This is a genomic window from Pseudomonas sp. 22082, from assembly GCF_052046055.1.
Classification (GTDB): Bacteria; Pseudomonadota; Gammaproteobacteria; order Pseudomonadales; family Pseudomonadaceae; genus Aquipseudomonas; species Aquipseudomonas pharyngis.
Genome location: NZ_JBQEQB010000014.1, coordinates 1 through 115,077, shown reverse-complemented (window position 1 = coordinate 115,077; position 115,077 = coordinate 1). Strand labels below are relative to the sequence as shown.

96 protein-coding genes, 3 tRNA genes, 1 other RNA gene and 2 pseudogenes are annotated in these 115,077 nt (G+C 59.5%); 63 read left to right on the top strand and 39 right to left on the bottom strand.

The window, feature by feature from the left end:
- Positions 1–31: 31 nt before the first annotated feature.
- The 6 genes and pseudogenes from ACTJK9_RS17630 to ACTJK9_RS17605 all read right to left on the bottom strand — a co-directional run bounded on the left by ACTJK9_RS17630 (position 32) and on the right by ACTJK9_RS17605 (position 5,601).
- Positions 32–1,465 (bottom strand): ArnT family glycosyltransferase, encoded by a 1,434-nt coding sequence (locus ACTJK9_RS17630; RefSeq protein ID WP_440815100.1) that lies wholly within the window; start codon positions 1,463–1,465, stop codon positions 32–34.
- A gap of 68 nt (positions 1,466–1,533) precedes the next feature.
- Positions 1,534–2,121 (bottom strand): ribosomal protein S5-alanine N-acetyltransferase, encoded by a 588-nt coding sequence (gene rimJ, locus ACTJK9_RS17625; protein ID WP_440815098.1) that lies wholly within the window; start codon positions 2,119–2,121, stop codon positions 1,534–1,536.
- 216 nt (positions 2,122–2,337) lie between these two features.
- Positions 2,338–2,706: a DUF6124 family protein gene (locus tag ACTJK9_RS17620; protein ID WP_440815096.1), complete on the bottom strand. Its 369-nt coding sequence runs from the start codon at positions 2,704–2,706 to the stop codon at positions 2,338–2,340.
- A 138-nt stretch (positions 2,707–2,844) separates the two neighbouring features.
- Positions 2,845–3,327, bottom strand: a pseudogene (locus ACTJK9_RS17615) (cysteine hydrolase family protein).
- A 503-nt stretch (positions 3,328–3,830) separates the two neighbouring features.
- The gene (locus tag ACTJK9_RS17610) at positions 3,831–4,712 is read right to left on the bottom strand and encodes an NmrA family NAD(P)-binding protein (RefSeq protein WP_221398661.1); all 882 of its coding nucleotides are present in this window, start codon (positions 4,710–4,712) and stop codon (positions 3,831–3,833) included.
- Positions 4,713–4,965: 253 nt separating this feature from the next.
- The gene (locus ACTJK9_RS17605) at positions 4,966–5,601 is read right to left on the bottom strand and encodes a glutathione S-transferase family protein (RefSeq protein ID WP_440815094.1); all 636 of its coding nucleotides are present in this window, start codon (positions 5,599–5,601) and stop codon (positions 4,966–4,968) included.
- Positions 5,602–5,769: 168 nt separating this feature from the next.
- Here ACTJK9_RS17605 and ACTJK9_RS17600 point away from each other — a divergent pair, with 168 nt between their 5' ends.
- Complete coding sequence (locus tag ACTJK9_RS17600; RefSeq protein WP_260329026.1) at positions 5,770–6,195, top strand: MarR family winged helix-turn-helix transcriptional regulator; 426 nt, start codon at positions 5,770–5,772, stop codon at positions 6,193–6,195.
- A gap of 66 nt (positions 6,196–6,261) precedes the next feature.
- Positions 6,262–6,810 carry a nuclear transport factor 2 family protein gene (locus ACTJK9_RS17595; RefSeq protein ID WP_221398664.1) on the top strand — a complete coding sequence of 183 codons (549 nt, stop codon included), beginning with the start codon at positions 6,262–6,264 and terminating at the stop codon, positions 6,808–6,810.
- An 82-nt stretch (positions 6,811–6,892) separates the two neighbouring features.
- On the opposite strand, the gene ACTJK9_RS17590 is transcribed toward ACTJK9_RS17595, so the two are convergent.
- The gene (locus ACTJK9_RS17590) at positions 6,893–7,495 is read right to left on the bottom strand and encodes a TetR/AcrR family transcriptional regulator (protein WP_221398665.1); all 603 of its coding nucleotides are present in this window, start codon (positions 7,493–7,495) and stop codon (positions 6,893–6,895) included.
- A gap of 172 nt (positions 7,496–7,667) precedes the next feature.
- On the opposite strand from ACTJK9_RS17590, the gene ACTJK9_RS17585 reads away from it, so the two are divergent.
- The 4 genes from ACTJK9_RS17585 (at position 7,668) to ACTJK9_RS17570 (ending at position 13,953) form a co-directional block, all read left to right on the top strand.
- A complete protein-coding gene (locus tag ACTJK9_RS17585) occupies positions 7,668–7,946 on the top strand; it encodes a LysR family transcriptional regulator (protein WP_221398666.1) in 279 nt (92 codons plus the stop codon).
- 141 nt (positions 7,947–8,087) lie between these two features.
- The gene (gene mexE / locus ACTJK9_RS17580) at positions 8,088–9,332 is read left to right on the top strand and encodes a multidrug efflux RND transporter periplasmic adaptor subunit MexE (protein WP_440815090.1); all 1,245 of its coding nucleotides are present in this window, start codon (positions 8,088–8,090) and stop codon (positions 9,330–9,332) included.
- Between the two features lie 11 nt (positions 9,333–9,343).
- On the top strand, positions 9,344–12,538 hold the full coding sequence (locus ACTJK9_RS17575; protein ID WP_440815088.1) for an efflux RND transporter permease subunit: 3,195 nt from the start codon (positions 9,344–9,346) through the stop codon (positions 12,536–12,538).
- A complete protein-coding gene (locus ACTJK9_RS17570) occupies positions 12,535–13,953 on the top strand; it encodes an efflux transporter outer membrane subunit (protein WP_440815086.1) in 1,419 nt (472 codons plus the stop codon). Before ACTJK9_RS17575 ends, ACTJK9_RS17570 begins: the two co-directional genes overlap by 4 nt.
- Positions 13,954–14,126: 173 nt before the next feature.
- Here the strand turns inward: ACTJK9_RS17570 and ACTJK9_RS17565 are convergent, their stop codons facing one another.
- A complete protein-coding gene (locus ACTJK9_RS17565; protein ID WP_260329027.1) occupies positions 14,127–14,663 on the bottom strand; it encodes a TetR/AcrR family transcriptional regulator in 537 nt (178 codons plus the stop codon).
- Positions 14,664–14,788: 125 nt separating this feature from the next.
- Here ACTJK9_RS17565 and ACTJK9_RS17560 point away from each other — a divergent pair, with 125 nt between their 5' ends.
- The 11 genes from ACTJK9_RS17560 (at position 14,789) to ACTJK9_RS17510 (ending at position 24,439) form a co-directional block, all read left to right on the top strand.
- Positions 14,789–15,433, top strand: a complete 645-nt coding sequence (locus ACTJK9_RS17560; protein ID WP_222589714.1) for a glutathione S-transferase — start codon at positions 14,789–14,791, stop codon at positions 15,431–15,433.
- Between the two features lie 72 nt (positions 15,434–15,505).
- Complete coding sequence (locus ACTJK9_RS17555) at positions 15,506–16,477, top strand: alpha/beta fold hydrolase (protein WP_222589715.1); 972 nt, start codon at positions 15,506–15,508, stop codon at positions 16,475–16,477.
- Between the two features lie 113 nt (positions 16,478–16,590).
- Positions 16,591–17,589, top strand: a complete 999-nt coding sequence (locus tag ACTJK9_RS17550) for a quinone oxidoreductase family protein (protein WP_440815083.1) — start codon at positions 16,591–16,593, stop codon at positions 17,587–17,589.
- A gap of 119 nt (positions 17,590–17,708) precedes the next feature.
- Positions 17,709–18,650: an alpha/beta fold hydrolase gene (locus ACTJK9_RS17545; protein WP_440815081.1), complete on the top strand. Its 942-nt coding sequence runs from the start codon at positions 17,709–17,711 to the stop codon at positions 18,648–18,650.
- Between the two features lie 17 nt (positions 18,651–18,667).
- Entirely contained in the window at positions 18,668–19,912 is a 1,245-nt protein-coding gene (locus ACTJK9_RS17540) for an MFS transporter (protein WP_440815079.1), read from the top strand.
- A 71-nt stretch (positions 19,913–19,983) separates the two neighbouring features.
- The gene (locus tag ACTJK9_RS17535; protein ID WP_221398673.1) at positions 19,984–20,199 is read left to right on the top strand and encodes a hypothetical protein; all 216 of its coding nucleotides are present in this window, start codon (positions 19,984–19,986) and stop codon (positions 20,197–20,199) included.
- Positions 20,177–20,398 (top strand): LasR-specific antiactivator QslA, encoded by a 222-nt coding sequence (locus tag ACTJK9_RS17530; protein WP_221398674.1) that lies wholly within the window; start codon positions 20,177–20,179, stop codon positions 20,396–20,398. Before ACTJK9_RS17535 ends, ACTJK9_RS17530 begins: the two co-directional genes overlap by 23 nt.
- Positions 20,399–21,462: 1,064 nt before the next feature.
- Positions 21,463–22,869 carry a YfjI family protein gene (locus tag ACTJK9_RS17525; protein WP_221398675.1) on the top strand — a complete coding sequence of 469 codons (1,407 nt, stop codon included), beginning with the start codon at positions 21,463–21,465 and terminating at the stop codon, positions 22,867–22,869.
- Positions 22,856–23,209, top strand: coding sequence for a hypothetical protein (locus tag ACTJK9_RS17520; RefSeq protein WP_222589720.1), 354 nt, complete (start codon positions 22,856–22,858; stop codon positions 23,207–23,209). Before ACTJK9_RS17525 ends, ACTJK9_RS17520 begins: the two co-directional genes overlap by 14 nt.
- Positions 23,193–24,173, top strand: coding sequence for an integrase domain-containing protein (locus tag ACTJK9_RS17515; RefSeq protein WP_440815075.1), 981 nt, complete (start codon positions 23,193–23,195; stop codon positions 24,171–24,173). The genes ACTJK9_RS17520 and ACTJK9_RS17515 overlap by 17 nt, the downstream gene beginning before the upstream one ends.
- On the top strand, positions 24,170–24,439 hold the full coding sequence (locus tag ACTJK9_RS17510) for a hypothetical protein (protein WP_261398150.1): 270 nt from the start codon (positions 24,170–24,172) through the stop codon (positions 24,437–24,439). Before ACTJK9_RS17515 ends, ACTJK9_RS17510 begins: the two co-directional genes overlap by 4 nt.
- 166 nt (positions 24,440–24,605) lie before the next feature.
- Here ACTJK9_RS17510 and ACTJK9_RS17505 read toward each other — a convergent pair whose 3' ends face one another.
- The 8 genes from ACTJK9_RS17505 to ACTJK9_RS17470 form a co-directional block, all read right to left on the bottom strand.
- Positions 24,606–25,862, bottom strand: coding sequence for an integrase domain-containing protein (locus tag ACTJK9_RS17505; protein WP_440815073.1), 1,257 nt, complete (start codon positions 25,860–25,862; stop codon positions 24,606–24,608).
- A 186-nt stretch (positions 25,863–26,048) separates the two neighbouring features.
- Positions 26,049–26,438, bottom strand: a transfer-messenger RNA (tmRNA) gene (gene ssrA, locus ACTJK9_RS17500).
- A gap of 95 nt (positions 26,439–26,533) precedes the next feature.
- Complete coding sequence (locus ACTJK9_RS17495; RefSeq protein WP_007953788.1) at positions 26,534–26,812, bottom strand: hypothetical protein; 279 nt, start codon at positions 26,810–26,812, stop codon at positions 26,534–26,536.
- 130 nt (positions 26,813–26,942) lie between these two features.
- Positions 26,943–29,765, bottom strand: a complete 2,823-nt coding sequence (locus ACTJK9_RS17490; RefSeq protein WP_440815070.1) for an FAD-binding and (Fe-S)-binding domain-containing protein — start codon at positions 29,763–29,765, stop codon at positions 26,943–26,945.
- Positions 29,762–30,433: a LutC/YkgG family protein gene (locus ACTJK9_RS17485; protein ID WP_011332385.1), complete on the bottom strand. Its 672-nt coding sequence runs from the start codon at positions 30,431–30,433 to the stop codon at positions 29,762–29,764. Before ACTJK9_RS17485 ends, ACTJK9_RS17490 begins: the two co-directional genes overlap by 4 nt.
- The gene (locus tag ACTJK9_RS17480; RefSeq protein ID WP_085611292.1) at positions 30,433–31,887 is read right to left on the bottom strand and encodes a LutB/LldF family L-lactate oxidation iron-sulfur protein; all 1,455 of its coding nucleotides are present in this window, start codon (positions 31,885–31,887) and stop codon (positions 30,433–30,435) included. Before ACTJK9_RS17480 ends, ACTJK9_RS17485 begins: the two co-directional genes overlap by 1 nt.
- Positions 31,884–32,708, bottom strand: coding sequence for a (Fe-S)-binding protein (locus ACTJK9_RS17475; protein WP_064593332.1), 825 nt, complete (start codon positions 32,706–32,708; stop codon positions 31,884–31,886). The genes ACTJK9_RS17480 and ACTJK9_RS17475 overlap by 4 nt, the downstream gene beginning before the upstream one ends.
- A 150-nt stretch (positions 32,709–32,858) precedes the next feature.
- The gene (locus ACTJK9_RS17470) at positions 32,859–34,553 is read right to left on the bottom strand and encodes a lactate permease LctP family transporter (protein WP_127796885.1); all 1,695 of its coding nucleotides are present in this window, start codon (positions 34,551–34,553) and stop codon (positions 32,859–32,861) included.
- Positions 34,554–34,815: 262 nt separating this feature from the next.
- Between ACTJK9_RS17470 and ACTJK9_RS17465 the strand changes: the two genes are divergently transcribed.
- On the top strand, positions 34,816–35,583 hold the full coding sequence (locus ACTJK9_RS17465) for an FCD domain-containing protein (RefSeq protein ID WP_039769141.1): 768 nt from the start codon (positions 34,816–34,818) through the stop codon (positions 35,581–35,583).
- A 50-nt stretch (positions 35,584–35,633) separates the two neighbouring features.
- Here ACTJK9_RS17465 and smpB read toward each other — a convergent pair whose 3' ends face one another.
- A complete protein-coding gene (smpB, locus tag ACTJK9_RS17460) occupies positions 35,634–36,116 on the bottom strand; it encodes an SsrA-binding protein SmpB (RefSeq protein ID WP_007953781.1) in 483 nt (160 codons plus the stop codon).
- Between the two features lie 119 nt (positions 36,117–36,235).
- Here smpB and ACTJK9_RS17455 point away from each other — a divergent pair, with 119 nt between their 5' ends.
- From ACTJK9_RS17455 to ACTJK9_RS17445, 3 genes are read left to right on the top strand one after another with little or no spacing between them, the layout of a single operon-like run.
- Complete coding sequence (locus tag ACTJK9_RS17455; protein ID WP_039769144.1) at positions 36,236–37,639, top strand: sodium-dependent transporter; 1,404 nt, start codon at positions 36,236–36,238, stop codon at positions 37,637–37,639.
- Positions 37,640–37,646: 7 nt separating this feature from the next.
- Positions 37,647–38,081 (top strand): type II toxin-antitoxin system RatA family toxin, encoded by a 435-nt coding sequence (locus ACTJK9_RS17450; RefSeq protein WP_003221509.1) that lies wholly within the window; start codon positions 37,647–37,649, stop codon positions 38,079–38,081.
- Positions 38,074–38,388, top strand: a complete 315-nt coding sequence (locus ACTJK9_RS17445) for an RnfH family protein (protein WP_440815066.1) — start codon at positions 38,074–38,076, stop codon at positions 38,386–38,388. Before ACTJK9_RS17450 ends, ACTJK9_RS17445 begins: the two co-directional genes overlap by 8 nt.
- A 61-nt stretch (positions 38,389–38,449) precedes the next feature.
- Here ACTJK9_RS17445 and ACTJK9_RS17440 read toward each other — a convergent pair whose 3' ends face one another.
- Positions 38,450–38,977 carry an outer membrane protein assembly factor BamE gene (locus ACTJK9_RS17440; protein ID WP_011332391.1) on the bottom strand — a complete coding sequence of 176 codons (528 nt, stop codon included), beginning with the start codon at positions 38,975–38,977 and terminating at the stop codon, positions 38,450–38,452.
- Positions 38,978–39,074: 97 nt separating this feature from the next.
- On the opposite strand from ACTJK9_RS17440, the gene fur reads away from it, so the two are divergent.
- A complete protein-coding gene (gene fur, locus ACTJK9_RS17435) occupies positions 39,075–39,479 on the top strand; it encodes a ferric iron uptake transcriptional regulator (RefSeq protein ID WP_039769149.1) in 405 nt (134 codons plus the stop codon).
- A 75-nt stretch (positions 39,480–39,554) separates the two neighbouring features.
- On the opposite strand, the gene recN is transcribed toward fur, so the two are convergent.
- Positions 39,555–41,228 (bottom strand): DNA repair protein RecN, encoded by a 1,674-nt coding sequence (gene recN, locus ACTJK9_RS17430; protein WP_085611296.1) that lies wholly within the window; start codon positions 41,226–41,228, stop codon positions 39,555–39,557.
- Positions 41,229–41,468: 240 nt separating this feature from the next.
- Here recN and grpE point away from each other — a divergent pair, with 240 nt between their 5' ends.
- From grpE to ACTJK9_RS17390, 8 genes are all read left to right on the top strand, one after another.
- Positions 41,469–42,038: a nucleotide exchange factor GrpE gene (gene grpE / locus ACTJK9_RS17425; protein WP_039769154.1), complete on the top strand. Its 570-nt coding sequence runs from the start codon at positions 41,469–41,471 to the stop codon at positions 42,036–42,038.
- Positions 42,039–42,140: 102 nt separating this feature from the next.
- Positions 42,141–44,054, top strand: coding sequence for a molecular chaperone DnaK (gene dnaK, locus ACTJK9_RS17420; protein ID WP_064593336.1), 1,914 nt, complete (start codon positions 42,141–42,143; stop codon positions 44,052–44,054).
- Between the two features lie 455 nt (positions 44,055–44,509).
- A complete protein-coding gene (gene dnaJ / locus ACTJK9_RS17415; RefSeq protein ID WP_039769159.1) occupies positions 44,510–45,634 on the top strand; it encodes a molecular chaperone DnaJ in 1,125 nt (374 codons plus the stop codon).
- A gap of 9 nt (positions 45,635–45,643) precedes the next feature.
- Positions 45,644–46,450, top strand: a complete 807-nt coding sequence (gene dapB / locus ACTJK9_RS17410) for a 4-hydroxy-tetrahydrodipicolinate reductase (RefSeq protein ID WP_440815061.1) — start codon at positions 45,644–45,646, stop codon at positions 46,448–46,450.
- A 256-nt stretch (positions 46,451–46,706) separates the two neighbouring features.
- Positions 46,707–47,843: a glutamine-hydrolyzing carbamoyl-phosphate synthase small subunit gene (carA, locus tag ACTJK9_RS17405; protein ID WP_064593337.1), complete on the top strand. Its 1,137-nt coding sequence runs from the start codon at positions 46,707–46,709 to the stop codon at positions 47,841–47,843.
- Between the two features lie 126 nt (positions 47,844–47,969).
- Positions 47,970–51,191 carry a carbamoyl-phosphate synthase large subunit gene (carB, locus tag ACTJK9_RS17400; RefSeq protein ID WP_039769162.1) on the top strand — a complete coding sequence of 1,074 codons (3,222 nt, stop codon included), beginning with the start codon at positions 47,970–47,972 and terminating at the stop codon, positions 51,189–51,191.
- A complete protein-coding gene (greA, locus tag ACTJK9_RS17395; protein WP_007953757.1) occupies positions 51,188–51,664 on the top strand; it encodes a transcription elongation factor GreA in 477 nt (158 codons plus the stop codon). The genes carB and greA overlap by 4 nt, the downstream gene beginning before the upstream one ends.
- 28 nt (positions 51,665–51,692) lie before the next feature.
- Positions 51,693–52,097 (top strand): hypothetical protein, encoded by a 405-nt coding sequence (locus tag ACTJK9_RS17390; protein WP_007953755.1) that lies wholly within the window; start codon positions 51,693–51,695, stop codon positions 52,095–52,097.
- A gap of 9 nt (positions 52,098–52,106) precedes the next feature.
- Here ACTJK9_RS17390 and ACTJK9_RS17385 read toward each other — a convergent pair whose 3' ends face one another.
- A complete protein-coding gene (locus ACTJK9_RS17385; protein WP_007953753.1) occupies positions 52,107–52,415 on the bottom strand; it encodes a YhbY family RNA-binding protein in 309 nt (102 codons plus the stop codon).
- Positions 52,416–52,516: 101 nt separating this feature from the next.
- Here ACTJK9_RS17385 and rlmE point away from each other — a divergent pair, with 101 nt between their 5' ends.
- The 17 genes from rlmE to ACTJK9_RS17300 all read left to right on the top strand — a co-directional run bounded on the left by rlmE (position 52,517) and on the right by ACTJK9_RS17300 (position 68,564).
- Positions 52,517–53,146, top strand: coding sequence for a 23S rRNA (uridine(2552)-2'-O)-methyltransferase RlmE (gene rlmE / locus ACTJK9_RS17380; RefSeq protein ID WP_007953751.1), 630 nt, complete (start codon positions 52,517–52,519; stop codon positions 53,144–53,146).
- A gap of 202 nt (positions 53,147–53,348) precedes the next feature.
- Positions 53,349–55,256 carry an ATP-dependent zinc metalloprotease FtsH gene (gene ftsH, locus ACTJK9_RS17375; protein WP_011332403.1) on the top strand — a complete coding sequence of 636 codons (1,908 nt, stop codon included), beginning with the start codon at positions 53,349–53,351 and terminating at the stop codon, positions 55,254–55,256.
- Between the two features lie 8 nt (positions 55,257–55,264).
- The gene (folP, locus tag ACTJK9_RS17370) at positions 55,265–56,116 is read left to right on the top strand and encodes a dihydropteroate synthase (RefSeq protein ID WP_074691907.1); all 852 of its coding nucleotides are present in this window, start codon (positions 55,265–55,267) and stop codon (positions 56,114–56,116) included.
- 16 nt (positions 56,117–56,132) lie between these two features.
- On the top strand, positions 56,133–57,470 hold the full coding sequence (gene glmM / locus ACTJK9_RS17365) for a phosphoglucosamine mutase (protein ID WP_039769173.1): 1,338 nt from the start codon (positions 56,133–56,135) through the stop codon (positions 57,468–57,470).
- A 65-nt stretch (positions 57,471–57,535) separates the two neighbouring features.
- Entirely contained in the window at positions 57,536–58,291 is a 756-nt protein-coding gene (tpiA, locus tag ACTJK9_RS17360; protein ID WP_007953744.1) for a triose-phosphate isomerase, read from the top strand.
- A gap of 4 nt (positions 58,292–58,295) precedes the next feature.
- On the top strand, positions 58,296–58,679 hold the full coding sequence (gene secG / locus ACTJK9_RS17355) for a preprotein translocase subunit SecG (RefSeq protein WP_011332406.1): 384 nt from the start codon (positions 58,296–58,298) through the stop codon (positions 58,677–58,679).
- Between the two features lie 22 nt (positions 58,680–58,701).
- A tRNA-Leu gene (locus ACTJK9_RS17350) sits at positions 58,702–58,787 on the top strand.
- A gap of 97 nt (positions 58,788–58,884) precedes the next feature.
- A tRNA-Met gene (locus ACTJK9_RS17345) sits at positions 58,885–58,961 on the top strand.
- 138 nt (positions 58,962–59,099) lie between these two features.
- Positions 59,100–59,558, top strand: coding sequence for a ribosome maturation factor RimP (rimP, locus tag ACTJK9_RS17340; protein WP_039769696.1), 459 nt, complete (start codon positions 59,100–59,102; stop codon positions 59,556–59,558).
- A 47-nt stretch (positions 59,559–59,605) separates the two neighbouring features.
- Entirely contained in the window at positions 59,606–61,087 is a 1,482-nt protein-coding gene (gene nusA, locus ACTJK9_RS17335) for a transcription termination factor NusA (protein WP_003221546.1), read from the top strand.
- A 27-nt stretch (positions 61,088–61,114) separates the two neighbouring features.
- Positions 61,115–63,631, top strand: a complete 2,517-nt coding sequence (gene infB / locus ACTJK9_RS17330) for a translation initiation factor IF-2 (RefSeq protein ID WP_064593340.1) — start codon at positions 61,115–61,117, stop codon at positions 63,629–63,631.
- A gap of 159 nt (positions 63,632–63,790) precedes the next feature.
- Complete coding sequence (gene rbfA, locus ACTJK9_RS17325; protein WP_007953741.1) at positions 63,791–64,192, top strand: 30S ribosome-binding factor RbfA; 402 nt, start codon at positions 63,791–63,793, stop codon at positions 64,190–64,192.
- A 4-nt stretch (positions 64,193–64,196) separates the two neighbouring features.
- Positions 64,197–65,114: a tRNA pseudouridine(55) synthase TruB gene (gene truB / locus ACTJK9_RS17320; RefSeq protein ID WP_007953739.1), complete on the top strand. Its 918-nt coding sequence runs from the start codon at positions 64,197–64,199 to the stop codon at positions 65,112–65,114.
- A 141-nt stretch (positions 65,115–65,255) separates the two neighbouring features.
- Positions 65,256–65,525 (top strand): 30S ribosomal protein S15, encoded by a 270-nt coding sequence (gene rpsO, locus ACTJK9_RS17315; RefSeq protein WP_011332409.1) that lies wholly within the window; start codon positions 65,256–65,258, stop codon positions 65,523–65,525.
- Positions 65,526–65,719: 194 nt separating this feature from the next.
- Positions 65,720–67,825 (top strand): polyribonucleotide nucleotidyltransferase, encoded by a 2,106-nt coding sequence (gene pnp / locus ACTJK9_RS17310; RefSeq protein ID WP_011332410.1) that lies wholly within the window; start codon positions 65,720–65,722, stop codon positions 67,823–67,825.
- A 129-nt stretch (positions 67,826–67,954) separates the two neighbouring features.
- A tRNA-Thr gene (locus tag ACTJK9_RS17305) sits at positions 67,955–68,030 on the top strand.
- A 234-nt stretch (positions 68,031–68,264) separates the two neighbouring features.
- A complete protein-coding gene (locus tag ACTJK9_RS17300; protein ID WP_039769697.1) occupies positions 68,265–68,564 on the top strand; it encodes a DUF6388 family protein in 300 nt (99 codons plus the stop codon).
- Positions 68,565–68,615: 51 nt separating this feature from the next.
- Here the strand turns inward: ACTJK9_RS17300 and nadC are convergent, their stop codons facing one another.
- Positions 68,616–69,464: a carboxylating nicotinate-nucleotide diphosphorylase gene (gene nadC / locus ACTJK9_RS17295; RefSeq protein ID WP_007953729.1), complete on the bottom strand. Its 849-nt coding sequence runs from the start codon at positions 69,462–69,464 to the stop codon at positions 68,616–68,618.
- Between the two features lie 255 nt (positions 69,465–69,719).
- Here nadC and ACTJK9_RS17290 point away from each other — a divergent pair, with 255 nt between their 5' ends.
- From ACTJK9_RS17290 to ACTJK9_RS17265, 6 genes and pseudogenes are all read left to right on the top strand, one after another.
- Positions 69,720–71,909 (top strand): DUF1631 domain-containing protein, encoded by a 2,190-nt coding sequence (locus ACTJK9_RS17290; RefSeq protein ID WP_440815054.1) that lies wholly within the window; start codon positions 69,720–69,722, stop codon positions 71,907–71,909.
- A gap of 64 nt (positions 71,910–71,973) precedes the next feature.
- Positions 71,974–72,534 carry a 1,6-anhydro-N-acetylmuramyl-L-alanine amidase AmpD gene (ampD, locus tag ACTJK9_RS17285; protein WP_011332414.1) on the top strand — a complete coding sequence of 187 codons (561 nt, stop codon included), beginning with the start codon at positions 71,974–71,976 and terminating at the stop codon, positions 72,532–72,534.
- A complete protein-coding gene (ampE, locus tag ACTJK9_RS17280) occupies positions 72,531–73,364 on the top strand; it encodes a regulatory signaling modulator protein AmpE (protein ID WP_440815052.1) in 834 nt (277 codons plus the stop codon). Before ampD ends, ampE begins: the two co-directional genes overlap by 4 nt.
- 190 nt (positions 73,365–73,554) lie before the next feature.
- Positions 73,555–74,694: pseudogene (locus ACTJK9_RS17275) on the top strand (HAMP domain-containing protein); the annotation flags it as partial.
- A 144-nt stretch (positions 74,695–74,838) separates the two neighbouring features.
- A complete protein-coding gene (locus ACTJK9_RS17270) occupies positions 74,839–75,552 on the top strand; it encodes a methyl-accepting chemotaxis protein (RefSeq protein WP_371855252.1) in 714 nt (237 codons plus the stop codon).
- Positions 75,553–75,706: 154 nt separating this feature from the next.
- Entirely contained in the window at positions 75,707–76,096 is a 390-nt protein-coding gene (locus tag ACTJK9_RS17265; protein ID WP_085611301.1) for a hypothetical protein, read from the top strand.
- Here ACTJK9_RS17265 and ACTJK9_RS17260 read toward each other — a convergent pair whose 3' ends face one another.
- Positions 76,097–76,873, bottom strand: a complete 777-nt coding sequence (locus ACTJK9_RS17260; RefSeq protein ID WP_440815049.1) for a TatD family hydrolase — start codon at positions 76,871–76,873, stop codon at positions 76,097–76,099.
- Positions 76,874–76,876: 3 nt separating this feature from the next.
- Entirely contained in the window at positions 76,877–77,872 is a 996-nt protein-coding gene (cra, locus tag ACTJK9_RS17255; RefSeq protein ID WP_221398688.1) for a catabolite repressor/activator, read from the bottom strand.
- Between the two features lie 447 nt (positions 77,873–78,319).
- Between cra and ptsP the strand changes: the two genes are divergently transcribed.
- Genes ptsP through ACTJK9_RS17235 form a run of 4 tightly spaced genes read left to right on the top strand, consistent with a single transcriptional unit; the run spans position 78,320 to position 85,468 of the window.
- Positions 78,320–81,181 carry a phosphoenolpyruvate--protein phosphotransferase gene (gene ptsP, locus ACTJK9_RS17250; RefSeq protein ID WP_440815047.1) on the top strand — a complete coding sequence of 954 codons (2,862 nt, stop codon included), beginning with the start codon at positions 78,320–78,322 and terminating at the stop codon, positions 81,179–81,181.
- The gene (gene pfkB, locus ACTJK9_RS17245; protein ID WP_440815045.1) at positions 81,181–82,122 is read left to right on the top strand and encodes a 1-phosphofructokinase; all 942 of its coding nucleotides are present in this window, start codon (positions 81,181–81,183) and stop codon (positions 82,120–82,122) included. Before ptsP ends, pfkB begins: the two co-directional genes overlap by 1 nt.
- Positions 82,123–82,133: 11 nt before the next feature.
- On the top strand, positions 82,134–83,867 hold the full coding sequence (locus ACTJK9_RS17240) for a PTS fructose-like transporter subunit IIB (protein WP_440815043.1): 1,734 nt from the start codon (positions 82,134–82,136) through the stop codon (positions 83,865–83,867).
- Positions 83,868–83,926: 59 nt separating this feature from the next.
- Positions 83,927–85,468 (top strand): alkaline phosphatase D family protein, encoded by a 1,542-nt coding sequence (locus ACTJK9_RS17235; RefSeq protein WP_440815041.1) that lies wholly within the window; start codon positions 83,927–83,929, stop codon positions 85,466–85,468.
- Between the two features lie 54 nt (positions 85,469–85,522).
- On the opposite strand, the gene ACTJK9_RS17230 is transcribed toward ACTJK9_RS17235, so the two are convergent.
- Together ACTJK9_RS17230 and ACTJK9_RS17225 are read right to left on the bottom strand one after the other, a co-directional pair.
- On the bottom strand, positions 85,523–88,051 hold the full coding sequence (locus ACTJK9_RS17230; protein WP_440815039.1) for a PepSY domain-containing protein: 2,529 nt from the start codon (positions 88,049–88,051) through the stop codon (positions 85,523–85,525).
- 132 nt (positions 88,052–88,183) lie between these two features.
- The gene (locus ACTJK9_RS17225) at positions 88,184–90,505 is read right to left on the bottom strand and encodes a TonB-dependent receptor (protein WP_440815037.1); all 2,322 of its coding nucleotides are present in this window, start codon (positions 90,503–90,505) and stop codon (positions 88,184–88,186) included.
- A gap of 207 nt (positions 90,506–90,712) precedes the next feature.
- On the opposite strand from ACTJK9_RS17225, the gene ACTJK9_RS17220 reads away from it, so the two are divergent.
- Positions 90,713–91,393 (top strand): Fe2+-dependent dioxygenase, encoded by a 681-nt coding sequence (locus tag ACTJK9_RS17220; RefSeq protein WP_039769208.1) that lies wholly within the window; start codon positions 90,713–90,715, stop codon positions 91,391–91,393.
- The gene (locus tag ACTJK9_RS17215) at positions 91,394–92,152 is read left to right on the top strand and encodes a tetratricopeptide repeat protein (RefSeq protein WP_440815035.1); all 759 of its coding nucleotides are present in this window, start codon (positions 91,394–91,396) and stop codon (positions 92,150–92,152) included. It abuts the gene before it with no gap.
- Between the two features lie 58 nt (positions 92,153–92,210).
- Here ACTJK9_RS17215 and ACTJK9_RS17210 read toward each other — a convergent pair whose 3' ends face one another.
- The gene (locus ACTJK9_RS17210; protein ID WP_039769212.1) at positions 92,211–93,374 is read right to left on the bottom strand and encodes a type III PLP-dependent enzyme; all 1,164 of its coding nucleotides are present in this window, start codon (positions 93,372–93,374) and stop codon (positions 92,211–92,213) included.
- Between the two features lie 585 nt (positions 93,375–93,959).
- Here ACTJK9_RS17210 and ACTJK9_RS17205 point away from each other — a divergent pair.
- On the top strand, positions 93,960–94,874 hold the full coding sequence (locus tag ACTJK9_RS17205; protein WP_085611310.1) for a hypothetical protein: 915 nt from the start codon (positions 93,960–93,962) through the stop codon (positions 94,872–94,874).
- A 54-nt stretch (positions 94,875–94,928) separates the two neighbouring features.
- On the opposite strand, the gene ACTJK9_RS17200 is transcribed toward ACTJK9_RS17205, so the two are convergent.
- From ACTJK9_RS17200 to ACTJK9_RS17185, 4 genes are read right to left on the bottom strand one after another with little or no spacing between them, the layout of a single operon-like run.
- The gene (locus ACTJK9_RS17200; protein WP_085611311.1) at positions 94,929–96,086 is read right to left on the bottom strand and encodes an osmoprotectant ABC transporter ATP-binding protein OsmV; all 1,158 of its coding nucleotides are present in this window, start codon (positions 96,084–96,086) and stop codon (positions 94,929–94,931) included.
- A complete protein-coding gene (locus ACTJK9_RS17195) occupies positions 96,083–96,736 on the bottom strand; it encodes an ABC transporter permease (protein ID WP_007953690.1) in 654 nt (217 codons plus the stop codon). Before ACTJK9_RS17195 ends, ACTJK9_RS17200 begins: the two co-directional genes overlap by 4 nt.
- 13 nt (positions 96,737–96,749) lie before the next feature.
- Complete coding sequence (locus ACTJK9_RS17190; protein ID WP_440815033.1) at positions 96,750–97,643, bottom strand: glycine betaine ABC transporter substrate-binding protein; 894 nt, start codon at positions 97,641–97,643, stop codon at positions 96,750–96,752.
- Between the two features lie 20 nt (positions 97,644–97,663).
- Positions 97,664–98,353 carry an ABC transporter permease gene (locus tag ACTJK9_RS17185; RefSeq protein WP_172829515.1) on the bottom strand — a complete coding sequence of 230 codons (690 nt, stop codon included), beginning with the start codon at positions 98,351–98,353 and terminating at the stop codon, positions 97,664–97,666.
- 356 nt (positions 98,354–98,709) lie between these two features.
- On the opposite strand from ACTJK9_RS17185, the gene ACTJK9_RS17180 reads away from it, so the two are divergent.
- From ACTJK9_RS17180 to ACTJK9_RS17170, 3 genes are all read left to right on the top strand, one after another.
- A complete protein-coding gene (locus tag ACTJK9_RS17180; RefSeq protein WP_011332431.1) occupies positions 98,710–100,293 on the top strand; it encodes a peptide chain release factor 3 in 1,584 nt (527 codons plus the stop codon).
- Positions 100,294–100,420: 127 nt separating this feature from the next.
- Positions 100,421–101,629 (top strand): MFS transporter, encoded by a 1,209-nt coding sequence (locus tag ACTJK9_RS17175; protein WP_440815031.1) that lies wholly within the window; start codon positions 100,421–100,423, stop codon positions 101,627–101,629.
- A gap of 160 nt (positions 101,630–101,789) precedes the next feature.
- The gene (locus ACTJK9_RS17170) at positions 101,790–102,050 is read left to right on the top strand and encodes a hypothetical protein (protein WP_064593354.1); all 261 of its coding nucleotides are present in this window, start codon (positions 101,790–101,792) and stop codon (positions 102,048–102,050) included.
- 107 nt (positions 102,051–102,157) lie between these two features.
- Here ACTJK9_RS17170 and ACTJK9_RS17165 read toward each other — a convergent pair whose 3' ends face one another.
- From ACTJK9_RS17165 to ACTJK9_RS17125, 9 genes are all read right to left on the bottom strand, one after another.
- Complete coding sequence (locus tag ACTJK9_RS17165) at positions 102,158–103,138, bottom strand: peptide ABC transporter ATP-binding protein (RefSeq protein WP_007953682.1); 981 nt, start codon at positions 103,136–103,138, stop codon at positions 102,158–102,160.
- On the bottom strand, positions 103,138–104,106 hold the full coding sequence (locus tag ACTJK9_RS17160) for an ABC transporter ATP-binding protein (protein ID WP_440815029.1): 969 nt from the start codon (positions 104,104–104,106) through the stop codon (positions 103,138–103,140). Before ACTJK9_RS17160 ends, ACTJK9_RS17165 begins: the two co-directional genes overlap by 1 nt.
- A gap of 10 nt (positions 104,107–104,116) precedes the next feature.
- A complete protein-coding gene (locus ACTJK9_RS17155; RefSeq protein WP_039769224.1) occupies positions 104,117–105,043 on the bottom strand; it encodes an ABC transporter permease subunit in 927 nt (308 codons plus the stop codon).
- Between the two features lie 11 nt (positions 105,044–105,054).
- Complete coding sequence (locus tag ACTJK9_RS17150; RefSeq protein ID WP_047597886.1) at positions 105,055–106,065, bottom strand: ABC transporter permease subunit; 1,011 nt, start codon at positions 106,063–106,065, stop codon at positions 105,055–105,057.
- A 74-nt stretch (positions 106,066–106,139) separates the two neighbouring features.
- On the bottom strand, positions 106,140–107,735 hold the full coding sequence (locus ACTJK9_RS17145) for an ABC transporter substrate-binding protein (protein ID WP_440815026.1): 1,596 nt from the start codon (positions 107,733–107,735) through the stop codon (positions 106,140–106,142).
- A gap of 78 nt (positions 107,736–107,813) precedes the next feature.
- Entirely contained in the window at positions 107,814–109,229 is a 1,416-nt protein-coding gene (locus ACTJK9_RS17140; protein WP_085611315.1) for an OprD family porin, read from the bottom strand.
- 177 nt (positions 109,230–109,406) lie between these two features.
- Positions 109,407–111,005 carry an ABC transporter substrate-binding protein gene (locus ACTJK9_RS17135; protein ID WP_074691859.1) on the bottom strand — a complete coding sequence of 533 codons (1,599 nt, stop codon included), beginning with the start codon at positions 111,003–111,005 and terminating at the stop codon, positions 109,407–109,409.
- A gap of 301 nt (positions 111,006–111,306) precedes the next feature.
- A complete protein-coding gene (locus ACTJK9_RS17130) occupies positions 111,307–112,932 on the bottom strand; it encodes an ABC transporter substrate-binding protein (RefSeq protein ID WP_064593358.1) in 1,626 nt (541 codons plus the stop codon).
- Positions 112,933–113,192: 260 nt separating this feature from the next.
- Positions 113,193–114,794, bottom strand: a complete 1,602-nt coding sequence (locus tag ACTJK9_RS17125; RefSeq protein WP_440815022.1) for an ABC transporter substrate-binding protein — start codon at positions 114,792–114,794, stop codon at positions 113,193–113,195.
- Between the last annotated feature and the right edge of the window lie 283 nt (positions 114,795–115,077).

The following is a 115,077-nucleotide window of genomic DNA, read 5'->3' as shown; positions in this document are numbered from 1 at the left end:
CGGCGGGTTTTTTGTTTGTGCTGTTGTGGTTTCAATAGCCGACGAAGTAATACGCCTGGCGCCCGACCATCATGGTCTTGTGGACTTTCAGCGGGGCGGCGGGTTCGCTGTCTCCCGATATCACGGCGATATTCGATGGCGAGGCGCTGAGGAAGTCCTTCAATTGCGCATCGGTGTCCAGGCCCTTGAGGACGCTCCGGGTATAGAACACGCTGGCGCCGCCGACCCGCTCGTTGGCTTGAAACAACGCGACCTGATTGCCGCTCGCTTGCAGGGCCTGAATGTGTTCAGTCAGCGGCAGGAACGACAGGTGTTTATCGGCGTTGGGCAGTGCCCATTGCGCGGCGCCAAGGTAGCTGGCGATGACCACCGCCAATATGCCCGCCGCCACTGTCTGACGATGCCGGGCGATGCGTCCGACAAAACCATTCCTGTGATCCTTCAACCTGTCGAACAACACGCCCGCATATTCCGCCGCGATGACGGCGGCGGCCGGTGTCATCGACATCAGGTACACGGTGCGTTTGCTTGAGGCCAGGGTCAGCAGGATGAATTGCGCAATGATCCACAGGCTGAAAAACAGCAGGTAGCGGTTGGCCTTCAGCTCCTTGCGAAAATGCCACAAGCCCAGGTACACCAGAATGTTCCAGGGCAGGAACGCCTGCGGCAGCTTGGCGAGGTAGTAGTAGAACGGCTCGTAGTGGCCGGCTTCGACGAACGATCCGCTGAAACGTCCGACGCTGTTGGTCAACAACACTTCGCTGACGGCCTGGACGCCGCCGCGCTGATAGAGCACGGCGAGCCAGATCATCAGCGGGATCAGGCCGACAAGGGTCAGCAAACCCGGACGCAGCCAGTCCGTCAGCTTGAAGCGCTTGTCCATCAGGTTGTCGGCCAGCAGAAAAGCGAAAATCACCACGCCCGGCATCGCCAGCCCGAGCACGCCTTTGCTCAGCGTGGCAATCGCAATCCCAACTACAAACAGCAACGAATTGCCCGGGTTCGATGCTCGCTGCGCCTGAAAAAACGCCAACAGTGCCGTGGTCACACCGAGTGCGAGCAAGGCATCCTCGCCGACCCCGCGCACGTTGCTCCAGTAACTGGCCATGGTCGCCAGCAGAATCCCCGCCGTCCAGGCGATAGCCTTCGGGCGTTCGAAGCGGCGCAACATGGCGTACAGCAGCATCACGCTGAGCAACCCGGCCACCGCCGACGCCAGTCGCACCGCCCAGGGCGAGACACCGAAAACCCGCAGGGCGCCCGCATCCAGCCACAGGCTCAAGGGCGGTTTTTCCAGAAAGGGCTCGCCGAACAGGCGCGGTGTGACCCAGTCGTTGTCCAGGTGCATCTCCATCGCAATGCCCGCAACCCGGGCCTCGGTGGAGCCTTGCAGTTGATGGTTGCCGAGGGCGAAAAAGAACAGCAGGGCGGCAAGCAGAAGCAGAGAAGAGGCGGCACGCGACATGGGTTCAGGCAACCGGAAGTGAGCGGAAACCCGAGCTTACGCGGCCAATCCTTAATAATTTGTGAACGTCACGACAGCGGTCGCGAGCAGCGCTGATCCGGCGTTTCGAAACGCGGATTGACCCGCGCCGTCAGCACATGATCCTGCCAGCGCCCGGCAATGTTCAGGTACGCCTTGGCATAGCCTTCACGCTCGAACCCGAGGCGTTCCAGCAACCGGGCGCTGCGTTCATTGCCGGGAATGTAGTTGGCCATGATCCGGTGCAGGTTCTGGGTCTCGAACATATAGGCGATGGCCGCCTCCAGCGCTTCCTGCATCAAACCCTTGCCCTGATGCGCCTCGTCGATGTGATAGCCCAGATAACACGCCTGAAACGCACCGCGAATGATCCCGCTGAAATTGCAGGCGCCGATCATCTGCGCGCCGTCCGGGGTCAGCAACGCCATATGCACCGCGAGTCCGGCTTCGAAGGCGCTGGCCTGTATCTCAAGGCGCCGGCGGATCTGCTCGGTGGAAAAGTAATCGGTGGTACGAATCGGCGACCACGGCGCGAGGTGACGTTGATTGCGCTGGTAGAACGCGCTTTCCAGCGGCGCCTGATCCGGGTCGAGTACCGCGAGCGTGAGGCGTTGACAGGGCAGGGTCAGCAGCGGCATCGGGTGCTCCGGGTCTCGGGATTGATCACCAGAATTGCCCGGCAGGCAGGAAAACACAAATCGCCGCCATATCCCGGACAAAAAAAAGCCCGCAGGAGTGCGGGCGAACCGTAGTTTCTTGAATGAGCGAGGCCAATGTACACGGCCATCACCGCCGCCGGGGTGAAGAAAAGTTCATGTCGATGAACGACTTGCGTCATCGACGAGCGGTCATTGTCAGTGCACGACAGGCGCCGTCGTACGGGGCACCAGATTCACCGGGTCAAGGTTCTCCACGGCACGATTGACCAGCATTTCGGTCATGATCGACAGCTGCCGGATCGCCAGCAACCGGCTGCGCTGAGAGCCCGTGAAATCATCGGCGATGTTCGCCGTCATCATGTTGAGCGCCGCCAGCGTTTCACAGGCATGGGTCAGCAGAGTGGCCGTGTCCACGTCGGTGCGCACGGAGAAAATCTCGTTGAAAGGCAGGGTGCGACGCGGCTTTCTCACGTACTCCTGAGGCTGGGCAAGCACAGCGGGTTCTTTCGATTCGGTCTCGTGAGGCGGTGTTTGATCAGGCAGGCTTCGGGTGTCTTTTTTCATGACGAGGCTCCATGGTTTCAGGCTCCCGGCGAATCCCTTTGGTAAACCATCTGCCGGGTTGCAGCGGAGCGCGAAGACTAGCGTTTGGAAGCATCTTGAACCAGTTCATGAAAGTCGACGCGGGTTGCGGGAAATTTCCTAGGACGCGTGCAGGCTGGAGTGAAGTTCGTCCGATGTCAGCGTTTGCTTGAAGTGATGTTCCCACAACCGCACACCCAGCACGCCCGAGCGATCCAGCGACGAACCCACCGTCAGGTCCGTGTGCAACGTCGGCTGCAAACCGGCATCGAACAGCGCAAACCCGGCAGTCAGGCAGCAGGTTTCGGTTTGCAGATCGCAGACCAGCACGCGACCCAGATTCAGGCTTTTCAGGTATTCGATTGTGTCCAGGGAGGGCGCGTAGCCGTATTTGATGAAGATACGGTCTGCGGCGATCAGGCTGTCATCGTCCGCCGCCGGATGCCAGCCGAGCTAGCGCTGGAACGGTGTGCGAGTTTCATCATGGCGCTCGACCGTGGCGACGCTGGGAAGCTTGCCGATCAGCGATTGAATGCCGTCGATCAGCCATTGCGGCGGGGAGAAGCAGGGTTGGACGTCGATGATCAGCAGTGCCTGGCGCATGAGGTCTCCCGGGATGAATCTCCAGATGCGACAAGGCCCGCACTGGCCGGGCCTTGTCGTTGAGAGTTGGTGGGCCGGGGTAATCTGAATCTGGCTTTTATCATATTGATTTTTATGATTAAGATTCGTTTTGATTTTTAGTTGGAATACCAACTGGAATACCTTGCGAAATTGCACGCCACTTGGCCGCGCGCTTGTATTCGGCTGACAACTGTTCACATCCGCTTTGTCTAGCGTGCTTCGTATCCGAGTTGAGCGGTGAACTGAGTAAAGCTGCCGGGGGCGACAGGCAGAAATTGATCCAATATAGCGGTCATGACTCAACTTTTGTTGATCTTAGGCTCTCTATTTCGACCGGTTTACCTGACACCATGAAGTAGGCTCGACATTGTGCTACCAGATTCCATAACAAGGGATACAGCCCTGCAACGTGTGACACCCGGAGGCAGGTTGGCTTACGGGTGTCTGGCTATAGCAACGCTTATCGCAACTCGACAAGGGCTTTATCTGCTGAATAGTTCCTTGTGCAAGGTCACGAACGCTTGAACAGTCATCGGTGGCTGTCCCGTAACTTTGCCAATAATGGAATCCTCACCCTCGAACACGCCGTGCTGGTAGTCCTTGGCAACTTCCAGCAGATGCTGAATGAGGAAAGGCTGTAGGCCGTCGCTCTGCAACTCCTGGCGGTACTGATCCAGTGTTATCGCCACGTACTTGATCTCACGACCCAATACTCTGCCGACTTCGTCAGCTACGCCCTGCTGGTTCAGTTCAACCGGACCGTACAGCGGGTACGTCCTGCCCTTGTGGGATTGCGGGTTTTCCAAGATGGCAGCGATCAGTCGAGCCTGATCCTCTGCTGCGATCGGGGCGTGACGACCTGAACCAAACGGCAGGCGAATCTCGCCGTGTTCAACAATATGTTTGCGCCAGTGCGGGTAGATCAGCCACTGTGCAAAGTAAGTCGGTCGCAAGTGCGTCATATCCAGGCCCGACCAGTCAAACACTCGCTCGGCAGTGTAGTGATTAAGGGCCGCGTGACTCTTGGCCACGCGACGTGCGGAAATTTGAGACATGTTTACAACTGACTCTACCCCGGCTTCTTTAGCAGCGAGAGCGAAGTGGGCAGTCGCTTCAATCAAGCCAGGTGCGATTGGATAAACGAAATAAGCTCGCTTGATGCCTTCAAGCGCTGCTCGAACTGTGTTCAAGTCCAGCAGGTCCCCGACCACAACTTCGGCGCCCAATTGGCGCAGTCTGGCCGCTCGATCATCGTTCGTGCGGACCAGCGCACGTACCGCGTGTTTTTTCTCGCGCAATATTTCAACGGTTCTCCGACCGGTAAAACCGCCGGCGCCGGTAACGAGTATGGTGGGGCTTGTCATCGTTCTTCTCTCTCTTTTGGTTTCCGACTGCATAATGGGCATGACTTGTATGATGGCTGTAATATAGTTATATGATGGTTATCATCGTTGTCAACGAATTCTTCAGTTCTAGGGAAATTCAGCACGTAAGTTTTAGAGGGGGGGCGTTGCTGGCGGGGGCTGGCGGGAGGTCAGCAATCTGACGAGAGGGCTGGCAACCACCGGAACGAGTTCCCTAACGGGGGCCGGAAGACGAAGTCGTCGCGCTGATGGATCATTTTCGCGATGACGGCTTGGATTCAAATGCCTGCATGCCCAGCTTCACTGCGGGTCGGGCTTCTATCAACGCCAGCCAGCGTGCCATACGGGGCAACTTCTCCCAATCAATTTGGTCGCGAACCGATCTTGCAAAAGTAAACGCAGAAATATCGGCCATCGAGAAGGCATCGCCCGCTATGTACCCGCCCTCGAGAAATGCGTCTGCCGTCATCAGATGTTCCAACGCTCGCCGGTTTAGTGGCGCAGATGCATCTTGTTGCCCTATCTGGCGCAGAAAAAAAGCGGCGTGGCTTGGGGCGATAACATCCGTGACGAAGAAATAAAACCGGTCGTAGACCCTATACCGTTGAGCACTCGGCCCTTGGGGCGACAGCCGACCAGGGGCCTGTTCGTCAGCGAACTGAATGATTGCATTTGACTGATTGATTACAAGGGTAGGTGAGACGCTGTGATCTACAAATGTCGGAGCCTTACCTAACGGGTTAAGCGCCAGATATTCTGGGGCACGCTGATCGCCAGAGAGAAGGTCAAGACACCTCGGGGTAAATTCTATGCCCGCTTCAGCCAAGGCGATTGCAGCTCGCAGACTGTTCCCCGTTGATGCGCCATAAAGCTCTCGTACCTCAGACATAAATTGCTAGCCTCGTAAAATAGGTTACGCGAATGCGTCCACTAGGGACGATGTATGACTGTTTCAGCAATTTTGCTGACACTCTCAGTGTCTCGTCGGCGCTGAGCACAGCCTCAGTGCCTCAATTTTGTACTTGACTGGTGTGTATTTACACATATGATGGGTGTCATGAAAAGCCCCCATGGCGCCGACCTTTGTCATTGTCTCGCCGCCAGACGCCACGCGCGTCTGCTGACCCGCCTCTACGACCGGTACTTGTCTGCTGCGAATCTTACTGTCTCGCAGTTTTCCACTCTTGCGTTGATCAATGAACATCCCAGGATTCTAATCGCCGATTTGGCAGAGGTTATGGTCATGGAAAGAACCACATTAGTTCGGGCGCTGAAGCCATTGCAGAGCGAAGGTTATATCGCTAGCCATGCTGAAGGGCCGCGTTCTGCCATCAAGCTCTCGCTCTCTGCGCAAGGACGAGCAAAGTTGAAAGAGGCCGAACCCCACTGGAAAGCTGCGCAGCGTGAGCGTGAGGATCAAATCGGCGAGGCCTCAGCTGTACTGATTCGTAACTCGCTTCTTGAGCAAGCCGTCGGCAAGTAAATTTTTTTGCATGTTTAATGTGTAATTACACAGATAATTTTCTTACCCCGAAATGAGGAAGTACTCATGAAAGCTTTTCCAAGAATTTCGTCCGAGGGTGTTGTCGATCCAGCGGAGCGAATCAGCGCGATCGACTTCGTGAATAGGCTCAATTGGTGGTTCGAGACTTGGGATGTGGAGGCGATGGTCGATGCCTTTCTACCAGAAGCCGTCGCGTATCACTTCCATGGCACCATTAGTGGTCACGATGAGATGCGCCAGTTCTTCAAGAAGGACTATCCGTATCTGATTCCAGGGGTCAGCCGACACGCTACCAATCACATTGTCGATGTCGATGAAGACGGTGTGGTGGTGCGCTATCAGAATTTGCTTGTGCGCTACGCCACGCCAGAATCGGCTGCGATGCTGGGAGATGGCCAAGCCATCGATAGCCCCGATGATTTGCCCGCTATCTGGCTCTACTCGCCAATGATGGATCGCTTGCGTCGAACTGAACACGGCTGGAAAGTCTTCGAGCGGTTCATAGGCGGTTCCACCATCAACACGAGGCTCAACCCACCGACAACTGATCCTGTTCAGCTTGCCGAGTACATGCCCCAACTAAAGCAAGCGTAAAACCTTCCATCGTCGAGCAGAAGATGATGGGGGTGTCGTTCCACACATGTTCGGCATAGCGAAGCCCTTGCTGACAGTAAAGTCAGTCTTCATCCTTTGAGCGGCGCTTAGCAGCCCGCTCTTTTTTTGCGGGAGTGACAGGCCAGGCATTAATGACCGATTGCAGAAACTGCTCAGACAGTTCAGGGTTATCCAGCGCTCTGGCAATCAGCATCGCACCCGCGATCGATGACAGGACGCGTAGTGACTCTTGGTACTTCTCTTCATGATTTTCGCCTTCAACCAACGCCATCAGGGTGTCGATTAAATGCTCGACGCCTCTGGTGAAGGAGCTGCTGACGGTGCCACCGGTACGCGCGACATCCGCACCCAATGCAGGAATGGGACAACCCTCGGTCCAGTTATCCAGATGCGCTTGTGTCAGGTACGTCTTGACGAGCTCGGGAATGGATTTGGCATTTTGCCAATCCTGAATATTGGACTCGAATGTCCGGCTGACCGCTTCTGACGCGAGCTGTTCCTTGCCGCCCGGAAACTGTCCGTAGAACCCGCCATGGGTCAGGCCAACCGAGCGCGAGAGCTCGCCGATACCAATTCCGTCGATGCCTTTTTCCCGATATAGCCGTGACGCTGCAGTAAGGATGGCTTCTTTGTTGGCTGCGGCCTGGTCTTTCGTCACTTTCATGAAATTGCTCCTGTGGCCAGGTTGGCGTCGCCTGGACATAACGATGTAGCTGGGCTGGCTTTCATGATATTCGTCATATAAAGTTGCTGCAATGGCTGTATAGGCATCTGCAGAAGTCTCGCGGATCCCATGGCTTTAGCTCAAGTCAATAATTCCCCCGTGGACCGGCCCCATGAAACGTAATGATCTGCGCAGTATCGATCTGAATTTGCTGGTGGTATTCGAAGCGCTCATCCAGGAACGCAACCTCACTCGTGCTGCTGAGCAATTGTCGCTGGGCCAGCCCGCCGTCAGCGCGGCGCTGGTGCGACTGCGAAGGCTGTTCAACGACCCTTTGTTCGAGCGCATCGGTCGCCGGATGGTGCCCACAGCGCGGGCACTGAGTGCGGCACAGACGCTGGGGCCGGCGCTGGACTCCGTTTGTACTGCGATCACCAATACCAAGGTTTGACCGGGCCGATCCCTTTTTTTGACCTTAAACATGATAGCTATCATTATTGATGATAGCCAACTTCACTCCGTTCGATTCGTCGTGACCTCGCGCGAGGCCGAGAATCCGGAAAATTCATAAATCGTCTGGCGGACACACCCCATGGAACAGTCACTCAAACCTTTGCGTTATCCCTTTGCCGCGTTGGCGCTGGTGGCGCTTGCCGCGTGTGAGCGCGCGCCCAGTGCCGTTCAGGCTCCGGGGGCGCCGCACGTCACCGTCGCCAAGGTGCTTGAGCAGCCCATTACCGAATGGGATGAAGTCACCGCTCGCCTGGAAGCGCCGGAAACCGTAGAGGTTCGTCCACGGGTTTCGGGCCAGATCGAACGCGTTGCCTTTACCGATGGCGCGCTGGTGAAGAAGGGCGACTTGCTGTTCCAGATCGATCCACGTCCGTTCGAGCATGAGGTGCATCGCATCGAGGCGCAGCTGCAACAGGCTCGCGCCACCCTGGTTCGTACCGGTAACGAAGCGCAGCGCGGCCAGCGGCTGTTGAGCAGCAACGCGATCTCCGCCGAGCTGGCCGATACCCGCACGACCACCGCGCAAGAAGCCAGGGCGGGCGTCGATGCCATTCAGGCGCAGCTGGATTTGGCGCGTTTAAACCTCAGCTTCACCCGCGTCACCGCGCCGATCGACGGCCGCGTCAGCCGCGCGGAAATCACCGCTGGCAACATCGTGACCGCCGACACCACAGCGCTGACCAGCGTGGTCTCCACCGACAAGGTCTACGCCTATTTCGATGCAGACGAACGTATGTTCCTCAAGTACAGCCTGCTTTCCCGCCAGGGGCAGCGCGGTCAAGCCACGCCGGTGTACATGGGCCTGTCGAACGAGGAGGGCAACAGCCACCTCGGGCAGATGAACTTTGTCGACAACCAGGTCAATCCGAAAACCGGCACCATCCGTGGCCGCGCGGTGTTTGACAACGCGGACGGTCAGTACACCCCCGGTCTGTATGCCCGGCTGAAACTGGTGGGCAGCGCCGCCTATCCCGGCCTGCTGATCAAAGATGAAGCGGTGGGCACCGACCTCGGCAAGAAATTCGTGCTGGTGGTCGATCAGGACAACAAAGCCGTCTATCGCAGCGTCGATCTGGGGCCGAAGCTTGAAGGCTTGCGCATCGTGCGCAGTGGCTTGCAGAAAGAAGATCGTATCGTCATCAACGGCCTGCAGCGCGTGCGGCCCGGCGCAGTGATCGATCCTCTGGATGCCCCGATGGCGAGCCCGGAAACGGTCGCCACACTGGCTCGCCAGCGTCAGGCAATCGAAGCCGCCAATCAACCGGCTTCAGCTAAATCGCCTGCGCTGGTGAATGCTGAATCTGCCGCTGCACCTCGCGGATAAGGAGCACTGACATGAAGTTCTCCCAGTTCTTTATCACCCGGCCGATTTTCGCCGCAGTGCTATCGCTGCTGATCCTGATCGCCGGAGCCATCTCGCTGTTCCAGTTACCGATCAGCGAATACCCGGAAGTGGTGCCACCGACCGTGGTGGTCCACGCCAACTACCCCGGCGCCAACCCGAAAGTCATCGGTGAAACCGTGGCCGCGCCGTTGGAGCAGGCGATCACCGGCGTCGAGAACATGTTGTACATGTCCTCGCAATCCACCGCTGACGGCCGACTGACCCTGACCGTGACATTCGCTTTGGGCACCGATCTGGACAACGCCCAGGTCCAAGTGCAGAACCGTGTGACCCGCACCGAACCCAAGCTGCCAGAGGAAGTGACGCGCATAGGTATTACCGTCGACAAGGCTTCTCCCGAGCTGACCTTGCTGGTGCATCTGGTGTCACCGGACAAGCGCTACGACATGCTCTACCTATCGAACTACGCGATCCTCAACGTCAAGGATGAGCTGTCGCGCCTCGACGGTATTGGCGATGTGAAGATGTTCGGTATCGGTGATTACTCGCTGCGTATCTGGCTCGATCCGAACAAGACCGCTTCGCGCAATCTGACCGCAACCGACGTAGTTAACGCGGTGCGCGAGCAGAACCGTCAGGTCGCTGCAGGACAACTGGGTTCGCCGCCGGCACCGAATGCCACGAGCTTCCAGATGTCGATCAACTCCCAGGGGCGTTTGGTCAGTGAAGAAGAGTTCGAGAACGTCATTATCCGCAGCGGTCCGGACGGCGAGATCACGCGTCTGAAAGACATCGCCCGGGTCGAGTTGGGCTCCAACCAATACGCCTTGCGCGCCTTGCTCAACAACGAGGAAGCGGTGGCGATGCCGATCTTCCAGCGTCCGGGCTCGAATGCGATCGACATCTCCAACCAGGTGCGGGCGAAGATGGCGGAACTGAAGAAGAGTTTTCCGGAAGGCATGGACTACGAAATTGTCTACGACCCGACGATCTTCGTGCGCAGTTCGATCGAGGCAGTGGTTCACACCCTGTTCGAAGCATTGATTCTCGTGGTACTGGTGGTGATCCTGTTCCTGCAAACCTGGCGCGCCTCGATCATTCCGCTGGTCGCGGTGCCGGTGTCGCTGATCGGTACGTTTGCCGTGATGCACCTGTTCGGCTTCTCGTTGAATGCGCTGTCGCTGTTCGGCCTCGTGCTGGCGATCGGGATCGTGGTGGACGATGCGATCGTGGTGGTGGAGAACGTCGAACGGAACATCGAGTCGGGGCTGGAACCGGTCGAGGCGACCAAAAAAGCCATGGGCGAGGTGACCGGTCCGATCATCGCCACGGCGCTGGTGTTGTGTGCGGTGTTCGTACCCGCAGCCTTTATTTCGGGCTTGACCGGGCAGTTCTACAAGCAGTTTGCGTTGACGATTGCGATCTCTACGGTGATCTCGGCGTTCAACTCCCTGACCTTGTCACCGGCCCTGGCCGCCGTGTTGCTCAAGGCACACGGCGCACCGAAGGACCGTTTCTCCAAAGTGTTGGATCGCCTGCTTGGTGGCTGGCTGTTCAAACCTTTCAACCGCTTCTTCGATAAGGCCAGCCATGGCTATGTGATTGCCGTGGCCAAGATCATTCGCGGCAGCAGCGTGGCGTTGCTGATATACGCAGGTCTGATCGCCTTGACCTACATGGGCTTCAGCACCACGCCGACCGGTTTTGTGCCGACCCAGGACAAGAAGTACCTAGTGACTTTCGCCCAATTGCCGGACGCCGCCAGCCTGGATCGCACCGAAAACGTGATCCGGCGCATGAGCACCATCGCCATGAACGAACCGGGCTTCGACAGCGCCGTGGCCTTCCCGGGCCTGTCGATCAACGGCTTCACAAACAGTCCGAATGCCGGCATCGCCTTCATCGGTTTGCGGCCGTTCGATGAGCGCAAGGATCCGAGCCTGTCAGCCGGGGCGATTTCCGCTTCGCTGAACGCCAAGTTCGGCAGCATCCAGGACGCCTACATCGCGGTGTTTCCGCCGCCGCCAGTGCAAGGCTTGGGCACCATCGGCGGGTTCCGTTTGCAGATCGAGGACCGGGGCAACCTGGGTTACGACGAGCTGTACAAAGAAACCATGAACATCATCACCAAGAGCCGCAGCGTTCCGGAGCTGGCCAACCTGTTCACCAGTTACACGGTCAACGTGCCGCAGATCGAAGCCGCCATTGACCGGGAAAAAGCCAAGACTCACGGCGTGAAGATCAACGATATCTTCGACACCTTGCAGGTATACCTGGGCTCGCTGTATGCCAACGACTTCAACCGTTTTGGCCGGACCTATCAGGTCAATGTGCAGGCCGAGCAACAGTTCCGCCAGGAGCCTGAACAGATCGGCCAGTTGAAGGTGCGCAATGATCGCGGCGAGATGATCCCGCTGGCCACGTTCGTCAAGGTCAGCCCGACATCAGGCCCTGACCGGGTCTCGCACTACAACGGTTTCCTCACCGCAGAAATCAACGGCAGTGCAGCCCCCGGCTACAGCTCCGGCCAGGCACAGGCCGCCATTGAAAAACTGCTGAAGGCAGAATTGCCCAACGGCATGACGTACGAGTGGACTGACCTGACCTACCAGCAGATCTTGTCGGGCAACACGGCCCTTCTGGTGTTCCCGCTTTGCGTGCTGTTGGCGTTCCTGGTTTTGGCTGCGCTGTATGAAAGCTGGAGCCTGCCATTGGCAGTGATTCTGATCGTGCCGATGACCCTGCTGTCGGCGATTGCCGGAGTGATCATTTCCAAGGGCGACAACAACATCTTCACCCAGATCGGCTTGATCGTGCTGGTCGGCCTGGCCTGCAAGAACGCGATTCTGATCGTCGAGTTCGCCAAGGACAAACAGGACCAGGGCATGTCGCCGTTGGAGGCGGTGCTGGAAGCCTGCCGCCTGCGTCTGCGGCCGATTCTGATGACGTCCTTCGCCTTCATCATGGGTGTGATTCCATTGGTGACATCCACTGGTGCCGGCTCGGAGATGCGTCGCGCGATGGGTGTCGCGGTGTTCTCCGGAATGCTCGGTGTGACCTTCTTCGGGTTGCTGCTGACGCCAGTGTTCTTCGTTCTGATCCGTCGCTACATCGAGCGCAAAAACGCGCGCAACGTCACCAAGCCTCATCAGGCAAACGCACTCAATCAGGAGGCACATTCATGAACACCTTGAAGCTTTTTTTACCCTGCCTTCTGGTCGTCGCGCTCACCGCCTGCACGGTGGGCCCCGACTACAAAACGCCCGACACCGCGCCTGCCAACATCGTGTCGGCGCAAGCCGGCCACTACAATCAATCGCGTTTTGAAACGGTGTGGTGGCAGCAGTTTGATGACCCCACGCTGAACCAGTTGGTGAGCAAATCCCTGGAAGGCAACCGCGACTTGCGCGTCGCGTTTGCCCGCTGGAAAGCGGCCCGTGCGATTCGTGACGACATCAGCAACGACAATTTGCCGGTCGTCACTAGCCGCGTCAGCAGTCAGCAGGGCAAGTCGCAAGTGCCGGGCCTGACCGACAGCCGAGTTAATATCGAGCGTTACGATCTGGGCCTGGACATGGCGTGGGAAGTCGATCTCTTCGGCCGGATCCAGCGCCAACTGGAATCCAGCAACGCCCAGGAAGACGCTGCGGCGGCAGACCTGTATCAGCTTCGCGTCACGATGATTGCCGAGCTGGTGGATGCCTACGGCCAATTACGCGGCGCGCAGCTGCGGGAAAAAATCGCCCTGGCGAACCTGAAAAATCAGCAGGACTCGCGCACCGTGACGGTCAGCCTGCGCGACGCGGGCGTGGGCAACGAACTCGACGTGGTGCGTGCAGACGCACGTTTGGCGGCTGTCGAAGCGACTGTTCCGCAACTGCAAGCGGAGCAGGTACGGCAGAAAAACCGCATCGCAACACTCTTGGGTGAGCGCCCGGATACATTGAACGTGTCGTTGAACCCCGCCGAGTTGCCCGCTATCGCCAAAGCACTGCCGATCGGTGATCCCTCCGAGTTGTTGCGCCGGCGTCCCGATGTGCTCGCCGCCGAGCGCAGGCTGGCTTCCGCTACGGCAGATATTGGCGTGGCCACCGCAGACCTGTTCCCAAGGGTGAGCTTGAGCGGATTCCTCGGTTTCACCGCCGGCCGTGGTTCGCAGATTGGCTCCAGCGCGGCCAGAGCCTGGGGCTTGGGACCGAGCATTACCTGGGCGGCCTTTGACCTGGGCAGCGTACGGGCGCGCATTCGGGGTGCCGACGCCAATGCCGAAGGCGCCTTGGCCACCTATGAACAACAAGTGCTGCTGGCGCTGGAAGAGTCGGAAAACGCCTTCAGCGATTACGGCAAACGTCAGCAGCGGTTGCTGTCGTTGATCAAGCAGAGTGAGTCGAGCCGTGCGGCGGCAGACCTGGCGGCTATCCAGTACAAGGAAGGCACGGTGGATTATCTGGTGCTGCTGGATGCACAGCGTGAACGGCTGAACGCCGAGGACGCTCAAGCACTGGGTGAAATTGATGAGTACCGGGGAATAGTCGCGATTTACAAAGCGTTGGGGGGAGGTTGGGACAGCGGTGATGGCAGGGTCGCGAGCATTTATTGATAGACCGATCGAACCCTCTTGGCGGAATCTCTGGCGCTAGATCAGAAGCGATTCAGAGAGCGTGTAGCGTTTGCCTCATCTTATCGTTCGTCATTGCGGTTCCAGCAGCGATTGCTCGCACTTCGCTGCTGGTCTGGACTCCACAGTCAAGGTGTGTCGAGAACTGCGGCACCTTAAGGTAATAGGCCTGCCGAGCGATACGTCTCGATTGTCTTGTCATAAACGCTGATGTCATCACGCCCCCGAGCGATCAGCTGAGCGCCCTCCACAGCCGCATAGATCGCCAGCGCCTGCTGCTGTCGTTCCTCGAGGCTCAACTGTGGCCGGCAAACAGACAACACTTCCGTCAACCAGCGCACATTCAGTTCGGTGAAGCCGTCAACCTCTATCCTCACCTCTGGCGGTAAGTCATCGTATTCGGCGGACATGATCCCGCACAGGCACATGCGATTGTCGTTGACCAGTGCCAGGCGAAATACGTCGGTGTAACCCTTCATCCACACATTCAGGTCTTCGGAATGGGCGCGTAAACCATCAAGGTACTCAAGACCATCCTCGGTGTAACGTTTGGCCAAAGCCGCACCCAAGTCACCCTTGGTAGGGAAGTGGTAGTGAATGCTCGCACTCTTGATGCCGACCTCTTTGGCCAGTTCACGAAAGCTCAAGCCGTTGTAGCCTCGGGTCTGCACCATTTTTCGGGCAACCGCCATGATCGTTTCTCGCGTATCCGTCGTCACAACTTTACCTTTCTATCGATAGATAGACGTTGACAGTGAAAATGTTCTTGCCGTAGCTTATGCCTATCGATAGGTAGATAGATAGGTATGGAGCTCGTATGAAGATTTTTGATATTCCCGGTTTTCCTAACCCACTGCGCATTCGTATTGTTCTGGCCGAAAAAGGCCTGGACTCGCAAATAGAGTTCATCAAGATCGACCTGCCCGCAGCGGAACACAAGCAACCCGCATTCCTGGCGATCAACCCGCTGGGTACCGTCCCAGTGCTGCAACTGGATGATGGCACCAACATTTCCGAATGTACCGCAATCACCGAGTATCTGGACAATCTGGACGGCAACCCGATTCTCACCGGCAAGACGCCGAAGGAAAAGGCCATCATCCACATGATGCAAAAACGCGCGGAGTCCGAACTGGCGGATCCGGTCGGGTTTTACTTCCACCACGCCACGCCGGGGCTCGGTGCCGCTCTGCAGCCATACAAGAGTCCTGAATGGGAAGGTCGTATCGATTGGGGCAACCGTCAACGCGACAAAGCGGTTGCCGGAATGCACTACTTCGATCAGGTCCTGCGTAGCCAGCCATATATCGCTGGCGAGCATTTTTCCATGGCCGACATCACGGTACTTGCCGGGCTGATTTTCGCCGGTTTCGCCAGTATTGCCATCCCCGATCAGTGCAGCGCGCTCTTGGCATGGCAGACAAACGTGCAGCAACGCCCAAGTGTAAAAAAACCAGCCTGATCTTGCGCCGCCCCCACTGGCAATCAGTCAGGGCGGCCCTTAAACCAACTCGTCTTTTTCAGGTGCCTCTATATGACAGTTTTCAACACCCGATGGGCGTTGCGCCATACCCTGGCCATCGTCGCGCTGACGGCTGCGTGCTCGACACTGACTGTTCAGGCCAGCACCACCCCAGCAGAAAAAAAAGTTGCTCAAAGCTACACCCATCAAACCGCTCCGACCCAGTTCATCGAAGTCGAGGGCGCGCGCCTGGCATACCGTCGCTTTGGCAAACCCAGTGGCGTGCCACTGGTATTTCTCCAGCATTTCGTTGGCAACCTAGACAGCTGGGATCCCAAAGTCATCGACGGTTTTGCCCATGATCGCGAAATTATCCTCTTCGACAACGCCGGCGTCGCCAGCTCCAGCGGTGAAGTGCCGAACAACATCGAAGGCATGGCCAAATATGCCTCCGGCCTGCTCCAGGCACTGAATGTGAAAAAGGCTGACTTGCTCGGCTTTTCCATGGGCAGTCTGATCGCACAGCAAGTGACGCTTGATCATCCGAACCTCGTGCGTCGCCTGATTCTGGTCGGCTCATCACCTCGCGGTGGAGTTGGTATGGACTCGCTGACGCCGGAATTCCAGGGCTACCTGGCGAAAAAACGTGCCGTACCGGATGAACTGCTGCTAGACGTTTTCTTTACCCAGACCGTAGAAAGCCAGGCCGCCGGACATGAGTTCCTTACCCGTCTGCGCTCACGTAAGGTCAATCGCGATGTCGATGTCGATAGCAAGACTGCACCCGCACAAGCCGCCGCCATCGCTAGCTGGGGAGCGCCGGCCGACAACGCCAACGACTACCTGAAAGGCATCAAGCAACCGACGATGGTAGTCGCCGGCAGCCATGACATTGTCTTCTACACGGCCAATGACGTGACCTTGCAGCAGACTTTGCCCAACGCCCAGTTGGTGATCTACCCGGATTCAAATCATGGCGCGATCTATCAATACCCGGATCTGTTTTTGAAACACGCCACGCTGTTTCTCAATGGGGTGAAGTAATCGAAACATTGCACTGACGATTTGCTCGGCAGCACATGCCGCACCACCGATTAGGCTCCAAGTCAGGCCTGCGTCTACAGACCTGACGAGCGAAGAATCCAGGATCTCAGATTATGAAAGCGATTCAGTTCCGTAGCTTCGGCGGCCCCGAAGTACTCGAGTACGTCGACTTGCCAACGCCCGTACCGGGACCCGGAGAGGTATTGATAGACACTTCTGCGATCGGGGTGAATTTTCCAGATATTCGTGAACGGTTGGGCATGTATAACCGGCCCGAAACACGCGTTGGTGGTGTCACGCTGCCGCATGTCGCCGGACTTCAGGTGGTCGGACGCGTTTCGGAAACAGGGGCGGGCGTTGACCCTGCCGTTGTCGGGCGCAAGGTCATGGCGTTGATGCCCAAAGGCGCATACGCACAACAGGCTATTGCCCGTGCTGACATGCTGGTAATGCTGGGTGAGTCGGCAAACGACGTCGCCATGGCGGGTTTACCTTGTCAGGGAGTGACTGCGTTCCTCTCTCTACGCACATGCGCGCATTTACAGTCAGGTGAAAGCGTTTTGATTCAAGGTGCCGCCGGGGGGGTTGGCAGTCTGGCTGTGCAGATCGCTAAAGCCATGGGTGCACAGACAGTTTTCGGTACGGCCAGCACTGAAAGTCGTCGCGCGTTCGTGCGCAGCCTCGGGGCCGACTATGCCATTAGCTACGACACTCCCCAGTGGCCGGAACGGGTGCTTGAACTGACCGAGGGGCGTGGAGTTGATGTGATCCTCGAAACCATCGGCGGCGAGGTGTTCGATCAGAACTTTGAGTGTCTCGCCATGCTGGGGCGTTGTGTGGTGGTGGGCTCCACGCGGGGTCCAGGCGAGGCATTGGCGCCTCGTCGGTTGATGGCCAAAGCGCAAACCTTGGCCGGCGTGTACCTGCCGACGTTCTTCCAGCGCCCAACGTTGATTCGCGAGGCTTTGCAATTCCTCGCTGATGGCGTTTCAGGCGGAGTGATCAGACCAGTCATCGGCGCGACGTTACCCCTGAGCGAAACGGGGCTGGCGCACGCCTTATTGGAGCGAAGGGAAGTGCAAGGCGTCATTGTGCTGGATCCAAACCTCTAAGAGTGGATCACCGATTCCCCTGAATTTTCTTGCGAACTAGGGACGCAGGAGCGTCTGTGGCGTTGATCAGGCGGCCACACACTCATCAGTAAATACGTCCGTCACGAGAGGAGCGCGCTATGCACCGTCACTGCTTCGCTGCAAGTGCAAGATGTTTGACGCTCGGACTGATGCTCGCGTGGGGCGGCCATGCGACGGCAGCCGATATTCACTACCGGTTCATCACGGTCGCTGGCAACAATCTGTTTTATCGGGAGGCCGGCGATCCTCATAAACCAACCATTCTGCTGCTTCATGGTTTTCCGTCGTCTTCGCACATGTTTCGCGACCTGATCCCTGAGCTAGCACCGTATTTTCATGTGCTGGCCCCTGATTACCTCGGTATGGGAAACAGTGCCGTCCCCACCGCAGCACCCTTGGCGCCGCTTACTTTCGACGCGTTAGGTCAATCGATGGAAGAGTTGGTTCGGGAGTTAGGAATTAAAAGCGCGGTGATCTTCATGCAGGACTTTGGCGGCCCTGTCGGAATGCGCCTGGCGACACGTAATCCACAGTGGGTACGCGGACTGGTCATCCAGAACACGCCGATTACGCTGGATGGATGGGAGCCCGCGAGGCTGAAAGCGATTCAGGCAAACGATGGTCCGCAAACGCCTGAGAAACGTTCAGCCGCCCAGGCGCGGGTTGTTCTGGCGACAGACCTGTTTCTTTATCAGCACGGCGCCCGCAATCCCGATGGCCTTAATCCTGACGCGTGGGCAAACGATGCCTTTGCGCTCAGCGATCCTGAGAAACGGCGAGCCATGACGGATCTGCAGCTCGACATCGGGTCAAACCTCGCGTTGTACCCGCAATGGCAAGCTTACTTGCGAAAGGCTCAACCCACCACGTTGGTGGTCTGGGGAGATGGCGACCCGATTTTTACGCCGCGAGGCGCAGATTCCATCAAGGAGTTCGTACCCGGGGCTCAGATCCACCATTACAACACCGGGCATTTTGCGCTGGAGGAAGAGCATCGCGACATCGCCCAACGCATTATTCAGGTCTTTGCCGGGCAATGAGGCATCAGGAGATTGGCATGTTGGATAGAGGTAATACCCCAACAGGAGAGACAGCTCGCCGGGCAGATGCCTTCGCCTTCCCCTTATTGGCCATGGTGCTGTTCGCGTTCTTCTTTGCTGCGAGCATACCTTCGCCTCTGTTCGTGGTGTTTCAGCGTCATTGGGGATTTTCCTCCGGGATGCTGACCGTCGCGTTCTCGGTGTACGCCATTGCGCTGTTGGTCGCTCTACTCAGCGCCGGGTCGTTGTCGGACCATATCGGTCGACGTTCGGTGGTTATCGGCGCGCTTGGTTTGCAGACCCTGGCGATGATTCTTTTCGTGTATGCCGGCGATATAAATCAACTTATTGTGGCGCGTTGTTTCCAAGGGCTGGCGACGGGAATTGCCAGTGGTGCATTGTCGGCGGCTGTGGTCGAGGCAGCACCTGTCGGCCACAAGAAGGCAGGGGTACTGATCAGCAGCATCGCTCCGTTAGCGGGACTGGCCACAGGATCGTTAATCACAGGATTGTCGATGTACTGGATCGGGCGACCGGAGGTGATGGTATTCGCGGTGCTGGCGTTCATTTTCTCGATTGCCGCGGTGGGGGTGGCGACGGTCCCGGAAACGGCGACTCGGCGTGTCGGTGCTTTGGGATCGTTGAAGCCTCGTATTTCGGTGAGTGCCAGGGCCCAGACTGCTTACCTTCGAAGCATACCGCTGTTGCTCGCCATCTGGGCGCTGTGCGGCCTGTACATGTCACTGGCGCCCTCGATTCTTTATGGAGTATTCAACGTGAACAGCGCCGGACTCAACGGTCTGACAGTTGCTGCGCTGTGCGGTCCCGCAGCCATTGCAGCAGCGGCTTTGGGCCGCTTCCTCACGCTCTCTCTTTGCGCTGCAGTGGGTGCTATAGCCATGGTCGTTGGGCTGGGTGTCCTGATCATGTCTCTGTTGGGAGGAGGGGTCGTAGTATTTTTCATCGGCACGCTAATCGCGGGAGTTGGATCTGGAGCGGGATTCTCGGCGGTTCTGCAAACGCTGGCGCCACTCGCCGAAGAACATGAGCGAGCAGAGCTCTTCGCGGCGATTTTTGTGGCCTGTTATTTGTCGTTGAGCCTGCCTCCGATCATGGCCGGATTCGGAGTCGGAGTTTTTGGCCTGCTAGACACCAGCTGGGTTTATCTCGTCGCGCTGTTACTGGTAGCTCTGACCACTAGCCTGACGCATTGGCGCGCGTATCGTGGTCATCAAATAAGCACGTCAGCTGTCCAGTCATGAGACCCGTAGGAAAGCCAGGAGGGAAGGTAGCTGCCAGGCTATGCCTGACAGAGGCGAATGACAGTCGATTTATGGATTTCGTTTTTAAAGGAACGCCACTGCCGTTGATGATGTCGGCTATGTCTAAAGTGATTCACTTCAAGGCGGGTAAAGAGTTCCGATATCTGTCCGGTATCCCGGCTCGACGCGTGCATCAACAGATCGCCGAATACTCCTCTGTCCCGTTCGCTGAAGGCTTTCCCGGTATCAGAACCCCATGGGGCAATGAATTCAGCCCAATGGATTGAGGACGGCGTTCGTTGTGCGGAGACCTGGCTTGACGGCACATCACTACCGCTATGGTGGGCACTGGCGCAGAACCGAAAGCATCATCGCTCAGGTGATATACAGGAAGCGTTCGAGGTCGGCTTTCTGCTGCGGTTGCAGCAGACGCTAATCATGCGGCATGAAACCGCCACCTCCCAATCAACCAGCTTTGATGCTTGAGGCTGTATTTGACGTTTGAGTTATTGCTTTTCCCGCCAAACCCTCCGAACTAGCGATCTTTGATCGCGCCGATCGGAGGGTTCACTCGCTCTTTCTCGAAGCCACCTCGTTCCACCTTCCCTTTCAAATTTTTGATTAGCGCTGTAGCGTCATTTCCCCATCAGTAATTACCCACGATCTCTATCGAGCGCAGCTTCGGTGTCAGTGCGGAGGTTGTCGTGGGCCATGGCTAGAGAATTGGCGACACTGGCGACATCGGCGACAACCCACGTCGGACGTGCCCTGGAGCGTGGCGACAAAAGTGGCGACAGTCGCCACTTCTTGCCCCCTAATGCCCGGAATGCTTGACTGTCTTTTCGAGTGGGTATAAAAATTGGCGCACGGATCGCTGTCGTTGACAGCACCAGCCCAGGTAGCCAGAACCTTTAAGGCTACGCCACTTGCGTGGTGGATCTCCCGAAGTGCGATTAGCGTCCGGCGGCTCGCACGGTCACTCCCCAAGAGTGATGGATGCCTACTCGACTTAATCTGCCCACTGCGGCAGACGATGGACTTCCCCTGCTGCGCTGCAGCAACCTCACCCTTCGGCACACTCAGCTGCGCCAATCCGCGCCCGTCTCTTTCTCCTGGAAAGAGACGGGCGCTCCTACCGCTGCTGCAGCCCAACTCGTACACGGCTTTGCGGCATTCCCCCTCGTGACAATCGGCGTGACAAACACCGAAATCACCAGCAACAGCGATGCAGATGGTGGTGTCGCAGCCCAAGGAATGGATTGCACCTGACTGACAGTCAGGAATGCCCCGGTCATCGCCTCACTGCCTTCACCTGACTCAGGATCTCGCGGCGCCGGTCTCGTCAGCCAGCGTAGCCTCCACCCGCCCACTTCTTCGGAAGTGTTCAGGAGGCCAGATCATGAGATGCCCAAGCTCCCGGTCGTAAAGAGCCGCCAGTCCCGCGTTAGTGGACAACCCTCACAGGTCGCAGGGGCCTTGATCCCTGATAACACTCAACAGCTGTGGCGGGAGTACGTGAGGACAACCAGCAATCACCGAGGAGAGGGCCCATGCAGCAGTTAGATCCGAAGCTTGAACTACCACGATCCCCTCGACCGTTAATCGAGTCGAATCCGGAGGCCGAACCTTATCCGGTGCAGGCGTTGGGGGGCATTCTTGGTCCCGCGGTCGAGCGCATGGCCGAGGTGATCGGCGTGCCTCAAGCACTGGCAGCACAATCGGTCTTGGCTGCCTCAGCGCTGGCCACTCAAGGTCATGCAGGCTTACACCTCGACGGAAGAAATTACCCCTTGTCGCTGTACCTGATCACGGTGGCCGCGTCAGGTGATCGCAAGACCGCCGCAGACAGGTTTGCATTGCTGCCAGCACGACAATGGGAGCGTGAACAGTGGCAGCGCTACCGCGAACAGCTCTCCCGGTACCGCGCCGCACAGCGACAGGCGCAGCGTATCAATCCTGCCGACCCCGACTCCGCAAATGACGTGCAGCTCGAAGCGGAGCCCTCTGCACCTCGGTTGATCACCACAGACCCGACTATCGAGGCCTTAATTAAGGGGCTCTGTCATGACTTGCCCAGCATGGGGCTGTTCTGTGATGAGGGCGGACAATTCCTCGGTAGCAGCACCATGAGTCGCGATAACCGTTTGAAAGCGATCACGACCTTGTCGTCACTCTGGGACGGGAGCCCGATTGATCGTGCTCGCTCCATGGTCGGTGAAAGCCTACGAGCCTACGATCGGCGCGTGAGCCTGCACCTGATGCTGCAACCGTACTTGGCCATGCAGTTACTCAGTGATCCGTTGCTGCAAGGGCAAGGCATCCTCGGTCGCTGTCTGATGACCTGGCCCACGAGTCTGGCTGGACAACGCAGCTACCAGGCTGTCGACTTGTCCAAAGACGCCGCACTAAAGCGATATCACCAACGCCTTTCGGGCCTGTTTCATCAGCCTTGGTCACTTTCCGCTGACGGTGCTCTCCAGCTATCACCGTTGAACCTCAGTCCATTGTCCCGTCGTCGCTGGATTGATTTGCATGACGCCATCGAAGCCCAGTTGGGTGAATTTGGGGAGCTGGCCAGCGTGCGGCCTAGCGGATCGAAAGCCGCCGACAACCTGCTGCGCGTCGCTGGCATTTTGGCCGTGGTGGAGGAGAGCAGTGTCGTGGAGGTCGATCATATCCAACGAGCCTCCGCTTTAATCGGCTACTACCTCAACGAGATCCAGCGCCTGACTGAACAGGAACCGGTGTGCCGGGTAAAGGAAGAGGCGGACCGGCTGCTGCGCTGGCTCCAGATCAAAGATTGGAAGCGCTTCAGTATTCGAGAGCTGAATCGCAACGGTCCCCGCTTTGCCCGTAAGAGCAGCCGTCATGCAGCTAAGCTGCTGGTCGAGTTGATTGATCATCAGTGGCTGATCACCGACGGGAATACCTTCGAGGTGCGCCATGTTCAATCTTGATGAGGCGCTGCGCAACCATCTGGCTCAGCGCCAAAAGGAGCCGAAAGCGCGGTTTGTCGCCGCGACTGTCGCCACTTTGTCGCCACGCTCAAAGCCAGGCAGGACAAGGGTTGTCGCCGCTGTCGCCGATGTCGCCACCACCCGTAAAGCTATCACCTCGACGACAGCCATCATCCAATGCTTGAAAGAGGAGGGCGCGCATCTCTATGTCACCGACAACACGCTGTGTTTTCGCCCGACTGATTGGGCTCAGCTCGCCATCGTGAGCGCGCACTGGCGAGCCCTTTTACATGATCTTGCTGCAGTCAATCAGGAGCAGAAAAATGGCTCGGGTCGGTAAGCGAGCTGGGCGCAATTTTGGTTTCGGTCGCCAGCTCAGCTATGCCGGACCGCAAGCCCTGAAAGAACTGTTTGGCGATGGCCATTTTGGTACCGTCAAAGCCCATAGCGATCGCTGGCAGGCCTTCGTGCAATGGTGTCGAACCGAAGAAGGACCGAGGCTCAATGACGCGCGACAGATCGACCGCGAGATCCTCATGCGGTACTCCGCCCACGTGCGCGAGCAGGTTAATCAGGGCAACGTCGGCATCGCCACCGCGCAGAATCGCCTGTCCAGTGTGAACCGAACCATAGCCGCGCTGCGCGGTGATCAGTACGTCAAAATCCCCAGTCCAAGTAAGGCGCTTGGCTTGCAGCGTTCAAGCGTTCGTAGTGAGGCGCCGCAAGGCCAAGACCGTGGGCAGGTCGGGCTGATTGCGCAAGCGCTGTCAGAGAGAGGCCAGCAACGAGTGACCGCAATTGTGCACTTGGCCCGGGAGACCGGCATGCGTTTGCGTGAGGCAATCTTGGCGGATCTGCTCCGACTGCAACGTGAAGCTCGGCAACTGGGCAAGATCAACATCCAGGATGGTACCAAGGGTGGTCGGTCAGGCGCATCGGCACCGCGTTGGATCGTGGTCACGGATCAAGTTCGCGATGCTCTGGCTAGGGCCTGCGAGGCGTTACCCAGTGGCAGTCGAAATTTGTTGGCACCCGATGAAAGCTACAAAGACTTCATACAAAAAGTCGTGCGGCCGGCACGGGACCTCCTGCATGAGCAGGGTCTGAAAGGCTTTCATGAACTGCGTGCGGCGTACGCCTGTGAGCGCTATGAGCAACTGACCGGCTTCCCTGCACCCATCAATGCCGGTCGTGGTTATAGAGAAGATCGTCAACTCGATCAGCGTGCACGACAGCAGATCAGTCATGAGTTGGGACATAACCGCATTGATGTGGTGAGTGCCTACATCGGAGGCCGGCGATGAAGTCCGAGTTCGATATAGCGTTGTTTCTGAGCCCCGTGCTCAAAGGTGCGCATGCCACGCGACAGCGGCACATCAGGCAAGCAGAAAGGATGCACGAGGTGCTTCGTGAGCGCTGGGGTTGCGCGACTCCTTGGTCTTGGAGGGAAAAACATGTGAGATGGTTTTTTGAGCACTATCTGAGTTGCTCAGCGCCCGCGACCGTCTATTACTATGCGTTAACAGCAGGATTGATCCGTCGCAGAAAGGCGCTACTCGTGGTTGTTTGATAGACGTTTTTAAGCGTGAGCCCCTGAGTATGGGAATGCGGAGCCTTCCCATACTCAGGGGCTTGGCTGAAGAGGCGCAGGCATACCAGCGATTTAGCGACAGTCGTCACTCCTTTCGCCCTGCTGCACGACACGGATTGTAGCCGGCGTTGCGTACCTTAGATGCTCAGCGAATCGGTACGACGTTGCGGTCCCTGGTTTGATTGATGGCCGATGCCGACAGGCTGCCGGTGGCCGCCTTCTGGATATGTTCACTCCACCAAGCCATCATCGGACGCCGGCGTTCGATGTAATCCGTCCGGTTGTAGGCGCTACGAACTTCGTCCTTGTCGACATGCGCCAGCGCGACCTCGATCAGCTCCGGATCCCAGCCATGCTCATTCAGGATGGTGCTCGCCATCGAGCGCAAGCCGTGGCTGACTAGACGGTCCTGAAAGCCCATGCGCTTCAATGCCATGTTGGCGGTCTGGCTATTGGCATGGGTGCGGGGATTTCTATCTGAGGGGAACACGTATTCTCTGTTACCGCTGAGTTGCTTGAGCGTCTCCAGTAACGAAATTGCCTGATCGGTAAGAGGGATTGTGTGCGGCCGACGCTTTTTCATGCGCTCTGGCGGAATGGTCCAAATGCGCTTGCCGAAGTCGATATCTGCCCATCGTGTGGTGGCTGCTTCGGCAGGGCGGGTCATCGTGTGCAACTGCCATTCGATCAGGCAGCGGGTCGTGCGCTTGATACTTGCGTTCGCGATTTCCATCATGAGCTCGGGAAGCTCCTCAGGTGGTAGCGCAGCCATGTTCTCTTTTTTAGGTTTCTTGAACACCGCCCGAATTCCATTGAGGGGGTTCGCAAAAATCAGCCCGGAGTTGACCCCGTAGGTCATGATCTCGTTGAGTCGTTGGCTCAATCGTTTGACGGTTTCGAGGCTTCCTTTGGCCTCGATTGGGCGAAGGATCTTGATAACCATCGGAGCAGTGATTTGAGAGAGCGGCGTTGTTTTCATGCTTGGGAAAACATGGAGCGTCAGCGATCTCCAAATGTCTTCGGCGTAGGCTTTGGTTACGGAGTCTTTCTTCAGCTCGAACCAGGCAGTGGCCACCTTCTCGAAAGTGTGTTCAGTCTCAGCAAGTTTGGCTTGCCTTACCTCATCACGCTGGGTTTTGGGATCAGTGCCCAAAGCAAGCAACTCACGCGCCTCTGCGGCTTTCTTCCGGGCGTTGGCTAGCGAGAGGTCAGGGTATGGACCAAGCGCCATGTTGATACGGCTTCTGGTCAACGGCTCGCGGTAATTGAAATTCCACATCATCGAGCCGCTGGCGCGTACTCGAAGCTGCAAGCCATCGCCGTCGCTGAGGACGAAGTCTTTACCAGTTGCCTTGATTGCCTTGAGCTGGCGATCGGAGAGGCGGGTTGCGTTAGTAGGCATGAGGGCTACCTCCAGCACCGTTTTGGTATCCTGAAAATAGCATTTGGCAGTCCGGGATACCACCTGGGATACCAAAGCGCCTGGAACTCAGAAACCCTGCAAAGCCCCCATAAGCGCTGAAACCCCTGTATTCACTGGATTTCAGGCACAAAAAAAGACGTCCGTGGACGTCTTTAGATGATGAAATGGTGGAGCCGGGGGGATTTGAACCCCCGTCCGCCAGTACTCCGCTGTCGGTACTACATGCGTAGCCGTGTCTATTAAGTTAACCCTCAGCGACCCGACGGGCAGGGTGCTTTGGGCGAGTTGTGTAAGTTTTAGCCGCTTCGTCCACAACGTACTGCACGGCGATTCTGTTCTATATGACAATCATTTTGGGTTTACAGACATCCCCTGATGATTGCTGGACCCGAAGGTACCAGGAGTGCATGTCAGCTGCAATTAAGCAGCGAGAGCAGCACCGTATTGGTCGTCATTGGCAACTATAAGTAGTTGCAACAGTGGATTTACGACTTCTGTTACCAAGTCGGCATGCACCTAGAGTTTCGCAACCGGCGTCGAATCCTAAACGGCCCCGAGCCTGGTGCTCTGTGAATCTTGTGAGCAACAAGCCTGCGCAGTGTACGCCAAACGGCTCACAAGGCCAACCCGAAGGTTGGCCTGAGCTTCGATCAGTTGTTGGTTCCGCTGGTTTTGCGGATTTCCAGAATGGTTTGCTGGGTTTCAGCCACGCATTCGTCGATCTTGCCCTGGGCCTTGAGTGCCTGGGCTTTTTGCACACTGGCTTCTACCCGTTGATTCAGGTCGGGTGAGGCCATTGCCTGCGCCTTGGCGTTGTTGATGGTTTGCAGATTGGCATCACACAGGTCAGCGGGCTTGTCGGCAGCGAACGAAGCCGACGCCATCATCGAGGCAGTAACGAACAGACCTAACAGTACAGAACGTTTCATATGAATCTCCTTGAACTGAGGGATCCAGACTTCGCTGGCCGTCAGGACGGGCAACCGAATGGAGGACAAGCCCCGATTGTTCGGGGCCTGTTCTGTGGACTGCGGTCGCTCACAAGGGTTCTATTTTTCTTCAGAGGGCGGTTGCGGGGGCTTTGGCTCGGGTTACCCGGTCCACCAGATACACCAGACCGTGGTAGTCGATTCCACCATGTTGCGTCAGACCGATCTCACAGGTGCGGCTGGTGGAAATCCCCTCGCTGCATTGTTGCACCGCGTCCTTGAGCGTTCGCAGGGAGTGGTTGTTGAGCTCCGGCGTGGTGAAACCCTTGTCGCCGGCGAAACCGCAGCAGTGAATGCCTTCCGGAATCACCACGTTCTTGCTGCATTTGCGCGCCAGGTCGATCAGCGCCTGGCTTTCCCCCAGATGCTGAGTGCTGCAGGTCACGTGAACGGCAATCGGTGCTTCCTGCGGGGTGAAGTCGAGCCGATCCATCAGGTGCGTACGGATGAAGCGCACAGGGTCATACAGATCCAGGCGAACATTTCCCACATCCTGCACCAGCCGCAGCGTGCAGGGGCTGGTGTCGCAATAGATCGGATCGAGTCCGCCGCGACTGGCCTGGAGCAGCGCGCCGATCAGCTCCTGACGCTTGTGTTCGGCCTGTTCGGCATAGCCCTTGGACGCGAAGGGCTGGCCGCAGCAGAGGTTGTCCAGATTGTCCGGGAACACCACTTGATAACCGGCCTTTTCCAGCAGACCACGGGTTTTGTCGTACAGCGACATCTGCTCCTTGTCGCCCGCCGCCGGCCCCATCACTCGCGATACACACGCCGCCAGATACACGACGCGCGGGCGTTCGTCCGACACGGCCGGGCTGAAGCGAATGGCTTTTTCCGGTTGCGGCATCGCGCTGGTCCACAGCGGCACTTGACCTTTGGACAGCCGCGTCAGGGTCGCCGAAAGCTTCGCCAGGCGCGGTGCCCCCAACAACATCCGCGCACCGTTGGCCACATGCAGGGTGAAACGCGCACCTTGCAGGGTGGTGGCGAAATTTCCTTCGATCAAGTTGGCAGTTTTCGTATGCGTGGCGTGACGGCTGCGCAGCTTTTTCACCAGCTCGCCGGTGTTGATGCCTACAGGGCAACGTTGCGCACACAAACCGGTCGCGGCGCAGGTATCGATGCCTTGGTAGTCGTAGGCTTTTTCCAGTTCGGTGGTGTCGATTCCGGCGCGTTTTCTTGCCTGGATGTCGCGCCAGATCACGATGCGCTGGCGCGGGCTCAGGGTCAGGCCTTTCGAGGGGCAGACCGGCTCGCAGAAACCGCACTCGATGCATTTATCCACAATCTCGTCGGCCGCCGGCAGCGGTTTCAGGTGCTTGAGGTGGATCTGCGGATCTTCGCTGAGCACCACGTCCGGATTGAGAATGCCGTTGGGGTCGAGCAGGCGTTTGAGCTGCCACATCAATTGATAGGCGTCACTGCCCCATTCCAGTTCGACGAAGGGCGCCATGTTGCGCCCGGTGCCGTGTTCGGCCTTCAGCGAACCGCCGAACTCCACGGCCACCAGTTGCGCCACGTCGTCCATGAACGCCTGATAGCGTGCGACTTCTTCCGTGCTGTTGAAGCCTTGGGTGAAGACGAAGTGCAGATTGCCTTCCAGCGCGTGTCCGAAAAGGATCGCTTCGTCGTAGGAGTGTTTGTCGAACAACTCGATCAAGCGGTTTACGCCGATGGCCAGTTGCTCGACCGGGAAGGTCACGTCTTCGATGATCACCGTGGTGCCGGTCTTGCGCACCGCGCCAACGGCAGGGAAGGTGTCCTTGCGGATTGCCCAGAGGCGGGCGTTTTCGACCGGGTCTTCGGTGAAGTCGACCTGTTTCTCCACCGGGAAGGCGCTGAGCGAGGCCATGATCTGCGCCAGTTGTTCCTGCAGCAAAGTGGAAGAAGCGGCGCGGGATTCGATCAACAGCGCGCAGGCATTGTTCGACAGCTGCTGTACGAAAGCCGGCATGCCGGGTTTGTCCTGCACCGAGCGCAGGCTGCGGCGGTCGAGCAGTTCCACGGCCGACACCGGTTGGCTTTTAAGCACGGTGACGGCGTTGCAGCAGGTTTCCACATCCGGGAATACGATCAGCGCCGAGGCCTTGTTCGGATGGTCGATCACCGTGTCGTAAGTCACGGCGCTGATGAAACCGAGAGTGCCTTCGGAACCGACCAGCAAGTGGCTCAAGATATCCACAGGCTCATCGAAATCCACCAGGGCGTTGAGCGACAGGCCGGTGGTATTTTTCAGACGGTATTTGTGGCGGATTCGCGCGGCGAGTTCGGCATTGGCGCGGGTCTCGCGGCCCAAAGTCGCCAGACGTTCCAGCAACTCACCGTGGCTGACTCGAAACGCCGCGACACTGGCGGCATCTTCGGTGTCGAGTCGCGTGCCGTCGGCCAGCACCAGACGAATCCCGGCCAGCGTGTGATAGGTGTTTTGCGCAGTGCCGCAGCACATCCCGCTGGCGTTGTTGGCGACGATGCCACCGATTTTGCAGGCATTGATCGACGCCGGATCCGGACCGATCTTGCGCCCGAATGGTGCGAGCCATGCGTTGGCCTGGGCACCGATCACCCCCGGTTGCAGGCGAATTTGTGTGCCTTGTCCGCGGATTTCACGCGCGTTCCAGTTATCCCCAAGCACGATCAGCACCGAATCGCTGATCGCCTGTCCGGACAGGCTGGTGCCGGCGGCGCGGAAGGTCACCGGGACCTGATCGCGCTGGGCCAGTTTCAGCAGCGCTACCACTTCATCTTCGGATTCGACGCGGATCACCAGTTGCGGAATCAACCGGTAGAAGCTGGCATCGGTGCCGAAAGCCAGGGTCGACAGCGGATCGTCGAAACGCCGTTCGGCAGGAATCAATTGCTGCGCATCGCGCAGGAAAGTCGCCGGTAAGGTCATTGGTCCTCCAGGATCAACACCACCAGGTCTTTCGGGCCGTGGGCGCCGTAGGCCAGGACTTGTTCGATGTCGGCGGTTTTCGACGGGCCGGACACCAGCAGCGCGTTGGTCGGCATGCCTTGGGCCCACTCGAATTCCTGCTGCACCTGATAGAAGTTGTCGCGGATCTGGCTGGCCTTGAGCAGGGCGAAATGCACCGGCGGTACCAGGCTCATCAGCCGTGGTTCTTCGCGGGTCGGCCAGAGAATCAGGCTGCCGGTGGCGGCAATGGCGCCAAGGGTGCCGGTGAGGCTGGCCGGGGTGTCGTTGAACAACTCGGCTTTCCATTCCTCCATCGGCCGGTCGTAGGATTTCAGCGCCGGCAGATCAGGATTGTTCGCCCAGTGTTGTGTGATGCGCTGCCCGTGCGGCGTAGTCGGTGCGATCAGCAGGCTCGGCAACTGGCGGTCGCGCAGCAGTTGCGCCAGCAGCGCCGGCCACCCATCAGCGGATGTCAGGTGGATTTCGGTGTGCACCGCTTCCATCAGTTTGCGCAGTTGCGGGATCCGTTGTTCGGCGCTGTAGGTGTAGGGCTGGGTCACCAGATCGACGTCAAAGTTGTCGGCAATCGGCGTGGTGCCGGTCAGACTTTTCCTTAACTTGCCGAGGATATTTTGCTTGGCGCTCATCAACGGTCTCCTTGTTTGGCCAGGTGTTCGCGAGCCATGTCATGCAATGAGCGGGCGGCGGGTTTCGGCGCGCTGTGATTCTGCGTCCACGGGCCGACGTTGTTCGGCGCCAGGGCGCGCAGTCGCGTGGCAAAAAACGCAAACAGTCGATACAGGGTCGGCGAACTGTTGAGCTTCGCCCAGGCGTTCCAGATGAGACGTTCCTTGCGCGAATACTTGCTGCCCTGGCCGCGCATCACTTGATGAGGACTGTCGGGGGCTTTGACGTTCTCTTCGCGTAGGCGGCGCAGCAGTGCGGGAATAGGAATTTTTACCGGACACACTTCACCGCAGGCTCCGCACAACGAAGAAGCGCTCGGGTGATCCGGGACTTTCGCCAGGCCGACCATGTGCGGAGTAATGATTTTGCCGATCGGGCCGGGGTAAACCTCGCCGTAGGTATGGCCGCCGACGCGGGTGTAGACCGGGCAATGATTCATGCAGGCGCCGCAGCGGATGCAGTTCAAGGTTTGGCGCAGTTCGCTGTCGGCGAAAGCCTGGCTGCGACCGTTGTCGAGCAGTACCAGATGCACTTCCTGCGGGCCGTCGAGTTCATGCTCCTTGCGCGGGCCGGAGATCATGTTGACGTAGGTGGTGATCGGAATGCCCAGCGCCGAGCGGGTCAGCAGCGACAGTAGCGGCACCACGTCGCGCAGGTTTTCCACGACTTTTTCGATACCGGTAACGGCGATGTGCACCGGTGGCACGGTGGTGGTCATGCGGCCGTTGCCTTCGTTTTCCACCAGCAGCAGGGTGCCGGTTTCGGCCACGGCGAAGTTGACGCCGGAGACGCCGATGTCCGCTTCGAAGAATTTCTGCCGCAGGACCCTGCGACCGATCTGAATGAGTTGGTCAACGTCCTTGGTGTATTCCACGCCAAGTTTGTCGTGGAACAAGGACGCGACCTGACCGGCATTCTTGTGGATTGCCGGCATGATTATGTGAGAAGGCTTCTCGTGGTCGAGCTGGACGATGTACTCCCCCATGTCGGACTCCAGACATTCAATGTCCCGAGCCTCGAGGAAATGGTTCATCTCCATCTCTTCGCTGACCATCGATTTGCCCTTGATCACTTGCCGCGCCTCGTGAGCGCGGATGATCGAAAGGACGATGCCATTGGCCTCGTCCACCGTTTCCGCCCAGTGCACTGTCACACCGTTGCGGGTCAGGTTCTGTTCCAGTTGCTCGAGCAGGTCGGGCAACTTGGAGAGCGCACGCGCCCTGATCGAGTTGCCCAGGGCGCGCAAGTGTTCTCTTTCGTGGGCATCGCTGAAAGCCGCTGCCCGCTTGGTCATCAATGAATCCATCGCGGTGCGGAAGTTGTTCCGTAACTGCGAGTCGCCCAGGGCGTTGTGTGCCCGGGTGCGGAAATCTTCTTCTACGGCAACCGTAGGAATAATCGTGGAAGTGCTCATCGCGCACCTCCGGTTCGTTGCCAGAGGAAGCTCGCCAGATGTTGCCCGCGCAGTGCTTCCTGCTGTTTTTCCAGCGAGCCGTTGATGTTCATCAGGCAGCCGCAGTCGGCACTGAGTACCTGATGCGCGCCGGATTCCTTCAACGCCCGGGTCTTGTCAGCCACCATCGCGCCGGAAATGTCTGGCATACGGACGCTGAATGTCCCACCGAAGCCACAGCATTCGCTTTCGTGATCGTGGTTGACCCGTTCCACGTTGCTCAACTGCGCCAACAACTCGCGGCCGTGCAGGTGGGTGTTCATTTCCCGGCGCGCCGAACACGAGGTGTGCAGCGCCACTTTCACCGGCTCGCCGCTGTCCTTGAGCTGCACCTTGCAGACGAACAGCAGAAACTCGGCCAGCTCATAGGTACGGGCCGCGAGGGCCTGAACCTGTTTCAACGTTTCCGGCTCGTCCTTGAACAAGTCGGCGTAATGCTCGCGGATCATTCCGGCGCACGAACCCGACGGCACCACCACCGGATAGTCCCCGGCAAACAGCGCCAGTTGCGAGCGCGCCACCGTCCGTGCCTGCTCGGTGTAACCCGAGGTGTAGGCCGGTTGTCCGCAGCAGCTCTGCCCTTGCGGGTAGTCGACCCGGATGCCTTCGCGTTCCAGCAAGTGGATCGCGTCCATCCCGGCTTCCGGGTAGAACAGGTCGACCACGCACGTGCCGAACAGGTAGACCCGCGATGGTTTCTCGCCGGGGTATTGCCGGGGTTCGGGCAGTGGCGGTGCGACGCGAGTGGCGTTGGGCACAGCGTTGTAAAAAAGCTCGCTCATCAGGCGTGTCTCCGGGTGGGCCCGGTTATCCGTCTGTTGAGGCTGCCGAATATAGAGCGCGTTGCTTTCAGCAGCCTTACAGACCGGGTTGTGAATTGCTGACACCGGAATCACGAACCGGTGTCGGTTTTTTCCATGTTGCTTGTCGGCTTAATGCACCAGCATGCCGGTGAACCAGTAGGCCTGAGCCAAAGTGATGAGGCCGACAATCGTTGCAAAGAATAGGCTGTGCTTGAGGGTGAAGCGGAACAGATCGGATTCCTTGCCCACCAGGCCAGTTGCTGCGCAGGCCACGGCGATCGATTGTGGCGAGATCATCTTGCCGGTCACACCGCCGCTGGTATTGGCGGCCACCAGCAGGGTGTCGTTGACCCCGATCTGGTGTGCGGTGGTCGCTTGCAGCGAACTGAACAGGGCGTTGGACGAAGTATCGGAACCGGTCAGGAACACGCCGAGCCAGCCGAGGAACGGCGAGAAGAACGGGAACGCTGCTCCAGTACCGGCCAGTACCAGAGCCATGGTCGAGGACATGCCGGAATAGTTGGTGACGAAGGCAAACGCCAGCACCATGCCGATCGACAGGATCGGCCAGCGCAGTTCGTAGAAGGTCTCTTTCAAAGTGGTCAGACCAGTTTTGAAGTTGATCTTCAGCACCAGCATCGAGATCAGCGCGGAGAAGAAAATCGCCGTGCCGGTCGCGGAAATCGGATCGAGTTTGAACACGGCCGGGATCGCGGTCGGGGCGGCTACGATCGGTGCAGTCTTGATCACCAATTGATCGAGGTGCGGAATCGCGAAGTTGAACACCCAGGCGTACATCGAACCGCCGGCGGCGAACATGGCCTTGAATGGCTTGAGGGTCCAGATGGTCACCAGCACAGTGAGGATCAGGAACGGCGACCACGCCTTGAAGATTTCCCCGAGGCTGTAAGGCGAAGCGACGGTGGTGCGCTTCTGGCCGAAACCGCCGACGCTGGCAGTCACCACCGAAGCGGAAACAGCACCGGCAATGTGCTGGCCGGCGGCACGTTTCGGTTGCCAGACCTTCAGGAACAGGGTCAGCGAAATCAGACTGGCAAGGGCCGACGTGATGTCCGGCAGTTCCGGGCCGATGAAGTTCGACGTGAAGTATTGGGTGACGGCAAAGCTCAAGCCTGCGACCAGCGCCGCCGGCCAGGTTTCACGCACGCCGCGCAGGCCATCCATCATGAACACCAGCCAGAACGGCACGAACAGCGACAGCAGTGGCAGTTGGCGGCCGGTCATGGCGCCGATCTTGAACGCGTCGATGCCGGTGACTTGCCCGGCCACGATGATCGGAATCCCCAGCGCGCCGAACGCTACCGGTGCGGTGTTGGCAATCAGGCACAGGCCGGCGGCGTACAGCGGGTTGAATCCCAGTCCCACCAGCAGCGCAGCGGTAATCGCCACCGGCGCGCCGAAACCGGCGGCACCTTCCAGGAATGCACCGAAGCAAAAACCGATCAGCAGCACCTGCAGGCGTTGGTCGTCAGTGATCGACAGTACCGAGCTGCGGATGACCTCGAACTGACCGCTCTTGACCGTCAGTTTGTACAGGAACACCGCTGCCACAATGATCCAGGCAATCGGCCACAGACCATAGGCGAAGCCATATCCGGCAGCGGCGAACGCCATGTCGACCGGCATCTGGAACGCGAAGATCGCCACGGCGATGGCCAGGGCGAGCGTGATGCTGCCGGCCACATGACCTTTGAGGCGGAACACCGCCAGGGCGAGGAAGAAGAAAACGATGGGGATGACGGCCGCGAGTGCGGACACGCCGAGACTGCCGAGCGGGCTGTAGAGCTGTTGCCAGGTTTGCATATGGGGTGGCCCCTAATTGTTGTTGGTCAGGCACTGTCAGCGTTCTTGGTTAATTGGTAAGACCAATTTACAAGTGCTGTCGGCTAGGGTAAAAGCCTTGATGTCGGTGTGTCAATTTGCCGCCCTAAAACTTTTGTCGAACAACCGGACGGCGAGTCGGATTGCACCGGTTGAATTGGCGTCATCTGGCAGGTGTCGGCGCAGCGTCGATAGGCCAGAATAGAGAGCCCGGCGAGTGGTCGGGATGGTGGAGAGTTGAGTGATGGGGTTTGATCAGATACGTCAGCGCCGTTTGTCTGACGACATTGTCGAGCGACTGGAAGGGATGATTCTCGAGGGCACGCTGAAGTCCGGCGAGCGCCTGCCAGCCGAGCGGACACTGGCGGAACAGTTCGGCGTTTCCAGGCCCTCGTTGCGCGAGGCGATTCAGAAGCTTGCGGCCAAGGGGTTGCTGGTCAGCAAGCAGGGCGGCGGCAACTATGTCGTGGAAAGCCTCGGTTCGACGTTCAGCGATCCGCTGCTGCAATTGCTGGAAAGCAATCCCGAGGCGCAACGTGATCTGCTGGAATTTCGCCACACGCTGGAGGCATCGTGTGCCTATTACGCAGCATTGCGCGCCACGGATGTGGATCGTGAACGGCTGACGGCTGCGTTTGAAGAGTTACAGGACTGCTATTCGCGTCATGACGAAGTGAGCCGGGCGGAAGAGGGCGCGGCGGATGCGAAATTCCACCTGGCGATTGCCGAAGCCAGTCATAACGCGGTGTTGCTGCACACCATTCGCGGGCTGTTCGATCTGCTCAAGCGCAACGTCGTGACCAACATCGGTGGCATGTACAAGCAGCGCACAGAAACCCGCGACATGCTGATCACCCAGCATCGGGAGTTGTATCTGGCGATTATCGAGGGGCGCGCGGAACAGGCGCGTGAGGTGTCCAGCCGACACATTCTGTATGTGCAGGAAGTGCTGGAAGAAGTGCGCCAGGAAGTGCAGCGCATGGCTCGCGCCGAGCGACGCAAAGGGATGTAAAAAAGACCGCCCCCGTGCCGGGCGCGGGAACGGTCATTCAGGCAGAGGAATCAGTCTTCCTTGCCCTTGTTGCGCACCGCACGCTGCAACTCGCGACCGGCGTCGCGTTCGCGTTCGGTATCACGCTTGTCGTATTCCTTCTTGCCCTTGCCCAGCGCGATCTCGCACTTGACCATGTGCTTGCTCCAGTACCAGGACAGGCACACGCAGGCGTAACCCTTCTGCTGCACGGCGGCGGCGAGCTTGTCCAGCTCGCGGCGGTTGAGCAGCAACTTGCGGGTACGCACCGGGTCGGCAATGACGTGGGTGCTGGCGGTCATCAGAGGCGTGATGTGGCTGCCGAGCAACCAGGCCTCGCCATCCTTGAGCAACACGTAACTGTCGACCAGTTGCAGCTTGCTTGCCCGCAGACTTTTTACTTCCCAGCCGGCCAGGACCAGACCAGCCTCGAACTTGTGCTCGATGAAGTAATCGTGTCGCGCCTTTTTGTTTTGCGCGATGGTCCCTGTTGGGTGTTTTTTCTGTTTAGCCATAGGGGCGGCATTATATGGAGATAAACGGCTGTCGGCTACGGTGATGCTGCGTGCTTGAGCAGGTTGAGTGAATCCCGGACAATGCGGCCTCTTTTTCTAACGCTTGGGCGTGATAAACGATGTCGACAGACAAGGTTTCTGTCCACGGCAGTTGGGCTAGCCGCTGGGTTTTCATATTCGCCGCGACCGGTTCGGCCGTGGGATTGGGCAGCATCTGGAAATTCCCCTACATGGTCGGGGTCTACGGTGGCGGCGCCTTCGTGCTGATGTTTCTTGCGTGTATCGCGCTGATCGGCATCCCGGTAATGCTCGCCGAAACCCTGATCGGCCGCCGTGCCCGCCAGAGTCCGGCGAATGCCCTGAAGGTGCTGGCGCGGGAAGCCGGGCACTCGGGCAAGTGGTCGTGGGGCGCGTTCGCCGGGATGATCACGGCGCTGCTGATCCTGTCTTTCTACAGTGTGGTCGGCGGCTGGTCGCTGGATTACATCATTGATATGGGGCGCGGAGACTTCCAGGGCGCGACGGCTGATCAGGTTGGAGCCTACTTCGGTAATGTCATCGCCGACCCGTGGCGTATCACGCTGTGGCACACGGTTTTCATGCTGTTGTCGGCGGTGGTGATTGCCAAGGGTGTGGTCGCCGGGCTCGAGCGCAGCCTGCGGATCATGATGCCGCTGCTGTTCGTGATGGTGCTGGTGCTGCTGGGTTACAGCATGACCACCGGGCATTTCATGGAAGGCGTGCATTTCATGTTCGACTTCCACCCGGAAAAAGTCCTCGACGGCTTGCTGCCGGCCATGGGCCACGCGTTCTTCTCCCTGAGCGTGGGCGTGGGCTCGATCATGATCTACGGCGCCTACATGACCAAGGAAGCCTCGCTGTCGGGCACGGTCGTCGGTGTGGCGCTGCTCGATACCTTTGTTTCGCTGGTGGCCGGTCTGGCCTTGTTTCCGATTGTGTTCGCCGGTGGTTTGAACCCGAGTGAAGGCCCGGGGCTGATGTTCGTCAGCCTGCCATTTGCTTTCGGTAACGTGCTGTTCGGCCAGTTGATGGGCGTGGTGTTCTTCGTTCTGGTGGCCATTGCGGCCTGGAGCTCGGCGATTTCCCTGCTGGAGCCAATGGTCGCCTATCTGGTCGAGCGGACTAAAATCAGCCGTGCCTGGGTGACATTCTGGTTGGCGTTCACCTGCTGGTTCGTTGGCCTGGGCACGGTGTTTTCCTTCAATATCTGGAAGGAAGCCAAATTTTTCGTGAACGATGGTGGGGTGTTCCATCTCTACCAGTGGGGTGCGGCCGGTGGCCTGGACTTCTTTGGCGTGATCGACTTCTTCACCTCGCGCATCATGTTGCCGCTCGGTGGGCTGTGCTTTGTGCTGTTTGCCGGTTGGGTGATGGGGCGTGAGGCGGTACGTGATGAATTGTCGATTCGCAGCCCGGCGCTGTTCGCCCTGTCTCTGTTTTTGATGCGCTATGTGGCGCCCATCGGCATTCTTGTAGTGTTTGCCGCCCAGCTCTGGAAGTGACGCTTACATGACGACACATATTCAACGATCGGCGCTGCTGCCTTATCCGGCGCAATTTCTCTACGACCTCGTCAATGATGTGGCACGTTACCCGGAATTTCTGCCGTGGTGCTCGTCTGCTGAAGTCCTGGAAAGCTCGCCTGAGCACATGCGCGCCAGTGTCGGCGTGGCCAAGGGCGGCCTCAGTCAGCACTTCGTGACACGAAATACGCTGGTGCCGGGGCAGTCGATCGAGATGAACCTGGAGGAGGGACCGTTCAATCAGCTGCACGGCGTCTGGGTATTCAAGGCGCTGAACGAGAAGGCCTGCAAGATCAGTCTGGATCTGTCCTTCGACTACGCCGGGCCGCTGGTCCGCGCGACGCTCGGTCCTTTGTTCAATCAGGCGGCCAATACATTGGTGGACGCGTTCTGCCAGCGCGCCAAGCAGATGCATGGTTGAGCCGGTGATCGAAATCGAAGTGGTGTATGCGGCGGTTGATCGTCAGGTTTTGCGTGTAATCAGTGTTGCTGAGGGTACGACGGTGCGTGCGGCGCTGATGGCGTCGGAGATTGATGCTGAATTTCCGGGGCTGGATCTGAGCAGTTGTCCCTTGGGTATTTTCGGCAAAGTGATCGCTGATCCGGATACTCGACAGGTTCAGGAGGGTGATCGCATCGAGATCTATCGACCACTGTTGGCTGATCCGAAAGAAGTGCGTCGTCTGCGTGCCGCCAAAGCCGCCGAGGCCAAGGCGCGAAACCAATAGGCTGGCAAAACGGCAGGCAATAAAAAACCCGGAATTTCCGGGTTTTTTATTGCGTCGCAAATTATTGCGGCGAGGTGTCCAGCGGTTCTGGCGTTGGAACCGGAACGGTTTCCACACCATCGACGTCCTTCTGGATCTGATCCAGCAAGGAACCAGGCTTGGCCGGTTTTTCCGGTTTCGGCTGCTCGGTGTTTTCAGCAGGAGCGGTCACGCTGGTGCCACTGTCCTTGCCGAGAATGGCTTCGTCACGGCTCACGCCCGGCATGAAGTCACCGGACAGACTGACAAGGCGGTCATTCGAGTCGAAAATGACACTCATGCGTTCCTGCTGGCGTTCACCGCCACCAGGTTGCAGGCTGTACAGATAATCCCAGCGGTTGGCGTGGAACGTGTCGGCAAGCAGAGGGTTGCCCATGATAAACCGTACTTGCGGCCGGGTCATTCCCGGGCGTAACTGGTCTATCATGTCCTGCGTGACGACATTGCCCTGCTGGATGTCGATTTTGTAAACCCCGGGGAATGAACAACCGGCGAGTGCGAGCAGTCCCACAAAGGTGAAACTGGTTAGCAAGAGCTTGGTGTTTTGCATCGGTGGGCGACTTCCACTATCTTGGCTGGGACAACGTAAACGCCGATCATACCCGCATTAAGAGAAGCTGCGAAGCAGCATCGCGAGAAAGCTGACCATGGTTGAAAATAGCGAACTACGCAAAGCCGGCCTCAAAGTGACCCTGCCACGGGTCAAGATCCTGCAAATGCTCGACTCTACAGAGCAGCGTCACATGAGTGCCGAGGACGTCTACAAGGCGTTGATGGAAGCTGGCGAGGACGTCGGTCTGGCCACGGTCTACCGTGTTCTGACCCAGTTCGAAGCGGCTGGCCTCGTGGTCCGTCACAACTTCGACGGCGGCCACGCGGTATTCGAATTGGCCGACGGTGGCCACCACGACCATATGGTTAACGTGGAGTCGGGCGAAGTCATCGAATTCTTCGACGAAGAAATCGAAAAACTTCAGAAGGCGATCGTCGAGAAGCACGGTTACGAGATGGTTGATCACAATCTCGTACTGTACGTACGCAACAAAAAGTAAGCATGTCGCGCGAATTTCAGGTTCGCGAAACGAGCGAAGGCGACCCAAGGGTCGCCTTCGTGCTTTCTGGCGTGCTTAAACCTTTGCGGTGACGACCATCTTTTTCGCGTGCGCCAAAGACTCTTTGGTCAGATCGATGCCGCCAAGCATGCGTGCGACTTCTTCTATACGGTCATTCTTGCTCAGCTTCGAAACAGCCGTGTGAGTGGCCTGCTCGCCTCGCACCTTGTGCACGAACAGATGCTGATGCCCCTGAGCCGCGACTTGCGGCAAGTGCGTAACCGTCAGTACCTGTCCGCGATCCCCGAGGCGACGCAGCAACTGGCCGACGATTTCAGCCGTTGGACCGCCAATCCCCACGTCCACTTCGTCGAATACCAATGTCGGTACGCGAGAGGTCTGGGCGGTAATCACCTGGATGGCCAGACTGATCCGTGACAGCTCACCGCCGGACGCCACTTTGGCCAGGGCCTTCAACGGTTGGCCCGGGTTGGCGCTGACCAGCAGCTCGACCTGTTCCAGGCCATTGGGTTGCAGTTCGCTGCTGTTGTTGGCGCGCAATTCGATGGTGAAGCGACCGCCGGGCATGCCCAGGCGTTGAATCTCCTGCTCCACCGCGCTTGCCAGGCTGCCGGCTGCCTGATGACGCAGCTCGCTCAGCTCCTGGGCCTTTTCCTGATAATGGCGGGCATAGGATGCAAGTTCCTCGGCGAGGCGTTCGATGGATTCATCGTTGGCGTCGAGGGCTTCGATTTCGTCGAGCAGCTTCTGTTGCATCTCCGCCACTTCAGTCGGCTGAATGCGGTGTTTGCGTGCCAGTGTGTAAATGGAGTCCAGACGTTCTTCCAGATATTGCAGGCGCGCCGGGTCGGCATCGAAATTGTCGAGAAAGCGATTGAGTTCGCCGACGGCTTCTTCGACCTGGATCTGCGCACTGGTCAGCAAGCTGCTCGCTTCACCCAGCGCGCCGACCGAATTGTTCACGCTCGACAGTCGATTGAGGCTGGCCGTCAGGGCATTCAGCACGTTGCCGGAATCGCTTTCGCTGCATTGCTCGACCACTTGTCGGCAGATGCCGAGCAGGGTTTCTGCGTTGGTCAGGTTCTTGTGTTCCTGCTCCAGTTCTTCCAGTTCGTTTTCGCCGAGGCCGAGGTTTTCCAGCTCCTCGAGCTGGTAGCTGAGCAATTGATGGCGTGCACGCTGTTCGTCGCCGGAATTGGACAGGCGTTCCAGCTCCTGACGGGTCTGGCGCCAGCGCTGGGCGGCCAGGTGAACCTGGCGTGCCAGATCGGTGGCCCCGGCGTATTCGTCGAGCAGGCGCCGGTGGGTGTCGGTCTTGAGCAGGGATTGGTGTTCGTGCTGGCTGTGGATATCGATCAGCAGCTCGCCGAGTGCCTTGAGGTCACCGAGCGGGCAGGGCGTGCCATTTATATAGCCGCGTGAGCGACCTTCGGACGTGATGACCCGGCGCAGGATGCACGGACCGTCGGTTTCCAGGTCGCGTTCCGCCAGCCAGGCACTGGCCTCGGGAATATCCGCCAGATCGAAGGTCGCCAGGATATCGGCCTTGTCGGCGCCCGGTCGCACCACGCCGCTGTCGGCGCGATCACCGAGCGTCAGGCCCAGGGCGTCGAGCATGATCGATTTGCCGGCGCCGGTTTCCCCGGTAATCACGCTCATGCCGCGATCGAGTTCGAGATCGAGATGTTCAACGATGGCGTAGTTGTGTACGGACAGGTGCACCAGCATAAAGGCCGCTCCCAGGCTTCAGGTCTGGTTATTTATACAGTGTTTTGTTTCGGGCTGACAATGCCCTCGCTCAGCTCAATGGAGAAGATCCGATCAAATGCTTGTCGCGCGCAGGAATGCCAATGCAGCACTTTTTTGTAGGGTTAATCGTTGTCAGCCCTTGAAGCCTGATTTTGCGGCCCCATATACCGGGGCAGAAGCGCGAATCGAACTCGCGGACGATATTGAAAGGAGAATTCTATGGCTGACGAACAGACAGTAGATACGCAAAACCCAGAAGCCAATCAGGCGCCCGAGACTTCGGGTGATGACCTGGCGACCCGTGTACAAGTGCTCGAAGAGCAATTGGCCGCCGCGCAGGATCAATCGCTGCGCGTAGCTGCCGATCTGCAGAACGTCCGCCGCCGTGCCGAGCAGGATGTCGAAAAGGCGCACAAGTTTGCGCTGGAAAAATTCGCCGGCGACCTGCTGCCGATCGTCGACAGCCTGGAGCGCGGCCTCGAGCTGTCGAGCCCGGATGACGAAAGCATCCGTCCGATGCGCGAAGGCATCGAGCTGACCCTGAAAATGTTTCACGACACCCTCACGCGTTATCAGCTTGTAGCTGTCAGCCCGCAGGAAGGCGAACCGTTCAACGCCGTGGAACATCAGGCAATGGCCATGCAGGAAAGTGATGTCCTGGAGCCGAACAGCATTCTGAAGGTATTCCAGAAGGGCTACCAGCTCAACGGTCGCCTGCTGCGTCCGGCGATGGTCGTGGTCAGCAAGGCGCCGGCGCCAGTTTCGCCTTCGATTGACGAGAAGGCTTGAAATTAGCCGCAAGGCCCCCATTTAGAAGTCAAGCGTTTAAGTATTACCGCAGTTAGCCACCACTGCTGCGGCAAAAAAATCCAAAGTTTCGGGAGAGTGAACATGGGCAAAATTATCGGTATCGACCTGGGGACTACCAACTCCTGCGTCTCCGTGCTGGAAAACGGCGTGGCCAAAGTTATTGAGAACGCCGAAGGCGCGCGTACAACGCCGTCGATCATTGCTTACGCCAATGATGGTGAAATTCTGGTAGGTCAGTCCGCCAAGCGTCAGGCTGTGACCAACCCGCACAACACACTGTTCGCAGTGAAGCGCCTGATTGGCCGCCGCTTCGACGAAGAAGTTGTACAGAAAGACATCAAGCTGGTGCCTTACAAGATCGTCAAGGCCAACAACGGTGACGCCTGGGTCGAGGCTTCCGGCAAGCAGATGGCTCCGCCGCAAATCAGCGCCGAAGTCCTGAAAAAGATGAAGAAGACCGCCGAAGACTACCTCGGCGAAGCGGTGACCGAAGCGGTGATCACCGTTCCGGCCTACTTCAACGACAGTCAGCGTCAGGCGACTAAAGATGCTGGTCGCATCGCCGGTCTGGACGTAAAACGTATCATCAACGAACCAACCGCAGCCGCTCTGGCTTATGGCATGGACAAGGCCAAGGGCGATCACACCGTGATCGTTTACGACCTGGGTGGTGGTACTTTCGACGTTTCCGTGATCGAAATCGCTGAAGTTGACGGCGAGCACCAGTTCGAAGTGCTGGCCACCAACGGTGACACCTTCCTGGGTGGTGAAGACTTCGACATGCGCCTGATCGACTACCTCGTCGACGAGTTCAAGAAAGAGTCCGGCATGGACCTGAAGAACGATCCTCTGGCCTTGCAGCGTCTGAAAGAAGCCGCTGAGAAAGCCAAGATCGAGCTGTCTTCTTCGCAGTCGACCGACGTCAACCTGCCGTACATCACAGCAGACGCGACTGGTCCTAAGCACCTGAACGTGAAGATCTCTCGTGCCAAGCTCGAGTCGCTGGTCGAAGATCTGGTGAACCGTACCATCGAGCCATGCCGTATTGCTCTGAAGGACGCCGGTATCGACGTCAGCAAAATTGACGACGTCATTCTGGTTGGTGGTCAGACTCGTATGCCACTGGTGCAGAAGGCAGTTACCGATTTCTTCGGTAAAGAAGCACGTAAAGACGTGAACCCGGACGAAGCTGTTGCCATGGGTGCTGCGATCCAGGGCGCCGTTCTGGCCGGTGACGTGAAAGACGTTCTGCTGCTTGACGTCAGCCCGCTGACCCTGGGTATCGAAACCATGGGTGGCGTGATGACCGCGCTGATCGAGAAAAACACCACGATTCCTACCAAGAAATCGCAAGTGTTCTCGACCGCCGACGACAACCAGGGCGCCGTGACCATTCACGTCCTGCAAGGCGAGCGCAAGCAAGCCGCACAGAACAAGTCCCTGGGCAAGTTCGATCTGGCCGACATTCCACCAGCTCCACGTGGCGTTCCGCAGATCGAAGTGACCTTCGACATCGACGCCAACGGCATCCTGCACGTAGGTGCGAAGGACAAGGCGACTGGCAAAGAGCAGAAGATCACCATCAAGGCCAACTCTGGTCTGTCGGATGAAGAAATCCAGAAAATGGTGCGCGACGCCGAGCTGAACGCCGAGGAGGACCGCAAGTTCGAAGAGCTGGCCGCTGCCCGTAACCAGGGTGATGCACTGGTTCACTCGACTCGCAAGATGATCGCTGACGCTGGCGACAAAGTGACTGCAGAAGAGAAGACTGCAATCGAAGCGGCCGTGGTTGCCCTGGAAGCTGCCGTCAAAGGCGACGACAAGGCTGCCATCGACGCCAAGGTTGAAGAGCTGTCGAAAGTCTCTGCGCCGGTTGCCCAGAAGATGTACGCCGAACAGGCTCAGCCTGAAGGCGCGGCACCGCACGACGAGAAAGCTGAAAAGGCTGACGATGTTGTCGATGCCGAGTTCGAAGAAGTCAAAGACCACAAGTAAGTTGTTGGTCGCCCGGTTGACTGCCTTGCGGCGGTGACTGGTAGGATGTCGCCGCGCGGGAGCTTGCTCCCGCGTTGGCGTATCTGGAATACGCGAATTTTTACAGCATGCGACAACGGCGGATTGAGTGACTTGTTCGTTAGAGCAAGTTCAGATGACTGGGCTCCATAACCAAGGCGCTGCGACGACTCATAGCGCGCTATGGGGAGGAGCAGCAACGCAGGGTATGGTGCTCAGGCATCGAAATTGCCTAACGGACAAGTCATTCAGTCCGCCCCAGGGTGCTGGCGGTATGGCCGGGAATGCTCCTGCTTTTCGCGCCGCAAATACCGCATGAACCAAAGACCAGGATCGTTGAATTGACGTGAGTTGGGTCCGGGCCTGTATTGGGGCTCAACGAGTTTGGCGAAGCTCAGGAGGGATTTGCCGAACGTCCTCAAGAGTATGAAGAACTTATGGCTAAGCGTGACTATTACGAAGTGTTGGGTGTTGAGCGCGGCTCAAGCGAAGCAGACCTGAAAAAGGCCTATCGCCGTCTGGCGATGAAGCACCACCCGGACCGTAATCCCGGTGACAAGGCGTCGGAAGATCTGTTCAAGGAGGCCAACGAAGCCTACGAAGTGCTGTCCGATTCCAGCAAGCGTGCAGCGTACGATCAGTACGGTCATGCCGGCGTCGACCCGAGCATGGGTGGCGGCGGTGCAGGCTTCGGCGGTCAGAACTTCTCCGACATCTTCGGTGATGTCTTCAGTGACTTCTTCGGTGGCGGTCGCGGCGGTTCCCGTGGCGGCGCTCAGCGCGGCAGCGATTTGCGTTACACCCTCGAGCTGAACCTGGAAGAAGCGGTACGCGGTACGACCGTGAATATCCGCGTTCCGACGCTGGTCAATTGCAAACCATGCGACGGTTCGGGCGCCAAGAAAGGCTCGTCGCCATCGACTTGCCCGACTTGCGGCGGCATCGGTCAGGTGCGCATGCAACAAGGCTTCTTCTCGGTGCAGCAGACCTGCCCGCGCTGCCATGGCCAGGGCAAGATCATTTCCGATCCGTGCGATTCCTGCCACGGCGACGGTCGTGTCGAAGAATACAAAACCCTTTCCGTCAAAGTGCCGGCCGGTGTCGACACCGGTGACCGCATTCGTCTGTCCGGCGAAGGCGAAGCGGGCACTCAGGGTGGTCCGACCGGTGACCTGTACGTGGTGATCAACGTCCGCGAACACGACATCTTCCAGCGTGACGGCAAGCACCTGTTCTGCGAAGTGCCGATCAGCTTTGTCGACGCGGCCCTGGGTGGCGAGCTGGAAATTCCGACCCTCGACGGTCGCGTCAAACTGAAGATTCCGGAAGGGACGCAGACCGGCAAGCAGTTCCGCGTACGCGGCAAGGGCGTGGCGCCAGTGCGTGGCGGTGGTGCGGGCGACCTGATGTGTCGTGTGGCCGTCGAGACGCCGGTCAATCTGAACCGTCGTCAGCGTGAATTGCTGGAAGAGTTCCGCAGTTCCCTGGCGGACGACAACAGCCACTCCCCGAAAACCACCGGTTGGTTCGACGGTGTGAAACGCTTCTTCGGCGATCTGTAAGGAGTCGGCATGCGACGTATAGCTGTGATGGGCGCTGCCGGGCGCATGGGCAAGATTCTGGTCGAGGCGGTGCAGCAGCGCGCGCCGCTGACCGGTTTGACGGCTGCGATTGTCCGCCCTGGCAGTACGCTGATCGGTGTGGATGCCGGTGAGCTGGCTTCGCTCGGTCGAATCGGCGTGCCGCTGTCCGGGAATCTGGAGTCGGTGGCGGAAGAGTTCGATGTGTTGATCGACTTCACCTTGCCGGAAGTGATGCTGAAAAACCTGGCCTTCTGCCGCAAGGCGGGCAAGGCGATGGTGATCGGCACGACCGGGCTGGATGCTGCGCAGAAGCAGTTGCTGGCCGAGGCGGGCAAGGATATTCCGATCGTGTTCGCCGCCAACTTCAGTGTCGGCGTCAACCTTTCGCTGAAGCTGCTCGACATGGCGGCACGGGTGTTGGCGGAAGATGCGGACATCGAAATCATTGAGGCCCATCACCGCCACAAGATCGATGCGCCATCGGGCACGGCCCTGCGCATGGGTGAAGTGATCGCCAATGCGCTGGATCGTGATCTGCAGAAGGTTGCGGTCTATGGTCGTGAAGGTCACACCGGTGCCCGTGAGCGTGAGACCATCGGCTTCGCCACTGTTCGCGGTGGTGATGTAGTGGGCGATCACACGGTGCTGTTTGCCTGCGAAGGCGAACGTCTGGAGATCACGCACAAGGCTTCGAGTCGCATGACGTTTGCCAGGGGCGCGGTGCGTGCGGCGTTGTGGCTGGATGCTCGCGAGCCTGGTTTGTACGACATGCAGGACGTGCTCGACCTGCATTGAGATGTTCTGAAGCCGGCGCAAACGCCCTGTTTGTGCCGGTTTCAATCCGCTGAGCGACGCCCTGTCGCATTCTCCGGCCTTTCAGGCTCATTGGCGGTAGACCAAAAATCCCTTTTTCTGTAAGCTACAGCTTTAGTGTGTCCACTAAAAGCGCGCAGAATAATTCAGTGAAGAAGCGGGGTGACGTGTCCATACGTCACTCCGCTTTTTTACAACCTGCGATTGCCCTTTCATGCGTTATTTACGGGAGGTCTTCTTGACTAAGCCAGCCATACTCGCCCTTGCTGATGGCAGCATTTTTCGCGGCGAAGCCATTGGAGCCGACGGTCAGACCGTTGGTGAGGTGGTGTTCAACACCGCAATGACCGGCTATCAGGAAATCCTTACCGATCCTTCCTACGCCCAACAGATCGTTACCCTGACTTACCCGCACATCGGCAACACCGGCACGACGCCGGAAGACGCCGAGTCCGACCGCGTCTGGTCCGCTGGTCTGGTCATCCGTGACCTGCCGCTGGTAGCGAGCAACTGGCGTAACACGATGTCCCTGTCCGATTACCTGAAAGCCAATAATGTTGTGGCGATCGCCGGTATCGACACCCGCCGCCTGACCCGCATCCTGCGTGAAAAAGGCGCACAGAACGGCTGCATCATGGCCGGCGACAACATTTCCGAAGAGGCGGCCATCGCCGCTGCGCAAGGCTTCCCGGGCCTGAAGGGCATGGACCTGGCGAAAGTCGTCAGCACCAAGACCCAATACGAATGGCGCTCCACTGTCTGGGATCTGAAAACCGACAGCCACGCGACCATCGAAGCCTCCGAGCTGCCATATCACGTGGTTGCCTACGACTACGGCGTCAAGGTCAACATCCTGCGCATGCTGGTCGAGCGCGGTTGCCGCGTGACCGTGGTTCCGGCGCAAACCCCGGCTGCCGACGTGCTCGCACTGAAGCCGGACGGCGTGTTTCTGTCCAACGGCCCTGGTGACCCGGAGCCTTGCGACTACGCGATCAAGGCCATCAAGGAAGTGCTGGAAACCGAAATTCCGGTCTTCGGCATCTGCCTCGGTCACCAGCTGCTGGCTCTGGCCTCTGGCGCCAAGACCCTGAAAATGGGCCACGGCCACCACGGTGCCAACCACCCGGTTCAGGATCTGGACACTGGCGTCGTGATGATCACCAGCCAGAACCACGGTTTTGCGGTTGACGAAGCGACCCTGCCAGCCAACGTCCGCGCGATCCATAAATCGCTGTTCGACGGCACCCTGCAAGGCATCGAGCGTACCGACAAGAGCGCGTTCAGCTTCCAGGGTCACCCTGAAGCGAGCCCGGGCCCGAACGATGTGGCCCCCCTGTTTGACCGCTTCATCAACGAGATGGCCAAGCGACGCTAAGCGCTCGCCTTGAGACTGTAGCGAGAAGCCCCTCGAGGGCGGCCCCGGAACCGGCGGCCCCCTCGGGACTTCAGAAATCGATCAAGACGGCTTGCCGACTGACCTGCGGATTTGAGTGACAAACCCATGCCAAAACGTACAGACATTAAAAGCATCCTGATTCTCGGCGCTGGCCCGATCGTTATCGGCCAGGCCTGCGAATTCGACTACTCCGGCGCCCAGGCCTGTAAAGCCCTGCGCGAAGAGGGTTACCGCGTCATCCTGGTGAACTCCAACCCGGCCACCATCATGACCGACCCGGACATGGCCGACGCCACCTACATCGAGCCGATCAAGTGGCAGACCGTTGCCAAGATCATCGAAAAAGAGCGTCCGGATGCCGTGCTGCCAACCATGGGCGGCCAGACTGCTCTGAACTGTGCCCTGGACCTGGAGCGCGAAGGCGTTCTGGAGAAGTTCGGCGTAGAGATGATCGGTGCCAATGCCGACACCATCGACAAGGCTGAAGACCGCTCGCGTTTCGACAAGGCGATGAAAGCCATCGGCCTGGAATGCCCGCGTTCGGGTATCGCCCACAGCATGGAAGAAGCCAACGCGGTGCTCGAGCGCTTGGGCTTCCCGTGCATCATCCGTCCGTCCTTCACCATGGGCGGCACTGGTGGCGGTATCGCTTACAACCGTGAAGAGTTCGAAGAAATCTGCGCCCGTGGTCTGGACCTGTCGCCAACCAAAGAGCTGCTGATCGACGAATCGCTGATCGGCTGGAAAGAATATGAAATGGAAGTTGTCCGCGACAAAAAGGACAACTGCATCATCGTCTGCTCGATCGAAAACTTCGACCCGATGGGCGTGCACACCGGTGACTCGATCACCGTTGCTCCAGCTCAGACCCTGACCGACAAGGAATACCAGATCCTGCGTAACGCCTCGCTGGCGGTACTGCGCGAGATCGGCGTCGAGACCGGCGGTTCCAACGTTCAGTTCGGTATCTGCCCGGACACTGGCCGCATGGTCGTGATCGAGATGAACCCGCGTGTATCCCGCTCGTCGGCTCTGGCCTCGAAAGCCACCGGTTTCCCGATCGCCAAGATCGCGGCCAAGCTGGCCGTCGGTTACACCCTCGACGAATTGCAGAACGACATCACCGGCGGCCGTACCCCGGCGTCCTTCGAGCCGTCCATCGACTACGTCGTGACCAAGCTGCCGCGCTTCGCTTTCGAGAAGTTCGCCAACGCTGACGCGCGTCTGACCACTCAGATGAAGTCGGTCGGTGAAGTCATGGCCATCGGCCGTACCTTCCAGGAATCCCTGCAGAAAGCCCTGCGCGGTCTGGAAGTGGGTGTTTGCGGTCTGGACGAAAAAGTCGACCTGAGCAACCCGGAAAGCATGAGTGTGCTCAAGCGCGAACTGACCGTGCCGGGCGCCGAGCGTATCTGGTACGTGGCGGACGCCTTCCGCGCCGGCATGACCGTCGAAGAAATCTTCGGCATGAACATGATCGATCCGTGGTTCCTGGTGCAGATCGAAGATCTGATCAAGGACGAAGAGAAGGTCAAGACCCTCGGTCTGTCCGCTATCGACCGCGATCTGATGTACAAGCTCAAGCGCAAAGGTTTCTCCGACCAGCGTCTGGCCAAGCTGCTGGGCGTCACCGAGAAGAACCTGCGTACTCACCGCCACAAGCTGGAAGTGTTCCCGGTCTACAAGCGCGTCGACACTTGCGCGGCCGAGTTCGCCACCGACACCGCCTACCTGTACTCGACCTACGAGGAAGAGTGCGAAGCCGCGCCGTCCGGTCGCGACAAGATCATCATCCTCGGCGGTGGCCCGAACCGTATCGGTCAGGGCATCGAGTTCGACTACTGCTGCGTTCACGCGGCACTGGCGCTGCGCGATGACGGTTACGAGACCATCATGGTCAACTGCAACCCGGAAACCGTTTCCACTGACTACGACACTTCCGACCGTCTGTACTTCGAGCCGGTGACCCTGGAAGACGTGCTGGAAATCTGCCGCGTCGAGAAGCCGAAAGGCGTGATCGTCCAGTACGGCGGCCAGACGCCTCTGAAGCTGGCTCGCGCCCTGGAAGCAGCCGGCGTGCCGATCATCGGCACCAGCCCTGATGCCATCGACCGCGCCGAAGACCGTGAGCGCTTCCAGCAAATGGTCGAGCGCCTGAACCTGCGTCAGCCGCCAAACGCCACCGTGCGCAGCGAAGACGAAGCTGTTCGCGCCGCTGCGAAGATCGGCTACCCGCTGGTGGTGCGTCCGTCCTACGTACTGGGCGGCCGGGCGATGGAAATCGTCTACAAGGAAGAAGAACTCAAGCGTTACCTGCGTGACGCGGTTCAAGTGTCGAACGACAGCCCGGTGCTGCTCGACCACTTCCTCAACTGCGCCATCGAGATGGACGTGGATGCGGTCTGCGACGGCAAGGACGTCGTGATCGGCGCGATCATGCAGCACATCGAACAGGCGGGCGTTCACTCCGGTGACTCCGCGTGCTCGCTACCGCCGTATTCGCTGCCGGCGCACATCCAGGACGAAATGCGTGAACAGGTCAAGAAAATGGCCCTGGAACTGGGCGTGGTCGGCCTGATGAACGTTCAGTTGGCGCTGCAAGGCGAAGACATCTACGTCATCGAAGTCAACCCGCGTGCTTCCCGTACCGTACCTTTCGTGTCCAAGTGCATCGGTATTTCCCTGGCAATGGTCGCGGCTCGCGTGATGGCCGGTAAAACCCTGAAGGAAATCGGCTTCACCAAGGAAATCATTCCGAACTTCTACAGCGTGAAAGAGGCGGTGTTCCCGTTCGCCAAATTCCCTGGCGTTGACCCGATCCTCGGCCCTGAGATGAAGTCCACCGGTGAAGTGATGGGCGTCGGCGACACCTTCGGCGAAGCCTTCGCCAAAGCCCAGATGGGCGCCAGCGAAGTGCTGCCGACCGGCGGTACCGCGTTCATCAGCGTCCGCGATGATGACAAGCCACTGGTTGCAGGCGTGGCCCGTGATCTGATCAACTTGGGCTTCGAAGTCGTCGCCACCGCCGGCACTGCCAAGCTGATCGAAGCCGCAGGTCTGAAAGTGCGTCGCGTGAACAAGGTGACCGAGGGGCGTCCGCATGTGGTCGACATGATCAAGAATGACGAAGTCACTCTGATCATCAACACCACCGAAGGTCGTCAATCGATCGCCGATTCCTATTCCATTCGCCGTAACGCCTTGCAGCACAAGATTTACTGCACTACCACCATTGCTGCTGGCGAAGCTATCTGTGAAGCGCTGAAGTTTGGTCCCGAGAAGACCGTACGCCGCTTGCAGGATCTACACGCAGGATTGAAGGCATGAATAAATACCCAATGACCGTCCAGGGCTCCAAGGCCCTGGAAGAAGAGCATGCTCACCTGACCAAGGTCGTTCGTCCGAAGCTCAGCCAGGACATCGGTACGGCCCGCGAGTTGGGTGACTTGAAGGAAAACGCTGAATACCATGCCGCCCGCGAACAGCAGGGCATGGTCGAAGCGCGGATCCGTGACATCGAAGGTCGCCTGCAGAACGCGGTGATCATTGATGTGACGACCATTCCGCACACCGGCAAAGTGATTTTCGGCACCACCGTCGAAATCGCCAACGTCGAGACTGATGAAAGCGTCACTTACCAGATCGTGGGTGAGGACGAAGCGGACATCAAGCTCGGCAAGATTTCGGTAGGTTCGCCAATCGCCCGCGCCTTGATTGCCAAGGAAGAGGGCGATACGGTCGTCGTGAAAACGCCAGGTGGCGATATCGAGTACGAGATTGTCGAAGTCCGTCACATCTGAGGGTGGGCGCCCGTTGCGTGCGGGCGCGATGCTCTGGCAACTGGCCCAGATGTTGTGGGTCGGTGGCCTGTGGCTGGTACACCTCGGTCTGCGGCCGGTGCTGGGTCAGATTGGCCTGGCTCCGCTGCTGATCGATGAGGTTGCAAGTACGTTTGAAGTGGCGGTAGTGGGTTTTGCCGTCGCGTGCGTGATATTTCAGGCTTTGGTGCTGGTACAGGCCGAGGGCCTTGCCAGTCTATGGCGGGATTTTCGCGGGCAGGTGTTGCTGATGGCGTTGTATGCGTGTGCGATGTTTGTCGCAGTGCGTGTCGGCTGGCCGGATGCGCAGCGCTGGCAGGTGTTCAGCTTTCTTGTGTTGGGTTTTTCCGGGTTGGTGCTGGTATTGCAGCCGGTGCCGGGATGGAGTGGCAGGGTGCGCGAAGCACACCCTTGACCCTTGCCATCACTTGAAGCGATGGACGTTCGACAGTTGCTTGTTGACGCTGAAGTTCTTGCGGTAAATCAGTGCCATCTTGCCGATGACTTGAACCAGATCGGCCTTGCCGGTCTTGCACAGCTCTGCAACGGACGCCAGGCGCGCCTCGCGATCGAGGATGTTGAGCTTGATCTTGATCAGCTCGTGATCTGCCAATGCGCGTTCGAGTTCGGCTAAAACACCCTCAGTCAAACCGTTGTCAGCCACAGTCAGAACTGGTTTCAGGTGGTGACCAATGGATTTGTACTGTTTCTTCTGCTCTGGAGTGAGCGGCATAATCTGACCCTTTCGTCTGGATTCTGTAAAATGGCGGCCATTTTACCCGAGGGCTCGTGGATCCGCCCAATTAATCACGACCCTAATCAACGAGGTGCCCAATGGCGCGTTCCAAGACAAGCCTTGGTTGGCTGAAAAGACATGTCAATGATCCCTATGTGAAGCAAGCGCAGAAGGATGGCTACCGCTCGCGTGCGAGTTACAAGCTTCTGGAGATCCAGGAGAAATACAAACTGATCCGTCCGGGCATGAACGTCGTCGACCTGGGCGCGGCGCCTGGCGGCTGGTCGCAGGTCACCAGCCGGCTGATCGGTGGTCAGGGGCGACTGATCGCCTCGGACATCCTGGAAATGGACAGCATCCCGGACGTGACTTTCATCCAGGGTGACTTCACCGAGGATGCAGTGCTCGCTCAGATCCTTGAGGCTGTGGGTAATTCGCAGGTGGACCTTGTGATTTCCGATATGGCCCCCAATATGAGTGGTACGCCTGAAGTGGACATGCCAAAAGCCATGTTCCTTTGCGAGCTGGCGCTTGATCTGGCGGAAAGGATACTCAAGCCGGGTGGCAATTTCGTGATCAAGATTTTTCAGGGCGAAGGGTTCGATGTCTACCTGAAGGATGCTCGCAAGAAGTTCGACAAGATCCAGATGATCAAGCCGGACTCCTCTCGTGGCAGCTCTCGTGAGCAATATATGCTGGCATGGGGCTACCGCGGTCGTAGCGAGTAAAACGAGGTTTTTTGGCGGGGTGATAGGTTTTTCGTATTTCGCCCCGCGCGCATAAGCGAATATTGTGTAGAAAGTGTTTCACAAAGGGTTACAGACGGCGCCTGCCAGAGCTGTAGGTAATGTAGTAAGTTAGGCCGGTGAATATCATGCGAAGCGCGCGCCAGTAGCGGAGCTTGCTTCAGAGGGTAGTTAATTGAACGATATGGCAAAGAATCTGATCCTGTGGTTGATCATCGCGGCAGTCCTGGTGACGGTGATGAACAACTTCTCCAGCCCTAACGAGCCGCAGACCCTCAACTATTCCGACTTCATCCAGCAGGTCAAGGATGGCAAGGTCGAGCGCGTGGCCGTCGACGGCTACGTGATTACCGGCAAGCGCAACGATGGCGACAGCTTCAAGACCATTCGTCCGGCAATCCAGGACAATGGCTTGATCGGCGACCTGGTCGACAACCACGTCGTGGTCGAAGGCAAGCAGCCTGAGCAGCAAAGTATCTGGACCCAGCTTCTGGTAGCCAGCTTCCCGATCCTGGTGATCATCGCGGTGTTCATGTTCTTCATGCGCCAGATGCAGGGCGGCGCTGGCGGTAAGGGCGGGCCGATGAGCTTCGGCAAGAGCAAGGCGCGTCTGCTGTCCGAAGATCAGGTGAAAACCACACTGGCTGACGTTGCTGGTTGCGACGAAGCCAAGGAAGAAGTGGGTGAACTGGTCGAGTTCCTCCGTGATCCGGGCAAGTTCCAGCGCCTGGGCGGCCGCATTCCTCGCGGCGTGCTGATGGTTGGTCCTCCGGGTACCGGTAAAACCTTGCTGGCCAAGGCGATTGCCGGTGAAGCCAAGGTGCCGTTCTTCACCATTTCCGGTTCCGACTTCGTCGAAATGTTCGTCGGTGTCGGTGCCAGCCGCGTTCGTGACATGTTCGAACAGGCCAAGAAACACGCACCATGCATCATCTTCATCGACGAGATCGACGCCGTTGGTCGCCATCGTGGCGCCGGTATGGGCGGCGGTCACGACGAGCGCGAACAGACTCTCAACCAGTTGCTGGTCGAGATGGACGGTTTCGAAATGAATGACGGCATCATCGTCATCGCCGCGACCAACCGTCCTGACGTGCTGGACCCTGCTTTGCTGCGTCCGGGTCGTTTCGACCGTCAGGTGGTGGTCGGCTTGCCGGACATCCGTGGTCGCGAGCAGATCCTCAAGGTTCACATGCGTAAAGTGCCAATGGGTGATGACGTTGCTCCGGCTGTTATCGCACGTGGTACTCCGGGTTTCTCCGGCGCCGACCTGGCGAACCTGGTCAACGAGGCTTCGCTGTTTGCTGCCCGTGCCGGCAAGCGCATCGTCGAAATGAAAGAATTCGAACTGGCCAAAGACAAGATCATGATGGGCGCCGAGCGCAAATCCATGGTCATGTCCGAGAAGGAAAAGCAGAACACCGCTTATCACGAAGCAGGCCACGCCATTGTCGGTCGCGTCGTGCCCGAGCATGATCCGGTCTACAAGGTGTCGATCATCCCTCGCGGTCGTGCGTTGGGTGTGACCATGTTTCTGCCGGAAGAAGATCGTTACAGCCTGTCCAAGCGTGCGCTGATCAGTCAGATCTGCTCGCTGTACGGCGGCCGTATTGCTGAAGAGATGACTTTGGGCTTTGACGGTGTGACGACTGGTGCTTCCAACGACATCATGCGTGCGAGTCAGATTGCGCGGAACATGGTGACCAAGTGGGGTCTGTCGGAAAAACTCGGTCCGTTGATGTACGCCGAAGAAGAGGGGGAAGTATTCCTCGGTCGCGGCGGTGGCGGTCAGAATGCCAGCTTCTCCGGTGAGACAGCCAAGCTGATCGACTCTGAAGTACGCAGCATCATCGATCAGTGCTACGGCACGGCCAAACAGATCCTCACGGACAACCGCGACAAGCTCGATGCCATGGCGGATGCACTGATGAAGTACGAGACGATCGATGCCGAGCAGATCGACGACATCATGGCTGGTCGTACACCTCGCGAGCCTCGCGATTGGTCGGGCGGCACCGGTACTGGCACACCGCCTGTCATTCAGGGTGAGCGTCCGGAAACACCGATTGGCGGTCCGGCTGCCGACGTTTAAGGTTTGAAATGACTTCTGTACAGTCCCTGACCCGGTTGCCTTGCGGCAACCGGGTTCTTGATTTGGCCCGGACGCATGTCATGGGCATTCTCAATGTCACTCCTGATTCTTTTTCCGACGGTGGCCGATACAGCCAGCTCGACGCGGCCTTGCGTCATGCCGAAGCCATGGTTGCGGCGGGTGCAACGCTGATCGATGTGGGCGGCGAGTCGACCCGCCCGGGCGCGCGGGCGGTTTCTCCGTTGGAGGAGCTGGAACGTGTCGCTCCCGTCGTCGAGCTTATCAATCGCGAACTGGATGTGGTCATATCGGTCGATACGTCCACTCCGGCGGTCATGCGCGAAACAGCGCGTTTGGGTGCTGGCTTGATCAACGACGTTCGTTCGCTACGGCGGGATGGCGCGCTTGATGCGGCGGCGGCCACGGGATTGCCCGTGTGCCTGATGCACATGCTCGGCGAGCCTGGCGATATGCAGGATGATCCGCGTTATCAGGATGTCACCCGGGAAGTGGGCGAATTTCTTGCCGAACGCATGGCTCAGTGCGAGGAGGCAGGCATTCCGGCCGAGCGGATCATTCTTGATCCGGGCTTCGGCTTCGCCAAAACCCTGCAGCACAATCTAAGCTTGTTCAAGCATATGGAAGCCCTGCATGCGTTGGGGCGGCCGCTATTGGTGGGCGTTTCGCGCAAAAGCATGATCGGCCATGCATTGAATCGCCCCGTGGGTGAGCGTCTGTATGGCGGTTTGGCACTGGCTGCACTGGCATCGGTGAAAGGCGCGCGTATATTGCGCGTCCATGATGTGGCGGAAACGGTGGACGTGGTGCGAATGCTCGCAGCCGTGGAATCAGCCGAATAAGAATGATGGAGCACTTATGAGCAAGAAATATTTTGGTACCGACGGGATTCGTGGTCGCGTCGGGGAATACCCGATTACTCCGGACTTCATGCTTAAGCTCGGCTGGGCTGCCGGTATGGCCTTTCGCAAGATGGGTGCCTGCAAGGTGCTGGTCGGCAAGGACACGCGGATTTCCGGCTACATGTTCGAATCGGCACTTGAGGCTGGTCTGACATCTGCGGGCGCCGATGTAATGCTGCTCGGTCCGATGCCGACTCCGGCCATCGCCTACCTGTCGCGTACATTCCAGGCTGAGGCCGGAATCGTGATCAGTGCATCACACAATCCGCATGACGATAACGGCATCAAGTTTTTCTCCGGCAAGGGCACCAAGCTGCCCGATGAGCTGGAACTGATGATCGAGGAATTGCTCGATACGCCAATGACTGTTGTGGAGTCGAGCAAGATTGGCAAGGTGTCGCGAATCAATGATGCGTCCGGTCGCTATATCGAGTTTTGCAAGAGCTCTGTGCCGACCGGCACCAGTTTTTCCGGACTGAAGATTGTCATCGACTGCGCGCACGGTGCCACCTATAAAGTTGCGCCGAGTGTTTTCCGTGAGCTGGGTGCCGAGGTCGTCGTTCTGTCGGCTCAGCCGAACGGTCTGAACATCAATGACAACTGTGGCTCCACGCACATGGGGCAATTGCAGGCGGCGGTGTTGTCCGAGCATGCGGATCTGGGTATCGCCTTCGATGGTGATGGTGATCGGGTGCTGATGGTCGACCACACCGGGGCGATAGTCGATGGTGACGAGCTGATTTTCATCATCGCGCGCGATCTGCATGAGCGAGGCAAATTGCAGGGCGGTGTGGTCGGTACGCTGATGAGCAATCTGGGCCTGGAGTTGGCTCTGGCGGATCTGGGTATTCCTTTTGTGCGTGCAAATGTCGGCGACCGCTATGTGATTGCCGAATTGCTGGAGCGCGATTGGCTGGTCGGGGGCGAGAACTCCGGACATGTCGTTTGCTTCAACCACACGACGACTGGCGATGCGATCATTGCGGCGTTGCAGGTGCTGATGGCATTGAAAACACGCAACGAAGGTCTGGCGCAAACTCGTCAGGCCCTGCGTAAGTGTCCTCAAGTGCTGATCAACGTGCGCTTCGGCGGTGGCGACAGCCCGCTGGAGCACCCGGCTGTCAAGGAGGCGAGCGCACGCGTAACCCAGGCTATGGCGGGGCGCGGGCGTGTGCTTTTGCGCAAGTCCGGGACAGAGCCTCTGGTACGTGTGATGGTCGAAGGCGAGGACGAAATCCAGGTTCGTGGCTATGCCGAAGAACTGGCAAAACTGGTAACTGAAGTTTCTGCCTGATTCGGCTTGCCAGCCATGATTGTGTTGGGTAACATCTGCGCCCACTTTGACCGACGAGGTACAGCATGCGTCGCCCTATGGTAGCTGGTAACTGGAAGATGCACGGTACCCGCGCCAGCGTCGCTGAGCTGATCAACGGCCTTCGTCATCTGGCCTTGCCAAGCGGTGTTGATGTCGCGGTATTCCCGCCTTGCTTGTATATCAATCAAGTGATTGATGGCTTGAAAGGCAAATCGATCTCGGTCGGTGCGCAGAATTCTGCGGTGGAGTCCATGCAAGGTGCGTTGACAGGCGAGATTGCGCCGAGTCAGTTGGTGGATGCAGGTTGTTCCCTGGTGCTTGTCGGGCACTCCGAACGCCGCCAGATCATGGGTGAGCGAGACGGAATGCTGAATCGCAAGTTCGCAGCGGCACAGGCATGTGGCTTGATTCCGGTGTTGTGTGTAGGGGAGACCCTGGAGCAGCGCGAAGCCGGAAAGACTCTTGAGGTTGTCGGGCGTCAGCTGGGCAGTATCATCGAGGAGCTGGGTGTCGGTGCTTTTGCCAACGCAGTGATCGCTTACGAGCCGGTCTGGGCGATTGGTACCGGGCTGACTGCAACGCCGCAACAGGCTCAGGATGTGCATAAAGCCATTCGCGAGCAGTTGGCGGCAGAGAATTCTGAAGTGGCACGAGGTGTGCGGCTTCTATACGGCGGCAGCGTGAAGGCGGCCAATGCGGTCGAACTGTTCGGCATGCCGGATATCGATGGGGGGCTCATTGGTGGAGCTTCCCTGAATGCAGATGAGTTCGGTGCGATTTGTCGCGCCGCGGGAAACTGAAAAAATGCTGGAAACAGTCGTAGTCGTTTTTCATCTGCTGGGTGCATTGGGCGTAGTTGCTCTGGTTTTGCTGCAGCAGGGTAAAGGTGCGGACGCTGGCGCGTCTTTCGGAGCAGGTGCTTCAAATACTGTGTTCGGAAGCCAAGGTTCCTCTACCTTTCTTAGTAAGTTTACTGCTATACTTGCCGCCGGTTTCTTCATAACCAGCTTGGGGTTAGGATACTTTGCTAAAGAGAAGGCTCATCAGCTGACTCAAGCAGGTTTGCCAAACCCGGCAGTGTTGGAAGTTCCAAAGCAACAACCGGCTTCTGATGATGTCCCGGTGCTTCAAGAGCAAAAGTCGGCTACTCCAGCGACTGACGTACCTCCAGCTCAAGAGCAGAAGTAAGAAGGGTTTCAAACGTAGTATTGCCGAGGTGGTGGAATTGGTAGACACGCAACCTTGAGGTGGTTGTGCCCATAGGGTGTAGGGGTTCGAGTCCCCTTCTCGGTACCAATTAGTCAGGAGAGCCCGCTGTTGCGGGCTTTCTTGCAGGTGGAAGGTTACATTGACCCTAAAAGGGATCGGTCGTATACTTCCGCCCCAGCTTTGTCGCGGGGTGGAGCAGTCTGGTAGCTCGTCGGGCTCATAACCCGAAGGTCGTCGGTTCAAATCCGGCCCCCGCAACCAGTTTAAGGAGCCCCTTTTAAGGGGCTTTTTGTTAGCTGGACACTTTCAACGCCGCTGTTCGACGGCGTTTCAAGGATGGGCGTTTCGCCCATTTTTTTATTTTGCATAGCATGCACATACATGCACGAGGGGGTTCAGGTGTCGAGCAAGCTAGAAGAGTTGCAGGCCTTGCTGGCCCCGGTGGTCGTGGCCCTAGGCTATGAATGCTGGGGTATTGAGTTTTCGGCTCAAGGTCGCCACTCAATGTTGCGCGTTTATATCGATAAGGAAGGCGGCGTACTGGTGGACGATTGTGCCATCGTCAGCCGTCAGATCAGCGGTGTGCTGGATGTTGAAGATCCGATCTCCGTTGAATACACCCTTGAAGTTTCCTCGCCAGGCATGGAACGCCCACTGTTCACTCTTGAGCAGTTTGCCAAATATGTCGGTGAACAAGTGAAGATCAAGCTGCGCTCGCCTTTTGAAGGTCGACGCAACTTTCAGGGCCTTCTGCGCGGTGTAGAAGAACAGGACGTCGTGGTGCAGGTAGATGACCATGAGTTCCTGTTGCCGATCGATATGATCGACAAGGCCAACATTATTCCCAGTTTTGACTGAGACGCGGATCCCGCGGATCCAATGGCTTGCGAAAGGCGAGGCGTACGATGAGCAAAGAAGTACTGCTGGTTGTTGAGTCGGTATCCAATGAAAAGGGTGTACCGGCAAGCGTAATTTTTGAAGCGCTGGAGCTGGCTCTGGCCACTGCTACCAAAAAGCGTTTTGAAGACGAAGTTGATCTGCGTGTGGAAATCAACCGCCACACCGGTTCTTACGAAACTTTCCGTCGCTGGACGGTCGTCGAAGAGAATGATCTCGATGATCCGGCCATCGAAACCTGGCCGAGCAAGGTTGCTGAAACGCACCCTGGCGCCAAGGTTGGCGACGTCGTTGAAGAAAAGATCGAGTCCATCGAGTTCGGCCGCATCGCTGCGCAGACCGCCAAGCAGGTCATCGTGCAGAAAGTGCGCGAAGCCGAGCGCGCTCAAGTGGTTGACGCTTATCGCGAGCGCCTGGGAGAAATCATCTCCGGCACCGTGAAGAAAGTGACCCGCGACAACGTGATCGTCGACCTGGGTAATAACGCTGAAGCGTTGCTGGCCCGTGAAGACATCATCTCTCGCGAAACCTTCCGTGTTGGCGTGCGTCTGCGTGCGCTGCTCAAGGAAATCCGCACCGAGAACCGCGGCCCTCAGCTGATCCTGTCGCGTACCGCGCCGGAAATGCTGATCGAGCTGTTCCGTATCGAAGTGCCGGAAATCGCTGAAGGCCTGATCGAAGTGATGGCCGCCTCCCGTGATCCGGGTTCGCGTGCCAAGATCGCTGTCCGCTCCAAGGACAAACGCATCGACCCGCAGGGCGCGTGCATCGGTATGCGCGGTTCGCGCGTCCAGGCCGTGTCGGGCGAGTTGGGTGGCGAGCGTGTCGATATCGTCCTGTGGGACGACAACCCGGCGCAGTTCGTGATCAATGCCATGTCGCCGGCAGAAGTGGCGGCCATCATCGTTGACGAAGATGCCCATGCCATGGACATCGCCGTTGGCGCAGACAATCTGGCTCAGGCCATCGGTCGTGGTGGTCAGAACGTGCGTCTGGCGAGCCAGCTGACTGGCTGGACCCTGAACGTGATGACCGAATCGGACATCCAGGCTAAGCAACAAGCGGAAACCGGCGACATCCTGCGCAACTTTATCGACGAGCTGGAAGTCGACGAAGAACTGGCTCAGGTGCTGGTAGACGAAGGCTTCACCAGCCTGGAAGAGATTGCCTACGTACCGTTGGAAGAAATGCTCAACATCGACGGCTTTGACGAGGACATCGTCAACGAGCTTCGCGCTCGTGCCAAGGATCGCTTGTTGACCAAAGCCATCGCTACTGAGGAAAAGCTGGCAGACGCCCATCCGGCCGAAGACCTGCTCTCGCTTGAGGGTATGGACAAGGATTTGGCGATGGAACTGGCGGTGCGCGGCGTAATTACCCGCGAAGACCTGGCCGAGCAGTCTATTGACGATCTGCTCGACATCGACGGCATTGACGATGATCGTGCCGGCAAGTTGATCATGGCCGCCCGAGCCCACTGGTTCGAGTAATTAGGCGCGGCCTGAGGAGAGAAGTGCATGACGCAAGTCACGGTGAAACAACTGGCCGATGAGGTCAAAACACCGGTAGAGCGCCTGTTGCAGCAGATGCGTGAGGCAGGTCTGCCGCACACCGCCGCCGAAGAAAATGTGACTGACAGTGAGAAGCAATCCCTGCTGACCCACTTGAAAAGCAGCCACAAGGCGAAAGTGGAAGAACCACGCAAGATCACGCTGCAGCGTAAAACCACCAGCACCCTGCGTGTGGCTGGCAGCAAAAGCATCAGCGTTGAAGTCCGCAAGAAGAAAGTTTTCGTACAGCGTAGCCCGGAAGAAATCGAAGCCGAGCGCAAGCGTGAACTGGATGAACGTCGCGCAGTAGAAAATGCTGCCCGTCAGAAGGCTGAAGAAGAAGCCCGCGTGCGCGCCGAAGAAGAAGCGCGTCGCCAGCCTGCTGCGCCGTCCGCTCCTGCCGAAGCCGTCGCTGCCCCTGCGCCAGTGGCCGAACCCGTGCGCGAAGCCGCGCCGGTTGTGGCTGCTGCGCCAGCTGCCGACACTCGCAAGCGTGACGAACAGCGCCGTCCGGACAAACCACGTGCTGACGACAACAACCGTCGTGGCGGTGGTGATGGCGAGCGCAAAAACGCTCCGCATCGCGCATCGGTCAAGGAAAAGGCTCCGGCTCCACGTGTGGCGCCACGCACTACCGACGAAGAAAGCGATGGCTTCCGTCGCGGCGGTCGCGGCAAGGCCAAGCTGAAGAAACGCAACGCCCACGGTTTCCAGAGCCCGACCGGCCCTGTCGTGCGTGAAGTGAAGATCGGCGAAACCATCACTGTTGGCGATCTCGCCCAGCAGATGTCGGTCAAGGCTGCCGAAATCATCAAGTTCATGTTCAAGCTGGGCACCCCGGCCACCATCAACCAGGTACTGGATCAGGAAACTGCCCAGCTGGTCGCAGAAGAACTGGGCCACAAAGTGACCCTGGTCAGCGACACCGCCCTGGAAGATTCCCTGGCCGAGTCCCTGAAGTTCGAAGGTGAAGCGGTTCCTCGTGCGCCGGTCGTGACCGTAATGGGTCACGTTGACCACGGTAAGACCTCGCTGCTCGACTACATCCGTCGTGCCAAGGTAGCTGCTGGCGAAGCCGGCGGTATCACCCAGCACATCGGTGCATACCACGTTGAAACCGAACGCGGCATGGTCACTTTCCTCGACACCCCTGGTCACGCCGCGTTTACCGCCATGCGTGCCCGTGGTGCCAAGGCGACCGACATCGTGATCCTGGTGGTTGCGGCGGACGACGGCGTGATGCCACAAACCATCGAAGCCGTTCAGCACGCTGTTGCTGCTGGCGTTCCGCTGGTGGTTGCGGTGAACAAGATCGACAAGCCGGGTGCTGATCTCGATCGCATCCGCAGCGAACTGTCGGCTCACGGCGTGACCTCTGAAGACTGGGGTGGCGACACTCCATTCGTTCCGGTTTCCGCGAAGATGGGTACCGGCGTCGACGAACTGCTTGAAGCTGTATTGCTGCAAGCCGAAGTTCTCGAACTGACCGCTACTCCTTCGGCTCCTGGCCGTGGCGTCGTGGTTGAGTCGCGTCTCGACAAGGGCCGTGGTCCGGTAGCCACCGTTCTGGTTCAGGACGGTACGCTGCGTCAAGGCGACATGGTGCTGGTCGGCTCGAACTATGGCCGCGTGCGCGCCATGCTCGACGAGAACGGCAAGCCGATCAAGGAAGCGGGTCCGGCCATTCCGGTCGAGATCCTCGGCCTGGACGGTACGCCTGACGCCGGCGACGAAATGAGCGTGGTTGCCGACGAGAAGAAAGCCCGTGAAGTGGCACTGTTCCGTCAAGGCAAGTTCCGCGAAGTCAAACTGGCTCGCGCTCACGCCGGCAAGCTGGAAAACATCTTCGAAAGCATGGGCCAGGAAGAGAAGAAGACGCTCAACATCGTCCTCAAATCCGACGTCCGTGGTTCGCTGGAAGCCTTGCAGGGCGCTCTGAATGGCCTGGGCAACGACGAAGTGCAAGTGCGCGTGGTCGGTGGCGGTGTCGGTGGTATCACCGAATCCGACGCCAACCTGGCACTGGCTTCCAACGCTGTACTGTTCGGCTTCAACGTGCGTGCCGATGCCGGCGCACGGAAGATCGTCGAGCAGGAAGGTCTGGACATGCGTTACTACAACGTGATCTACGACATCATCGAAGACGTCAAGAAAGCCCTGACCGGTATGCTTGGTAGCGACGTTCGCGAGAACATCCTCGGTGTGGCCGAAGTCCGTGACGTGTTCCGTTCGCCGAAGTTTGGCGCGATCGCTGGTTGCATGGTGATCGAAGGTGTTGTGCACCGTAACCGTCCGATCCGTGTACTGCGTGAAGACATCGTGATCTTCGAAGGCGAGCTGGAATCCCTGCGCCGCTTCAAGGATGACGCTTCCGAAGTACGTGCCGGCATGGAATGCGGTATCGGCGTGAAGAGCTACAACGACGTCAAAGTCGGCGACAAGATCGAAGTCTTCGAGAAGGTTCAGGTTGCTCGCAGCCTCTGACTCGCGCACTTCAAGGGCCACGTCGGGCCGCCGCATGCAAGTGCGCGGCACGGCGTCAGGACTCTAAACGCAACGCCCGGTCTGGCTTTTGTCAGGCCGGGCGTTTGCCGCTTTCAGACCTTGCGGGTTTCACCGCAGGGCAGTAACAGGTAACAAATCATGGCAAAAGAATACAGCCGTACCCAACGTATCGGCGATCAGATGCAGCGTGAGCTGGCCCAGCTGATCCGTCGTGAAGTCAAAGACCCGCGCGTCGGCCTGGTCACCATTACCGCTGTGGAAGTCAGCCGTGACGTCGGTCACGCGAAGATCTTCATTACCGTGATGGGGCAGGACAACGCCGAAGACATCGCGCAAAGCATCAAGGTGCTCAACGCTGCCGCCGGTTTCCTGCGCATGCAGCTGGCCCGCGAAATGAAGCTGCGCAGCGTGCCGCAATTGCACTTCCACTACGACGAAAGCGTCGTGCGGGGTGCGCACCTGTCGGCCCTGATCGAGCGCGCCGTGGCTGAGGACAATCAGCACGTGGCTGCGGCAGAACCCGAAGACACCAAGGAGTAACTCGGTGGCTCAGGTCAAACGTATCCGTCGTAACGTCAGCGGCATCATCCTGCTCGACAAGCCGTTGGGGTTCACCTCCAACGCCGCGTTGCAGAAGGTTCGCTGGCTGCTCAACGCCGAGAAGGCCGGTCATACCGGCAGTCTCGATCCACTGGCTACCGGCGTGCTGCCGCTGTGCTTCGGTGAGGCGACCAAGTTCTCGCAGTACCTGCTCGATTCCGACAAGGGGTATGAAACCCTGGCGCAACTGGGCAAGACCACCACCACGGCGGACGCCGAAGGTGAGGTTTTGCAGGAGCGCCCGGTGACCGTTGGTCAGGCCGACATTGAAGCGGTTCTGCCGAAATTTCGTGGGCAAATCAGTCAGATACCGCCGATGTACTCCGCTCTCAAGCGTGATGGCCAGCCGCTGTACAAGTTGGCCCGTGCAGGCGAAGTAGTGGAGCGCGAACCGCGTTCTGTTACTATTGCGCGCTTGGAATTGCTGGCCTTCGAAGGCGATACTGCGCGACTCGCGGTGGATTGCAGCAAGGGCACCTATATTCGCACCCTGGTGGAGGATATCGGTGAGCAACTCGGTTGTGGTGCGTACGTCGCTGAACTGCGTCGTACCCAGGCCGGGCCTTTCACCCTGGCGCAGACCGTGACCCTCGAAGAGCTGGAAGCGGTACATGCCGAAGGCGGCAACGAAGCGGTCGACCGCTTCCTGATGCCATCGGACAGCGGCCTGCAGGATTGGCCGTTGCTGCAGTTCTCGGAAGCGAGCGCGTTCTACTGGCTCAACGGCCAGCCGGTACGTGCCCCGGATGCTCCGAAGTTCGGCATGGTGCGGGTACAGGATCACAACGGTCGCTTCATCGGTATCGGTGAAGTGAGCGAAGACGGGCGCATCGCGCCGCGTCGACTGATTCGGTCAGAATGACCGGAAACCGGTCTGTGTAACAACAGGCCGGCGAGTGTGGCTGTCAACAGGCACGGTCACTACTCATTTATAGATACAGGGATTTGTCCCTGGCCTGTTGAAACTGTTTTTGAAACGGTTTCCTGATAAAAGGATTGCCTCATGGCTCTCGACGTTCAAGAAAAAGCTCAAATCGTTGCCGACTACCAGCAAGCTGTTGGTGACACTGGTTCGCCAGAAGTGCAAGTTGCACTGCTGACCGCCAACATCAACAAACTGCAAGGTCACTTCAAGGCCAACGGTAAAGACCACCACTCCCGTCGTGGTCTGATCCGCATGGTTAACCAGCGTCGCAAGCTGCTGGACTACCTGAAAGGCAAGGACGTGAGCCGTTACAGCGCTCTGATCGCTCGCCTGGGTCTGCGTCGCTAATCAGCGATTGCGCTATGAGGTTGGTTGTCTGTCAGACGTCAGCGGGTTTCCGCCGGCGTCCGGCAGGCTCCCAGCCTCAAGTTTTATCTGGATACACGTTTTACCCTGGACAGGCGTCGGGCCGATTCCCGGCATTGCCCAAGAATTTCGCAAGAAACCAGTTCCCCCAAGAGCCACAAAGAAGGTAGGACACCGTGAACCCGGTAATCAAAAAATTCCAGTTCGGTCAGTCGACCGTTACCCTCGAGACTGGCCGTATCGCCCGTCAGGCCTCCGGCGCAGTATTGGTCACCGTTGACGACGACGTCAGCGTATTGGTGACCGTAGTCGGTGCCAAGCAAGCCGATCCGGGCAAGGGCTTCTTCCCTCTGTCCGTTCACTACCAGGAAAAGACTTACGCTGCCGGTAAGATCCCTGGCGGTTTCTTCAAGCGTGAAGGCCGTCCTTCCGAGAAAGAAACCCTGACTTCCCGACTGATCGACCGTCCGATCCGTCCGCTGTTCCCGGAAGGTTTCATGAACGAAGTGCAGGTTGTCTGCACCGTCGTTTCCACCAGCAAGAAGACCGATCCGGACATCGCTGCGATGATCGGTACCTCGGCTGCCCTGGCGATCTCCGGCATTCCGTTCGACGGCCCGATCGGCGCCGCTCGCGTTGCTTTCCACGAAAGCACCGGCTACCTGCTGAACCCGACCTACGAGCAGCAGGCTGCCTCGAGCCTGGACATGGTTGTTGCCGGTACTTCGGACGCCGTGCTGATGGTTGAATCGGAAGCCAAAGAGCTGACCGAAGACCAGATGCTGGGCGCAGTACTGTTTGCTCACGACGAGTTCCAGGTCGTGATCAACGCCGTTAAAGAACTGGCTGCCGAAGCCGCCAAGCCAACCTGGACCTGGGCACCTGCTCCAGAAGCCACCGAGTTGCTGGCCGCTATCCGTTCCGAGTTCGGCGAAGCGATCTCCCAGGCTTACACCATCACCATCAAGGCCGACCGTTATGCGCGTCTGGGCGAGCTGCGTGACCAGGTCGTGGCCAAGCTGTCCGGCGAAGAAGGCCAGCCTTCGGCTGCCGACGTCAAAGCCGCTTTCGGTGAAATCGAATACCGCACCGTTCGCGAAAACATCGTTAACGGCAAGCCACGTATCGACGGTCGCGACACCCGCACCGTACGTCCGCTGAACATCGAAGTCGGCGTTCTGCCGAAGACCCACGGTTCGGCACTGTTCACCCGTGGCGAAACCCAGGCTCTGGTAGTCGCTACTCTGGGCACTGCCCGTGACGCGCAACTGCTGGACACTCTGGAAGGCGAGAAAAAAGACCCGTTCATGCTGCACTACAACTTCCCTCCGTTCTCGGTGGGCGAGTGTGGTCGCATGGGTGGCGCCGGTCGTCGCGAAATCGGTCACGGCCGTCTGGCCCGTCGTTCGGTTTCGGCCATGCTGCCTGCCGCTGACGTGTTCCCGTACACCATCCGTGTGGTATCGGAAATCACCGAATCCAACGGTTCGAGCTCGATGGCTTCCGTTTGCGGCGCTTCCCTGGCCCTGATGGACGCTGGTGTTCCGATGAAGGCACCGGTTGCCGGTATCGCCATGGGTCTGGTTAAAGAAGGCGAGAAGTTCGCCGTCCTGACCGACATCCTGGGTGACGAAGACCACCTGGGTGACATGGACTTCAAAGTAGCCGGTACCGCCAAAGGTGTGACCGCGCTGCAGATGGACATCAAGATCAAGGGCATCACCGAAGAGATCATGGAAATCGCTCTGGGCCAAGCCCTGGAAGCGCGCCTGAACATCCTCGGCCAGATGAACCAGATCATCGGCCAGTCGCGTACCGAACTGTCGGCCAACGCTCCGACCATGATCGCGATGAAGATCGACACCGACAAGATCCGTGACGTTATCGGTAAGGGTGGCGCGACCATCCGTGCGATCTGCGAAGAAACCAAGGCTTCGATCGACATCGAAGACGACGGCTCGATCAAGATCTTCGGCGAAACCAAGGAAGCGGCTGAAGCTGCACGTCAGCGCGTTCTGGGTATCACCGCAGAGGCCGAGATCGGCAAGATCTACGTCGGCAAGGTTGAGCGCATCGTCGACTTCGGCGCATTCGTCAACATCCTGCCGGGCAAGGACGGTCTGGTTCACATCTCGATGCTGAGCGACGCTCGCGTAGAGAAAGTGACCGACATCCTGAAAGAAGGCCAGGAAGTGGAAGTGCTGGTACTGGACGTGGACAACCGCGGCCGTATCAAGCTGTCCATCAAAGACGTGGCCGCTGCGAAGGCTTCGGGCGTTTAATCACCCCGCAGCTCCAGCGCAATGAAAATGCCCCGCCGTGAAAACGGCGGGGTATTTTTTTGTCCGTGAAATATCGAGTCATTCGGCGAAGTTGCCGACCTGCAAGACCGGTGCTAGGTTTAGCCCACCGCCCGTGTAGCTCAGCCGGTAGAGCAGCGCACTCGTAACGCGAAGGTCGCAGGTTCGATTCCTGTCTCGGGCACCACCTCTCCCTTATCCTTTTGAACCGGCATTTATGTTCCACAGGTCAACTTTTTGTGGGAGAGATGTAAAGAGCCGTGTAATTCGTCATGCAAACGTCCTATATTCGGTGCCTGCATGAGCATCGCTTAGCAGTTTTCAGATGATCCCGAATGGTTCCGAAGGCCGGACAGTCCGCGTCAGAGAGATCCTTGATGATCCAGATCCATCCTCCATTCCTATGATCAGCGAGAACGCCATGACCGAATTAACTCAAGAGCAACGTCACGAAGAAGCGCTTAGAAAATACATCCTGGATGTTCCGGATCTGAAGGAAGAGATCAAGGACCTGAGTCCCGATGATCAGAAAGACCAGATTCAGTGGGCGTTCGAAGATGAAGCCGAAGCCCAGGGCCTGCAGCCGTGGGAATTGACCCTCAAGTACACCAGCACGCCTGAGGAGTTCGAGGCCAAGCGCCTTGAGCTGCACAAGGAAGCGGCCGAAGTGTTGGGCGTCGAGTGGGAAGAGTACTGCGAGATGAACAATCTGGTGGTCTGAAACAAAAACGCCAGCCTCGAAAGGGCTGGCGTTTTTTATTGCGTGATCGACTCAGATGCTCAGGCGCATCGACAGATCCACGGCCTTCACGTCCTTGGTCATCGCGCCGATCGAGATGTAATCCACCCCGGTCTGTGCGATCGGCAGCAGCGTGCTTTCGTTGATGCCGCCACTGGCTTCCAGTTTTGCCTTGCCGCCGTTCAGGCGCACGGCTTCGCGCATGTCGTCGAGGCTCAGTTCATCGAGCATGATGATGTCGGCACCGGCGGCCAGCGCCTCCTTCAGCTCTTCCAGACTTTCCACTTCGATTTCCACCGGCTTGCCCGGGGCGATCTTGTGCGCAGCGGCAATGGCCTGCGGGATGCCGCCGCTGGCAGCGATGTGGTTTTCCTTGATCAGGAACGCGTCGTAGAGACCGATGCGATGGTTATGGCAACCGCCGCAGGTGACCGCGTATTTCTGCGCCAGACGCAGGCCCGGCAGGGTCTTGCGGGTGTCGAGCAGTTTTACCGAGGTCTCGGCGACGAAGTCCGCCAGGTACTGCGCGCGGGTCGCCACGCCCGACAGCAATTGCAGGAAGTTCAGGGCGCTGCGCTCGCCGGTCAGTAGCGAGCGGGCAGGGCCTTCCAGATGAAACAACGGCTGATTCGGCGAAACCCGTTCGCCATCGCGTACCTGCCAATGCACCGCCACCCGCGGATCGAGCTGGCGGAACACCGCATCGACCCAGGCCGTGCCACTGATGACGGCGGCGTCACGGGTGATGATGGTGGCTTTGGCCAGGCGTTCGGCCGGGATCAGTTGCGCGGTGATGTCGCCGCTGCCGATGTCTTCGAGCAACGCACGGCGCACGTTGGCTTCGATTTCGGCGGTCAAATCGGCGAGACGTAGATTCGGCATAACGGGCTCCACAAACTAAGTGGTCCGATTATAGGGGCATGGCGTCGGCCAACCCAAGGCGAGAACCGCCACGCAGCGCTGCATCCGGTCGATTTTCTTTGAGTAAACCCGTTTCTGTCGTGGTCACTTCAAGGTGTCGGCGCATAGGGGAAACCCTGACGGCTCTGGCGCCGGGGACATCTTTTGCAAGATAATCCGCCTTGCATTTGACGCCATAGCTTTGACGTCGGCAAATCACCGTTTCAGGAGGCTTGGATGCACAACGACGGGAATGTAGTGCCTCTGCACAAGGCCACTACCGATCAGGCGACTCACTCGCCGCTCGCCCGCCTGCCTGTGATTCTGCTTCAGGTTCGCGACAAGGCTGCCCAGCGCCTGCGCAACGGTTTGCAGGAGCTGTTCGATAACGCCGACGACACCCTGTTCGAAATGGCCGACCGGGCGCGTAACGACGTCGAGCAGAACATCTTTTTCGAAGCCATGCGCGACCTGCGCCTCAAGCGCAAGAACATCGAACGCGGTTTTCTCGAGCAATTCTTCGAAGCCTTTGTCGGCCTCACTCAATTCGATCCCGTTCCCACCGTCCTGTCTCATGCCTTGCAATATGGGGACACCTCGGCGCGCACTGATGACATGGAGCGCAGCGTCGCGGTCGAAACCATGGTCGGCCGCGTACTCAATCGCGACGGCTTCGCCCTCGACCAACTGACCGCGCGGTTCAATGCGTTGTTGGGCAAGACTCTGGGCGATCAATACAACCCGCTGGGCCCGGCGATGCTTTGCGAGTACTTCCTGCAGGCCGGGCGCAATCTGGGGGTGGAGATCAAGGTCAAACTGATCCTGCTCAAATTGTTCGAGCGCTATGTGCTGGCCGATACCGATCAACTCTACGCCGAAGCCAACCAACTGCTGATCGCCACGGGCGTGTTGCCCGAACTCAAGCCGGCACCGGCCCGTCGTGCCATCGATCAGGCCGTGGCCAGCGTGCAGAATGAATTCAAGGGCGTCGACAAACCTCAGACGGATGCGGGCGTGCAGGAGGTCTTCGCCGCGTTGCAGGAGTTGCTGCTGCATGTGCGCGGTACCGTTGCGCCGACCCTGGAACCCAGCGCTCCCGCCCAACCAATTTCCACCCGCGACCTGCTGCGCCTGCTCTCGCACCTGCAGCAATACGTGCCGGCGCTGGCGGTGCAGGACGACTTCGATCTGCGTCATCAACTTGAACAACTGCTGACCCGGGTCAGCGTGCGCAGCGGCAAGTCGCGAATTGTCGGCGGGGCTGACGAGGACGTGATCAATCTGGTGGCCATGGTCTTCGACTGCATCCTCGATGATCGCAACCTGCCGGATTCCCTCAAGGCGCTGATTGCCCGGTTGCAGATCCCGATGTTGAAGGTCGCGGTGATCGACAAAAGCTTCTTCAGCCGCAGCAGCCACCCGGCGCGCCGCCTGCTCAACGAAATCGCCGAGGCGGCGATGGGCTGGGGCGAGTGCGACGGTAATGCGCGCGACAGCCTGTACCTGCGCATCGAGCAAGTGGTGCAGCGCCTGCTGACGGATTTCGTCGATGACCCGGCGATTTTTTCCGAGTTGCTGGCGGACTTCCTCGCCTTCACCAGTGACGAGCGCCGTCGCAGCGAATTGCTTGAACAGCGTTTGCGCGATGCCGAAGAGGGCCGGGCGAAAACCGAACTGGCTCGCCAGCGGGTCGAGCAGGCGCTCAATCAGGCTTTGCTGGGCAAGGTCCTGCCACCGTCGGTGGTGACGTTCGTGCAAGACGCCTGGAGCAAGGTGTTGCTGCTGACCTGCCTCAAGCACGGCGATCAGTCCGCCGAATGGCAGGCCGACGTGCAGACCATGGAGCAATTGATCTGGAGCGTGCAGCGCCACGACGACGCCGAAGCCGGTCTGCGTCTGCTGGCGCTGGTGCCGGGATTGCTCAAGTCATTGCGCGACGGCCTGAGCACTTCGGCCTTCGATCCGTTTGCCACCAGCGGTTTTTTCAGTGAGCTGGAAGCGCTGCATGTGCGGCTGCTCGAACCGTTCGGCGCACCGGATCAGTCCGTGCTGCCGGAAATGATCGAAGTGTCGCAGACGATTGTCCTGCAGATGGCCGACGACGGTCTCAAGCCACGCACGCCAGCGCGCTTGCCAGCCGACGATGTCGGTCTGCGCCAGGTCGAACAGTTGCGTCTGGGCAGTTGGGTGGCGTTCGAGGAGGACGAAGAACACACTCTGCGCTGCAAGCTGGCGGCGATCATCGAGGCTACCGGCAAGTACGTGTTCGTCGACCGCACCGGCATGAAAGTGCTGGAGCGCGACCGCACGGAACTGGCCCTGGCGTTTCGTCGCGGCGCGGTGCGGGCGCTGGACGACACCTTGCTGTTCGACCGGGCGCTGGAGTCGGTGCTCGGCAATCTGCGGCGGCTCAATCGCGGCAAGTGATCGCGCGCCGGGGGCCGATCACGGCATACTGGTCGCCAACACAGTCGGCGTTGAAGGAATCGGTATGCAGTTGGATCCCGCAAGCGGGTGGTGTCACGGGGTGCAGGTCTGCCCTTCGCCCAACTTCAATGAGCGCCCGGCGGGCGAAGTCTCCCTGTTGGTCATCCACAACATCAGCCTGCCACCGGCGCAGTTCGCCACCGGCAAGGTCCAGGAATTTTTCCAGAATCGTCTGGATGTCACGGAACATCCCTACTTTGCGGGGATCGCCGACCTGCGCGTGTCGGCGCATTTTCTGATCGAACGTGACGGCAAGGTCACCCAGTTTGTCTCCTGTCTTGAGCGCGCCTGGCATGCCGGCGTTTCGGTGTTCGAGGGACGGGAAACCTGTAACGATTTTTCCGTAGGCATCGAGCTGGAAGGCACCGATGATCTGCCGTTCACCGATGCGCAGTACCAGGCGTTGACCGTGCTGACCCGGCAGATACAGGCGGCGTTCCCGGCAATCACCGTCGAGCGCATCTGCGGGCACAGTGACATCGCCCCCGGACGCAAGACCGACCCCGGACCCGCATTCGACTGGGCACGCTACCGCGCCGCCCTGGCACAAGAGGAAGGACAATGAGTTTTCTGGTGTTACTGCTGGCGGTATGGATCGAGAAGTTCTCGGCTCTGCGCCAACGGGTGCAACGCGATGGCGGATGGATCCGCGAACTGCACAAGCTTGAAACCGGTGGGCTGGCCAAACAGCCGTGGCTGGTGCTGATTGTTCTGGTGCTGCTGCCGGTGGCATTGCTGGGCTTGTTGCTGCTGGTGCTGGAGCCGGTGGCCTATGGTCTGCTGGCATTGCCGGTGCATTTGCTGGTGGTGATTTACAGCCTGGGGCGGGGTGACCTGCTCGGCGAGCTCGGGCCGTTTCGCGACGCCTGGCGCCGCGAGGACCTGCAGGCCGCCGCCCATGTGGCCAAGCGTGATCTGAACATCTGCGCCGAAAGCGGCGAACAATTGCTGGAGCAAGTGCAGCGGCATCTGTTGTGGCAGGCCTACCAGAGCTTTTTTGCGGTGATTTTCTGGTACTTCCTGCTCGGTCCGGTCGCGGCACTGAGTTACCGCTTGCTGGCGCTGGCGGAGGAAAACGCCCAGAACCCGGCAGTGGCCGAACGGGCAGGGCAACTGCGTCATGCCTTCGACTGGGTGCCGGTGCGCCTGCTGGCGGCGAGCCTCGCCCTGGTCGGCAATTTCGTCGCGGTCAGTCGGGTGATGCTGCACGAGCTGCTGAACTGGTACATCAGCGCCGCGCAACTGATCAACAGGGTCGGGCTCGCGGCCGGGGAAATCCCGCCGGCCGCTGTCGGCCCCGAAGGCATCAACACCCTCGACTGCCTGTGGGAGTTGCTGCTGCGGGCGGCAGTGCTGTGGTATGCCGGATTTGCCCTGTGGACAGTGCTGGCGTAGGCCGTTCGAGTAATGAGGGGGGCAATCCCCCTCGTTAACCTTAAGTTACAAAACCTCCCTTCGATTTGAGCTATACAGAGATAGCGCCCGATAGTGGCTATCTGCTGTCGCCCCGCGCCTGCCAATAAAAACAAGAAAAAACCAAGGGAGACTTCCAGTGAAGAGCTTGCTCTATCCCGCCGTCTCGCTGATGAACCGCTTGAGCTTCGGCATGAAGTTCAGCCTGATCAGCGTGCTGTTCCTGGTGCCGATGCTGGTGACCAATTTCTATCTGGTGCGCGATTCCTACCGCGAATTCCAGGGCACCCGGGTGGAGCTGCAGAGCCTCGACCTGCTGGGCAGCAGCCTGACCCTGCGCCGGGATCTGGAAACCCTCAACAATCTGGTGCAGATCAATGTCACCCTCGGCCAGTCCGGAAAGGCCGGCAATGTCGAGGCGCAGATCACCAGTCTTGAGCAAAACGTTCTGGCGCGCCTGCAAGGGCTGACGCCCATGACCGAGGATCCGGAGCAGATCAAATTCTTCGAGGCCAAGCGCGATGAAATGATCGCCGCTTTCAAGGCCCAGCAGGCGGAAAACTCTCTGCAAAGCAAAAGTGCGCTGATTGGCAAATTGCTCGGCAATGCACAGATTTTCAGCCAGATCGTGGCCAGTCAGGCCGGATTGAGTAGCGACAACCAGAGCGACATACGCCAGCTCAGCGAGCTGATCACCGCGATCACGCCGGCCGTCACCCAGGCCTTGGGCGAAGGTCGGGCGATGGGCTCGTATTCATTGGGCCAGGGCTTTCTCAACAGTTCGTCGAGCACCCGTTTCGACGAGTTGCTGGTGCAGATCGAAAAGCTTCAGGCCGAATATGGCCTGAAATTGCAGGATGCGCTGGGTTCGAGCAAAGCCGCCCGTGACTCCCTGAGCGCTCCGGCCGATGCCAGCAAGGCGTCGCTGAAACAGGCCGGCACCCTGATCGAAGAACAAGTGGTGATGGCCGAAACCCTCGACGCCCCATGGCAGGGTTTTTACGACCAGCTCACCGGGCTGATGGACCAGACCTATCAGCTCAACGACGCCACCCTGAAATTCCTCGACACCCAATTGCAACAGCGCCTGGGGCAAAACCGTACGCACATGGTGCTGCAAGCCGCGGCGTTGTCGCTGGTGTTCGTGCTGATTTTCTATCTCTACGGTGGCTTCTATGCCTCGACCCGCGCCACCCTGAAAAACCTCGGCGCCATGATGGATAAAGTCGCGGCGGGCGACATGACGGTGAATTTCCACGCCAACAGCCGCGATGAACTCGGCGAGTTGGGCGAAGTGTTCAACGGTACGGTGAGGAAAATCCATGACCTGATCGAACGGGTCGGCCACACCGTTGGCGAGGTCGAGCGGCAGGCGGGGCAGGTGGAAAACGTCTCGGCGCAAAGCAATCAGGCGGTCGCCGGGCAACGCACACAGATCGAACAAGTGGCGACGGCGATGAACCAGATGTCGGCAACGTCGCTGGAGGTGGCACGCAGTGCGGCGGCAGCGGTCAGCAGCGCCCACAGCGTAAACGATGAAACCATCAATGGGCGCGGACTGGTGGAATCGCAGCAGGGCAGCATCGCGGCACTGGCGAGCGAAATCGATCAATCGGTGCTGGTGATCAACCAGTTGGCCAGCGACAGTCAGTCGATCAGTCGCGTTCTGGAAGTGATCAAGAGCATCGCCGAACAGACCAATCTGCTGGCGCTCAACGCCGCGATCGAGGCTGCGCGGGCCGGTGAGCAGGGGCGCGGTTTTGCCGTGGTCGCCGACGAAGTCCGCACGCTGGCCAAGCGCACTCAGCAATCGACCGAAGAAATCGAGCAGATGATCGCCAAGCTCCATGGCGGCGTCGGCGCGGCAGTGAAGGCCATGGGCGTCAGCCATCAGATGGCCAACGGCACGGTGGGGCAGTCGGAGAAAGTCCAGCAGGCGCTGGAAAACATCCTCGGCGCTGTCGGCATGATCGTCGACCAGAACCAGCAGATCGCCGCCGCCGTCGAGCAGCAGACCGCCGTGGCCCACGATATCGACCAGAACATCGTCGAGATCAACCGAGCCGGCGAGCGCACCGCAGAAGGTGCACACCAGACCGAAGACGCCAGCCGTGCGTTGTCAGCGCAGGTGGTTGAGTTGAAGCAATTGATCAGCGCCTTCCGGGTTTGAAGCGACCTGCTTCCTGTGAGGCAGGTTTTTTCGGAATGGCTTGTAGTACTTTTTTGCCTGCATCTGTAAGCCCAATCCTGTTTTCCTCCAGGCGCTGGTTTTTCGGCTTCAATGAACCAAGATCAACTCATTGACCACTTGGAGGAGATCGCACATGTTCGTCGCAACCCTGGGCGTTCAGGGCCGCTGCGCCCACTGCCAGACCACGCTGGTGCTCAAGCCCTGGCAACTGAATGCCATTTCGATCCACGAAGCGTTCACCTGTGCGAATTGCCAGAAAAGCCTGGAATTGCGTTGCCCCAAGCAGATCAAACGTTTCCGTTCGCTCGATTCACTTGGCCTGCTGCGCGCCAGTGCGCTGGTGACGGTGTGCACCGCACTGCTGGTGGCCCTGGTGATGGAATGGGTGGGTCTGCTCAGCGTCACCGAGCAGTTGAACGGATCGCTGGTCGCGATTTTCGTGTACTTCGCGGTGATTCGTTATACCCGGCAGCGTCAGCACCTGACGCTGATTCTCGACGCGGCCAAGGCCCACGCCGACTGACTACCAGCCGAACACCTCGCAGCTGTTGGCGGTACTGGCGGCAGCGAGTTGTTGCGCACTGATGTTCATCAAAGTGGCCAGTGAGTCGCAGATCGCCGGCAGATGCGCCGGCGTATTGCGCACGCCGGGGTACATGGCGGGCGCCATGTCCGGTGAGTCGGTTTCCAGCACCACCGAATCCAGCGGCAAGTCGGCCAGCACCCGGTGCATGCGCAACGCCTGCGGCCAGGTCGGTGCACCCCCGAGGCCAAGTTTGAAACCGAGCTTGATGTATTCCCGCGCCTCTTCACGGCTGCCAGCAAAGGCGTGGATGATGCCGGCGCGTTTGAGCTTGAAGCGCTTGAGCGTGGCGATCACCGCTGCATGGCTGCGCCGTACGTGGATCAGCGCCGGTAATTCGAAATCCGCCGCCAGTTGCAGCTGCGCTTCGAACAGCGCCTGCTGGCGTTCGCGGTCGAGGGTTGCGATGAAGTAATCCAGGCCGATTTCACCGACCGCGCACAGCTGCCGATGACCCTTTAGCCGTGTCAGCCAGTCGCCCAGTGCCAGCAAGTCTTGCGGCCGATGCTGATCGAGATAGACCGGGTGCAAACCGAAGGCCGCGTACAGATCGGCATCGCTTTGCACCAGATCCCACACCCGTTGCCAGTTACCCTCGTAGACCCCGAGTACCACCATTCGCCGCACCCCGAGGGCGCGGCTTTCGCTCAGCAGCGCCGCGCGGTCGGCGTCGAAGTCGGGGAAGTCCAGATGGGTGTGGCTGTCGATCAGCTCCACGGCTCAGTCCCGGTGAATACGCTGCTTGAAGGTACGGGCAATGGCTTGCACGCCAGGCTGGTAGTCCGATTGCTCGACGGCTGCGAGTGCCAGTTCCAGCGCCTTATCGGCGATCAACTGGTGCTGCTGGGCCATGGCGTTGACCGGCAGAGGCAGGAAGTCGAGCAACTGGGTGTCACCGAATGTGCCGAGACGCAGTGGGCGCGATTTGAGCGGGAAGTCATGCAGCGCGTCGAACACGCCCTGCAGCAGCACGTAGGACGTGGTCACCAGCGCATCCGGCAAATGCCCGAGGCGTTGCAGGAGTTCTTCCATCAATTGCTTGCCGCACTCGCGGCTGAAGGATTCGGCGTGCTCGATCAGCACTTCGCCCTTGAACCCGGCCAGGGCTTGCTTGAACCCGGTCGCACGTTCCTGGCTGATGCTCAGTTCCGGGCGGGCGCCCAGCAGCACGATCTGCTTTGGCTGCGGGTCGAGCAGGCTTTCGGTCAGTTGCAGGCTGGCTTCGCGGTCGTCGCTGACCACCGAGCAGAAATGTTCGGCATCCATCACCCGGTCGATGGCGATGATCGGCAAGCCCTTGGCCTGTAACTGACGATAACTGTCGTCACCGGCCGGCAGGCAACTGGCGACGATCAACGCATCGCAGCGTCGAGCGCGGAACAGTTGCAGCAGTTGTCGCTCGCTGTCCGGCGCATCGTCGGAGCTGGCGATCAGCAGCTGATAGCCCCGCGCCCGGGCGCCTTGCTCCAGCAGTTTGGCGATCCGCGCGTAACTGGGGTTTTCCAGATCCGGCAGGATAAAGCCCAGGGTCCGGGTATGCCGACTGCGCAAACCGGCCGCCTGTGGATTGGGGGTAAAACCGTGCAGATCGACCACCGCCCGCACCCGCTCGACGGTGGCGTTGCTGATGCGTTGCTGTTCGGCCTTGCCGTTGATGACGTAGCTGGCGGTGGTCACGGACACTCCGGCCAACCGCGCGATATCACTGAGTTTCAACCCGGGATTTCCTTGTTTTTTCGAGCTTGCCGCGACATTTTCGCCAATCCTACCCGATTCAGGCAGGCGACCATTGTCTCAGCGCATCCGACAAGTTGGACTTCAAGGATGGGACATTATCGAGTAACGTGCCGATCAATCTAGATTAAACGTTTCAGCAAGCGTATTTTCTACGTTTTAGACGCCTTTGGCCGGTTCTGCCGTGAAACCGCCAAAACTGCCTCCTGAAAAGGATGGCCTACAGCGCCGAAGGGCCGTGCGAAAACTCGCCGAGCAACGATCAGGCAAGGCGAAAACAGGCGAGGAAGCGGAGTGTAGGGGCCTACATGAGCATTCCGAGCCTGTTTTCAACGCAGCCTGATTGTTGCGCAGGCAGTTTTCGTAGGGCCTAAGCTGCAACCATTCAAAACAATACCTGGCGTCACACGACGCCAAAAAGGAGATCGCATGCTCGAGCTCACTGTAGAGCAGATATCCATGGGCCAGTCGGCTGTGGATAAACTCGCCGCTTTGCAATTGCTGGCCAGTCATCTGGTCGCCGATGGACTTGTCGCCGACGGCTACCTCGCCGGCCTGCAGGCCCGGGAGGCTCAGGGCTCGACCTTCCTCGGCCAAGGCATTGCGATTCCCCACGGCACCCCTGACACCCGTGATCAGGTGTTCGCCACCGGCGTGCGCCTGATGCAGTTCCCCGACGGCGTGGACTGGGGCGATGGCCAGATCGTCTATCTGGCCATCGGCATCGCCGCCAAATCCGACGAACACCTGCGCCTGCTGCAACTGCTGACCCGCGCCCTCGGCGAGACCGATCTGGGCCAGGCCCTGCGCCGCGCGAGCTCGCCGGAAGCGCTGCTGAAACTGCTGCAAGGCGCGCCGCAAGAGCTGGCGCTGGATGCGCAGATGATCGGCCTCGGCGTATCCGCCGACGATTTCGAAGAACTGGTCTGGCGCGGTGCACGACTGTTGCGCCAGGCCGACTGCGTGAGCAACGGTTTCGCTGGTGTGTTGCAGCAAGTCGAAGCGCTGCCGCTGGGCGATGGCCTGTGGTGGCTGCACAGCGAGCAGACCGTGAAGCGTCCGGGGCTGGCGTTCGTCACGCCGGACAAACCGATGCGTTACCTCGGCCAGCCGCTCAGCGGTCTGTTCTGTCTGGCCAGCCTCGGTGAAGCGCATCAGGCGTTGCTCGAGCGTTTGTGCGCGTTGCTGATCGAAGGTCGCGGCCATGAACTGGGCCGCGCCACCAGCAGCCGCAAAGTCCTCGAAGTGCTCGGCGGGGAATTGCCGGCCGACTGGCCGAGCGCGCGAATTGCGCTGGCCAACGCCCATGGTCTGCACGCGCGGCCGGCGAAGATCCTCGCGCAACTGGCGAAAAGTTTTGACGGCGAGATTCGTGTGCGCATCGTCGACAGTCAGGACAGCGCCGTATCGGTGAAAAGCCTGAGCAAACTGCTGAGCCTCGGCGCCCGTCGTGGCCAGGTGCTGGAAATCATCGCCGAGCCGAGCATTGCCGCCGATGCCTTGCCGGCCTTGCTCGCCGCCATCGAAGAAGGCCTCGGCGAAGAAGTCGAACCGTTGCCCGCAGTCAGTCAACAGCGCGAAGTGATTACGGACATTGCAGAAGTCCTGACCGCCCCGACCTCCGGCAGTCTGCTGCAAGCGATCCCTGCCGCCCCTGGCATCGCTATCGGCCCGGCGCACATTCAGGTCCAGCAAGCCATCGATTACCCGTTGCGCGGCGAGTCCGCCGCCATCGAGCGCGAACGTCTCAAGCAAGCGCTGGCCGACGTGCGTCAGGACATTCAGGGCCTGATCGAGCGTAGCAAGGCCAAGGCGATCCGCGAGATTTTCATCACCCACCAGGAAATGCTCGACGACCCGGAACTCACCGACGAAGTCGACACCCGCCTCAAGCAGGGCGAAAGCGCCGAAGCGGCGTGGATGGCCGTGATCGAGGCCGCCGCAAAACAACAGGAATCGTTGCAGGACGCCTTGCTCGCCGAACGCGCCGCCGACCTGCGCGACATCGGTCGCCGGGTGCTGGCGCAACTGTGTGGTGTGCAGACGCCCGCCGAGCCCGAGCAACCGTACATTCTGGTGATGGATGAGGTCGGCCCGTCCGACGTTGCGCGGCTGGATCCGGCGCGGGTCGCGGGGATTCTCACTGCCCGTGGCGGCGCCACCGCGCACAGCGCCATCGTCGCTCGCGCGCTGGGGATTCCGGCGCTGGTCGGTGCGGGCGCTGCGGTGTTGCTGCTGAAGCCGGGCACGCCGTTGCTGCTCGACGGCCAGCGCGGTCGCCTGCATGTGGACGCGGATGCCGCGACCCTGCAACGTGCCAGCGAAGAACGCGACACCCGCGAACAACGCCTGAAAGCCGCCGCCGAACAACGCCATCAGCCGGCACACACCACCGACGGCCACGCCGTGGAAGTGTTCGCCAACATCGGTGAAAGCGCCGGTGTGATCAGCGCAGTGGAGCAGGGCGCCGAAGGCATCGGTCTGTTGCGCACCGAACTGATTTTCATGGCTCATCCACAGGCGCCGGACGAGGCGACTCAGGAAGCCGAATACCGCCGCGTCCTCGATGGCCTCGCCGGTCGCCCGCTGGTGGTACGCACCCTCGATGTCGGCGGCGACAAACCGCTGCCGTATTGGCCGATTGCCAAGGAAGAAAACCCGTTCCTCGGTGTGCGCGGGATTCGCCTGACCTTGCAGCGTCCGCAGATCATGGAAGCGCAGTTGCGCGCCTTGCTGCGCTCGGCGGACAACCGTCCGTTGCGGATCATGTTCCCGATGGTCGGCAGCGTTGAAGAGTGGCGTCAGGCCCGCGACATGACCGAACGCCTGCGCCTGGAAATCCCGGTCGCCGACCTGCAACTGGGGATCATGATCGAAGTGCCGTCCGCCGCGTTGCTGGCGCCGGTGCTGGCCAAAGAGGTGGATTTCTTCAGCGTCGGCACCAACGACCTGACCCAGTACACGCTGGCGATCGACCGTGGTCATCCGACCCTGTCCGCCCAGGCTGACGGCCTGCACCCGGCGGTGCTGCAGCTGATCGACATTACCGTGCGCGCGGCCCATGCCCATGGCAAATGGGTCGGCGTGTGCGGCGAACTGGCGGCGGATCCGCTGGCGGTGCCGGTGCTGGTCGGCCTCGGTGTGGATGAACTGAGCGTCTCCGGGCGCAGCATCGCCGAGGTCAAGGCACGCATCCGCGAACTCAGCCTGACCCAGACGCAAACCCTTGCTCAACAAGCCCTGGCCGTGGGCAGCGCCAACGAAGTGCGCGCATTAGTGGAGGCCCTGTAATGGCCAAGATTCTCACCCTGACCCTCAACCCGGCGCTGGACCTTACGGTGCAGTTGCCACGTCTGGAGGCCGGTCAGGTCAATCGCAGCGACGAGATGCACACCCACGCTGCCGGCAAGGGCGTCAACGTCGCGCAGGTGCTGGCCGACCTCGGTCATCAACTGACGGTCAGCGGCTTTCTCGGCGAAGACAATCTGCAAGCGTTCGAAACCCTGTTCGCCAAACGCGGTTTCACCGATGCGTTTATCCGGGTGCCCGGCGAGACCCGCAGCAACATCAAGGTCGCTGAGCAGGACGGGCGCATCACCGACATCAACGGCCCGGGGCCGGTGGTCGGCGTGGTGGCGCAACAGGCGTTGCTGGATCGTCTGGTGCAGATCGCGCCGGGGCATGACGCGGTGGTGGTCGCCGGCAGTTTGCCGCGTGGCGTCACTGCACAGTGGTTGCGCGAACTGGTCGAACGCTTGAAAACGTTGGGCCTGAAAGTCGCCCTGGACACCAGCGGCGATGCCTTGCGTGCAGCGCTCAAGGCCGGTCCGTGGCTGATCAAACCGAATACCGAAGAGCTGGCCGATGCGCTGGGTTGTGAAGTGGTGTCCCACGCGTCTCAGGTCGAAGCGGCCAATCGGCTGCACGCCCAAGGCATCGAGCATGTGGTGATTTCCCATGGCGCAGAGGGTGTGAACTGGTACAGCGTCGGCTCGGCGCTGCATGCGACGCCGCCGAAGGTCAGCGTGGCAAGCACGGTCGGTGCCGGCGATTCGCTGCTGGCCGGCATGCTCCACGGCCTGCTCAGCGCCGACACACCGGAACAGACCCTGCGCACGGCCACCGCGATTGCGGCGCAGGCGGTGACCCAGATCGGTTTCGGTATTCACGATGCCGCGCAACTGGCGCAGCTCGAACAGGGCGTGCGCGTGCGCCCCCTGACAGAACAATAAGAGGGTTTGTCATGAAGTTAGCCATCGTCACGGCCTGCCCGAACGGCATGGTCACCAGTGTGCTGTGCGCCCGGCTGCTGGATGCCGCGGCCCAGCGTCAGGGCTGGAGCACCAGCGTCGAAGTGGTGGATGCCGCGCACCCGGAACGCGAGTTGTCGGCGGCCACCATCGAGGCCGCCGAGTGGGTGTTGCTGGTGGCCACGGGACCATTGGACATGACCCGGTTCATCGGCAAGAAAGTCTTTCGGATTGCGCCGGCGCAAGCCCTGCAGGATGTTGAAGACGTGCTGCGGCGTGGCGCCGTCGAGGCGCAGGTTTACGTCGCTGACGAAACGCCGCCCGTGGTTGCCAGTGCCCAAGCGCCGCGTCTGGTTGCCGTCACCGCCTGCCCGACCGGCGTCGCCCACACGTTCATGGCTGCCGAAGCCTTGCAGCAAGCCGCCAAGCGTCTGGGCTACGACCTGCAAGTCGAAACCCAGGGCTCGGTCGGCGCGCGAAATCCGCTGAGCGCGGCAGCGATTGCCGAGGCTGACGTGGTGCTGCTGGCGGCTGACATTGAAGTCGCCACCGAGCGTTTCGCCGGCAAGAAAATCTACCGCTGCGGCACCGGCATTGCGTTGAAGCAATCCGAAGCCACGCTGAAAAAAGCCCTGGCCGAAGGTGTCGTTGAAAACGCTGCCGGCGACGGCAAGGCCCCGGCCAAACAAGAGAAAAGTGGCGTCTACAAACACCTGCTGACCGGTGTGTCGTTCATGCTGCCGATGGTGGTGGCGGGCGGGCTGATGATCGCCTTGTCGTTCGTGTTCGGCATCACCGCGTTCAAGGAAGAGGGCACGCTGGCGGCGGCGCTGATGCAGATCGGTGGCGAGACCGCGTTCAAATTGATGGTGCCGCTGCTGGCCGGTTACATCGCCTGGTCGATTGCCGACCGTCCCGGACTCGCGCCGGGGATGATCGGCGGTTTGCTGGCGAGCACCCTGGGCGCCGGTTTCATCGGCGGGATCGTTGCCGGGTTTATCGCAGGCTATGCGGCCAAGGCGATCAGTCGCTATGTGGCGCTGCCGCAAAGTCTCGAAGCGCTGAAACCGATTCTGATCATCCCGTTGTTCGCCAGTCTGTTCACCGGGCTGGTGATGATTTACGTGGTCGGCAAACCGGTGGCCGGGATGCTTGCGGCGCTGACGCATTTTCTCGACAGCATGGGCACCACCAACGCGATCCTGCTTGGTGTGCTGCTGGGCGGCATGATGTGCGTCGACCTCGGCGGGCCGATCAACAAGGCTGCCTATGCGTTCTCGGTGGGGCTGCTGGCCTCGCAGAGTTATGCACCGATGGCCGCGACCATGGCCGCCGGCATGGTGCCGCCGATCGGTCTGGGCATCGCCACGTTCATCGCCCGGCGCAAGTTCGCCCAGACCGAACGCGAGGCCGGTAAAGCGGCGCTGGTGCTCGGGTTGTGCTTCATCTCCGAAGGGGCGATTCCGTTTGCCGCGAAAGACCCGTTGCGGGTGATCCCGGCGAGCATCGCCGGCGGTGCACTGACCGGTGCGCTGTCGATGTACTTCGGCTGCAAACTGATGGCGCCCCACGGTGGCCTGTTCGTGCTGGCGATTCCGAATGCGATCAACCATGCGCTGTTGTACCTGCTGGCGATTGTCGCGGGCAGTCTGCTGACGGCGGTGGTGTATGCGCTGGTCAAGCGCCCGGAAGCCGTGGAACTGGCGCTGGAGCCCGCGAAGGCGTGAGGTGTCACACCGCTTTCATCTAGCGGTGCTTAAGTTTTCCTTTTTTCAGGGAGAACACCATGAGCGATTTCAATCCCGGTCGCCGGCGCGTGATGCAAGCCGTCGGCGCCGGACTGCTGATGCCGGGGCTGGCGCCGGCCGTGATCGCGTCGGTCAAGGATCGACCGCAGCTCACTGACGGCGTGCAATCCGGCGATTTGCAGGGCGACCGGGCGATGATCTGGAGCCGTGCCGACCGCCCAGCGCAGATGGTGGTGGAGTGGGACACCCGCAGCCAGTTCCGCCATCCGCGCCGCGTCGTCTCGGCGCTGGCCGATGCCCGCAGCGATTTCACCGCCCGCGTCGAGCTCACCGGGTTGCCCGCCGATCAGGCGATTTTCTACCGCGTGTATTTCAAGGACGCCCGCACTGGCGTCGCCAGCGAACCCTGGCTCGGCCACTTGCGCAGCGCACCGACGGCGCGGCGCAATATCCGCTTCGTCTGGAGCGGCGACACCGTCGGCCAGGGCTTCGGCATCAACCCCGATATCGGCGGCATGCGCATCTATGAAGCCATGCGCATGCGCCTGCCGGACTTCTTTATCCACAGCGGCGACACGATCTACGCCGACGGCCCGGTGCCGGCGCAGCTGACCACCGAGGGTGGCCGGATCTGGCGCAACCTCACCACGGAAGCCAAGAGCAAGGTCGCCCAGACCCTCGACGATTATCGCGGCAATTACCGCTACAACCTGATGGACGAAAACGTCCGTCGCTTCAACGCCGAAGTGCCGCAGATCTGGCAGTGGGACGACCATGAAGTGGTCAACAACTGGTCGCCGGGCAAGCAGCTCGACGAGCGTTATCAGGAAAAAAATATCCACACCCTGGTCGGCCGTGCGCGTCAGGCCTGGCTCGAATATTCGCCGATGCGTTTGCAGGCCGCCGATGGCGGCGGGCGGATTTATCGCAAGCTCAGTTATGGGCCGATGCTCGATGTGTTCGTGCTCGACATGCGCAGTTATCGCGGCGCCAACGACGACAATCTCGGGGCGGAAAAACCGTTCCTCGGACGCGAGCAACTGAACTGGCTCAAGCGTGGATTGAAGGCCTCGAAAGCCCAGTGGAAAGTGATTGCCGCCGACATGCCGATCGGTCTCGGCGTGCCCGACGGTGAAGTCAGTCCCGGTGTTGCACGCTGGGAAGCGGTGGCCAACGGCGACCCCGGTCCGGCCCAGGGGCGCGAGCTGGAAGTGGCCGAATTGCTCGGGTTCCTGCGGGCACATCAGGTGCGCAATTTCGTGTTCCTGACGGCGGACGTGCATTACTGCGCGGCGCATCACTATCACCCTGATCGCGCGGCGTTCCAGGATTTCGAACCGTTCTGGGAGTTTGTCGCAGGGCCGTTGAACGCCGGCAGTTTCGGCCCCAATCCGCTGGACAAGACCTTCGGCCCGCAAGTGGTGTTTCAGAAAGCGCCCCCGACGCAAAACGCTTCACCGTTTGCCGGGTTTCAGTTTTTCGGCGAGGTGAACATCGAGGGGCAGAGCGGGGAGATGAGCGTGGTGTTGCGGGATCTGGAGGGGGTGGCGGTGTTTGAGCAGAAGCTGCAGCCAGTCTGAATCCAGTGCTGAACCTGTGGGAGCACGGTTGCTCCCACAGTTACCCAAGGCGAATCAGTAAACGTCGCGACGATAACGACCCTGTTCGATCAGGCGGTCGACTTCGGCGGCGCCCAGCACTTCATTGAGCACCTGATCCACCCCCGAAGCCATCCCCTGAAGGCTGCCGCAGATGTAGATCACTGCACCGTCCGCCAGCCATTTCTTCAACTCACCAGCCGATTCGCGCAGACGATCCTGCACGTAAATCTTCTCGGCCTGATCACGCGAGAACGCCAGATCCAGGCGTTCCAGATCACCGTTGATCAACCACTCTTCCAGCTCTGCGCGGCAGAGGAAGTCGTGCTCGCGATTGCGTTCGCCAAACAACAGCCAGTGGCGCTGTTGGTTGTCGGCGATCCGTGCCTTGAGCAAGCTGCGCAGCCCGGCAAGGCCGGTGCCGTTGCCCAGCAGAATCATTGGCACCGAAGCGCTCGGCAGATGGAAACCGCTGTTGCGGCGGACCCGCAGGCTGATGCTGCCGCCGATCTGCGCATGCTCGGTCAGCCAGCCGGAGCCGATGCCGAGGCTGCCATCGGCATGCTGTTCCTGACGCACGATCAGCTCCAGTACGCCGTCGGCGGCAATCGAGGCGATCGAGTATTCGCGCATTGCCAACGGCACCATCGCATCGACCAGCGCCTGGGCGTGCAGGCCCACCAGATGGGCGCGGTGCTCGGGCAACTGGCGGCTGGCGAGGGCTACTTCCAGCGACTCTTGCAGGCCGTTGACCTTGACGCTGGTTTCGCCACGGATGCCGAGGCCGTCGAGGAAATGCTCGATGGCCCACGGGCAATTGCGCGGCAGCACTTCCACCAGATCGCCGGCCAGCCAGCTGCGGGAGGTCGGTGCGGTCAGACCCAGCAGATAGACCGGTGCGCCGGCGCTGTCCGGGTTCATCAGCTCGCGGCGCACCAGCGTCCAATTCTCGTAGCTCGGTGCTTGCCAGGTCTCGACCGGCGTTTGCCCGGTGATCAGGCCGAGCTGGGTCTGCCAGTGGCGCAGAGCGTAAGGATCGCCGCTGTCGACTTCGACCGGGGCGAACAGGGTCTTGCCGCCGTGTTCGCTCAGCCATTGATGCAAGCGTCGGGCAAAACCGCAGAAGTGTTGATACTGCCGATCGCCGAGGCCGAGTACGGCGTAGTTGAGGCTGTCGAGGGGCGAGGCGTTCTTCAATACCTTGCGCTCGAAACCGCGCGCGCTGTCCGGCGCGTCGCCGTCGCCGAAGGTACTGACCACGAACAGCGCGTTGTTCGATTCGCGCAGATCCTGCTCGCTGACATTCGCCAGCGGCTGCACCTTCACCGGCAATCCGGCGGCCTGCAATTGCCCGGCGGTCTGCCACGCCAGTTGCTCGGCAAAACCGCTCTGGCTGGCGAAACCGATCAGCCACGCCGGTGTATCGCCGGCCGGTTGGCCGAGGCCTTTGCGGGCATCCTTGATCTGCTTTTTCTTGCGCCGGCGATCCAGGTACAACAGCCAGCCGGTGATGAAGAACAGCGGCATCAAGACGGCCGCGACGGTGACGATGATCCGCCCGACCAGACCGAAATAGCTGCCGACGTGCAGCGCGTAAATGCTGGTCAGCAATTGCGCCTTGAAGCTTTTGTCGGCGTAGCGGTCGACGCGCTTGACCACGCCGGTGGCCGGGTCGAGGGTGATCTGGTTCAGCGCGCGGTCATGGGGCGAGCTGTCGAGCAGGTAGAACACGGTCGCCGGTTGACCGGCCACTGGCGGCATGCGGATGTTGTAGGCGGCGAGGCCCGGGCCGGCGGTGCTGTAGATGCTGAGCCACATGGCGGCGTAATCGGCAGTCGGCGCCGGACCTTCAGGGGCCGGGCCACGACCGCCGCGCACGCGCTCGTTTTGCGGTGCATCGGAAAGCAGTCGGGTCAGGCCCTTGTTGTACCACTCGTAGGACCAGGACAGTCCGGTCAGTGCCAGCAGCAGATACACCAACATGCACCAGGTGCCGAACACCGAGTGCAGATCCCAGTTGAAGCTGCGGCCCTTTTTCTTCCAGTCGAGAGTCAGCCAGACGCGCCAGCTGTGCCACTGGCGCGGCCAGCGCAGGTACAGGCCGGACAGGCAGAAGAACAGCAGCATCAGGGTGCAGGCGCCGGTGATGTTGCGACCGGTATCGCCCATGGCGAGGAACCGGTGCAATTGCAGCATCAGGCCGAAGAAATCCTGGCCGGTGGCCTCGCCCTTGAACTCGGCGGTGTAGGGATCGAAGTAGCGCATCTCGCCCCGGCGCTCGCCTTTGGGCGGGGTGAACCAGACGCGGCCGGCGCTGCCGCTTTCGGTCTCGACCGAGAGCATCGAGACTTTCTTGCCCGAGGCCGCTTCGATGTGCGCCACCAGATCGGCGGGCGGCAGCACGCCGGCGACCTGCTTCTCGACCTGCAACACCGAAGGGTTGAGGGCTTTGAGAATTTCGTCCTGAAACGAATAGGCAGCGCCGGTGATGCCCATCAGGGCCAGCACCAGCCCGGCAGTGATGCCAAAAAACCAGTGCAACTGGAACAGGGTTTTCTTCAACACGTTGCTTGCCTTGTCCGTTCGGAGGTTGTGTTCACGGCGTGCATTATGCCGTGGCTTATCGAGAAACGTTCTTTATTACGCACAAAAGCCCCGCTCAAATGAATGAACGGGGCTCGGTACTTCCCGCTTCGATCAGAAGTGGAAGTTGGTGCTCAGCAATGCCGTACGGCCCGCCGCCTGGTTGGCGAAGTGGGTCGAGAAGGCCTTGTCGTAGTAGGTCTCGTTGGTCAGGTTCTGCACGTTCAATTGCAGGTCGACGTTCTTGCTCAGCTTGTACGCCGCCATCGCGTCGTAGCGAACGTAGGAATCGACCATGGTGGTGTTGGCCACGTTGCCGAACACGTCATCCACGTAGAACGCACCGCCACCGATGGTCAGCTTCGGCGTGACTTGGTAAGTGGTCCACAGGCTGGCGCTGTTTTTCGGCGTGTTGGGCAGCTCGTTACCGTTGTTGGCCTTGTTGGCCGGCAGGTCACCACCGTCTACCTGTTCGCTGTCCATGTAGGCGTAGCCGGCGAACACTTGCCACTTGTCGGTGATCTTGCCGCTGGCGGACAACTCGATACCTTGTACACGGGTCTTGCCGGCGTTTTCGTACGAGGTGGTATCGACCTGGACACGCGCGTTTTCTTTCTCGGTGCGGAAGATGTCGGCGGTCAGCGACAGGCGATCGTTCAGCAAATCCCACTTGGTACCGATTTCGTAGTTCTTGGTGGTTTCCGGCTCCATGTCGCTCTTGAGCAGGTTGCCATTGCGATCCGGCGTGCCGCCCAGCGGGTTGCCTTCCTGACCTTCACCCAGGGTGTTGCCCGGCGGAGTGGCGGAGGTGGCGTAGGACGCGTAGATGCTGCCGTTCTCTGCCGGTTTGTAGACGATGCCGAACTGACCGGTGACGAACTCGCTGGTGTCAGCACCCTTGGAGGTGGTGCGGCCAGCGTTGTTGTAAGTCTTGTAGCCGGTTTCGAAGTGGTCGTAACGCAGGCCCATGTTCACCAGCCATTGCTCGGACAGCTCCAGGGTGTCGAACGCATACAGCGCGTAGGTATCGGACTGGGTGTCGGTGCCGGCGTAGTTGCGCGAGATTGCGCCGTTCCACGGATCGTTCGGGGTCGGGTTCGACAGCGAGGTGCAGTTGTAGCCGCTGGCGGCGCCGATCAGGCCCGGGTTGCAGTTGGTGGTCACGGCCGAGGTGCGCGGCGTGGTGTCGGTGTTGACGTTGTACGAGGATTTGCTGCTTTCCTCACGGGTGTACTCGACGCCGGTGGAGAAGCTGTTCTTGAAGCCGGCAACGTAGAAGTTGCCGAACAGATCGGTCTGGTTGGTGGTGGTCTCGGTGTTGCTCACACGAGTGTTCGCACGACGCCAGACGCTGCCGTTGTTGACGTTGCCCTTGCTGTCGTCCGGCTGGGTCAGGATGTAATCCTGCATGCTGGTGCCGTGACGCAGGGTGTTCTTGATCGTCAGCGAGTCGCTCAGGTCATGCTCGATGGCGAAGGTCGCGGTGTCGGTGCGGCCCTTGCGGAAGTCGCGGTCCAGACCGTAGAAATTGCTGTGATCGCCGCCGGCGTACGGCTTGTCCGGGTTGGACTTGGTGCGCGCCGCCGAGCCGCCGGCCGGAATGGTGTAAGGGATGCCCGAATCCGGCGTGTCGTTGCTTTCGAGATGGTAATAATCGAGGTTGACGCGGGTGTCGGTACCCAGGCCGAAGGCCAGGGATGGCGCGATGCCCCAGCGGTCGTAGTCGACCTTGTCGCGACCGGCGACGTTGCTCTCGTGGCTCATCAGGTTCAGACGGCCGGCAGCGGTGTCGCTGAACTGGTAGTTGCCATCCATCGTGTAGCGCTGGGTCTGGTCGGAGCCCCAGGTGAAGCCACCGTCGAACGAGTTGCCCAAGTGCGCTTTCTTGCTCACCAGGTTGATGCTGCCGCCGGCTGCGCCACGACCGCCGATGGCGGAGTTCGGGCCCTTGCTGACTTCGATGTTTTCCACGGCGAAGATTTCGCGGCTCTGGGAGCCGGTATCGCGCACGCCGTCGAGGTAGGTGTCGCCCTGGGCGTCGAAACCACGGATGAACGGACGGTCGCCCTGCGGGTTGCCGCCTTCACCGGCACCGAAAGTGATGCCCGGCACGGTGCGCAGTGCGTCCTGCATGTTCAGGGCGCCGGTGTCTTTCAGCACTTGCTGCGGGATAACGGTGACCGAGCGCGGCGTGTCGACCAGCGGCGCGGTGTACTTGGGCGAGGAGGCTTTCTCGACCTGGTAAGAGGTCGAGTCCTGGGCTTCGCCGGTGATGGCGGTGGCGTCCAGGGCGATAGCATTGCCGGTGGCTTTGCTGTCGGTTTTTTCGGCGGCGAACACCATGTGGCCTGCGGAGCCGGCGGTGATTGCCACGCCGATGGCGGAAGCGAGCAGACGTGGTGAACTTACCGGTACTTGTGCTGGTTGACGTGCCATTTTTATTCCCCTCCCCAAGGATTTGAGGCGGCGGAATATAGGGTAAACAGGTATTCGTATCAATTGCGAAACATTACTATTCGCGACAAATTTACATTCTTTACAATTTAACCTTACGGTTTTTACCAGTTCATTCGTCTAGCGGGTTTTACACAGTCAATAAGAATCAATACCATTGGCATCCTTTTGCCATCTGGTGACGTCGCCATGCTCCTGCACATCCCCGCGCTGTTCGAGAAAGACGAAGTGCAGCGTATTCGCGAGGCGCTGGAACAGGCCGACTGGGCCGATGGCAAGATCACCGCCGGCTATCAATCGGCCAAGGCCAAGCACAATCTGCAACTGCCCGAAGGTCATCCGCTGGCCAAGGAAATCGGCGCGGCGATGCTCGAACGGCTGTGGAAAAATCCGTTGTTCATGTCTGCCGCGCTGCCGCACAAAGTATTTCCGCCGTTACTCAACTGCTACACGGCGGGTGGCAGTTTCGATTTTCACATCGACAATGCCGTACGCCAGCCCAAGGGCAGCATCGAACGGGTACGCACTGATCTGTCGGCCACGCTGTTTTTCAGCGAGCCGGAGGACTACGACGGCGGCGAGCTGGAAATCCAGGACACCTTCGGCACCCAGCGGGTAAAACTGCCCGCCGGCGATATGGTGCTGTACCCCGGCACCAGCCTGCACAAGGTCAACGCGGTGACTCGCGGTGCGCGCTATGCCTCGTTCTTCTGGACTCAAAGCCTGGTGCGCGAGGACAGCCAACGCGCGTTGCTGTTCGAGATGGACGGTGCGATCCAGCAGCTTACCCAGGACATGCCCGATCACCCTTCGCTGATCCGCCTCACCGGCACCTATCACAACCTGCTGCGTCGCTGGGTCGAGGTGTAAGTGGCGGACTTTCGGTTGCGCCGCAAGGAAGTCCTCGACGGCGAACGCCTCACGGCCATGCTCGAAGAAAGCCCTGCCCGCGCGGCTCAGGCGATTCTGATCGCGGCGGGTGAGGGCGTGCTGGAAGCGCAGGCGCTGCTTGGGCAGATCCTGCTCGATGGTCACGGGATTGCTCAGGATCAGCCGCTGGCCTTGCGCTGGTTTGAAATCGCCGCAGGGCAAGGTCATCTGATGGCGCGTAACATGCTCGGTCGCTGCCATGAGCACGGATGGGGTTGTGTGGCCGACGCAGCGATTGCCGCCCAGCAATATCGCGTTGCAGCGGATGCCGGGCTGGATTGGGCGATGTATAACCTGGCCAACCTGCTGGCAACCGGGCGCGGTGTTGCGGTCGATCATCTTCAGGCCATGGCGCTGTATCAGCGCGCGGCAGAGTCCGGGCATGCCAAGTCGATGAACCTGCTCGGGCGTTATCTGGAAGAGGGGCAAGTGTGCCCGGCGAATCCGGCAGCGGCCCGTGACTGGTATCGACGTTCGGCCGAAGGCGGAGACTTTCGCGGGCAGTTCAGCCACGCGGCAGTACTGGCGGCTGAGGGGCGCGTCGATGAGGCGCTGGCCTGGCTGGAGAAAGCGCTGACCGGCGGCAACCTGAATTTCCTGCGCGTGGCCAGCCAGACGTTGGCAAGCGCAACCGATCCGCGAATCCAGGCACTGGCGCAGGCCTACGCTCGCCGTTGCGCCGAGTTACAGGACACCTGAATCGCAGCCACAAAAAAGCCCATGACACGTCATGGGCTTTTGCTTACCGCAGTACTATTTACACGTAAAACGATTTCAGCGGCGGGAAGCCGTTGAACTCTACCGCGCTGTAACTGGTGGTGTACGCACCGGTCGACAGCCAGTACAGGCGATCACCGATCGCCAGGTTCAGCGGCAAACCGTACTTGTAGTTCTCGTACATGATGTCGGCGCTGTCGCAGGTCGGGCCGGCGATCACGACTTCTTCCATCTCGCCTTTCTTCTCGGTCCAGATCGGGAACTTGATCGCTTCGTCCATGGTTTCGATCAGGCCGGAGAACTTGCCCACATCGGTATAAACCCAACGCTCGACGGCGGTGCGGGATTTACGCGCGACCAGCACCACTTCGCTGACCAGGATGCCGGCGTTGGCGATCAGCGAACGGCCCGGCTCCAGAATGATTTCCGGCAGGTCATCACCGAAGTCTTCCTTGAGGAAGCGGATGATTTCTTCGGCATAGGTTTCCAGGCTGTTGGTGCGGGTGATGTAGTTGGCCGGGAAGCCACCGCCCATGTTGATCAGCTTCAGATGGATGCCGTCTTCTTCCTTCAGGCGCTCGAAGATCACTTTGACCTTGGCGATGGCGGCGTCCCAGACGCTGATGTCACGCTGTTGCGAACCGACGTGGAAGGAGATGCCGTATGGCACCAGGCCCAGGTCGCGGGCGAGGATCAGCAGGTCCATGGCCATGTCGGTCTGGCAGCCGAATTTGCGCGACAGTGGCCAGTCGGCGGTGGTCGAGCCTTCGGTCAGGATGCGCACATAGACTTTGGCGCCCGGTGCGGCCTTGGCGATGTTGCGCAGGTCGGCTTCCGAGTCGGTGGCGAACAGACGCACGCCCTTCTCATAGAAGTAGCGAATGTCCTTGGACTTTTTGATGGTGTTGCCGTAGCTGATCTGGTCCGGGCTGACGCCACGGCTCAGCACTTTGTCCAGCTCATAGATCGAGGCGATGTCGAAGCTCGAACCTTTCTCTTTGAGCAGGTCGATGATCTCGACGGCCGGGTTGGCCTTGACCGCGTAGTAGACCTTGGCGAATTCGAAACCGGCGCGCAGGTCATCGTAGGCCTGGGCGATCATCGCGGTGTCGATCACCACGAACGGGGTTTCCTGTTTGTCGGCGAACGCCTTCATTTTCTGAAAGGTTTCGCGCGCGAAATAGTCTTCGACCTGGATCGACATACTTGGGACTCCTAGTGGCAAACGTCGTTAATCAATGGGTGCAAATGAACGTCCTCCGTATCCCCACTTTGGTTCGCCTACTTCCCAAGGCATGTCGCCGAAAGCAAAAAGGCCATGGGAAGCGGCGTGCCCTTGGCCTTGCTGTCTCGTCGTCAGTACTTGAGCCGGATGGATCGTTTCCAGCATGGACGTTCGGCGCGAACTTTAGGGCGTGAGGGGCCTGAGATCAACAAAAAATGTCGCGTTTCTGCACACTTCCGTCGTGCGGTGCCGCTCAGTCACTGGTGTAACCGACCTGCATGACAGGCTGATGTTCCCCTTGTCGTCACTTTCCGGTGGATTGCATGCGCAGTCCGCCTATAACCCTGCACGTTTTAACTCCGAAAAAATATCGCCGTAGCGTCACCTACTGTCATTTATGACAGGTGCTTAATTTCGTGATTGTTATTAGGGTGAATGCACAGCCATCACGCTGAAATGAGTTGAAGTGTCAGTTCTGAAAATTTCAATTTTCAGGCATCTACCTGCATGTAAGGAAGTTGCGAGTCTGCAGCAGGCAACTTGGTTTTGTAGAGGGTGATTGAGATGAAGCGAATAATTTTATGGATGTTTGTATTATTGCTGTCAGGGTGCGCTACTCACGAACTTTCGCCCAAGGTTGACTCTGATCAAGGTACCTCCGGTGTTCAATCCGCTGACACTGGAACTCTGGCTACAGGGCCCGAGATCGCGGGGTATTTGACCGAGGCCTATCACAACAAGATAAACATGTGTCGTGCCAATCCCAGCGCGCCACCGTTCCTGTGCAGCGGGGTATTGCTGAGAGCGACCCAGAACTCCACAGGGTTTCATTTCTGGAATCCTAACCCAAGCTCTACCGGTGTTTCTTTTTCCTGGCTGCGTGCGGATGCAAAGTTCGGAAAGTTAGTCTTCGGGTATAATAACGGCTTTATTTTTTATCCTTATTTTTTTAAACCTGCGGGCAAGATCGAACCGGAAATCCTGTGTTTTTTTCCGGTGGACGGTGCAACGACCCTCCGTGCAGACAAAGGGTGCGGGACTTACCCTGGGTTTCCCACCAGCGCTCCATGCCAATCGCAGAATATAAATACGGCTGTGCAATACCTGGCTCATTACAACAGTCTGCCGAGCAAATACCACACCCTGTGTGGATTCGATGTGCGCGACTATCTGAATCAGGGCGCGACGACTGCTTTCAATGAAGCGGTGAAAGCACAAGGGCAAGGTGGAACCTTCGCGTTCAACACGCAAAACGAGTTTCGGCTGGAAAAGTGGGGGCAGAATCTGGGAGCGACTTTGCCGATAGAAGCGGTGTTCTACCTCAACGATACAGGCAAGGCCGGTGCACAATATGATCAGCGTGATTTCAAGACGCAAACCGGTATCTGGATTCCAATGATTCGGATAACCCTTCCACAGACGCCAGCAGCCGACGCGACATTCCAGTACATCCCCGCCGATCAGGCCATTTCCTCCTGAACAAAAAAGGGCGGTGCTTATCCACAAGCACCGCCCTTTTTTACAGACCGTTCTTCACGTCAACGCAACTTCCGCCGGCGACACGATGCTGGTCTTGCCCCCTCGGGATTTACCCGAACTCAGATACTCGGCAATTGACTCCTGAGTCACCTCGCCAAGGAACACCCGCTCGGCATCCATCACTGGCAGCCATGAGCGATTGAACTCGTACATGCGCGACAACAGGATGCGCAAATGCTCGTCGTAGGCAGCCGTGGCGTTGAACTCGCGCAGGAACTGCGCACAGGTGCCGGTCTGACGGTGCAGGTCACGACGGCGCACATAACCCAGTGCCTTGTTCTCAGCGTCAGTGACGACGACATAGCGACGGTCATGTTCGTCCATCAACTCCAGCGCGTCGGTCACCGGGGTTTCCGGGCTCACCGACGGCGCGTTGTCCGCCGCGTCTTCGGCTTTCACCAGCAGCAGACGTTTGAGGGTGCTGTCCTGACCGACGAAGTTGCTCACGAAATCGTCCGCCGGATGAGCGAGCAGGGTGTCCGGATGGTCGATCTGCAACAGCTTGCCGGCGCGGAAGATCGCGATCTTGTCGCCGAGCTTGATCGCTTCGTCGATGTCATGGCTGACCATGATCACGGTCTTGTTCAGTGCGCGTTGCATCTCGAAGAACTCGTTCTGGATCATCTCGCGGTTGATCGGGTCCACCGCGCCGAACGGTTCGTCCATCAGCAGCAGCGGTGCATCCGCCGCCAGCGCACGGATCACGCCGATCCGTTGCTGCTGGCCGCCGGACAGTTCGCGCGGGTAGCGATGCAGATACTGCTTGGGTTCAAGCTTGATCATGCTCATCAGTTCGCGGGCGCGGTCATGGCATTTCTGTTTGTCCCAGCCGAGCAGTTTCGGCACGACGACGATGTTCTCTTCGATGGTCATGTTCGGGAACAGACCGATCTGCTGGATCACGTAGCCGATGTTGCGGCGCAACGTCACCTCGTCGAGGTCGGTGGTGTCTTCGCCGTTGATCAGGATCTTGCCCGAGGTCGGTTTGATCAGGCGGTTGATCATTTTCAGCGTGGTGCTTTTGCCGCAGCCCGATGGCCCGAGGAACACACAGATTTCGCCTTCATTGACGGTCAGGCTTACCGAGTCCACGGCTTTCACATCTTTGCCGTTGCTTTGAAAGGTCTTGCTGAGGTTTTGAAGTTCGATCATTTGAGGAGTCCTTTTGGAGTCAGCGAACGTTGCAGCCACTGCAAAATGAGGTCGGCGAAAATCGCCAGAAGACTGACCAGCAGCGCGCCGACGATGAGCATCGACATGTCACTGCGGCTGATGGAGGCAAGGATCAGCACGCCGAGGCCGCCGGCGCCGATGGTCGCGGCGATGGTCATCACGCCGATGTTCATCACCACGGCGGTGCGTACGCCGGCGAGGATCACCGGCACGGCGATCGGCAACTCGACCATGCGCAAGCGCTGGCCGAAGGTCATGCCGATGCCGCGTGCGGCTTCTCGAATGCCCGGTTCGACGCCGGTCAGGGCGAGGTAGGTGTTGCGCATGATCGGCAACAGTGAATAAAGGAACACCGCAGTGATCGCCGGCATCGGGCCGAGGCCCTGACCGAACTTCGAGTAGAACGGCAGCAGCAGGCCGAACAGCGCAATCGACGGCACGGTCAGCAGCACCGTGGCGCTGGCCTGCAAGGGGCCGGCGAGGCTCGGGAAGCGTGTCATCAGGATGCCCAGCGGCACGCCGATGAGGATTGCCAGGCTGACGGCGATGCCGACCAGCGTGATGTGCTGCCAGGTCAGGTGCATCACCTGCTGCCAGTCGAGGTGGGAAAAGGCGTTCAGGAATTCCATGACTTTTCCTCCTTTAATTCAGTGGATGCTGGCGCAGGAAATCGGCAGCGACTTTCGACGGGCTTTCGTGATCGACATCGACCCGCGCGTTGAGCTGGCGCATGGTTTCGTCGTCGAACAGCTCGGCCAGCGGCTTGAGTTGCTCCGCCAGTTGCGGGTGGGCGTCGAGGTAGGCCTGACGCACGACCGGCGCAGCGGTGTAGTCCGGGAAGTAATGCTTGTCGTCTTCCAAAAGCTTCAGGCCGAAGGCGTTGAGGCGACCGTCGGTGGTGTAGACCAGACCGGCGAACACCTGGCCGTTACGCAGCGCGGTGTAGACCAGCCCCGCGTCCATCTGCCGGATGTTCTTGCGGGTCAGGTTCATGTCGTAGAGCTTGACCATGCCGTCCAGACCGTCGGAGCGGTTGGCGAACTCGGTGTCCAGCGCCACCAGGTGATTGGTCTTGGCTTCAGCCTTCAGCACGTCGTTCAACTGACTGATGTTGCTGATCTGCGGGTATTCCTCGGCCACGGTTTTCGGCAGGGCGAGGGCGTAGGTGTTGCTGAATTTCGACGGTGTCAGCCAGACCAGGCCTTTTTTCGCGTCGAGTTCTTTCACACGGGCGTAGGACTGTGCGCTGTCGAGTTTCTCGGTGACATGGTTGTAGGCCACCAGCGACACACCGGTGTATTCCCAGAGCATGTCCAGTTGCCCGGTTTCGTGGGCGCTGCGGGCCAGGTTACTGCCCAGACCGCCGGTGATCTGCGCGTCGTAGCCTTTGCTGCGCAGGTATTGCGCGGTGATTTCCGCAAGCAGGGTTTGCTCGGTGAACACCCGGGCACCAAGGCGAATCACCGGTTTGTCGGCGGCTTGGGCGATACCTGCGAAGAGCAGCACGCAGCCCAGAATCAAACTAAGTCTTTTCATAAATATTCCTTCGCAAAGCCTCAAGACGGGCGCAAACCACGTTCCAGCCAGAGACGGCTGGCGAGCGTGACCACGCCATCGAGCAGCAGGGCCAGCAGCGCAGTGCACGCGGCACCGAGCAGCAGTTGCGGCTGATTGTTCAGGGCGATGCCGGGGAAGATCAGGCTGCCGAGGCTGTTGGCCCCGATCAGGAAGGCCAGCGGCGCGGTACCGACGTTAATCGCCAGCGCCACCCGCACACCGCCGACGATGATCGGCACGGCGTTGGGCAACTCGACTTTCCACAGCACCTGGCGCGGGGTCATGCCGATGCCGACAGCGGCCTCTTTCAGCGAGCCCTGGACGTTTTTCAGGCCTTCATAGGTGTTGCGCACAATCGGCAACAGCGAGGCGAGGAACAAAGCGAAGATCGCCGGACCGCTGCCGATGCCGAGAATCCCCAGGGCAATCGCCAGCACGGCCAGCGGCGGCACGGTGTTGCCGATGTTGAAGATCTGCATGAAGCGTTCAGCGCGGCCGACCATGGTCGGGCGGCTCAGGAAGATACCGGCGGGGAGGCCCACGACAAGGGCGGCCAGCATTGAGGCGAGGACGAGAATCAGATGAGCTTGCAGGTAAAACAACAAATCGTCGCGGTAGTGTTCGATCGTGTTGATGCCGATCCAGTGGACCAGCAGGGCCAGGAGCGCGATCACCACCGCACCTCCCATCAGCCCTTTGCCATAGCGGATAGCCACAGGCGGACTCCTTTTTTTAGTCGGCGAACGCAGTCCCGTGTGGCATGCCAAGCCTTGGCTGCCGGGAGAGTCGTTCGCGAGAAGCAGCTTTTTTTCAGCCCGGCAAAAGCGGTCTGAAAGCGAGCCATGAGCGCAGCCTCGTCAGGCTAACTTGCTGATTTTTCAGCCCCTGACGAATTGTCGTAACAGGGGATGGACGTCTCCGTGCTTTAAAAGGTTCCCATCCGAGGCAGCATTTGGCCACCCTTAATGTGCTCAACGGTTCGGTTATTGAATCGAGTTGGGCTATAATCGCCGCCCTTTTTTGAATCACCGCCAGGCGATTTCCCATGACCAGACAGGCCGCCGAAGTCGCGAAACGCCGCACTTTCGCCATTATTTCCCACCCCGATGCCGGTAAAACCACCATCACCGAAAAGCTCCTGCTGATGGGCAAGGCGATTGCCGTGGCCGGTACGGTGAAATCCCGTAAATCCGACCGCCACGCGACATCCGACTGGATGGAGATGGAAAAGCAGCGGGGCATCTCGATCACCACGTCGGTCATGCAGTTCCCGTATCGCGAACACATGATCAACCTGCTCGACACCCCGGGCCACGAAGACTTCTCCGAAGACACCTACCGCACCCTGACTGCGGTGGACTCGGCATTGATGGTTCTCGACGGCGGTAAAGGTGTAGAGCCACGTACCATCGCGCTGATGGACGTCTGCCGTCTGCGTGACACGCCGATCGTCAGCTTCATCAACAAACTCGACCGTGACATCCGCGACCCGATCGAACTGCTCGACGAAATCGAAGCCGTCCTGAAGATCAAGGCCGCGCCGATCACCTGGCCGATCGGTTGCTACCGCGACTTCAAGGGCGTGTACCACCTGGCCGACGACTACATCATTGTCTACACCGCCGGTCACGGTCATGAACGCACCGAAACCAAGATCATCGAGAAGCTTGATTCCGACGAGGCCCGCGCTCACCTGGGCGACGAGTACGAGCGTTTCCTCGAACAGCTGGAACTGGTGCAGGGCGCCTGTCACGAGTTCAACCAGCAGGAGTTCCTCGACGGTCAACTGACCCCGGTGTTCTTCGGTACTGCATTGGGCAACTTCGGGGTCGACCATGTCCTCGACGCTGTGGTCGACTGGGCGCCGCGTCCGCTGCCACGTGTGGCCAACGAGCGCACCGTGGAGCCGGTGGAAGAGAAGTTCTCGGGCTTCATCTTCAAGATCCAGGCGAACATGGACCCGAAACACCGCGACCGCATCGCCTTCATGCGTATCTGCTCCGGCAAGTACGAGAAAGGCATGAAAATGCGCCACGTGCGTACCGGCAAGGACGTGCGCATCGGCGACGCCCTGACGTTCTTCTCCTCCGAGCGTGAACAGTTGGAAGAGGCGTATGCCGGCGACATCATCGGTCTGCACAACCACGGCACGATCCAGATCGGCGACACCTTCAGCGAAGGCGAAACCCTGGGCTTCACCGGTATCCCGCACTTCGCCCCGGAACTGTTCCGCCGCGTACGCCTGCGCGATCCGCTGAAATCCAAGCAACTGCGCCAGGGCCTGCAACAGTTGGCCGAAGAAGGCGCGACCCAGGTGTTCTTCCCGGAGCGCAGCAACGACATCATCCTCGGCGCCGTCGGCGTGCTGCAGTTCGATGTGGTCGCCAGCCGCCTGAAAGAGGAATACAAGGTCGAGTGCTCCTACGAGCCGATCACCGTGTACTCCGCGCGCTGGATCGAATGCAGCGACAAGAAGAAGCTCGAGGAATTCTCCAACAAGGCGGTGGAAAACCTGGCACTGGACGGCGGCGGTCACCTGACCTACCTCGCGCCGACGCGGGTCAACCTGGCCCTGATGGAAGAGCGCTGGCCGGACGTGAAATTCCGTGCGACGCGCGAGCATCACTAAGCGCTGATTGGCGACACCCGAAAGCCCACTGATAAAACAGTGGGCTTTTTTTTGCGTGTTGATCAAGTATGCGAACTCATTCAAGTCGGGCGCAGGCGTCTGGTCCGATCACCAAGGGAGCAATCGAATGACAGGGAGGCTCGCTCATCTGCTTCGGCCCAACGGCTATTTCAGCCTGATGGCCTGGGTGCTGGCGGCGCTGCTGTTCATCAATCGCCTGAGCAGCATGGTCAAGCTGTTCATGGCGTTGTACTTGCGGCAAGAGTTGGGGCTGGCGATCGAAACGGTCGGCTGGCTGCTGTCGGCGTATGGCGGAGGTCTGCTGATCGGCTCGATGCTCGGCGGATGGCTCAGTGACCACGTCCGCACGGCGCGACTGACGGCGGCGCTGTTCTTTGTCTCTGCTTGGGTTCTGGTCTTGCTGGGGCTGGTCACGCAAGTGCCATTCCTGGCCGGGTTGCTGTTGCTCAGCGGCACTCTCGATGGGGCGATCCGCACCCTGCATCAGCGACTGATCATGGAGTATTGCGAGGTTGCGCATCGCCCACGGGCGCAGGCCTTGAGTCGCATTGCCCGGAACCTCGGGATGGCCGCTGCCGGTGTGGCGGGCGGTGTTCTGGCACAGGTGGATTTTCGCTGGGTGTTTTTCATCAGCGCCGGGCTCACGCTGCTGGCGTTGCTCTGGTTTGTCCGCACGACCTGGCGCCGGCCGGTGCTGATCGCTGACGAGGCGCCACAGGCGCAATCGAGTTCGGACCTTCCCTATCGCGACAAACCCTTCCTCTGGCTGCTGGCGGCGACCGTCCTTCTTGGCATGGCGTTCGACACGGTCTACAGCACCTTGGGCAACTATCTTCGCGACTATTACCGTTTGAGCACCGAGGCCATCGGCTGGCAGTTCGCGATCAATGCGATTCTGGTGGTGGCGCTGCAGATTCCCATGTCGCACTGGGGGGAACGCTGGGGCGCGCGCCGGCCGTTGATCGCCGGTTGTATGCTGCTGGCGGTCGGGCTCGGCATGTTGCCGCTGGGTTCCGGGTTGTTTTATGCCTGCCTCTCGACCGTGATCTGGACGCTGGGGGAGGCGTTGTTCATGCCACCGTTGAACGTGCTGGTGATGCAGCATGCGCAAACCGGAAAAAGCGGTCGCTATTTTGGTCTGTTTTTCATGGCCTGGAGTGCGAGTTCGCTGCTGTCGCCGGTGCTGGGTGGGCAGCTCTATGGCCAGTTCGGCGGTCACAGTGTCTGGCTGGCGAGTGCCGTGCTGGCCTTGCTTTCAGTGCCGCTGATTTATCAGGCAACCCGCAGTCGAGTCACACAAGGTGCAGACGCTTAGCCGATCCGGTTATGAGCGTTATTCGAAAGCGGTCTGTCCACGCATGGCATTTCCGGGCATTGGTCAGCGTCCTATCTGGTGAACCCGGCGGATCGGAACTAGATTTCAATCAGCGTCAGGTCAGCATGAATTTCTCACCTGGAACAGGATGGACTCGGCTATGAAAAGCAGGTTGCTACGGATTTTGCTGCTGTTGAAAGTGATGGTGATGCTGTCCCTCGGCACCGCGACGGCCTGGGCCGAGTGCGAGGATCACGATACCCAGGCGTCCAGCGGGCAGGTGGGGCACAGCGCGCTGATGCTGGCCAAGTCCGAGTCCGAGCCGGGCGATCAGGGCCAGGGTGGCAGCGCCGACGATGACGACTCGACCACCGACGAGCCTGACTCCGATGATCCGGATGAGGGCGACAGCCAGACGTAGATTCCGGACAAAAGAAAACCCCTTCTTTCTCGACTGATGCGCAATCGAGGCAGAAGGGGTTGGGTCAACTCATCAACAACCCGCCCCGGGAAACGGGGCGGTTTTTTTCAGGCCGCGCCGTCGAGGAACTGCTCGGCGTAGTGGCACGCGACCTGACGCGTGTCGAGCTGGCGCAGGGCCGGCTCTTCGCTGCTGCAACGCGCGGTGGCGTATGGGCAGCGCTTGTGGAACGCGCAGCCAGGCGGCGGGTTCAGCGGGTTGGGCAACTCGCCGACGATCTTGATTTTCGGCTTGTCCGGATCCGGATGGATGGTTGGGGTCGCCGACAACAGCGCCTGGGTGTACGGGTGCAGAGGGCGGGCATAGATGTCGTGCTTCGGACCGATTTCCACCGGGCGACCGAGGTACATCACCATCACGTCATCGGCCACGTGCTGCACCACCGCCAGGTTGTGCGAGATGAACACGTAGCCGGTGTTGAACTCCTGCTGCATGTCCATGAACAGGTTCAGCACCTGCGCCTGGATCGACACGTCCAGCGCCGAGGTCGGTTCGTCCGCCACCAGCACTTTCGGTTGCAGCATCATGGCGCGGGCCAGCGCGATACGCTGACGCTGACCGCCGGAGAACATGTGCGGATAACGCTGGTAGTGCTCGGGACGCAAGCCGACCTGCTTCATCATCGCCTGGACTTTCTCGCGACGTTCGGCGGCCGACAGGTTGGTGTTGATCAGCAGCGGCTCGGCCAGCTGATCACCGATTTTCTGCCGTGGGTTCAACGATGCGTACGGGCTCTGGAACACCATCTGCACGTCTTTGCGCAGTTGCTTGCGCTGAGCCTTGTCGGCGCCGGCCACTTCTTGCCCTGCGATTTTCAGGGAGCCGGATGACGGCTCCTCGATCAGGGTCAGGGCGCGGGCGAGGGTGGATTTGCCGCAGCCCGATTCACCGACGACGGCGAGGGTCTTGCCCGCTTCCAGCTCGAACGACACGCCGTTGAGGGCGCGCACGGTGGCGTGACCCTTGAACAGGCCACGGGAGACTTCGTAGTGACGGGTCAGGTCGCGGGCGGTAAGTACGACGGCCATTACGCCACCTCCTGGTTCAGCGGATAGAAGCAGCGGGCGAGGCTGTGGCTTTTCGGGTCAAGGGTCGGACGTTGCGCGCGGCAGCTGTCCTGCACGTACGGGCAGCGCGGCGACAGCAGGCAGCCTTGCGGGCGGTCATAACGGCCGGGAACGATTCCCGGCAGCGTCGCCAGACGCTCGGCACCCTGGCTGTGTTCCGGAATCGCCTTGAGCAGCGCTTCGCTGTACGGGTGGGCCGGGATGTCGAACAGTTGCGGCACCTGCCCGACTTCAACGGCCTGGCCGGCGTACATCACGCACACGCGCTGGGCGGTTTCGGCCACCACGGCGAGGTCGTGGGTGATCAGCACCAGGCCCATGTTCTGCTCTTTCTGCAACGCCAGAAGTAGATCCATGATCTGCGCCTGAATCGTTACGTCGAGTGCAGTAGTCGGCTCGTCGGCGATCAGCAGTTTCGGCTCGCCGGCAATCGCCATGGCAATCGCCACGCGCTGGCTCATGCCGCCGGACATTTGGTGCGGGTAGGCGTCCATACGGCTGGCGGCGCCCGGGATCTCGACTTTTTCCAGCAGTTCGATCGCACGCTTGCGCGCTTGCTTGCCGGACATTTTCAGGTGCAGGCGCAGCACTTCTTCGATCTGGAAACCCACGGTGTAGCTCGGGTTCAGCGCGGTCATCGGGTCCTGGAACACCATCGCCAGGTCTTTGCCGACGATCTGCCGACGCTGACGGTTGTTCAGCTTGAGCATGTTCTTGCCGTCGAAGCTCAGGGCGTCGGCGGTGACGATCCCCGGGTGCTCGATCAGGCCCATCAGCGCCATCATGGTCACGGACTTGCCGGAACCCGACTCGCCCACGATCGCCAGGACTTCGCCCTTGTCGACTTTCAGGTCGAGGCCGTCGACGACCGGGGTGGCGTTCTTGTCGCCGAAGCGAACGTTGAGATTCTTGATTTCTAACAGTGACATGGGAATCTCCTCAGGCGGCGTTCTTGAGTTTCGGGTCCAGCGCATCGCGCAGGCCGTCGCCCATCAAGTTGATTGCCAGCACGCTGAGCAAAATGGTCAAACCAGGCAGACTCACCACCCACCAGGCGCGTTCGATGTAGTCGCGGGCCGAAGCCAGCATGGTGCCCCACTCAGGGGTTGGCGGCTGGACGCCGAGGCCGAGGAAGCCCAGGGCGGCGGCATCGAGGATCGCCGAGGAGAAGCTCAGGGTCGCCTGAACGATCAGCGGTGCCATGCAGTTCGGCAGCACGGTGATGAACATCAGGCGTGGCAGACCGGCACCGGCCAGGCGCGCGGCGGTCACGTAGTCGCGGTTCAGCTCACCCATCACGGCGGCACGGGTCAGACGTACGTAGGACGGCAAGGACACCACGGCAATCGCGATCACGGTGTTGATCAGGCCAGGGCCGAGGATGGCGACGATCGCCACGGCCAGCAGCAGCGATGGCAGGGCCAGCATGATGTCCATCAGACGCATGATGGTCGGGCCGACCACTTTCGGGAAGAAACCGGCGAACAGACCCAGCAGGATCCCCGGGATCAGCGACATCACCACCGACGACAGACCGATCAGCAGCGACAGGCGCGAACCCTGGATCAGACGCGACAGCAGGTCGCGACCCAGTTCATCGGTGCCGAGCAGGAATTGCATCTGCCCGCCTTCGAGCCACGCCGGCGGCGTCAGCAGGAAGTCGCGGTATTGTTCGCTCGGGTTATGCGGGGCGACCCACGGCGCGAAGATCGCGCAGAAAATCACCAGCAGCATGAACAGCAGGCCGGCGACGGCGCCCTTGTTCTTGGCAAAGGCCTGCCAGAACTCTTTGTACGGTGACGGGTACAGCAGACTTTGATCCACGGCGGTGGCGGCGGTGACTACTGAGGAAGTTGGAGTGCTCATGGGTATTGACCTCAGCGCTGATGACGGATGCGTGGGTTGGCAAAGCCGTAGAGGATGTCCACCACGAAGTTGACCAGAATCACCAGGCAGGCGATTAACAGGATGCCGTTTTGCACAACCGGGTAGTCCCGGGCGCCGATGGCTTCGATCAGCCATTTACCGATGCCGGGCCAGGAGAAGATGGTTTCGGTCAGGACCGCACCGGCCAGCAGGGTGCCGACCTGCAGGCCGACCACGGTCAGCACCGGAATCAGCGCGTTGCGCAGGCCGTGGACGAACACCACGCGCGACGGCGACAGGCCTTTGGCCCTGGCGGTACGGATGTAGTCTTCACGCAGCACTTCGAGCATCGACGAACGGGTCATCCGCGCGATCACCGCCAGCGGAATGGTGCCCAGCACGATGGCCGGCAGGATCAGGTGGTGCAGGGCATCGAGGAACGCGCCCATGTCATCGGCCAGCAGAGTGTCGATCAGCATGAAACCGGTGCGCGGCTCGATGTCGTAGAGCAGGTCGATCCGCCCGGACACCGGGGTCCAGCCCAGGCTCACCGAGAAGAACATGATGAGGATCAGGCCCCACCAGAAAATCGGCATCGAGTAGCCCGCGAGGGAGATGCCCATCACCCCGTGGTCGAACAGGGATCCTCGCTTGAGGGCCGCGATCACCCCGGCCAAGAGGCCCAGGATGCCGGCGAACAGCAGGGCGGCCATGGACAGTTCCAGGGTCGCCGGGAAGAGGGAGGTGAACTCGGTCCATACGCTCTCACGGGTGCGCAGGGATTCGCCGAGGTCGCCGTGGGCCAGTTTGCCGATGTAGTCCAGGTACTGGGCGTACAGCGGTTTGTTCAGACCGAGGCGTTCCATTGCCTGAGCGTGCATTTCGGGGTCGACCCGACGTTCGCCCATCATCACTTCCACGGGGTCGCCGGGAATCATGCGAATCAACGCGAAAGTCAGCAAGGTGATGCCGAAAAACGTGGGGATCAACAACCCCAGTCGGCGGGCAATAAAACTAAACATCGTGTGTGGTACCTCATCAGCCGGTTAGGCGTGCCCGGTTTCCCTGGGGTCAGGGAAACCGGGAGTTTTCTTATCTACTTCACCTGGGTGGTGGCGAAGTTATTGGTTGTCAGAGGGCTGATGTGATAACCCTCTACGTTGTTGCGCATTGCGGTGAACATGCGGGTGTGGGCCATGCTGATCCACGGCTGATCCTGATTGAACAGCACTTGAGCCTGTTCATACAGCCTGGCGCGTTCGGCCGGATCTACTTTAGCCCGTGCTTCGTCGAGCAGGGCCTGGAATTTCTCGTTGCACCAGCGCGCGTAGTTTTCGCCGTTCTTGGCCGCTTCGCAACTGAGCATAGGCGTCAGGAAGTTATCCGGGTCGCCGTTGTCGCCCGCCCATCCGGCCGAGACCATGTCGTGCTCGCCGGCCTTGGCGCGTTTGAGCATCTCGCCCCATTCCATCACGCGGATGTCGATCTTGATCCCGACTTTCGCCAGGTCAGCCTGCATCATCTGCGCGCCGAGCATCGGGTTCGGGTTGGTCGGGCCGCCACCGTTGCGGGTGAACAGGGTGAACGTGGTGCCTTCCGGTACTCCGGCTTCCTTGAGCAGGGCACGGGCCTTGTCGAGGTCACGTGGCGGGTTTTTCAGCTCGTGGTTGTAGCCCAGCAGGGTCGGCGGGTACGGATTGACCGCAACGGTCGCGTTGCCCTTGCCGAACAGGGCGTTGACGTAGGCTTCCTTGTCGAAGGCGATGTCGATCGCCTTACGCACCCGCACGTCGCTGATGTACTTGTGCTGGGTGTTCATGGCGACGTACGAGACGGTCATCGCATCCAGTTCATCGACTTTCAGGTTGCTGTCTTTCTTGATGCTGGGGATGTCATCCGGTTTCGGGTACAGCGCGATCTGGCACTCGTTGGCCTTGAGTTTCTGCAAGCGCACGTTGTTGTCGGTGGCGATCGCCAGGATCAGCGCGTCAGCCGGCGGCTTGCCACGGAAATAGTCCGGGTTGGCCTTGAAGCGTACCTGGGCGTCCTTGTTATAGCGCTGGAAGATGAACGGCCCGGTGCCGACCGGTTTGTTGTTCAGGTCGCCGGTCTTGTTGGCCTTGAGCAACTGGTCGGCGTACTCGGCCGAATAGATCGAGGAGAACGCCATGGCGATGTCGGCCAGGAACGGCGCTTCGCGGCGGGTCAGGGTGAACTTGACGGTGTTGTCGTCGACTTTCTCGACGCTTTTGAGCAGTTCCTTGAAGCCCATGCTTTCAAAGTACGGGAAGCCCACGCTCGACAGCTTGTGCCACGGGTGATTCGGGTCCAGCTGACGCTGGAAACTCCAGACCACGTCGTCGGCGTTCATGTCGCGGGTCGGCTTGAAATATTCGGTGGTGTGAAACTTGACGCCTTTGCGCAGGTGGAACGTGTAGGTCAGGCCGTCTTCGCTGATGTCCCACGACTCGGCCAGCGCCGGAATCACTTCGGTGGTACCGGGCTTGAAGTCCGCCAGACGGTTGAAGATGGTTTCGGCCACCGCGTCGGCAGTGACTGCAGTCGTGTACTGGACCATATCGAAGCCTTCCGGACTGGCTTCGGTGCAGACCACCAAGGGTTTGGCCGAGACGCCGACAGCGACACTCAGCAACGCAGCCGCGATGGCCGCACGTAGGGGAAGCATTTTCATCAAGAACCCTCTGCAATCGGTTGAAGACAAAAAGCCGAACGGCCGACTCGTCACTGAGTCAGCCGTCGGCTGGCGGTTTTACAGGATGTTGAATGGAACGGTGGTCACCAGACGGAACTCGTTGATGCTGCCGTCAGCCTGGTTTTCGCTGGCGCGGTGCGCGGTGTAGGTCGCGCGAACGGTGGTTGCCTTCAGAGGACCGCTCTGTACGGCATAAGCGGCACCGATCCCGTATTCATAGTGATGCTCGCCGTCCATCGACTGCACGCCATCGTAGCCGCCACCCTTGTAGTGAGTGCCGTCGATGCCCCAGCCGCGGGCCTGGTAGATGTTGAACTTCAGGCCTGGCACGCCGTATTCGGCCATGTTCAGACCGTAGGCCACCTGGAAGGATTTCTCGTTCGGGCCGTTGAAGTCCGACAGCAGGGAGTTGGCCAGGTAGATGCCGTTGGTTTCGTGCAGGTAGTCGAAGTACTCGTTACCGTTCACTTCCTGGTAGGAGAAGGTCAGGGTATGCGCCTGGTGGGTCAGACCGAACGACAGGGAGTAGGTGTCGTTGTCGATTTCACCGAGTTTTTTCTTACCTTCGTCCACGGTCTTGTAGTAGTTCAGACCGGTGGTCAGGGCCAGAACCGAGCTGTCCCCCAGTACGTGGGTGGCGCCGAAGTAGTACTGGTTCCACAGGTCTTCGGCCTGGGTGCCCCACAGGCTGGTGGTCAGGCTGGCGAACGGCTGGTACGAGATGCCGCCGGTGTGAACGTGGTCGGCTTCGGCATCGATCGCGCCGTATTCGGAGCGGAATTTGCTCAGGCTTTCTTCGGTACGCGGCGACACGCGGTCGAACGAGGCCAGGTCGAAGGACAGGTTGTTCAGTTCTTCGCTGTGGATCGCGATACCTTCGAAGCTCGATGGCAGCGGACGGTTGCCGATCACATCAACCTGCGGGCTGCTGAAGTTCATGCGACCGGCGGTCAGGGTGGTGTTGGAGATCCGCGCCTTGACGTTGGCCAGGCCGACTTTGCTCCACTGGCCCTGGGCTTCGCCGCCTTCACGGGTCAGGGTACGGTTGTTGCCCGCGCCTGGACGGGTGCCCGGTGCGCCGCCGTTGTTGGCCGCCAGGTTCTCGCGGTCACGCTCCAGCGCGATGGCGTTGTACGCCGCCACTTCGGTGCTGAAACCGACGGTGCCTTCGGTGAAGCCCGAGTTGTACTTGACGATGGTGCCTTGCACCCAGTTGATACGGCGGTCGGTCGGGGTGGCCACACCATCCTTGCGATAGGTGAACTTGCCGCCGCGTTTCAGTTGTTCGTTGGCGTACCAGTTACGGGTCGTGCCGCTGATTGTGGAGCCTTCGAGAAAGCCGGTGGCTTCAGCCTGGGCGCTCTTCTCGTTGACGGTCACCGGGGTGAACGCCTGGCTTTGGGTTTCCGCATAAGCCGTGGCGGTGATGCTGCTGATGGCCAGGGCCAGTATCGCGGTATTGCTCAGTTTCATGGGTGAAGCTCCTTTACTTTCTTTTTATGCCGGCTTTTTTGGGTTGGCCGGTTATTGGTTTAGAACTCATTCACACATCGCAAACGTTTGCAAAAGGCCTGATTGGCGAATTTCGGCAAAGCGCTTGCGTGAGGGGGTAGACGGCCCCCTCAGCATTGCGGCTAATCGGTTTTTTGTTTAATCGATGCTGACACCCGAAAACACGTTGCGACCGAACGGGCTCACCTTGAACCCTTCGACCTTGGCGCTCAGCGGCTGGTTGACCGTTGAGTGGGCGACAGGCGTGATCGGCACTTGCTGCTTGAGCAGTTGCTGGGCCTGTTTATAGAGCACGGTGCGCTGGTCACGGTCGGTGACGACCTTGGCCTGTTTGATCAGCTTGTCGTAAGCCGGATCGCACCACATGGAGTAGTTGTTGCCGCCGATGGCATCGCAGCTGTACAGCGTGCCGAGCCAGTTGTCCGGATCCCCGTTGTCACCGGTCCAGCCGATCAGGCTGACGTCGTGCTCGCCATTCTTGGTGCGCTTGATGTACTCGCCCCATTCGTAGCTGACGATCTTCACTTTCAGACCGATCTTGGCCCAGTCGGCCTGGAGCATTTCGGCCATCAGTTTGGCGTTCGGGTTGTACGGCCGTTGTACCGGCATCGCCCACAGGGTGATCTCGGTGCCTTCCTTGACGCCGGCAGCCTTGAGCAGCTCTTTGGCTTTTTCCGGGTTGTAGGCGGCGTCCTTGATCGTGTCGTCGTAGGACCATTGGGTCGGCGGCATGGCATTGACGGCCAGTTGGCCGGCGCCTTGATAAACAGCGTTGAGAATCCCCTGTTTATTCACCGCCATGTCCAGCGCCTGACGCACTTCGAGCTGGTCGAATGGCTTGTGGCGCACGTTGTAGGCGATATAGCCGAGGTTGAAGCCTGGTTTCTCGATCAATTGCAGTTTCGGGTCGTTCTTCAGTGCCGGCACATCGGCCGGACGCGGGTGCAGGGTGACCTGACATTCACCGGCCTTGAGCTTCTGCACACGTACCGAGGCGTCAGTATTGATCGCGAAAATCAGGTTCTTCAGCTTCACCCGGCTCGGATCCCAGTAGTGCGGGTTGCCGGTGTAGCGAATGTTCGAGTCTTTCTGGTAGCTCTTGAACACGAACGGGCCAGTGCCGATCGGCTTCTGGTTGATGTCGCTCGGCTTGCCTTCGGCCAGCAGCTTGTCGGCGTATTCGGCGGACAGAATGGCGGCGAAGCTCATGGCGATGTTCTGGATGAACGCGGCGTCGACGCTGTTGAGCGTGAACTGCACGGTCAGCGGCCCGGTCTTCTCGACCTTGGCGATGTTCTTGTTGAGGCTCATCCCGTTGAAATACGGGAACTCGGTCGGATAAGCCTTACGGAAAGGCTGTTGCGGATCGAGCATGCGGTTAAACGTGAACAGCACGTCGTCGGCGTTGAAATCGCGTGTAGGTTTGAAGTACGGCGTTGTATGAAATTTCACCCCTTCACGCAGGTGAAAGGTGTACTTGAGGCCGTCCTCGGAAATATCCCAGCTGGTTGCGAGGCCCGGTACTACACCGGTCGCGCCTTTTTCGAACTCGGCCAGGCGGTTGTACAGCGGTTCGGCGGCGTCGTTATCGGTCGCCGTCGTGTACTGCGCGGTATCGAAACCGGCCGGGCTGCCTTCGGAGCAGAACACCAGACTGTCGCTGGCGGCGAAACTGGCGGACGTGGCGGCCAACAGGCCAGCGCCCAGCAATGCGGAAAAAACCAAGGTATGGCGCATGACGCTCCCTCTTTTTTAGTGTTTTTCAATGCGCCGCGATCCCGTCCAGGGACGTTGTAGCTGCATTGAGCTCAAACCGAAACGAACAGCAAAAACCGAAAGCCCACGCAGTCACTGGTCAGAACCCGACGGTAGGGGCCGTGGGTCTGGCAGTAAATGCGCTGAGTCCTAAAGACTCGTAGGAAAAGGCGACACGTCCTAAACCATCCCGGTCAGACGGGCTGGAAAAGGTTGTAGGCAAATTCCTTACTTCTCGGCAAAAAAAACAGCGGCGACGCTGAAAACGTCGCCGCTGCCTCTTTTATTTGCTGACGCTGACGCCGTAGAAGGAGTTCAAGCCGAATGGGCTGATCTTGAAGTCCTGCACGTTGGCGCGCATGGGTTGATACACCGTCGAGTGAGCGATAGGTGTCATAGGGACTGCATCTTTGAGGACGTGCTGCGCCTCTTTGTAGAGTTCGGTGCGCTTGGCCTGGTCAGTGGTGCGCTTGGCTTCTTTCACGAGGCCGTCGAATTTCTTGTCGCACCATTTGGAGAAGTTGTTGCCGCTCAGCGAGTCGCAACCAAACAGCACGTTGAGCCAGTTGTCCGGATCACCATTGTCACCGCTCCAGCCAATCAGCATGCCCTGGTTCTCGCCACCCTTGGAGCGCTTGATGTACTCGCCCCACTCGTAGCTTTGAATCTTCACGTTCAGACCGATTTTCTTCCAGTCGGACTGGAGCATTTCGGCCATCAGTTTGGCGTTCGGGTTGTACGGACGCTGAACCGGCATCGCCCACAGAACGATCTCGGTACCTTCCTTGACGCCGGCTTCCTTGAGCAGCTGCTTGGCTTTCTCAGGATCGTACTTGGCGTCCTTGATGGTGGTGTCGTAGGACCACTGGGTCGGTGGCATGGCGTTGACGGCCAGTTGGCCCGCGCCCTGGTAAACCGAGTCGATGATCTGTGGCTTGTTGACCGACATGTCCAGCGCTTGGCGCACACGCAGGTCAGCCAGCGGGTTAGGCTCGTTGCTGCCCTTGACCTTGTCCATCACGTTGTAGGCGATGTAGCCCAGGTTGAAGCCGGCCTGGTCAGGCATCTTCAGCGCAGGATCGGCTTTCAGTGCCGCGAGGTCGGCCGGACGCGGGAACAGGGTGACCTGGCACTCGTTCTTCTTCAGCTTCTGGATACGTACCGACGGGTCGGTGGTGATGGCGAAGATCAGGTTGTCGATCTTCACGTCTTCAGGCTTCCAGTACTCCTTGTTGCCGGTGTAGCGGATGTTGGAGTCTTTCTGGTAGCTCTTGAACACGAACGGACCAGTGCCGATCGGCTTCTGGTTGATGTCGGCAGCCTTGCCTTCTTTCAGCAGCTGGGCTGCGTACTCGGCGGACTGGATCGACGCGAAGCTCATGGCCATGTTCTGGATGAACGCGGCGTCGACTTCTTTCAGAGTGAACTTGACGGTGTGGTCGTCGACTTTATCGATCTTGGTGATGTTGGTGTCCATCCCCATGTCGGTGAAGTACGGGAATTCGGTCGGGTACGCCTTACGGAACGGGTCATCCTTGTTAATCATGCGATTGAAGGTGAACAGCACGTCGTCGGCGTTGAACTCACGAGTCGGCTTGAAATACGGGGTGGTGTGGAACTTGACGCCTTCACGCAGGTGGAAGGTGTAAGTCAGGCCGTCATCCGAGATGTCCCACTTGGTCGCCAGACCAGGAATCACGGCGGTACCGCCACGCTCGAACTGGGTCAGACGGTTGAACATGGTTTCGGCTGAGGCGTCGAAGTCGGTTCCGGTGGTGTATTGGCCTGGATCGAAACCGGCCGGGCTGCCTTCGGAGCAGAACACCAGGTTAGTCGCAGCGGTGGCGAAAGGTGCGGAGGCTAACAAGCCTGCGCCGACTAAAAACGGAATGACCGCGTGTTTAAGCATGTTGGCCTCATGATTTGTTGTCATTTTTTAGTAGTGAGGTACGACCTCGTGAGTCGTGCCTGCGGATACTTATGCAGGGCCCATACCCAATGCAAGATCCAGAGCGCTCGGCGGCGTCAAAGCGTGGCACGAACGTACCTTAATGTCGCATCCGTATAACTTCTGACGCATTTGACCGTTTGCGGGCGGTTTTTACGGTGCAAATGGAGCCCCAAAACGGTGCATTGGTCACGCTGTGCGCGCCGGATTGGGGCCGGGTGTTACTTATTTATACCCACGCCATAGAAGGGGGTTAGACCGAACGGGCTGATCTTGAAGTCGCTGACTTCCTTGCGCAGTGGCTGGAACACCGTGGAGTTGGCGATCGGCGTGATCGGCACCTGCTGTTTAAGGATCAGTTGCGCCTGTTGATACAGTTTTACCCGTTGCGATTTATCGGTGGACACCTTGGCCTGTTGCACCAGCTTGTCGTAGGCCGGATCGCACCATTTGGCGTAGTTGCTGCCCTTCACCGCCGCGCAGCTGTAAAGCACGCCCAGCCAGTTGTCCGGGTCGCCGTTGTCACCGGTCCAGCCGTAGATCATCGCGTCATGTTCGCCATTCTTGGCGCGCTTGATGTACTCGCCCCATTCATAGCTGACGATGTTGGCCTTGATACCGATCTTCTCCCAATCCTGCTGGATCATCTGTGCCGACATCCGCGCATTCGGGTTCGAGGCGCGCTGCACGGTCATGGCCCAGAGGTTGATGGTTGTACCCGGTGCAACCCCGGCTTCCTTGAGTAGCGCTTTGGCTTTCACAGGGTCGTGCGGCGCGTCTTTTATGTTCGGATCGAACGACCATTGCGCTGGCGGCAAGGCGTTTTGCGCCAGCTGTCCGGCACTCTGGTAAACCGCCTTGATGATCGCCGGTTTGTCGATGGCCATATCGAGTGCCTGGCGCACTTTGAGCTGATCCAGCGGCGGATGGGTGGTGTTGTAGGCGAGGAAGCCGAGGTTGAAACCGGGCTGCTTCAACACCCGCAGATTCGGGTCTTTTTCCATCACTTCGATGTCGGCCGGGCGCGGGTAACCGCTGACCTGGCATTCGCCGGTCTTGAGCTTTTGCAGGCGGACGGCGGCGTCCGGGGTGATCGAGAAGACCAGGTTGTCGAGCTTCACGTCCTCGGGTTTCCAGTAGTCCTTGTTCGCCGCGTAGCGGATCTGCGCGTCCTTCTGGTAGCGCTTGAACACGAACGGGCCGGTTCCGACCGGTTTCTGGTTGAGGTCTGCTGCTTTGCCTTCCTTCAGCAATTGGGCGGCGTATTCGGCCGATTGCACCGAGGCGAAGCTCATGGCGAGGTTTTGCACGAACGCGGCATCGACGTTGTTCAGGTTGAAGCGCACGGTGTTGTCGTCGAGTTTTTCCACGGATTTGATTGTTGTGTTCAGGCCCATGTCGGTGAAGTACGGGGACTCGGCGGGGTAGGCCTTGCGAAAGGCGTTGTCCGGGTCGAGCAGGCGCTGGAAGGTGAACAGGACGTCGTCAGCGTTGAAGGTTCGGGTCGGGGTGAAGTAGTCGGTGGTGTGGAATTTTACGTTTTGGCGCAGGTGGAAGGTGTACTGGAGGCCGTCCGGGCTTACGTCCCAGTTGGTTGCCAGGCCTGGTTCGACTTCGGTGCCGCCGCGTTTGAATTGGGTGAGGCGGTTGAAGACGGTTTCGGCGGAGGCGTCGAAGTCGGTACCGCTGGTGTATTGGCTGGGGTCGAAGCCTGCGGGGCTGGCTTCGGAGCAGTAGACCAGGGTTGTTGCTGCGTTTGCGAAGGGTGCGGTAGTTGCCAGGGCGAGGGTGATCAGGAGTGGTTTCAGGGTGAGTCTTTGCATGTCTGGCCCGTGGGTTTTTAGGTGGTTGTTGTTTGAGGTTAGCGGGGATTTGGGGGTGTTCGGAAATATCGTTTTTTGAGGGGATGCGTCTATCTCGGTATATCTGGGCTTGTGTACATATCCGTTGCTGCGGTAACGGCTTCTTATGGTTCCGCTCTTACAGCGGGTCACTTTGGCAAACGCCCCAAAGTAACCAAAGGTCTTGGGCCCCGGCGTACGGCCCCTCGCTGGGGCTCGGGGTTCCTTCGTTCCGGGATTCATCCGGGGGCATCGCCTACGGTTT

Bases quoted from the DNA above. Each gene is read 5' to 3' on its own strand.
- ACTJK9_RS17630 (WP_440815100.1), bottom strand. From the start codon at position 1,465: ATGTCGCGTGCCGCCTCTTCTCTGCTTCTGCTTGCCGCCCTGCTGTTC.
- rimJ (WP_440815098.1), bottom strand. From the start codon at position 2,121: ATGCCGCTGCTGACCCTGCCCTGTCAACGCCTCACGCTCGCGGTACTC.
- ACTJK9_RS17620 (WP_440815096.1), bottom strand. From the start codon at position 2,706: ATGAAAAAAGACACCCGAAGCCTGCCTGATCAAACACCGCCTCACGAG.
- ACTJK9_RS17610 (WP_221398661.1), bottom strand. From the start codon at position 4,712: ATGACAAGCCCCACCATACTCGTTACCGGCGCCGGCGGTTTTACCGGT.
- ACTJK9_RS17605 (WP_440815094.1), bottom strand. From the start codon at position 5,601: ATGTCTGAGGTACGAGAGCTTTATGGCGCATCAACGGGGAACAGTCTG.
- ACTJK9_RS17600 (WP_260329026.1), top strand. From the start codon at position 5,770: ATGAAAAGCCCCCATGGCGCCGACCTTTGTCATTGTCTCGCCGCCAGA.
- ACTJK9_RS17595 (WP_221398664.1), top strand. From the start codon at position 6,262: ATGAAAGCTTTTCCAAGAATTTCGTCCGAGGGTGTTGTCGATCCAGCG.
- ACTJK9_RS17590 (WP_221398665.1), bottom strand. From the start codon at position 7,495: ATGAAAGTGACGAAAGACCAGGCCGCAGCCAACAAAGAAGCCATCCTT.
- ACTJK9_RS17585 (WP_221398666.1), top strand. From the start codon at position 7,668: ATGAAACGTAATGATCTGCGCAGTATCGATCTGAATTTGCTGGTGGTA.
- mexE (WP_440815090.1), top strand. From the start codon at position 8,088: ATGGAACAGTCACTCAAACCTTTGCGTTATCCCTTTGCCGCGTTGGCG.
- ACTJK9_RS17575 (WP_440815088.1), top strand. From the start codon at position 9,344: ATGAAGTTCTCCCAGTTCTTTATCACCCGGCCGATTTTCGCCGCAGTG.
- ACTJK9_RS17570 (WP_440815086.1), top strand. From the start codon at position 12,535: ATGAACACCTTGAAGCTTTTTTTACCCTGCCTTCTGGTCGTCGCGCTC.
- ACTJK9_RS17565 (WP_260329027.1), bottom strand. From the start codon at position 14,663: ATGGCGGTTGCCCGAAAAATGGTGCAGACCCGAGGCTACAACGGCTTG.
- ACTJK9_RS17560 (WP_222589714.1), top strand. From the start codon at position 14,789: ATGAAGATTTTTGATATTCCCGGTTTTCCTAACCCACTGCGCATTCGT.
- ACTJK9_RS17555 (WP_222589715.1), top strand. From the start codon at position 15,506: ATGACAGTTTTCAACACCCGATGGGCGTTGCGCCATACCCTGGCCATC.
- ACTJK9_RS17550 (WP_440815083.1), top strand. From the start codon at position 16,591: ATGAAAGCGATTCAGTTCCGTAGCTTCGGCGGCCCCGAAGTACTCGAG.
- ACTJK9_RS17545 (WP_440815081.1), top strand. From the start codon at position 17,709: ATGCACCGTCACTGCTTCGCTGCAAGTGCAAGATGTTTGACGCTCGGA.
- ACTJK9_RS17540 (WP_440815079.1), top strand. From the start codon at position 18,668: ATGTTGGATAGAGGTAATACCCCAACAGGAGAGACAGCTCGCCGGGCA.
- ACTJK9_RS17535 (WP_221398673.1), top strand. From the start codon at position 19,984: ATGGATTTCGTTTTTAAAGGAACGCCACTGCCGTTGATGATGTCGGCT.
- ACTJK9_RS17530 (WP_221398674.1), top strand. From the start codon at position 20,177: ATGAATTCAGCCCAATGGATTGAGGACGGCGTTCGTTGTGCGGAGACC.
- ACTJK9_RS17525 (WP_221398675.1), top strand. From the start codon at position 21,463: ATGCAGCAGTTAGATCCGAAGCTTGAACTACCACGATCCCCTCGACCG.
- ACTJK9_RS17520 (WP_222589720.1), top strand. From the start codon at position 22,856: ATGTTCAATCTTGATGAGGCGCTGCGCAACCATCTGGCTCAGCGCCAA.
- ACTJK9_RS17515 (WP_440815075.1), top strand. From the start codon at position 23,193: ATGGCTCGGGTCGGTAAGCGAGCTGGGCGCAATTTTGGTTTCGGTCGC.
- ACTJK9_RS17510 (WP_261398150.1), top strand. From the start codon at position 24,170: ATGAAGTCCGAGTTCGATATAGCGTTGTTTCTGAGCCCCGTGCTCAAA.
- ACTJK9_RS17505 (WP_440815073.1), bottom strand. From the start codon at position 25,862: ATGCCTACTAACGCAACCCGCCTCTCCGATCGCCAGCTCAAGGCAATC.
- ACTJK9_RS17495 (WP_007953788.1), bottom strand. From the start codon at position 26,812: ATGAAACGTTCTGTACTGTTAGGTCTGTTCGTTACTGCCTCGATGATG.
- ACTJK9_RS17490 (WP_440815070.1), bottom strand. From the start codon at position 29,765: ATGACCTTACCGGCGACTTTCCTGCGCGATGCGCAGCAATTGATTCCT.
- ACTJK9_RS17485 (WP_011332385.1), bottom strand. From the start codon at position 30,433: ATGAGCGCCAAGCAAAATATCCTCGGCAAGTTAAGGAAAAGTCTGACC.
- ACTJK9_RS17480 (WP_085611292.1), bottom strand. From the start codon at position 31,887: ATGAGCACTTCCACGATTATTCCTACGGTTGCCGTAGAAGAAGATTTC.
- ACTJK9_RS17475 (WP_064593332.1), bottom strand. From the start codon at position 32,708: ATGAGCGAGCTTTTTTACAACGCTGTGCCCAACGCCACTCGCGTCGCA.
- ACTJK9_RS17470 (WP_127796885.1), bottom strand. From the start codon at position 34,553: ATGCAAACCTGGCAACAGCTCTACAGCCCGCTCGGCAGTCTCGGCGTG.
- ACTJK9_RS17465 (WP_039769141.1), top strand. From the start codon at position 34,816: ATGGGGTTTGATCAGATACGTCAGCGCCGTTTGTCTGACGACATTGTC.
- smpB (WP_007953781.1), bottom strand. From the start codon at position 36,116: ATGGCTAAACAGAAAAAACACCCAACAGGGACCATCGCGCAAAACAAA.
- ACTJK9_RS17455 (WP_039769144.1), top strand. From the start codon at position 36,236: ATGTCGACAGACAAGGTTTCTGTCCACGGCAGTTGGGCTAGCCGCTGG.
- ACTJK9_RS17450 (WP_003221509.1), top strand. From the start codon at position 37,647: ATGACGACACATATTCAACGATCGGCGCTGCTGCCTTATCCGGCGCAA.
- ACTJK9_RS17445 (WP_440815066.1), top strand. From the start codon at position 38,074: ATGGTTGAGCCGGTGATCGAAATCGAAGTGGTGTATGCGGCGGTTGAT.
- ACTJK9_RS17440 (WP_011332391.1), bottom strand. From the start codon at position 38,977: ATGCAAAACACCAAGCTCTTGCTAACCAGTTTCACCTTTGTGGGACTG.
- fur (WP_039769149.1), top strand. From the start codon at position 39,075: ATGGTTGAAAATAGCGAACTACGCAAAGCCGGCCTCAAAGTGACCCTG.
- recN (WP_085611296.1), bottom strand. From the start codon at position 41,228: ATGCTGGTGCACCTGTCCGTACACAACTACGCCATCGTTGAACATCTC.
- grpE (WP_039769154.1), top strand. From the start codon at position 41,469: ATGGCTGACGAACAGACAGTAGATACGCAAAACCCAGAAGCCAATCAG.
- dnaK (WP_064593336.1), top strand. From the start codon at position 42,141: ATGGGCAAAATTATCGGTATCGACCTGGGGACTACCAACTCCTGCGTC.
- dnaJ (WP_039769159.1), top strand. From the start codon at position 44,510: ATGGCTAAGCGTGACTATTACGAAGTGTTGGGTGTTGAGCGCGGCTCA.
- dapB (WP_440815061.1), top strand. From the start codon at position 45,644: ATGCGACGTATAGCTGTGATGGGCGCTGCCGGGCGCATGGGCAAGATT.
- carB (WP_039769162.1), top strand. From the start codon at position 47,970: ATGCCAAAACGTACAGACATTAAAAGCATCCTGATTCTCGGCGCTGGC.
- greA (WP_007953757.1), top strand. From the start codon at position 51,188: ATGAATAAATACCCAATGACCGTCCAGGGCTCCAAGGCCCTGGAAGAA.
- ACTJK9_RS17390 (WP_007953755.1), top strand. From the start codon at position 51,693: ATGCTCTGGCAACTGGCCCAGATGTTGTGGGTCGGTGGCCTGTGGCTG.
- ACTJK9_RS17385 (WP_007953753.1), bottom strand. From the start codon at position 52,415: ATGCCGCTCACTCCAGAGCAGAAGAAACAGTACAAATCCATTGGTCAC.
- rlmE (WP_007953751.1), top strand. From the start codon at position 52,517: ATGGCGCGTTCCAAGACAAGCCTTGGTTGGCTGAAAAGACATGTCAAT.
- ftsH (WP_011332403.1), top strand. From the start codon at position 53,349: ATGGCAAAGAATCTGATCCTGTGGTTGATCATCGCGGCAGTCCTGGTG.
- folP (WP_074691907.1), top strand. From the start codon at position 55,265: ATGACTTCTGTACAGTCCCTGACCCGGTTGCCTTGCGGCAACCGGGTT.
- glmM (WP_039769173.1), top strand. From the start codon at position 56,133: ATGAGCAAGAAATATTTTGGTACCGACGGGATTCGTGGTCGCGTCGGG.
- tpiA (WP_007953744.1), top strand. From the start codon at position 57,536: ATGCGTCGCCCTATGGTAGCTGGTAACTGGAAGATGCACGGTACCCGC.
- secG (WP_011332406.1), top strand. From the start codon at position 58,296: ATGCTGGAAACAGTCGTAGTCGTTTTTCATCTGCTGGGTGCATTGGGC.
- nusA (WP_003221546.1), top strand. From the start codon at position 59,606: ATGAGCAAAGAAGTACTGCTGGTTGTTGAGTCGGTATCCAATGAAAAG.
- infB (WP_064593340.1), top strand. From the start codon at position 61,115: ATGACGCAAGTCACGGTGAAACAACTGGCCGATGAGGTCAAAACACCG.
- rbfA (WP_007953741.1), top strand. From the start codon at position 63,791: ATGGCAAAAGAATACAGCCGTACCCAACGTATCGGCGATCAGATGCAG.
- rpsO (WP_011332409.1), top strand. From the start codon at position 65,256: ATGGCTCTCGACGTTCAAGAAAAAGCTCAAATCGTTGCCGACTACCAG.
- ACTJK9_RS17300 (WP_039769697.1), top strand. From the start codon at position 68,265: ATGACCGAATTAACTCAAGAGCAACGTCACGAAGAAGCGCTTAGAAAA.
- nadC (WP_007953729.1), bottom strand. From the start codon at position 69,464: ATGCCGAATCTACGTCTCGCCGATTTGACCGCCGAAATCGAAGCCAAC.
- ACTJK9_RS17290 (WP_440815054.1), top strand. From the start codon at position 69,720: ATGCACAACGACGGGAATGTAGTGCCTCTGCACAAGGCCACTACCGAT.
- ampD (WP_011332414.1), top strand. From the start codon at position 71,974: ATGCAGTTGGATCCCGCAAGCGGGTGGTGTCACGGGGTGCAGGTCTGC.
- ampE (WP_440815052.1), top strand. From the start codon at position 72,531: ATGAGTTTTCTGGTGTTACTGCTGGCGGTATGGATCGAGAAGTTCTCG.
- ACTJK9_RS17270 (WP_371855252.1), top strand. From the start codon at position 74,839: ATGAACCAGATGTCGGCAACGTCGCTGGAGGTGGCACGCAGTGCGGCG.
- ACTJK9_RS17265 (WP_085611301.1), top strand. From the start codon at position 75,707: ATGTTCGTCGCAACCCTGGGCGTTCAGGGCCGCTGCGCCCACTGCCAG.
- ptsP (WP_440815047.1), top strand. From the start codon at position 78,320: ATGCTCGAGCTCACTGTAGAGCAGATATCCATGGGCCAGTCGGCTGTG.
- pfkB (WP_440815045.1), top strand. From the start codon at position 81,181: ATGGCCAAGATTCTCACCCTGACCCTCAACCCGGCGCTGGACCTTACG.
- ACTJK9_RS17240 (WP_440815043.1), top strand. From the start codon at position 82,134: ATGAAGTTAGCCATCGTCACGGCCTGCCCGAACGGCATGGTCACCAGT.
- ACTJK9_RS17235 (WP_440815041.1), top strand. From the start codon at position 83,927: ATGAGCGATTTCAATCCCGGTCGCCGGCGCGTGATGCAAGCCGTCGGC.
- ACTJK9_RS17225 (WP_440815037.1), bottom strand. From the start codon at position 90,505: ATGGCACGTCAACCAGCACAAGTACCGGTAAGTTCACCACGTCTGCTC.
- ACTJK9_RS17220 (WP_039769208.1), top strand. From the start codon at position 90,713: ATGCTCCTGCACATCCCCGCGCTGTTCGAGAAAGACGAAGTGCAGCGT.
- ACTJK9_RS17210 (WP_039769212.1), bottom strand. From the start codon at position 93,374: ATGTCGATCCAGGTCGAAGACTATTTCGCGCGCGAAACCTTTCAGAAA.
- ACTJK9_RS17205 (WP_085611310.1), top strand. From the start codon at position 93,960: ATGAAGCGAATAATTTTATGGATGTTTGTATTATTGCTGTCAGGGTGC.
- ACTJK9_RS17200 (WP_085611311.1), bottom strand. From the start codon at position 96,086: ATGATCGAACTTCAAAACCTCAGCAAGACCTTTCAAAGCAACGGCAAA.
- ACTJK9_RS17195 (WP_007953690.1), bottom strand. From the start codon at position 96,736: ATGGAATTCCTGAACGCCTTTTCCCACCTCGACTGGCAGCAGGTGATG.
- ACTJK9_RS17190 (WP_440815033.1), bottom strand. From the start codon at position 97,643: ATGAAAAGACTTAGTTTGATTCTGGGCTGCGTGCTGCTCTTCGCAGGT.
- ACTJK9_RS17185 (WP_172829515.1), bottom strand. From the start codon at position 98,353: ATGGGAGGTGCGGTGGTGATCGCGCTCCTGGCCCTGCTGGTCCACTGG.
- ACTJK9_RS17180 (WP_011332431.1), top strand. From the start codon at position 98,710: ATGACCAGACAGGCCGCCGAAGTCGCGAAACGCCGCACTTTCGCCATT.
- ACTJK9_RS17175 (WP_440815031.1), top strand. From the start codon at position 100,421: ATGACAGGGAGGCTCGCTCATCTGCTTCGGCCCAACGGCTATTTCAGC.
- ACTJK9_RS17170 (WP_064593354.1), top strand. From the start codon at position 101,790: ATGAAAAGCAGGTTGCTACGGATTTTGCTGCTGTTGAAAGTGATGGTG.
- ACTJK9_RS17165 (WP_007953682.1), bottom strand. From the start codon at position 103,138: ATGGCCGTCGTACTTACCGCCCGCGACCTGACCCGTCACTACGAAGTC.
- ACTJK9_RS17160 (WP_440815029.1), bottom strand. From the start codon at position 104,106: ATGTCACTGTTAGAAATCAAGAATCTCAACGTTCGCTTCGGCGACAAG.
- ACTJK9_RS17155 (WP_039769224.1), bottom strand. From the start codon at position 105,043: ATGAGCACTCCAACTTCCTCAGTAGTCACCGCCGCCACCGCCGTGGAT.
- ACTJK9_RS17150 (WP_047597886.1), bottom strand. From the start codon at position 106,065: ATGTTTAGTTTTATTGCCCGCCGACTGGGGTTGTTGATCCCCACGTTT.
- ACTJK9_RS17145 (WP_440815026.1), bottom strand. From the start codon at position 107,735: ATGAAAATGCTTCCCCTACGTGCGGCCATCGCGGCTGCGTTGCTGAGT.
- ACTJK9_RS17140 (WP_085611315.1), bottom strand. From the start codon at position 109,229: ATGAAACTGAGCAATACCGCGATACTGGCCCTGGCCATCAGCAGCATC.
- ACTJK9_RS17135 (WP_074691859.1), bottom strand. From the start codon at position 111,005: ATGCGCCATACCTTGGTTTTTTCCGCATTGCTGGGCGCTGGCCTGTTG.
- ACTJK9_RS17130 (WP_064593358.1), bottom strand. From the start codon at position 112,932: ATGCTTAAACACGCGGTCATTCCGTTTTTAGTCGGCGCAGGCTTGTTA.
- ACTJK9_RS17125 (WP_440815022.1), bottom strand. From the start codon at position 114,794: ATGCAAAGACTCACCCTGAAACCACTCCTGATCACCCTCGCCCTGGCA.